138 protein-coding genes and 16 pseudogenes (1 of these 154 cut by a window edge) are annotated in these 108,796 nt (G+C 50.3%); 111 read left to right on the top strand and 43 right to left on the bottom strand.

Going from position 1 to position 108,796, the window contains the following annotated elements; genetic code table 11:
• The 5 genes from ACD630_RS00770 to ackA all read right to left on the bottom strand — a co-directional run.
• A protein-coding gene (locus tag ACD630_RS00770) for a glycoside hydrolase family 10 protein (RefSeq protein ID WP_430359831.1) crosses the window boundary here: on the bottom strand, positions 1–1,173 show its 5' portion. Its footprint begins 147 nt before the window's first position; only the first 1,173 of its 1,320 coding nucleotides appear in the window; it begins with the start codon at positions 1,171–1,173; the stop codon falls past the left edge of the window.
• Positions 1,174–1,177: 4 nt separating this feature from the next.
• Entirely contained in the window at positions 1,178–2,056 is an 879-nt protein-coding gene (locus tag ACD630_RS00765; protein ID WP_430359830.1) for an N-acetylmuramoyl-L-alanine amidase, read from the bottom strand.
• A gap of 271 nt (positions 2,057–2,327) precedes the next feature.
• Positions 2,328–2,480, bottom strand: a complete 153-nt coding sequence (locus ACD630_RS00760; protein WP_430357792.1) for a hypothetical protein — start codon at positions 2,478–2,480, stop codon at positions 2,328–2,330.
• 173 nt (positions 2,481–2,653) lie between these two features.
• Entirely contained in the window at positions 2,654–4,792 is a 2,139-nt protein-coding gene (gene pta / locus ACD630_RS00755; RefSeq protein ID WP_430357791.1) for a phosphate acetyltransferase, read from the bottom strand.
• A 94-nt stretch (positions 4,793–4,886) separates the two neighbouring features.
• Positions 4,887–6,089 (bottom strand): acetate kinase, encoded by a 1,203-nt coding sequence (gene ackA / locus ACD630_RS00750; protein ID WP_430357790.1) that lies wholly within the window; start codon positions 6,087–6,089, stop codon positions 4,887–4,889.
• A 549-nt stretch (positions 6,090–6,638) separates the two neighbouring features.
• Between ackA and yfbV the strand changes: the two genes are divergently transcribed.
• The 5 genes and pseudogenes from yfbV (at position 6,639) to ACD630_RS00725 (ending at position 10,676) form a co-directional block, all read left to right on the top strand.
• Complete coding sequence (yfbV, locus tag ACD630_RS00745) at positions 6,639–7,094, top strand: terminus macrodomain insulation protein YfbV (protein WP_430357789.1); 456 nt, start codon at positions 6,639–6,641, stop codon at positions 7,092–7,094.
• Between the two features lie 180 nt (positions 7,095–7,274).
• Positions 7,275–7,769, top strand: a complete 495-nt coding sequence (locus ACD630_RS00740; protein ID WP_430357788.1) for a YfbU family protein — start codon at positions 7,275–7,277, stop codon at positions 7,767–7,769.
• 28 nt (positions 7,770–7,797) lie between these two features.
• Positions 7,798–8,409 (top strand): annotated as a pseudogene (locus ACD630_RS00735) (HAD-IA family hydrolase).
• A 165-nt stretch (positions 8,410–8,574) separates the two neighbouring features.
• Entirely contained in the window at positions 8,575–10,410 is a 1,836-nt protein-coding gene (locus ACD630_RS00730; RefSeq protein ID WP_430359829.1) for an SLC13 family permease, read from the top strand.
• A 104-nt stretch (positions 10,411–10,514) separates the two neighbouring features.
• Positions 10,515–10,676, top strand: a complete 162-nt coding sequence (locus ACD630_RS00725; RefSeq protein ID WP_430357787.1) for a hypothetical protein — start codon at positions 10,515–10,517, stop codon at positions 10,674–10,676.
• 10 nt (positions 10,677–10,686) lie between these two features.
• Here the strand turns inward: ACD630_RS00725 and yfbR are convergent, their stop codons facing one another.
• From yfbR to ACD630_RS00710, 3 genes are all read right to left on the bottom strand, one after another.
• Positions 10,687–11,286 (bottom strand): 5'-deoxynucleotidase, encoded by a 600-nt coding sequence (yfbR, locus tag ACD630_RS00720; protein WP_430359828.1) that lies wholly within the window; start codon positions 11,284–11,286, stop codon positions 10,687–10,689.
• A gap of 112 nt (positions 11,287–11,398) precedes the next feature.
• On the bottom strand, positions 11,399–12,613 hold the full coding sequence (locus ACD630_RS00715) for a pyridoxal phosphate-dependent aminotransferase (RefSeq protein ID WP_430359827.1): 1,215 nt from the start codon (positions 12,611–12,613) through the stop codon (positions 11,399–11,401).
• Positions 12,614–13,237: 624 nt separating this feature from the next.
• On the bottom strand, positions 13,238–14,059 hold the full coding sequence (locus ACD630_RS00710) for an IS630 family transposase (protein ID WP_430357786.1): 822 nt from the start codon (positions 14,057–14,059) through the stop codon (positions 13,238–13,240).
• A 28-nt stretch (positions 14,060–14,087) separates the two neighbouring features.
• Here ACD630_RS00710 and ACD630_RS00705 point away from each other — a divergent pair, with 28 nt between their 5' ends.
• The 14 genes from ACD630_RS00705 to nuoN all read left to right on the top strand — a co-directional run bounded on the left by ACD630_RS00705 (position 14,088) and on the right by nuoN (position 30,163).
• Complete coding sequence (locus tag ACD630_RS00705; protein ID WP_430357785.1) at positions 14,088–14,351, top strand: hypothetical protein; 264 nt, start codon at positions 14,088–14,090, stop codon at positions 14,349–14,351.
• A 659-nt stretch (positions 14,352–15,010) separates the two neighbouring features.
• Positions 15,011–15,454: an NADH-quinone oxidoreductase subunit A gene (locus tag ACD630_RS00700; protein WP_430357784.1), complete on the top strand. Its 444-nt coding sequence runs from the start codon at positions 15,011–15,013 to the stop codon at positions 15,452–15,454.
• A 17-nt stretch (positions 15,455–15,471) separates the two neighbouring features.
• A complete protein-coding gene (locus ACD630_RS00695) occupies positions 15,472–16,146 on the top strand; it encodes a NuoB/complex I 20 kDa subunit family protein (protein WP_222157560.1) in 675 nt (224 codons plus the stop codon).
• 112 nt (positions 16,147–16,258) lie between these two features.
• On the top strand, positions 16,259–18,058 hold the full coding sequence (nuoC, locus tag ACD630_RS00690; protein ID WP_430357783.1) for an NADH-quinone oxidoreductase subunit C/D: 1,800 nt from the start codon (positions 16,259–16,261) through the stop codon (positions 18,056–18,058).
• Between the two features lie 2 nt (positions 18,059–18,060).
• Entirely contained in the window at positions 18,061–18,594 is a 534-nt protein-coding gene (nuoE, locus tag ACD630_RS00685) for an NADH-quinone oxidoreductase subunit NuoE (protein ID WP_430357782.1), read from the top strand.
• Positions 18,591–19,940, top strand: a complete 1,350-nt coding sequence (gene nuoF, locus ACD630_RS00680) for an NADH-quinone oxidoreductase subunit NuoF (RefSeq protein ID WP_430357781.1) — start codon at positions 18,591–18,593, stop codon at positions 19,938–19,940. The genes nuoE and nuoF overlap by 4 nt, the downstream gene beginning before the upstream one ends.
• A 108-nt stretch (positions 19,941–20,048) precedes the next feature.
• Positions 20,049–22,784 carry an NADH-quinone oxidoreductase subunit NuoG gene (gene nuoG, locus ACD630_RS00675; protein WP_430359826.1) on the top strand — a complete coding sequence of 912 codons (2,736 nt, stop codon included), beginning with the start codon at positions 20,049–20,051 and terminating at the stop codon, positions 22,782–22,784.
• Positions 22,781–23,758 (top strand): NADH-quinone oxidoreductase subunit NuoH, encoded by a 978-nt coding sequence (gene nuoH / locus ACD630_RS00670; RefSeq protein ID WP_430357780.1) that lies wholly within the window; start codon positions 22,781–22,783, stop codon positions 23,756–23,758. Before nuoG ends, nuoH begins: the two co-directional genes overlap by 4 nt.
• A gap of 13 nt (positions 23,759–23,771) precedes the next feature.
• Complete coding sequence (gene nuoI, locus ACD630_RS00665; protein WP_222157554.1) at positions 23,772–24,314, top strand: NADH-quinone oxidoreductase subunit NuoI; 543 nt, start codon at positions 23,772–23,774, stop codon at positions 24,312–24,314.
• Positions 24,315–24,324: 10 nt separating this feature from the next.
• Positions 24,325–24,873: an NADH-quinone oxidoreductase subunit J gene (gene nuoJ / locus ACD630_RS00660; RefSeq protein ID WP_430357779.1), complete on the top strand. Its 549-nt coding sequence runs from the start codon at positions 24,325–24,327 to the stop codon at positions 24,871–24,873.
• Positions 24,870–25,172, top strand: coding sequence for an NADH-quinone oxidoreductase subunit NuoK (gene nuoK, locus ACD630_RS00655; protein ID WP_195315030.1), 303 nt, complete (start codon positions 24,870–24,872; stop codon positions 25,170–25,172). Before nuoJ ends, nuoK begins: the two co-directional genes overlap by 4 nt.
• On the top strand, positions 25,169–27,019 hold the full coding sequence (nuoL, locus tag ACD630_RS00650; protein WP_430357778.1) for an NADH-quinone oxidoreductase subunit L: 1,851 nt from the start codon (positions 25,169–25,171) through the stop codon (positions 27,017–27,019). Before nuoK ends, nuoL begins: the two co-directional genes overlap by 4 nt.
• A 144-nt stretch (positions 27,020–27,163) precedes the next feature.
• Positions 27,164–28,699, top strand: coding sequence for an NADH-quinone oxidoreductase subunit M (nuoM, locus tag ACD630_RS00645; RefSeq protein ID WP_430357777.1), 1,536 nt, complete (start codon positions 27,164–27,166; stop codon positions 28,697–28,699).
• A gap of 6 nt (positions 28,700–28,705) precedes the next feature.
• Positions 28,706–30,163, top strand: a complete 1,458-nt coding sequence (gene nuoN / locus ACD630_RS00640) for an NADH-quinone oxidoreductase subunit NuoN (protein ID WP_430357776.1) — start codon at positions 28,706–28,708, stop codon at positions 30,161–30,163.
• Positions 30,164–30,175: 12 nt separating this feature from the next.
• On the opposite strand, the gene ACD630_RS00635 is transcribed toward nuoN, so the two are convergent.
• From ACD630_RS00635 to ACD630_RS00620, 4 genes and pseudogenes are all read right to left on the bottom strand, one after another.
• Entirely contained in the window at positions 30,176–30,307 is a 132-nt protein-coding gene (locus tag ACD630_RS00635) for a hypothetical protein (protein WP_430357775.1), read from the bottom strand.
• Between the two features lie 32 nt (positions 30,308–30,339).
• Positions 30,340–30,663, bottom strand: a pseudogene (locus ACD630_RS00630) (transposase); the annotation flags it as partial.
• Complete coding sequence (locus ACD630_RS00625; RefSeq protein ID WP_430359825.1) at positions 30,585–30,770, bottom strand: hypothetical protein; 186 nt, start codon at positions 30,768–30,770, stop codon at positions 30,585–30,587. The gene ACD630_RS00625 and the pseudogene ACD630_RS00630, both read right to left, overlap by 79 nt.
• 21 nt (positions 30,771–30,791) lie before the next feature.
• Positions 30,792–31,051: pseudogene (locus ACD630_RS00620) on the bottom strand (IS630 transposase-related protein); the annotation flags it as partial.
• A gap of 35 nt (positions 31,052–31,086) precedes the next feature.
• On the opposite strand from ACD630_RS00620, the pseudogene ACD630_RS00615 reads away from it, so the two are divergent.
• The 3 genes and pseudogenes from ACD630_RS00615 to ACD630_RS00605 form a co-directional block, all read left to right on the top strand.
• Positions 31,087–31,488, top strand: a pseudogene (locus ACD630_RS00615) (transposase); the annotation flags it as partial.
• A gap of 39 nt (positions 31,489–31,527) precedes the next feature.
• Positions 31,528–31,707 (top strand): annotated as a pseudogene (locus ACD630_RS00610) (transposase); the annotation flags it as partial.
• Positions 31,708–31,739: 32 nt separating this feature from the next.
• The gene (locus tag ACD630_RS00605; protein WP_430360125.1) at positions 31,740–31,880 is read left to right on the top strand and encodes a hypothetical protein; all 141 of its coding nucleotides are present in this window, start codon (positions 31,740–31,742) and stop codon (positions 31,878–31,880) included.
• A gap of 6 nt (positions 31,881–31,886) precedes the next feature.
• On the opposite strand, the pseudogene ACD630_RS00600 reads toward ACD630_RS00605, so the two are convergent.
• Both ACD630_RS00600 and ACD630_RS00595 read right to left on the bottom strand, forming a co-directional pair.
• Positions 31,887–31,964 (bottom strand): annotated as a pseudogene (locus ACD630_RS00600) (DUF1187 family protein); the annotation flags it as partial.
• Between the two features lie 18 nt (positions 31,965–31,982).
• Entirely contained in the window at positions 31,983–32,369 is a 387-nt protein-coding gene (locus tag ACD630_RS00595) for a hypothetical protein (protein WP_430357774.1), read from the bottom strand.
• 154 nt (positions 32,370–32,523) lie between these two features.
• On the opposite strand from ACD630_RS00595, the gene ACD630_RS00590 reads away from it, so the two are divergent.
• Entirely contained in the window at positions 32,524–32,889 is a 366-nt protein-coding gene (locus ACD630_RS00590; protein WP_430357773.1) for an IS630 transposase-related protein, read from the top strand.
• Positions 32,813–33,346 carry an IS630 family transposase gene (locus tag ACD630_RS00585; protein WP_430359824.1) on the top strand — a complete coding sequence of 178 codons (534 nt, stop codon included), beginning with the start codon at positions 32,813–32,815 and terminating at the stop codon, positions 33,344–33,346. Before ACD630_RS00590 ends, ACD630_RS00585 begins: the two co-directional genes overlap by 77 nt.
• Positions 33,347–33,368: 22 nt before the next feature.
• On the opposite strand, the pseudogene ACD630_RS00580 reads toward ACD630_RS00585, so the two are convergent.
• Positions 33,369–33,665: pseudogene (locus ACD630_RS00580) on the bottom strand (KilA-N domain-containing protein); the annotation flags it as partial.
• 110 nt (positions 33,666–33,775) lie between these two features.
• On the opposite strand from ACD630_RS00580, the gene ACD630_RS00575 reads away from it, so the two are divergent.
• Positions 33,776–34,201 (top strand): hypothetical protein, encoded by a 426-nt coding sequence (locus ACD630_RS00575; protein ID WP_430357772.1) that lies wholly within the window; start codon positions 33,776–33,778, stop codon positions 34,199–34,201.
• 202 nt (positions 34,202–34,403) lie between these two features.
• On the opposite strand, the gene ACD630_RS00570 is transcribed toward ACD630_RS00575, so the two are convergent.
• The 3 genes and pseudogenes from ACD630_RS00570 to ACD630_RS00560 all read right to left on the bottom strand — a co-directional run.
• Entirely contained in the window at positions 34,404–35,444 is a 1,041-nt protein-coding gene (locus ACD630_RS00570; protein ID WP_430357771.1) for an IS481 family transposase, read from the bottom strand.
• 84 nt (positions 35,445–35,528) lie between these two features.
• Positions 35,529–35,777 (bottom strand): hypothetical protein, encoded by a 249-nt coding sequence (locus tag ACD630_RS00565; protein ID WP_430359823.1) that lies wholly within the window; start codon positions 35,775–35,777, stop codon positions 35,529–35,531.
• 36 nt (positions 35,778–35,813) lie between these two features.
• Positions 35,814–36,155: pseudogene (locus ACD630_RS00560) on the bottom strand (protein rexA); the annotation flags it as partial.
• Between the two features lie 54 nt (positions 36,156–36,209).
• Here ACD630_RS00560 and ACD630_RS00555 point away from each other — a divergent pair.
• Positions 36,210–37,235, top strand: a pseudogene (locus tag ACD630_RS00555) (IS630 family transposase).
• Positions 37,236–37,246: 11 nt separating this feature from the next.
• Here ACD630_RS00555 and ACD630_RS00550 read toward each other — a convergent pair.
• Positions 37,247–37,753, bottom strand: a pseudogene (locus ACD630_RS00550) (protein rexA); the annotation flags it as partial.
• A gap of 104 nt (positions 37,754–37,857) precedes the next feature.
• Positions 37,858–37,965 (bottom strand): annotated as a pseudogene (locus tag ACD630_RS00545) (LexA family transcriptional repressor); the annotation flags it as partial.
• Between the two features lie 264 nt (positions 37,966–38,229).
• On the opposite strand from ACD630_RS00545, the pseudogene ACD630_RS00540 reads away from it, so the two are divergent.
• From ACD630_RS00540 to ACD630_RS00495, 10 genes and pseudogenes are all read left to right on the top strand, one after another.
• Positions 38,230–38,667: pseudogene (locus tag ACD630_RS00540) on the top strand (recombination protein NinB).
• A pseudogene (locus ACD630_RS00535) lies at positions 38,664–38,960 on the top strand (phage N-6-adenine-methyltransferase); the annotation flags it as partial. The pseudogenes ACD630_RS00540 and ACD630_RS00535, both read left to right, overlap by 4 nt.
• 36 nt (positions 38,961–38,996) lie before the next feature.
• Positions 38,997–39,125: a hypothetical protein gene (locus ACD630_RS00530; RefSeq protein ID WP_430357770.1), complete on the top strand. Its 129-nt coding sequence runs from the start codon at positions 38,997–38,999 to the stop codon at positions 39,123–39,125.
• Positions 39,113–39,820 carry an IS630 family transposase gene (locus ACD630_RS00525; RefSeq protein WP_430359822.1) on the top strand — a complete coding sequence of 236 codons (708 nt, stop codon included), beginning with the start codon at positions 39,113–39,115 and terminating at the stop codon, positions 39,818–39,820. Before ACD630_RS00530 ends, ACD630_RS00525 begins: the two co-directional genes overlap by 13 nt.
• A 13-nt stretch (positions 39,821–39,833) precedes the next feature.
• A pseudogene (locus tag ACD630_RS00520) lies at positions 39,834–40,052 on the top strand (DNA N-6-adenine-methyltransferase); the annotation flags it as partial.
• 2 nt (positions 40,053–40,054) lie between these two features.
• Positions 40,055–40,345, top strand: coding sequence for a DUF1364 domain-containing protein (locus ACD630_RS00515; protein ID WP_430357769.1), 291 nt, complete (start codon positions 40,055–40,057; stop codon positions 40,343–40,345).
• Entirely contained in the window at positions 40,342–40,704 is a 363-nt protein-coding gene (locus ACD630_RS00510; RefSeq protein ID WP_430357768.1) for a RusA family crossover junction endodeoxyribonuclease, read from the top strand. Before ACD630_RS00515 ends, ACD630_RS00510 begins: the two co-directional genes overlap by 4 nt.
• A complete protein-coding gene (locus ACD630_RS00505; protein ID WP_430357767.1) occupies positions 40,701–40,859 on the top strand; it encodes a helix-turn-helix domain-containing protein in 159 nt (52 codons plus the stop codon). The genes ACD630_RS00510 and ACD630_RS00505 overlap by 4 nt, the downstream gene beginning before the upstream one ends.
• A gap of 56 nt (positions 40,860–40,915) precedes the next feature.
• Positions 40,916–41,221, top strand: a complete 306-nt coding sequence (locus tag ACD630_RS00500; protein WP_430357766.1) for an antiterminator Q family protein — start codon at positions 40,916–40,918, stop codon at positions 41,219–41,221.
• Between the two features lie 316 nt (positions 41,222–41,537).
• Positions 41,538–41,912: pseudogene (locus ACD630_RS00495) on the top strand (ORF6N domain-containing protein); the annotation flags it as partial.
• Positions 41,913–42,592: 680 nt separating this feature from the next.
• Here ACD630_RS00495 and ACD630_RS00490 read toward each other — a convergent pair.
• Positions 42,593–42,817 carry a YdiH family protein gene (locus ACD630_RS00490; protein ID WP_430357765.1) on the bottom strand — a complete coding sequence of 75 codons (225 nt, stop codon included), beginning with the start codon at positions 42,815–42,817 and terminating at the stop codon, positions 42,593–42,595.
• Between the two features lie 159 nt (positions 42,818–42,976).
• Between ACD630_RS00490 and ACD630_RS00485 the strand changes: the two genes are divergently transcribed.
• From ACD630_RS00485 to ACD630_RS00330, 32 genes are all read left to right on the top strand, one after another.
• Positions 42,977–43,231, top strand: a complete 255-nt coding sequence (locus tag ACD630_RS00485; RefSeq protein ID WP_430358828.1) for a phage holin — start codon at positions 42,977–42,979, stop codon at positions 43,229–43,231.
• A complete protein-coding gene (locus ACD630_RS00480; RefSeq protein WP_430359821.1) occupies positions 43,231–43,758 on the top strand; it encodes a lysozyme in 528 nt (175 codons plus the stop codon). The genes ACD630_RS00485 and ACD630_RS00480 overlap by 1 nt, the downstream gene beginning before the upstream one ends.
• Entirely contained in the window at positions 43,755–44,123 is a 369-nt protein-coding gene (locus ACD630_RS00475) for a hypothetical protein (RefSeq protein WP_430360124.1), read from the top strand. The genes ACD630_RS00480 and ACD630_RS00475 overlap by 4 nt, the downstream gene beginning before the upstream one ends.
• Positions 44,023–44,286, top strand: a complete 264-nt coding sequence (lysC, locus tag ACD630_RS00470; protein WP_430359820.1) for an Rz1-like lysis system protein LysC — start codon at positions 44,023–44,025, stop codon at positions 44,284–44,286. Before ACD630_RS00475 ends, lysC (ACD630_RS00470) begins: the two co-directional genes overlap by 101 nt.
• A gap of 202 nt (positions 44,287–44,488) precedes the next feature.
• Positions 44,489–45,025: a BRO-N domain-containing protein gene (locus ACD630_RS00465; RefSeq protein WP_430357764.1), complete on the top strand. Its 537-nt coding sequence runs from the start codon at positions 44,489–44,491 to the stop codon at positions 45,023–45,025.
• Positions 45,025–45,453, top strand: coding sequence for a hypothetical protein (locus tag ACD630_RS00460; protein ID WP_430357763.1), 429 nt, complete (start codon positions 45,025–45,027; stop codon positions 45,451–45,453). The genes ACD630_RS00465 and ACD630_RS00460 overlap by 1 nt, the downstream gene beginning before the upstream one ends.
• A 577-nt stretch (positions 45,454–46,030) precedes the next feature.
• The gene (locus tag ACD630_RS00455; RefSeq protein ID WP_430357762.1) at positions 46,031–46,255 is read left to right on the top strand and encodes a hypothetical protein; all 225 of its coding nucleotides are present in this window, start codon (positions 46,031–46,033) and stop codon (positions 46,253–46,255) included.
• A gap of 1 nt (position 46,256) precedes the next feature.
• Entirely contained in the window at positions 46,257–46,481 is a 225-nt protein-coding gene (locus ACD630_RS00450; protein ID WP_430357761.1) for a hypothetical protein, read from the top strand.
• Positions 46,482–46,629: 148 nt separating this feature from the next.
• Positions 46,630–47,103: a terminase small subunit gene (locus ACD630_RS00445; RefSeq protein ID WP_430357760.1), complete on the top strand. Its 474-nt coding sequence runs from the start codon at positions 46,630–46,632 to the stop codon at positions 47,101–47,103.
• Positions 47,090–48,460 (top strand): PBSX family phage terminase large subunit, encoded by a 1,371-nt coding sequence (locus ACD630_RS00440; RefSeq protein WP_430357759.1) that lies wholly within the window; start codon positions 47,090–47,092, stop codon positions 48,458–48,460. The genes ACD630_RS00445 and ACD630_RS00440 overlap by 14 nt, the downstream gene beginning before the upstream one ends.
• Before the next feature lie 53 nt (positions 48,461–48,513).
• Entirely contained in the window at positions 48,514–49,866 is a 1,353-nt protein-coding gene (locus tag ACD630_RS00435) for an anti-CBASS protein Acb1 family protein (RefSeq protein WP_430357758.1), read from the top strand.
• Positions 49,802–50,647, top strand: coding sequence for a phage minor head protein (locus ACD630_RS00430; RefSeq protein ID WP_430357757.1), 846 nt, complete (start codon positions 49,802–49,804; stop codon positions 50,645–50,647). Before ACD630_RS00435 ends, ACD630_RS00430 begins: the two co-directional genes overlap by 65 nt.
• 62 nt (positions 50,648–50,709) lie before the next feature.
• On the top strand, positions 50,710–51,861 hold the full coding sequence (locus tag ACD630_RS00425; protein ID WP_430357756.1) for a DUF2213 domain-containing protein: 1,152 nt from the start codon (positions 50,710–50,712) through the stop codon (positions 51,859–51,861).
• A 1-nt stretch (position 51,862) separates the two neighbouring features.
• A complete protein-coding gene (locus tag ACD630_RS00420; protein ID WP_430357755.1) occupies positions 51,863–52,360 on the top strand; it encodes a structural cement protein Gp24 in 498 nt (165 codons plus the stop codon).
• Positions 52,360–53,379: a hypothetical protein gene (locus ACD630_RS00415; protein ID WP_430357754.1), complete on the top strand. Its 1,020-nt coding sequence runs from the start codon at positions 52,360–52,362 to the stop codon at positions 53,377–53,379. The genes ACD630_RS00420 and ACD630_RS00415 overlap by 1 nt, the downstream gene beginning before the upstream one ends.
• Positions 53,379–53,705 carry a hypothetical protein gene (locus ACD630_RS00410; RefSeq protein WP_430357753.1) on the top strand — a complete coding sequence of 109 codons (327 nt, stop codon included), beginning with the start codon at positions 53,379–53,381 and terminating at the stop codon, positions 53,703–53,705. Before ACD630_RS00415 ends, ACD630_RS00410 begins: the two co-directional genes overlap by 1 nt.
• A 2-nt stretch (positions 53,706–53,707) precedes the next feature.
• Positions 53,708–54,121: a DUF4054 domain-containing protein gene (locus ACD630_RS00405; RefSeq protein ID WP_430357752.1), complete on the top strand. Its 414-nt coding sequence runs from the start codon at positions 53,708–53,710 to the stop codon at positions 54,119–54,121.
• Entirely contained in the window at positions 54,105–54,557 is a 453-nt protein-coding gene (locus ACD630_RS00400; protein ID WP_430357751.1) for a hypothetical protein, read from the top strand. Before ACD630_RS00405 ends, ACD630_RS00400 begins: the two co-directional genes overlap by 17 nt.
• A complete protein-coding gene (locus ACD630_RS00395) occupies positions 54,544–54,915 on the top strand; it encodes a hypothetical protein (RefSeq protein ID WP_430357750.1) in 372 nt (123 codons plus the stop codon). The genes ACD630_RS00400 and ACD630_RS00395 overlap by 14 nt, the downstream gene beginning before the upstream one ends.
• The gene (locus ACD630_RS00390; RefSeq protein WP_430357749.1) at positions 54,912–55,427 is read left to right on the top strand and encodes a phage neck terminator protein; all 516 of its coding nucleotides are present in this window, start codon (positions 54,912–54,914) and stop codon (positions 55,425–55,427) included. Before ACD630_RS00395 ends, ACD630_RS00390 begins: the two co-directional genes overlap by 4 nt.
• Positions 55,424–56,911: a DUF3383 domain-containing protein gene (locus ACD630_RS00385; protein ID WP_430357748.1), complete on the top strand. Its 1,488-nt coding sequence runs from the start codon at positions 55,424–55,426 to the stop codon at positions 56,909–56,911. Before ACD630_RS00390 ends, ACD630_RS00385 begins: the two co-directional genes overlap by 4 nt.
• Positions 56,912–56,921: 10 nt before the next feature.
• Positions 56,922–57,356: a phage tail fiber protein gene (locus tag ACD630_RS00380; RefSeq protein WP_430357747.1), complete on the top strand. Its 435-nt coding sequence runs from the start codon at positions 56,922–56,924 to the stop codon at positions 57,354–57,356.
• The gene (locus tag ACD630_RS00375) at positions 57,356–57,766 is read left to right on the top strand and encodes a hypothetical protein (RefSeq protein ID WP_430357746.1); all 411 of its coding nucleotides are present in this window, start codon (positions 57,356–57,358) and stop codon (positions 57,764–57,766) included. Before ACD630_RS00380 ends, ACD630_RS00375 begins: the two co-directional genes overlap by 1 nt.
• A gap of 187 nt (positions 57,767–57,953) precedes the next feature.
• Positions 57,954–59,765, top strand: a complete 1,812-nt coding sequence (locus tag ACD630_RS00370; RefSeq protein ID WP_430357745.1) for a lytic transglycosylase domain-containing protein — start codon at positions 57,954–57,956, stop codon at positions 59,763–59,765.
• Between the two features lie 160 nt (positions 59,766–59,925).
• Positions 59,926–60,765, top strand: coding sequence for a phage baseplate protein (locus ACD630_RS00365; protein WP_430357744.1), 840 nt, complete (start codon positions 59,926–59,928; stop codon positions 60,763–60,765).
• Positions 60,762–61,064: a phage baseplate plug family protein gene (locus ACD630_RS00360; protein ID WP_430357743.1), complete on the top strand. Its 303-nt coding sequence runs from the start codon at positions 60,762–60,764 to the stop codon at positions 61,062–61,064. Before ACD630_RS00365 ends, ACD630_RS00360 begins: the two co-directional genes overlap by 4 nt.
• A gap of 163 nt (positions 61,065–61,227) precedes the next feature.
• The gene (locus ACD630_RS00355; protein ID WP_430357742.1) at positions 61,228–61,914 is read left to right on the top strand and encodes a hypothetical protein; all 687 of its coding nucleotides are present in this window, start codon (positions 61,228–61,230) and stop codon (positions 61,912–61,914) included.
• A 1-nt stretch (position 61,915) separates the two neighbouring features.
• Positions 61,916–62,626 (top strand): phage baseplate protein, encoded by a 711-nt coding sequence (locus ACD630_RS00350; protein WP_430357741.1) that lies wholly within the window; start codon positions 61,916–61,918, stop codon positions 62,624–62,626.
• A gap of 62 nt (positions 62,627–62,688) precedes the next feature.
• On the top strand, positions 62,689–62,982 hold the full coding sequence (locus tag ACD630_RS00345; RefSeq protein WP_430357740.1) for a hypothetical protein: 294 nt from the start codon (positions 62,689–62,691) through the stop codon (positions 62,980–62,982).
• A complete protein-coding gene (locus ACD630_RS00340) occupies positions 62,979–64,211 on the top strand; it encodes a baseplate J/gp47 family protein (RefSeq protein ID WP_430357739.1) in 1,233 nt (410 codons plus the stop codon). Before ACD630_RS00345 ends, ACD630_RS00340 begins: the two co-directional genes overlap by 4 nt.
• The gene (locus tag ACD630_RS00335) at positions 64,208–64,852 is read left to right on the top strand and encodes a DUF2612 domain-containing protein (protein ID WP_430357738.1); all 645 of its coding nucleotides are present in this window, start codon (positions 64,208–64,210) and stop codon (positions 64,850–64,852) included. Before ACD630_RS00340 ends, ACD630_RS00335 begins: the two co-directional genes overlap by 4 nt.
• 134 nt (positions 64,853–64,986) lie before the next feature.
• Entirely contained in the window at positions 64,987–66,042 is a 1,056-nt protein-coding gene (locus ACD630_RS00330; RefSeq protein WP_430357737.1) for a hypothetical protein, read from the top strand.
• Positions 66,043–66,419: 377 nt separating this feature from the next.
• On the opposite strand, the gene ACD630_RS00325 is transcribed toward ACD630_RS00330, so the two are convergent.
• Positions 66,420–67,457: an acyltransferase family protein gene (locus ACD630_RS00325; protein ID WP_430357736.1), complete on the bottom strand. Its 1,038-nt coding sequence runs from the start codon at positions 67,455–67,457 to the stop codon at positions 66,420–66,422.
• Positions 67,458–67,736: 279 nt separating this feature from the next.
• On the opposite strand from ACD630_RS00325, the gene ACD630_RS00320 reads away from it, so the two are divergent.
• On the top strand, positions 67,737–67,877 hold the full coding sequence (locus ACD630_RS00320) for a tail fiber assembly protein (RefSeq protein WP_430357735.1): 141 nt from the start codon (positions 67,737–67,739) through the stop codon (positions 67,875–67,877).
• Here ACD630_RS00320 and ACD630_RS00315 read toward each other — a convergent pair.
• The 8 genes from ACD630_RS00315 to ACD630_RS00280 all read right to left on the bottom strand — a co-directional run bounded on the left by ACD630_RS00315 (position 67,874) and on the right by ACD630_RS00280 (position 73,408).
• Entirely contained in the window at positions 67,874–68,842 is a 969-nt protein-coding gene (locus ACD630_RS00315; RefSeq protein WP_430357734.1) for an Rpn family recombination-promoting nuclease/putative transposase, read from the bottom strand. The two genes, ACD630_RS00320 and ACD630_RS00315, sit on opposite strands and share 4 nt — an antisense overlap.
• Positions 68,843–69,163: 321 nt before the next feature.
• On the bottom strand, positions 69,164–70,228 hold the full coding sequence (locus tag ACD630_RS00310) for a phage integrase Arm DNA-binding domain-containing protein (protein ID WP_430357733.1): 1,065 nt from the start codon (positions 70,226–70,228) through the stop codon (positions 69,164–69,166).
• Entirely contained in the window at positions 70,206–70,391 is a 186-nt protein-coding gene (locus ACD630_RS00305) for an excisionase (protein WP_252120483.1), read from the bottom strand. Before ACD630_RS00305 ends, ACD630_RS00310 begins: the two co-directional genes overlap by 23 nt.
• 172 nt (positions 70,392–70,563) lie before the next feature.
• Positions 70,564–70,725, bottom strand: a complete 162-nt coding sequence (locus tag ACD630_RS00300) for a protease FtsH-inhibitory lysogeny factor CIII (protein WP_430357732.1) — start codon at positions 70,723–70,725, stop codon at positions 70,564–70,566.
• Positions 70,726–70,740: 15 nt separating this feature from the next.
• A complete protein-coding gene (locus tag ACD630_RS00295; RefSeq protein WP_430357731.1) occupies positions 70,741–70,950 on the bottom strand; it encodes a hypothetical protein in 210 nt (69 codons plus the stop codon).
• 12 nt (positions 70,951–70,962) lie between these two features.
• On the bottom strand, positions 70,963–71,763 hold the full coding sequence (locus tag ACD630_RS00290; protein ID WP_430357730.1) for a phage antirepressor KilAC domain-containing protein: 801 nt from the start codon (positions 71,761–71,763) through the stop codon (positions 70,963–70,965).
• A 72-nt stretch (positions 71,764–71,835) separates the two neighbouring features.
• Positions 71,836–72,351: a Rha family transcriptional regulator gene (locus ACD630_RS00285; protein ID WP_430357729.1), complete on the bottom strand. Its 516-nt coding sequence runs from the start codon at positions 72,349–72,351 to the stop codon at positions 71,836–71,838.
• A 202-nt stretch (positions 72,352–72,553) separates the two neighbouring features.
• On the bottom strand, positions 72,554–73,408 hold the full coding sequence (locus ACD630_RS00280) for a DNA cytosine methyltransferase (protein ID WP_430359819.1): 855 nt from the start codon (positions 73,406–73,408) through the stop codon (positions 72,554–72,556).
• A gap of 187 nt (positions 73,409–73,595) precedes the next feature.
• On the opposite strand from ACD630_RS00280, the gene ACD630_RS00275 reads away from it, so the two are divergent.
• On the top strand, positions 73,596–73,931 hold the full coding sequence (locus ACD630_RS00275) for a DUF1640 domain-containing protein (RefSeq protein WP_430357728.1): 336 nt from the start codon (positions 73,596–73,598) through the stop codon (positions 73,929–73,931).
• A gap of 66 nt (positions 73,932–73,997) precedes the next feature.
• On the opposite strand, the gene ACD630_RS00270 is transcribed toward ACD630_RS00275, so the two are convergent.
• The 9 genes from ACD630_RS00270 to ACD630_RS00230 all read right to left on the bottom strand — a co-directional run bounded on the left by ACD630_RS00270 (position 73,998) and on the right by ACD630_RS00230 (position 77,609).
• Positions 73,998–74,621 (bottom strand): lambda exonuclease family protein, encoded by a 624-nt coding sequence (locus tag ACD630_RS00270; RefSeq protein ID WP_430357727.1) that lies wholly within the window; start codon positions 74,619–74,621, stop codon positions 73,998–74,000.
• Positions 74,605–75,345, bottom strand: coding sequence for a recombinase RecT (locus tag ACD630_RS00265; protein ID WP_430357726.1), 741 nt, complete (start codon positions 75,343–75,345; stop codon positions 74,605–74,607). Before ACD630_RS00265 ends, ACD630_RS00270 begins: the two co-directional genes overlap by 17 nt.
• A complete protein-coding gene (locus ACD630_RS00260; protein WP_430357725.1) occupies positions 75,342–75,650 on the bottom strand; it encodes a hypothetical protein in 309 nt (102 codons plus the stop codon). Before ACD630_RS00260 ends, ACD630_RS00265 begins: the two co-directional genes overlap by 4 nt.
• A complete protein-coding gene (locus ACD630_RS00255; protein ID WP_430357724.1) occupies positions 75,643–75,828 on the bottom strand; it encodes a hypothetical protein in 186 nt (61 codons plus the stop codon). Before ACD630_RS00255 ends, ACD630_RS00260 begins: the two co-directional genes overlap by 8 nt.
• Positions 75,829–75,903: 75 nt before the next feature.
• A complete protein-coding gene (locus ACD630_RS00250) occupies positions 75,904–76,503 on the bottom strand; it encodes a hypothetical protein (RefSeq protein ID WP_430357723.1) in 600 nt (199 codons plus the stop codon).
• Positions 76,504–76,610: 107 nt separating this feature from the next.
• Complete coding sequence (locus ACD630_RS00245; protein ID WP_430357722.1) at positions 76,611–76,847, bottom strand: hypothetical protein; 237 nt, start codon at positions 76,845–76,847, stop codon at positions 76,611–76,613.
• A 29-nt stretch (positions 76,848–76,876) separates the two neighbouring features.
• Positions 76,877–77,047 carry a hypothetical protein gene (locus ACD630_RS00240; RefSeq protein WP_430357721.1) on the bottom strand — a complete coding sequence of 57 codons (171 nt, stop codon included), beginning with the start codon at positions 77,045–77,047 and terminating at the stop codon, positions 76,877–76,879.
• Positions 77,032–77,322, bottom strand: coding sequence for a hypothetical protein (locus tag ACD630_RS00235; protein WP_430357720.1), 291 nt, complete (start codon positions 77,320–77,322; stop codon positions 77,032–77,034). The genes ACD630_RS00240 and ACD630_RS00235 overlap by 16 nt, the downstream gene beginning before the upstream one ends.
• Before the next feature lie 11 nt (positions 77,323–77,333).
• Positions 77,334–77,609: a hypothetical protein gene (locus tag ACD630_RS00230; RefSeq protein WP_430357719.1), complete on the bottom strand. Its 276-nt coding sequence runs from the start codon at positions 77,607–77,609 to the stop codon at positions 77,334–77,336.
• A gap of 274 nt (positions 77,610–77,883) precedes the next feature.
• On the opposite strand from ACD630_RS00230, the gene ACD630_RS00225 reads away from it, so the two are divergent.
• Entirely contained in the window at positions 77,884–78,330 is a 447-nt protein-coding gene (locus tag ACD630_RS00225; protein ID WP_430357718.1) for a hypothetical protein, read from the top strand.
• Between the two features lie 120 nt (positions 78,331–78,450).
• Here ACD630_RS00225 and ACD630_RS00220 read toward each other — a convergent pair whose 3' ends face one another.
• Entirely contained in the window at positions 78,451–78,822 is a 372-nt protein-coding gene (locus tag ACD630_RS00220) for an antitermination protein (protein ID WP_430357717.1), read from the bottom strand.
• 272 nt (positions 78,823–79,094) lie between these two features.
• Between ACD630_RS00220 and ACD630_RS00215 the strand changes: the two genes are divergently transcribed.
• On the top strand, positions 79,095–79,544 hold the full coding sequence (locus ACD630_RS00215) for an ECs1072 family phage-associated protein (RefSeq protein WP_430357716.1): 450 nt from the start codon (positions 79,095–79,097) through the stop codon (positions 79,542–79,544).
• A 618-nt stretch (positions 79,545–80,162) separates the two neighbouring features.
• Here ACD630_RS00215 and ACD630_RS00210 read toward each other — a convergent pair.
• Positions 80,163–80,888 carry a LexA family protein gene (locus ACD630_RS00210; RefSeq protein WP_430357715.1) on the bottom strand — a complete coding sequence of 242 codons (726 nt, stop codon included), beginning with the start codon at positions 80,886–80,888 and terminating at the stop codon, positions 80,163–80,165.
• A 26-nt stretch (positions 80,889–80,914) separates the two neighbouring features.
• Here ACD630_RS00210 and ACD630_RS00205 point away from each other — a divergent pair, with 26 nt between their 5' ends.
• The 6 genes and pseudogenes from ACD630_RS00205 to ACD630_RS00180 all read left to right on the top strand — a co-directional run bounded on the left by ACD630_RS00205 (position 80,915) and on the right by ACD630_RS00180 (position 84,066).
• Complete coding sequence (locus tag ACD630_RS00205; RefSeq protein ID WP_430357714.1) at positions 80,915–81,142, top strand: DNA-binding protein; 228 nt, start codon at positions 80,915–80,917, stop codon at positions 81,140–81,142.
• Positions 81,143–81,415: 273 nt separating this feature from the next.
• Entirely contained in the window at positions 81,416–81,694 is a 279-nt protein-coding gene (locus ACD630_RS00200) for a CII family transcriptional regulator (RefSeq protein WP_430357713.1), read from the top strand.
• A gap of 33 nt (positions 81,695–81,727) precedes the next feature.
• Positions 81,728–81,892, top strand: a complete 165-nt coding sequence (locus ACD630_RS00195; protein WP_430357712.1) for a hypothetical protein — start codon at positions 81,728–81,730, stop codon at positions 81,890–81,892.
• A pseudogene (locus tag ACD630_RS00190) lies at positions 81,879–82,352 on the top strand (replication protein); the annotation flags it as partial. The gene ACD630_RS00195 and the pseudogene ACD630_RS00190, both read left to right, overlap by 14 nt.
• Before the next feature lie 26 nt (positions 82,353–82,378).
• The gene (locus tag ACD630_RS00185; protein ID WP_430357711.1) at positions 82,379–82,693 is read left to right on the top strand and encodes a hypothetical protein; all 315 of its coding nucleotides are present in this window, start codon (positions 82,379–82,381) and stop codon (positions 82,691–82,693) included.
• Positions 82,690–84,066, top strand: coding sequence for a replicative DNA helicase (locus tag ACD630_RS00180; RefSeq protein WP_430357710.1), 1,377 nt, complete (start codon positions 82,690–82,692; stop codon positions 84,064–84,066). The genes ACD630_RS00185 and ACD630_RS00180 overlap by 4 nt, the downstream gene beginning before the upstream one ends.
• A gap of 260 nt (positions 84,067–84,326) precedes the next feature.
• On the opposite strand, the gene ACD630_RS00175 is transcribed toward ACD630_RS00180, so the two are convergent.
• Together ACD630_RS00175 and ACD630_RS00170 are read right to left on the bottom strand one after the other, a co-directional pair.
• A complete protein-coding gene (locus ACD630_RS00175) occupies positions 84,327–84,908 on the bottom strand; it encodes a type II toxin-antitoxin system VapC family toxin (protein ID WP_430357709.1) in 582 nt (193 codons plus the stop codon).
• Complete coding sequence (locus ACD630_RS00170; RefSeq protein WP_430357708.1) at positions 84,905–85,603, bottom strand: hypothetical protein; 699 nt, start codon at positions 85,601–85,603, stop codon at positions 84,905–84,907. The genes ACD630_RS00175 and ACD630_RS00170 overlap by 4 nt, the downstream gene beginning before the upstream one ends.
• Before the next feature lie 489 nt (positions 85,604–86,092).
• Here ACD630_RS00170 and ACD630_RS00165 point away from each other — a divergent pair, with 489 nt between their 5' ends.
• From ACD630_RS00165 to ACD630_RS00005, 33 genes are all read left to right on the top strand, one after another.
• The gene (locus ACD630_RS00165; RefSeq protein WP_430357707.1) at positions 86,093–86,530 is read left to right on the top strand and encodes a recombination protein NinB; all 438 of its coding nucleotides are present in this window, start codon (positions 86,093–86,095) and stop codon (positions 86,528–86,530) included.
• Entirely contained in the window at positions 86,527–86,727 is a 201-nt protein-coding gene (locus ACD630_RS00160) for a hypothetical protein (RefSeq protein ID WP_430357706.1), read from the top strand. The genes ACD630_RS00165 and ACD630_RS00160 overlap by 4 nt, the downstream gene beginning before the upstream one ends.
• Positions 86,728–86,729: 2 nt before the next feature.
• The gene (locus tag ACD630_RS00155) at positions 86,730–87,245 is read left to right on the top strand and encodes a phage N-6-adenine-methyltransferase (RefSeq protein WP_430357705.1); all 516 of its coding nucleotides are present in this window, start codon (positions 86,730–86,732) and stop codon (positions 87,243–87,245) included.
• A 2-nt stretch (positions 87,246–87,247) separates the two neighbouring features.
• Positions 87,248–87,709, top strand: a complete 462-nt coding sequence (locus ACD630_RS00150; RefSeq protein ID WP_430357704.1) for a hypothetical protein — start codon at positions 87,248–87,250, stop codon at positions 87,707–87,709.
• Complete coding sequence (locus ACD630_RS00145) at positions 87,706–87,864, top strand: helix-turn-helix domain-containing protein (protein ID WP_430357703.1); 159 nt, start codon at positions 87,706–87,708, stop codon at positions 87,862–87,864. The genes ACD630_RS00150 and ACD630_RS00145 overlap by 4 nt, the downstream gene beginning before the upstream one ends.
• Positions 87,861–88,205 carry an antiterminator Q family protein gene (locus ACD630_RS00140; RefSeq protein WP_430357702.1) on the top strand — a complete coding sequence of 115 codons (345 nt, stop codon included), beginning with the start codon at positions 87,861–87,863 and terminating at the stop codon, positions 88,203–88,205. Before ACD630_RS00145 ends, ACD630_RS00140 begins: the two co-directional genes overlap by 4 nt.
• A 239-nt stretch (positions 88,206–88,444) precedes the next feature.
• The gene (locus ACD630_RS00135; RefSeq protein ID WP_430357701.1) at positions 88,445–89,197 is read left to right on the top strand and encodes a BRO-N domain-containing protein; all 753 of its coding nucleotides are present in this window, start codon (positions 88,445–88,447) and stop codon (positions 89,195–89,197) included.
• Positions 89,198–90,009: 812 nt separating this feature from the next.
• Entirely contained in the window at positions 90,010–90,264 is a 255-nt protein-coding gene (locus ACD630_RS00130) for a phage holin (RefSeq protein ID WP_430357700.1), read from the top strand.
• A complete protein-coding gene (locus ACD630_RS00125) occupies positions 90,264–90,791 on the top strand; it encodes a lysozyme (protein WP_430357699.1) in 528 nt (175 codons plus the stop codon). The genes ACD630_RS00130 and ACD630_RS00125 overlap by 1 nt, the downstream gene beginning before the upstream one ends.
• The gene (locus ACD630_RS00120; RefSeq protein ID WP_430360123.1) at positions 90,788–91,156 is read left to right on the top strand and encodes a hypothetical protein; all 369 of its coding nucleotides are present in this window, start codon (positions 90,788–90,790) and stop codon (positions 91,154–91,156) included. The genes ACD630_RS00125 and ACD630_RS00120 overlap by 4 nt, the downstream gene beginning before the upstream one ends.
• Positions 91,056–91,319 (top strand): Rz1-like lysis system protein LysC, encoded by a 264-nt coding sequence (lysC, locus tag ACD630_RS00115; RefSeq protein ID WP_430359818.1) that lies wholly within the window; start codon positions 91,056–91,058, stop codon positions 91,317–91,319. The genes ACD630_RS00120 and lysC (ACD630_RS00115) overlap by 101 nt, the downstream gene beginning before the upstream one ends.
• 231 nt (positions 91,320–91,550) lie before the next feature.
• Positions 91,551–92,279, top strand: coding sequence for a KilA-N domain-containing protein (locus ACD630_RS00110; protein ID WP_430357698.1), 729 nt, complete (start codon positions 91,551–91,553; stop codon positions 92,277–92,279).
• Positions 92,280–92,471: 192 nt separating this feature from the next.
• The gene (locus tag ACD630_RS00105) at positions 92,472–92,996 is read left to right on the top strand and encodes a phage antirepressor N-terminal domain-containing protein (protein ID WP_430357697.1); all 525 of its coding nucleotides are present in this window, start codon (positions 92,472–92,474) and stop codon (positions 92,994–92,996) included.
• 122 nt (positions 92,997–93,118) lie between these two features.
• Positions 93,119–93,328 carry a hypothetical protein gene (locus ACD630_RS00100; protein ID WP_430357696.1) on the top strand — a complete coding sequence of 70 codons (210 nt, stop codon included), beginning with the start codon at positions 93,119–93,121 and terminating at the stop codon, positions 93,326–93,328.
• Between the two features lie 210 nt (positions 93,329–93,538).
• A complete protein-coding gene (locus ACD630_RS00095) occupies positions 93,539–93,883 on the top strand; it encodes an HNH endonuclease (protein WP_430357695.1) in 345 nt (114 codons plus the stop codon).
• A 108-nt stretch (positions 93,884–93,991) separates the two neighbouring features.
• Positions 93,992–94,474 (top strand): terminase, encoded by a 483-nt coding sequence (locus tag ACD630_RS00090; RefSeq protein ID WP_430357694.1) that lies wholly within the window; start codon positions 93,992–93,994, stop codon positions 94,472–94,474.
• Between the two features lie 9 nt (positions 94,475–94,483).
• Positions 94,484–96,007 (top strand): terminase large subunit, encoded by a 1,524-nt coding sequence (locus ACD630_RS00085; protein ID WP_430357693.1) that lies wholly within the window; start codon positions 94,484–94,486, stop codon positions 96,005–96,007.
• Positions 96,007–97,284 (top strand): phage portal protein, encoded by a 1,278-nt coding sequence (locus ACD630_RS00080; RefSeq protein WP_430357692.1) that lies wholly within the window; start codon positions 96,007–96,009, stop codon positions 97,282–97,284. Before ACD630_RS00085 ends, ACD630_RS00080 begins: the two co-directional genes overlap by 1 nt.
• Positions 97,285–97,302: 18 nt before the next feature.
• Entirely contained in the window at positions 97,303–97,998 is a 696-nt protein-coding gene (locus tag ACD630_RS00075; RefSeq protein WP_430357691.1) for an HK97 family phage prohead protease, read from the top strand.
• Positions 97,985–99,148 carry a phage major capsid protein gene (locus ACD630_RS00070; RefSeq protein ID WP_430357690.1) on the top strand — a complete coding sequence of 388 codons (1,164 nt, stop codon included), beginning with the start codon at positions 97,985–97,987 and terminating at the stop codon, positions 99,146–99,148. Before ACD630_RS00075 ends, ACD630_RS00070 begins: the two co-directional genes overlap by 14 nt.
• A 36-nt stretch (positions 99,149–99,184) precedes the next feature.
• Positions 99,185–99,505, top strand: a complete 321-nt coding sequence (locus tag ACD630_RS00065) for a head-tail connector protein (protein WP_430357689.1) — start codon at positions 99,185–99,187, stop codon at positions 99,503–99,505.
• Complete coding sequence (locus tag ACD630_RS00060; protein WP_430357688.1) at positions 99,505–99,918, top strand: phage head closure protein; 414 nt, start codon at positions 99,505–99,507, stop codon at positions 99,916–99,918. The genes ACD630_RS00065 and ACD630_RS00060 overlap by 1 nt, the downstream gene beginning before the upstream one ends.
• Positions 99,893–100,405 (top strand): hypothetical protein, encoded by a 513-nt coding sequence (locus ACD630_RS00055; protein WP_430357687.1) that lies wholly within the window; start codon positions 99,893–99,895, stop codon positions 100,403–100,405. Before ACD630_RS00060 ends, ACD630_RS00055 begins: the two co-directional genes overlap by 26 nt.
• The gene (locus ACD630_RS00050; RefSeq protein ID WP_430357686.1) at positions 100,402–100,941 is read left to right on the top strand and encodes a phage tail terminator protein; all 540 of its coding nucleotides are present in this window, start codon (positions 100,402–100,404) and stop codon (positions 100,939–100,941) included. The genes ACD630_RS00055 and ACD630_RS00050 overlap by 4 nt, the downstream gene beginning before the upstream one ends.
• Positions 100,938–101,216, top strand: a complete 279-nt coding sequence (locus ACD630_RS00045; protein ID WP_430357685.1) for a DUF2635 domain-containing protein — start codon at positions 100,938–100,940, stop codon at positions 101,214–101,216. The genes ACD630_RS00050 and ACD630_RS00045 overlap by 4 nt, the downstream gene beginning before the upstream one ends.
• Entirely contained in the window at positions 101,213–102,721 is a 1,509-nt protein-coding gene (locus ACD630_RS00040; RefSeq protein ID WP_430357684.1) for a phage tail sheath subtilisin-like domain-containing protein, read from the top strand. Before ACD630_RS00045 ends, ACD630_RS00040 begins: the two co-directional genes overlap by 4 nt.
• Positions 102,721–103,086 carry a phage tail tube protein gene (locus ACD630_RS00035; protein WP_430357682.1) on the top strand — a complete coding sequence of 122 codons (366 nt, stop codon included), beginning with the start codon at positions 102,721–102,723 and terminating at the stop codon, positions 103,084–103,086. Before ACD630_RS00040 ends, ACD630_RS00035 begins: the two co-directional genes overlap by 1 nt.
• Positions 103,083–103,406 (top strand): phage tail assembly protein, encoded by a 324-nt coding sequence (locus ACD630_RS00030; RefSeq protein WP_430357681.1) that lies wholly within the window; start codon positions 103,083–103,085, stop codon positions 103,404–103,406. Before ACD630_RS00035 ends, ACD630_RS00030 begins: the two co-directional genes overlap by 4 nt.
• An 84-nt stretch (positions 103,407–103,490) precedes the next feature.
• Entirely contained in the window at positions 103,491–105,437 is a 1,947-nt protein-coding gene (locus ACD630_RS00025) for a phage tail tape measure protein (RefSeq protein ID WP_430357680.1), read from the top strand.
• Between the two features lie 34 nt (positions 105,438–105,471).
• Entirely contained in the window at positions 105,472–106,794 is a 1,323-nt protein-coding gene (locus ACD630_RS00020; protein WP_430357679.1) for a DNA circularization protein, read from the top strand.
• Positions 106,791–107,846, top strand: coding sequence for a phage baseplate assembly protein (locus tag ACD630_RS00015; protein WP_430357678.1), 1,056 nt, complete (start codon positions 106,791–106,793; stop codon positions 107,844–107,846). Before ACD630_RS00020 ends, ACD630_RS00015 begins: the two co-directional genes overlap by 4 nt.
• 76 nt (positions 107,847–107,922) lie before the next feature.
• Positions 107,923–108,492, top strand: a complete 570-nt coding sequence (locus tag ACD630_RS00010; protein WP_430357677.1) for a phage baseplate assembly protein V — start codon at positions 107,923–107,925, stop codon at positions 108,490–108,492.
• Positions 108,493–108,502: 10 nt separating this feature from the next.
• A partial coding sequence (locus tag ACD630_RS00005) for a phage GP46 family protein (RefSeq protein ID WP_430357676.1) occupies positions 108,503–108,796 on the top strand: 294 nt, incomplete at its 3' end.

Below are 108,796 nucleotides of genomic sequence, written 5' to 3'. Positions count from 1 at the left end.
GTCCCGCGCCCAATCTGGCTCCTTTTGCGAAGGCACACCGACTTTATACAGTGCAATACCAATATAGAGGCGCGTTTTGGTTGGCCTTACCACATCCGCCCACCATTTTACCAGTGTGTCATAACGGACTATTTCTCGTGAAAAGGGCCAATAGATTTGCGGGATGATATAGTCAATCAAGCCACGTTCAACCCACAACCGAGTGTCCGCATAAGAGATGTCATAGGCCGCACCACCGCGCGTATCCGAACCGCGAGCGTCATTCTCTGCATTGCGCCACACGCCCGACGGACTGACGCCAAACTCAACCTGCGATTTGACCGCTTTGATTGCCATCGATACTTGCTCAATCAATAGCAACGTATTATTGCGCCGCCAGTCCCCTTTGACGACAAACCCCTGCCCATACTGCCTATAGATAGCATCGTCTTGCAAACGGGACGCGGGGGTTTCATAGTAGAAGTAATCGTCAAAATGGATACCATCCACGGCGTAGTTGTTAATCAGTTCCACCACCACATTGGTGATCCACTGACGCACCTCTGAGATACCGGGATCCAACACAAACCGATCGCTCGCCGTACGTATCCATTCTGGGTGCAACGCATAGACGCTAGAGGGCGACACACTAAGAGTGCGGCGCAGCGCGTCCACGGTTTTCGGCTGGGTATTGCTGGTCACACGGTAGGGATTGAGCCAAGCGTGAATGCGCAATCCACGCTTATGCCCTTCAGCCAACATGAAGGCCAAAGGATCGTACCCTGGATCTTTGCCCACCACGCCGGTTAATACATCAGACCACGGCAGTAACGCCGAGCGGTATAGCGCTGTGCCGTCCGGCTTTACCTGAAAAAAGACCGTGTTAACGCCCAGGCTAACCAGATTATCCAGCTTGTCGATCAGCGCCTGTTTTTGTAACGCAATGCGGTGCTCATCTGACGGCTCATCACTTAACGCAGGCGTCGGCCAGTCAAGGCCAGAAAGCGTGGTTAACCAAACGCCCTTAACGTTCTCCGGTATAGCCGGAGAAACGTGGACGGGAGCATCAACCACAGCAGGAGGAATAATTTTCCCCTTACTACTGCACCCCAGCACTCCACACACAGCAGAAAAAAACAACGTCAATAGTTCAGCATATTTGAGCAATTCCTTCGCAGTAGAAAGGGTAGTCACGGGTTCAGGTTCGGTATTTTTCCACCAGCGCTTTGGCAATCGCCTCCGTTTGTGCATCGACATTACCTTCAATATCCGATGGGCGGAAGTGCATTTGAAACGCGCTAATGGTCAAACGTGTTTCTTTATCCAACTCACCGTTTTGCGGAATTTTATCATAACCATACTGATGTAATGCTTTCTGAAGCGTCAACACATCCGCCGGCGCACTCGGCTGCCGCCCGGCGAGATACTTGTTCACCGTTGCATCATCAGGCCAAGCACCGACGCCCATCTCTGCAAACCGTTTCCAGGGGAACAGTTTGCCAGGGTCCTGTTTGCGCAGTGGTGCAATATCGCTGTGCGCCAAAACATTATCCGGCGTGATGTTGTTACGCTTGATAATGTCTTTGGTGAGCGCAGCAAGCGCGGTGATTTGCGTTTCATTGTAAGGATACCAGGTACGAACGCCAAGCATGTTATCGGTAAAGCCGAGGTTAACAATCTCAATGCCCACCGAAGAGTCATTGATATTTACCCGGCCATTCCAATTACTGACACCCGCATGCCAAGCTCTCATATCTTCTGGCACCAGTTGCATTACTACGGGTTTTTTATCCCGCAGCGGTGGATTTTTCGCAACCAGATAATGCGCGCTGACTTGTCTCTGGGTTAATACCTCTAGCGAACGCGCATCATTCAGCGTGGTGTAATGTAGGATCAGAAATCGGACACGCTCATTCTGGCCTTTAGCCGGATGAGTGGTATCCACGATGTAATCGCCGCGATCGACTAACGTTGAGAGCGGCGTAGAACATCCAGCCACAATCAATGCCAGTAACCCCACGGTGAGCAATTTCAGCCCATGTGGACGAGTGGTTGACGAAACAGAATTGAATATCATAGAAAAATTCACCTTCTTGGCGATCATTAACAGCAACAAACATTACGATAAGCAAGCAAACAGGCACTTTTATTCTAATAATGATTACGCGGTTGCTATTAAATCATCGCTAAACCGTTGCGATATTTAATCGTTTTAAAGCATTTCCAAGGATTAATTACCTTTTTTAACCCCCAATAAGTGACATTGTCACCTTGGAAGTTAACCCTAATTGCACTAAACGTTTCTGTAAAACAGGCAAAAAAAATGGGAGCCACCTAGCCCCCGTTTTTCATTCGATGCTAGGCGCTACAGCGCACGCTGTCGCGTTTCCTGCTTCAGCAGCATAATCGCAAAGACAGCAAACAGTATAGCCAAGAGACATTATTTTGATAACAATTAGCTGTATTTTTTTGCCACATATCAGGGCATTGGCTGTAATCATTTTTAAGTCGGTTGGCTATAATGCAACGCCCAGCCTTTCAAGAACATGTGATGGTGTCCTACGACGAATTGCGTGCGTGAGCGGAATTGACGTAAAAAAATCCTCCCGCAACCTGCGTTGCGAGGGGATGGGGACTGAAGTAGCGTACTACCACTTCAGTGGGTTACCCGAGATTATTGCTGGGTAGCCTGAATAGCAGTCAGTGCAACGGTATAAACGATATCGTCTACCAGCGCGCCACGGGACAGATCGTTCACCGGTTTGCGCATGCCTTGCAGCATCGGCCCGATGGAGATCAGGTCAGCAGAACGTTGTACTGCTTTGTACGTGGTGTTACCGGTGTTCAGATCAGGGAAGATGAACACGGTAGCTTGACCCGCAACCGGAGAATTCGGCGCTTTGGATTTCGCTACGTCGGCCATTACTGCGGCGTCGTATTGCAGCGGGCCGTCGATAACCAGATCCGGACGTTTTTCCTGTGCCAAACGGGTTGCTTCACGCACTTTTTCCACGTCGCTGCCCGCACCAGAGTTACCGGTGGAGTAGGAGATCATGGCAACGCGCGGATCGATACCAAATGCGGCGGCGGAATCGGCGGACTGAATCGCAATTTCGGCCAGTTGCTCTGCGGTCGGATCCGGGTTGATAGCGCAGTCACCGTAGACAAACACTTGTTCCGGCAGCAGCATAAAGAACACGGAAGAAACCAGTGAACTGCCCGGAGAAGTTTTGATCAACTGCAACGGCGGACGGATGGTGTTAGCGGTAGTGTGAACGGCACCGGAAACCAGACCGTCAACTTCGCCTTGTTCCAACATCAGGGTGCCCAGCACCACGTTGTCTTCCAGTTGCTCACGCGCGACCACTTCGGTCATGCCTTTGCTCTTACGCAGCTCAACCAGACGCGGAACATAGCGTTCGCGAACGGCATACGGATCGACGATTTCGATGCCTTTGCCCAGTTCAACACCCTGTGCAGCCGCAACGCGTTGAATCTCTTCCGGGTTACCCAGCAGCACGCAATGCGCAATACCACGTTCGGCACAGATAGAGGCGGCCTTCACGGTACGCGGTTCGTCGCCTTCCGGCAGCACAACGCGTTTGCCCGCCTGGCGTGCCAGCTCGGTCAGCTGATAGCGGAATGCCGGTGGAGACAGACGGCGAGAACGCTCGGATGCGGCGCTCAGGGATTCGATCCACTGGCTGTCGATGTGGCGAGCCACGTAGTCTTGGACTTTCTCAACGCGTTCGCTGTCGTCAGCCGGCACTTCCAGGCTGAAGCTTTGCAGACTGAGTGAGGTCTGCCAGGTGTTGGTGTTCACCATAAATACTGGCAGGCCAGTCTGGAAGGCGCGTTCGCACAGTTTGGCGATGCTGGCATCGATTTCATAACCGCCGCTCAGCAGCACGGCACCGATTTCAACGCCGTTCATGGCAGCCAGGCACGCGGAGACCAAGACGTCAGGACGATCCGCAGAGGTTACCAGCAGGGAGCCCGGACGGAAATGTTCCAACATGTGCGGAATGCTGCGCGCACAGAAGGTCACGGTTTTCACACGACGGGTCTGAATTTCGCCTTCGTTGATGATGCAGGCATTCAGGTGTTTTGCCATGTCGATAGCGCGAGTAGCGATCAGATCGAAGCTCCACGGCACGCAGCCCAGTACCGGCAGCGGGCTGTTGGCAAACAGTTGTTTCGGATCGACGTTCGGCACGTCTGCTTTGCTGGAATCGTCGAAGATTTCAGATAAATCAGGACGGGTACGACCTTGCTCATCCACCGGAGCGTTCAGCTTGTTGATGATAATGCCGGTGATGTTTTTGTTCTTGCTGCCACCAAAGCTGCTGCGAGCCAGTTCGATGCGCTCTTTCAGCTGGTCCGGAGAGTCGTTTCCCAGTGCGATAACGAACACGATTTCGGCGTTCAGGGTTTTAGCGATTTCATAGTTCAGCGCGTTGGCAAACTGATGTTTGCGCGTCGGCACCAGACCTTCTACCAACACCACTTCTGCATCTTTGGTATTTTCGTGGTAGTTGGCGATGATTTCTTCCATCAGCACGTCTTGCTGGTTGGAACTGAGCAGCGCTTCAACGTAGCTCATTTTCAACGGTTCAGCCGCAGTGATGGCTGAGTTGGCGCGGATGATGGTGGTGGTCTGGTCCGGCGTATTGTCGCCAGAACGCGGCTGCGCGATCGGTTTGAACACGCTCAGGCGCACGCCTTTTTGTTCCATGGAACGAATGACACCCAGGCTGACGCTTGTCAGACCAACGCTGGTGCCAGTGGGGATCAACATGATTGTACGGGACACGGCTAAACCTCTTTTACGGTTGCTCGCTGAGCCAAAAACAGCTTGGTCAGAAACGACACCGTCAGCCTTGGCTGACGGTGTGGGATTACTTGTCTTACGCGGTGAGACGCAGGGCGTCTTGCGCGATAACCAACTCTTCGTTGGTCGGGATTACCAGCGCAGGGCGGCAGCCCTCTTTGCTGATGTTGCCGCCGTTGCCGAAGCGAGCAGCTAGGTTGCGTTCGTGGTCGACTTCAAAGCCCAGCAGGTCCAGTTTGTTCAGCGTCAGTTCACGTACCATGGCAGCGTTTTCACCGATACCACCGGTGAAGATAACGGCGTCCAGACGGCCTTCCATCAGCGTACTGTAAGCACCGATGTATTTAGCCAGACGGTGGCAATACACGTCCATGGCACGTTTGGCATCCGCCTTGGTGGTGTAGTTGTCTTCAACATAGCGGCAGTCGCTAGTGACTTCAGTCAGGCCCAGCAGGCCAGATTCTTTGGTCAGCAGCTTGTTGATAGCCTCAACGCTCATGCCTAGGGAATCGTGCAGGTGGAAGATGATTGCCGGGTCGATGTCACCGCTACGGGTACCCATGACCAAACCTTCCAGCGGGGTCAGACCCATGGAGGTATCGACACACTTACCGTTACGCACTGCGGTTACGGAACCGCCGTTGCCTAGGTGGCAAGTGATCAGGTTAACTTCGTCAACCGGCTTGTTCAGCGCTTCTGCGGCATGTTGGGTCACAAAGAAGTGGCTGGTGCCGTGTGCGCCATAGCGGCGAACGTGATGCTCGGAGTACAGTTTGTACGGCAGGGCATACAGGTAGGATTCTTCCGACATGGTCTGGTGGAATGCGGTGTCGAATACGGCAACGTTTTTGTCTGCTAGCGCAGGGAAGGATTTCAGCGCTTCGTCGATGCCAATCAGGTGAGCCGGGTTGTGCAACGGTGCGAAAGGCACGGAATCTTTGATGCCTTGCAGTACGTCGTCGTTGATCACGGCAGACTGGGTGAATTTCTCGCCGCCGTGTACGATACGGTGACCGATAGCAACCAGCTGCGCGGAGAGTTCCGGTTTCTGTGCCAGAATGGTGTTAACGATGAAGTTCAACGCTTCGCTATGTGCAGCGCCTGCGCCCAGCGCAGCTTCCTGCTTGGCACCATCCATTTTCCACTTGAGACGGGCTTCAGGAAGGTGGAAACACTCGGCCAGACCTGACAGGTACTCTTCCCCGTTAACAGCATCGATGATCGCGAACTTCAGGGATGAACTACCGCAGTTAAGAACCAGTACTAACTTACTCGACATGGAAGTACCTACTTGTTATACATGGTGAACAAATGTCAAACAGCGCGTAGCATAGCCTAAACAGCCGCTGACATTTATGACTAACGTCATGGCACGGTGTGATTTCCCTGACATGACCATGAAAAAGCGCCGATATGGCCTATCCGCATAGCATACTGGATGCACGGCGTGCGAAGATGACATATCGGCCCTGAAAAGCATGTGGCGAAAAATAAGGCGATAAATGTCGCGCACGCACCAATGGTCCCCCTATTTTTTGCCTATGCTGTAGTTAATACAGTTGAAAACGGCATTCATCATCAAGCACGATGGTGAAAGGATCGTTATTCTGGCATGCAGCATGACCACGTTGGTTTAGTGACATGACTACTTTAGTATAGATGGCGACCTACGCCGAGGTAGGATACCGATAGCGTCAGGCAAACACAAAATATATTTTAAGTTTATCAAATGGAGTTGCTAGCTTGCTTTAGAATTTTATTTTTTATCTGTTATTTTGATGATGCAATTGAAAATGGTAATAACTGAAACGGTAACAAAGGAGTCGCCATGAAATCTCAACCAGCTGATAAACGCGGGGGATGGCGTGTACTCCATTACGGGCAACATTATATGAAAACCTGGCTGCTGGATAAACGTCTGGCGCCTGTTTTCCCTGAAAACCGTGTGGTGCGTGCTACGCAGTTCGGTATTCGCTTTATGCCGCCGCTGGCAGTGTTCACCTTAACTTGGCAGATCGCGCTGGGTGGCCAACTGGGGCCAGCAGCTGCGACCGCACTGTTTGCTTGTAGTCTGCCGTTACAGGGGCTGTGGTGGCTAGGCCGCCGCTCGGTATCGCCGTTACCGCCAACGCTTTCCGAATGGTTTCACGATCTTCGCCTTAAACTGCAAGAGGCTGGGATGGCGCTGGCACCGATTGAAGGTAAACCCACTTACCAGATGTTGGCCGACGTGCTGAAACGTGCTTTTAAACAGCTGGACAAAACCTTTTTAGATGAACTGTGACCGTTTTCACCCTTTGCGTGTGAATAGCATTATTTTGTCCTTATTTTGTCCTTCCCCTCTGTTTTAAATCAAAAAACCGGAGGCTAGCGCTATCTTCCCACTTTTGAGTATGCGATTCTGGTATCAGGTTAAACGAGTCAGCGGCGTCAGGCCGGTACTATAGAGGTTCAGGAGTGCACGATGGAAATGACGAATGCCCAGAGATTGATTCTTTCGAATCAATACAAAATGATGACGATGATGGATCCGGACAATGCAGAACGCTATCGTCGGCTGCAAACCATCGTCGAGCGTGGCTATGGGCTGCAAATGCGTGAGTTGGATCAGGAATTTGGCGAACTCAGTGAAGACGTGTGCCGCACCATCATCAATATCATGGAAATGCACCATGCCTTGCAGGTTTCTTGGGATAACCTGAAAGACCGCAAGGATCTGGATCTGCGTCGCCTGGCCTTTTTGGGCTTTGATGCCGCGATTGAAGCGCGCTATCTCGGCTTTGTTCGTTTCATGGTGCATGTGGAAGGGCGTTACCCGCATTTCGATTCCGGTACTCACGGCTTCAACGCACAGACTAAAATGTGGGAAAAATACAACCGCATGCTGGCAGTGTGGGTGTCCTGTCCGCGTCAGTATCATTTAAGCGCCGTAGAGATTGCGCAAATCATCAATGCCTGAACCGGTGAAATAAAACAAAGAGGTGGTTGTGGAGTGTAAAGGTTTCCTGTTTGATTTAGATGGTACGTTGGTGGATTCACTACCAGCCGTGGAGCGTGCCTAGGTTAATTGGGCGGTTGCCCATGATATTGCCCCCCAAGAGGTGCTTGATTTTATCCATGGCAAACAGGCGATCACCTCACTGCGCCACTTTTTGCAGGGTAAAAGCGAAGCGGAGATCCAGCGTGAGTTTGATGAACTGGAGCGCACCGAAGCGTCTGACACGCAGGGTGTGCAGGCGATGCCGGGCGCAAGCCAACTCCTTGAACGTCTTAACGCGCTCGGCATTCCTTGGGCTATCGTGACATCAGGCACCGTACCTATCGCCCATGCGCGCCATCGTGCCGGGCGATTGCGGCAGCCGGATGCTTATCTGCTGGGTGCTGCAAGCCTGGGTTTGGAACCGCATGAGTGCGTGGTGGTAGAAGATGCGCCTGCCGGATTGGAATCTGGATTAGTGGCAGGTTGCTAGGTGATTCCCGTTAATGCCCCTGCGGATGCCTTGGCGTTAGAGGACGTTGATATGGTTCTGACATCGCTAACGCAACTGACCCTAACGCCTACGCCGAACGGTGTGCAGGTGAGTAAGCTAACCGATTGATAAAAGCGTAACTAAATATGATCAAAACCCCGCCTCGGCGGGGTTTTTTTATGGCAGACTACTAGAACAGACTTGGGTTAAGCGTGATTTTTTAGGCTGTTACCGTCTGGACGGTTATAAATGACCGTGTTGCCGCTGGCTTACGCGTTTTTTTGGGAGGATCATTTGAACCGCGAACTGCTCTGGGTGTTATCCCTGCTGTTGATCGCTATCTTATTGTTTAGCAACAATAAGCTACGCATGGATGTTGTGGCGCTGCTGGTTATCATCGCCTTTGTGTTGAGCGGTACCTTAACGCTCTCGGACGCGCTAGTCGGCTTCAGCGACCCCAACGTGATCCTTATTGCCGTGCTGTTTGTTATTGGTGAAGGGCTGGTCAGGACCCGCGTGGCGTATCAGGTAGGGGAGTGGCTGATTCGCGTTGCGGGCAACAGTGAGATCAAGATGCTGGTGCTACTGATGCTGACCGTGGCGGCGCTGGGCGCATTTATGAGTTCCACCGGTGTGGTGGCGATCTTTATCCCTGTGGTGCTGAGCGTTTCGGGCAAAATGAAAACCCCACCGGGGCGGCTGATGATGCCGCTCAGTTTTGCTGGCCTGATCAGCGGGATGATGACGCTGGTGGCGACGCCGCCCAACATGGTGGTAAGCAGTGAGTTGATGCGTGACGGCAATCACGGTTTCGGCTTTTTCAGCGTCACCCCGATTGGTGTCGTGGTGTTGCTGCTGGGCATTGCTTACATGTTGGTGGCTCGATTCTGGCTGAGCGGTGTCGATCCGCTAGCGGCGAATAAAGAGGGCTGGAAGCGCAAGACCTTCCGCGACCTGATTCGCTATTACAAGCTGACGGGCAGGGCACGTCGTTTGGCGATACTACCGGGTTCACCTTTTATTGGCCACCGCCTAGATGATTTGCGTCTGCGCCAGCGCTACGGTGCCAACGTGGTGGGGATTGAGCGCTGGCGTAAGTTCCGTCGCGTGATGGTCAGCGTGGCGGGTAACACCGAACTGCGGTTCAACGATGTGTTGCTGATTGATATGTCAGCCTCTGAGGTCGATTTGCGTGAGTTTTGTACCTCGCAGCGCTTGGAACCGACGGTGCTGCGCGGTGAATACTTTTCTGAACAGGCTCGCGATGTGGGGATGGCGGAAGTGTCTCTGATCCCCGATTCTGAGCTCATTGGTAAGACGCTTTATGACGTAGGCTTCCGAAGCCGCTACGGGCTTTCTGTGGTGGGTATCCGCCGCAATGGTGAGGCGATGGATGGATTGCTGGCCGATGAACCGCTGCAGCTGGGCGATATCCTGCTGGTGCTTGGCGACTGGCGTATGATCCGCCAGCTGCAATCGCAAAAGCATGTGATGCTGGTGTTGAATCTCCCTGCTGAAGTGGATGACGTTGCGCCTGCGGTGAGCCAGGCTCCGCACGCGCTGTTCTGTCTGGCGCTGATGGTCGCCATGATGCTGACTGATGAAATCCCCAATGTGATTGCCGCGTTGATTGCCTGTTTGCTGATGGGAAAATTTCGCTGTATTGATATGGAAAGCGCTTTCCGTGCGATCCATTGGCCGAGCTTGATTTTGATCGTCGGGATGATGCCCTTTGCGCTGGCGCTCCAGCAGACAGGTGGTGTAACGCTGATTGTGAATGCCCTGATGGAAGTTGCGGGGGGGGCTGAGCCGCAGGTGATGCTGGTGTGCCTGTTTGTGCTGTGTGCGACGATCGGGCTCTTTATTTCTAACACCGCCACCGCCGTGTTGATGGCACCGATCGCCATTGCTGCGGCAAAACAGATGGGGGTTTCGCCGTATCCCTTCGTCATGATTGTAGCTATTGCCGCCTCCGCGGCATTCATGACACCGGTTTCTTCACCGGTGAATACGCTGGTGCTCGGTCCAGGTGGCTACCGCTTTGGTGATTTCGTGAAAGTGGGGGTGCCATTCACCGTGCTGGTGATGATTGTCAGTGTCATCATGGTGCCGTGGCTCTACGGTTTTTAAGTGTGCGTTGATGCACCTTATAAAGCCATTTTTCTGTGAATGCAGTGAAGGTTTCGTGTGCAACGGGCTAAGCGATTTTCTGCTACACGCGTAGCGCGCCAGACATGGGGCGGCTCAATCGCCCTCGCCCACCTCGGTGTGATTTTTTACGCGGATATAAAAACAAAACTATAGCCAACCGACTTAAAAATGATTACAGCCAATGCCCTGATATGTGGCAAAAAAATACAGCTAATTGTTATCAAAATAATGTCGCTTGGCTATAACTATTCCGACTTACAGGGTGGAACCCTGACTGATCTCATCCAGCGACAGGCTAAAACTCGGAATAAATATTTCCATGAAGTAGTCCATCTCCGGGCTTTGGCGTTGTTGCAGCGTCTTTTCCAGCCGAGTTTTGGCAAGGGCAAATTCGCTGTTACCGGCTGAAAGCTCTTCAAGGCATTTCAGGTAAGCGCACAGAGCATCCGCCTGTTTGACGATGGCGTGCTCTTCTTCACTACAGCAACTGTCATCAATCAGTTGGCGATAATCCTGCTGTAATTCGGGCGGCAACATGGCAATCAGGCTGCGCTGCGCCAGCTTTTCTATCTTTTTGTACTCATGGGCGATCTGCGCATTGAAATATTTTATAGGGGTTGGCATATCCCCGGTTAGCACTTCGCTGGCATCGTGGTACATCGCCAGCATCCCGATGCGTTCTGCGTTCAGGTTGCCATTGAATTTGCGGTTTTTGATCACTGCCAGTGCGTGAGCAACAAAGGTCACCTGAAGGCTATGCTCAGATACGTTTTCGGTGCGCACGTTGCGCATCAGCGGCCAGCGGCTAATCAGTTTCAAACGGGATAAATGGGCGAAAAAGTGACTCTGATTCATCATGTTCTCTCAGACGGCAGCACCATAATCAGATATTGTGGCCGCTCTCGGGAAGGATGTAAACGCCAGCGCGTCGTGAAAAATGACGCGCTGGAATGATGCAAACAGAGGCTTACTGATGGTAGTGCGACAGGAAACGGCCTAGCTTGTGGATGGCGGAATCCAGCTCATCTACACGCGGAAGCGTAACGATACGGACGTGGTCCGTATGCGGCCAGTTAAACGCAGTGCCTTGCACCAGCAGCACTTTTTCTTGCAGCAGTAAGTCCAGCACCAGTTTCTGGTCGTCATGGATATTGAAACGCTTGGCGTCGATACGCGGGAACATGTAAAGCGCTCCCTGTGGTTTGATGCAGGAGACGCCGGGGATCTGGTTGATCAGTTCCCAAGCGCGCAGACGCTGCTCATACAACCGTCCACCGGGGTGGATGAACTCACTAATGCTCTGATAACCGCCCAGCGCAGTTTGGATGGCGTGTTGCATAGGTACGTTGGCACACAGACGCATCGATGCCAGCATTTCCAAGCCTTCGATATAGCCTTTAGCATGTTTTTTCGGGCCGTTCAGCACCATCCAGCCTTGGCGGAAACCGGCTACCCGGTAGGTTTTAGATAAACCGTTAAAGGTCAGCGTCAGCAGATCCGGCGCCAGCGCGGCGATGGAGTGGTGTTGCGCCTCGTCGTACAGAATTTTGTCGTAGATCTCGTCAGCAAAAATAATCAGGCTATGCTGGCGTGCAATTTCCACGATTTCCATCAGCAACTCTTTGCTGTAAACGGCACCAGTAGGGTTGTTGGGATTGATGATCACGATGCCGCGCGTGCGTGGCGTGATCTTGCTGCGAATGTTGTCCAGGTCGGGGAACCATCCTGCTTCTTCATCACACAGATAGTGTACCGCATGCCCGCTGGATAACGAGACGGCGGCGGTCCACAGCGGATAATCCGGTGCAGGAACCAGCATCTCGTCGCCTGTGTTAAGCAACGCTTGCATGGATTGCACGATCAGTTCGGAGACGCCGTTGCCGATATACACATCTTCCAGCGTCATTTCACGCATTCCGCGCGCTTGATAATGCTGCACAATGGCCTTACGCGCGGAATAAAGTCCTTTGGAATCGCAGTAACCCTGCGCGGTAGGTAAATTGCGGATGACATCGACCAGTATTTCATCCGGTGCATCGAAACCAAACGGCGCAGGGTTGCCGATGTTCAGTTTGAGTACTTTATTTCCTTCCTCTTCCAGGCGCTTGGCTTCTTTTAGCACCGGGCCGCGAATGTCATAGCAAACATTATCCAGTTTTTTAGACTTCTCAATGGGAGACATCATAGATAGAGCGAACCTTTTTCAGGAAAAGCGTATTTCGCGATGAAATAGCATAACCTGCCTAATGTACTCCTGTGTTTACCCCTTTTGAAGAATGATCGTCGATTTTAGTGCAATGCCGCGGGCGGCTGCACTGTTATTGTGCATTGATATCCCCGCAGAATTCCGCTAATCCCTTTTAAAAAAAGGGAGATAAAGCATCCTGTGCGCCTTTCTTTTCGTCAGGCTATTTATTCGGAGCGTGAAAATATAATTTCCAGTATAAGGCGGAGCGGTTGTTTTTTTACCGAGCGGATAACGATCCTGACACTATTTGGTGGTGGGCGTTAGCGGCTGGATGAAAAGGCGATAATGGTAACGAAACGTGAGTATTTTTTTGCCCTAATCGAACGACTGCGATACTGTTTCAACATGTATTGTATACCAAGAGACTTAATTTTGATTACACCATAGGCTTTGTTGAATAAACATATTTTATGCTGCACCCCCGGTGAAACGACAGATCCTCGCAACGCAAAATCATGCAGTTAGGCCTCATAAGAAAACTGTAAACCTGAGGTGACAAACATTTTCTACCAAAACTGGCTTGGCAAAACAGCATGACTCACTATTATTCAACAAAGCCTACACCATATGGACTGAGAACAAAATCTCTGTATCGCAACCACTCTCTCTTTTTTTGCTTTTTGCTTGTGCCCATTTATGCTCAATGGGGTTAAGATCTGGCGAATATGTAGGCAAATACTCCACCATATACCCTGCATCGATGATGACTTGTTGAATATTATGTTTTTTGTGAAAAGTTGCATTGTCCATCACGATTACCCTGTTTTTAGGGAGTACTGGGATAAGGACTTGTGTGACCCAGGAATAGAAAACATCGCTGTTAATATTGATATCAAATAATCCGATAGCAAACAGCGTTGTGCCTAATAACGCGCCGATAACATTTGTTCTTCCCTTGGCTCCCCCGTTCTTCAGGCCAAAACACCGTTGACCTTTTGGGGAATAGCCGTGAGTCCGTGGGGTATCGTGTGGAAAATCACTTTCATCAATAAAAACAATAGTTTTGCCTTCTTTTTCATACTGTTGTATTTTTTGTTGAAATGCTTGCCGGGCGCTTTCGTCGGCTTTCGGATGACGTAGAGTTTTTTTATAGGTCAATCCCAGCTTTTTAAGAGCTTGCCAAATGGCCTTCTGACAAACGCCAAAACGCTCTGCACGTTCTTTTTGGTAAGCATCTGGATATGGTTCAACATCTTTTATCAACTCGGATTTATCGCTCTTTCGCTGACGCGTGGTCGATGCTTTTGACGCTATTTGATTAATCCAACGCGATACAGAGGCAGGGCCAATCCGAAATTGCTTCGCTGTTTCCCGGATACTCAACCCTTCTTCTTCCCGTGTAGTTATTACTTTACGTCTAAAATCAATTGAATAGCTCATTTAAATAATGTAATCAAAATTAAGTCGTTTGGCTATAACGGTGCGCACCGTTGAGATGATGAACCCGGAACTGAGGGTCTTGGGAACAGCAGACGGTTTACTGGTGCTTCCCGATACGCAATATTTTTTGTGCAAACGCCTGCAAGAAGGCAGCACTCTGGCCGATGCCATTTTCAATATGGTAGCGTCTGGTCACTACTATCGTGGTGCATTGCTTTCAGGTGCCTCAGCCAGCGACGATAACAGCACTAGCGAGGGGGATGCGGCGCTGAAAAATGCCCTGTTTATGTAATTCAGAACGTTGCACACGTTCATATGGGTATGGCGTAATAGCAGGACGCCGTCACGGCTATGCCCGTTTTTTTACTCCCTTCTGATTATCCCACTTCGTGATTATTCCCATTCTCTCGTGTTCCTCTTATCGTTATTCCTTGCGCTTTCTAAGGTTTTGTATTTTATGAAAAGCTGTTTCTTATTTTTCAAATGAATGTTGCAAACTTTCAACTGTTAACATTGGCGCTGACAATTGGGTTTTTTTACTAACTAAATTGACAAAAATGTGTGTTGGATCAAAAAATAACCCTATTAACGCTAAGGGGGACCGGGTTTTCCGCACGAAAATGGTATAGTGCTTGTGCATTATCACCTATCCTTTAGCTAGCAGGTTGTTAACAATTACACCCGCCAGAGCCAGACTGACTCGATTTAGCTGAAGTGTGAGAAGTGAGATGTTAACAAAACAGCGTGCATGTTAAGTTATGTGCCGTTGTTTTTAGTAAGGTTGAAAAAAGGTTACAAAATAAAGGACGCAACCGCTGCAAAAAGCGCTTAATGTAGATGTTTTCCGCACTGTTTGCAGGGGGATTATCCTTCCTTTTAATTAATCGATGTGACGCCTTAACTGCCAATAGAGCAGGTGTTCAACGTCACTTTTGATGAGTAAGCAAGAGTATGTCAACAACGACTGAAATCCTCGCCCATCACTGGGCATTTGCGCTATTCGTTATCATCGCCGTCGGCTTGTGCAGCGTCATGCTGCTGGGCGGGTTCTTGCTAGGTGGGAGAGCCAGGGCAAGGGCAAAGAACGTTCCCTATGAATCCGGGATTGACTCGGTTGGCTCTGCGCGCATGCGCCTGTCCGCCAAGTTCTATCTGGTTGCCATGTTTTTCGTTATTTTCGACGTTGAAGCCTTGTATCTCTATGCTTGGGCCGTTTCCATTCGGGAAAGCGGCTGGCTGGGCTTCATCGAAGCTGCCATTTTCATTTTGGTGTTGTTGGCGGGGTTGGTCTACTTGGTCCGTATCGGCGCGCTCGACTGGACGCCGACGCGTTCAAAACGGCAGGTTATCAAGTCTGACTTTCCGGTTAACACTACCAACACTCATCCGCAGTAACAGCGAGGCACTTTAAGATGGACTATACGCTCACCCGCATAGAGCCGGACGGTGAGAATGACCGTTATCCCCTGCAACGCCAGGAGATCGTTACCGATCCTCTGGAACAGCATGTTCACCGCAGTGTCTTCATGGGAAACTTGGAGCATGCCTTACACGACACGGTCAACTGGGGCCGCAAGAATTCACTGTGGCCTTATAACTTCGGTCTTTCCTGCTGCTATGTGGAAATGGTGACCTCGTTCACTGCCGTGCATGACGTGGCGCGCTTTGGCTCTGAAGTATTACGTGCTTCACCGCGTCAGGCTGACTTCATGGTGGTGGCTGGAACCTGTTTCACTAAAATGGCACCGGTGATCCAACGCTTGTACGAACAGATGCTGGAGCCGAAATGGGTCATTTCCATGGGGGCGTGCGCTAACTCCGGCGGCATGTACGACATCTACTCTGTGGTGCAGGGCGTCGATAAGTTCCTGCCGGTAGACGTCTATATCCCGGGTTGTCCGCCGCGTCCTGAAGCGTATATGCAAGCGCTGTTGCTGCTCAAAGAGTCTATTGGTCAAGAGCGCCGCCCTCTGTCATGGGTGGTGGGAGAGCAGGGCGTGTATCGCGCCAACATGCAATCCGAGCGCGAACGCAAACGTGAAGAACGTATTGCGGTGACGAACCTGCGTTCGCCCGACGAGATTTAATCTGTTAATGGCAAGCAGATTGGCTGCGTAATACTACTCTCACAGGGTAGCAAGATAATAAACGGCAGCAGCACCATTAACAGAATGGCAAAATTACCGTGGTGATATATTTATGACAGATTTAACGACGCACGACCTCGCGCAGCCGGCTTGGGCTACCCGCGATCACCGGGATGATCCCGTCGTTGGCGAGCTGTGTAACCGTTTTGGACCCGAAGCCTTTACCGTGCAGGCAACCCGTACTGGGATGCCGGTTGTATGGGTAAATCGTGAGCAATTACTGGACGTTGTCACGTTCCTGAAAAAACTCCCCAAACCCTATGTGATGCTTTTCGATCTGCACGGGGTGGACGAGCGCCTGCGCGCGCACCGTGAAGGCTTGCCTGCCGCAGACTACTCTGTCTTCTATCACTTCATCTCCATTGAACGTAATCGCGACATCATGATCAAGGTGCCATTGTCTGAAAATGACCTGCGCCTGCCGACCATGGTGAAACTGTTCCCTAACGCCAATTGGTATGAGCGTGAAGTATGGGACATGTTCGGTATTACGTTTGACGGGCACCCGCACTTGACGCGCATCATGATGCCGCAGACGTGGGAAGGTCACCCGCTGCGTAAAGACTACCCGGCGCGTGCCACCGAATTCGATCCCTTTGTGCTGACCAAGCAGAAAGAAGATTTGGAAATGGAATCTCTGACTTTCAAGCCCGAAGACTGGGGCATGAAGCGCGGGACGGAAAACGAAGATTTCATGTTCCTTAACCTCGGTCCGAACCACCCCTCATCACACGGGGCGTTCCGCATCATCCTGCAACTGGATGGTGAAGAGGTTGTCGATTGTATTCCTGATGTGGGCTATCACCACCGTGGTGCGGAGAAAATGGGCGAGCGCCAGTCTTGGCACAGCTATATCCCGTATACCGACCGTATCGAGTACCTAGGCGGCTGCGTCAATGAAATGCCCTATGTGTTAGCCGTAGAGAAACTGGCAGGGATCGTGGTGCCGGAACGTGTGAACGTTATCCGCGTCATGCTCTCAGAGCTGTTCAGAATAAACAGCCACCTGCTCTACATCAGTACCTTTATTCAAGACGTCGGTGCCATGACGCCGGTCTTTTTTGCCTTTACCGATCGCCAGAAAATTTATGATTTGGTGGAAGCCATCACCGGTTTCCGTATGCACCCGGCCTGGTTCCGCATCGGTGGAGTGGCACACGATCTGCCGCGCGGCTGGGAACGTCTGCTGCGTGAGTTTTTGGACTGGATGCCCAAGCGTCTGGATACCTACGTTACGGCTGCGCTGAAAAACACCATCCTCAAAGGACGTACTCAAGGCGTAGCGGCGTACAACGCTAAAGAAGCGCTGGAGTGGGGCGTCACTGGGGCGGGGTTGCGTGCTACCGGTATCGCGTTTGACGTGCGTAAATGGCGTCCGTATTCCGGCTATGAAAACTTTGACTTTGACGTACCGGTCGGCGACGGCATCAGTGACTGCTATGCCCGAGTGATGCTGAAAGTGGAAGAGCTGCGCCAGAGTCTGCGGATTCTGGAACACTGCCTGAACAATATGCCGGAAGGCCCGTTCAAAGCCGATCACCCGCTGACTACGCCGCCGCCGAAAGAGCGCACGTTGCAGCACATTGAAACGCTGATCAACCACTTCCTCCAAGTGTCCTGGGGCCCGGTGATGCCGGAAAACGAATCGTTCCAGATGATCGAAGCGACGAAAGGCATCAACAGCTATTACCTGACCAGCGACGGCGGCACCATGAGCTACCGCACCCGTATTCGCACCCCAAGCTACGCGCACTTGCAGCAGATCCCTTCCGTGATTCGCAGTTGTCTGGTATCTGACCTGATCGTGTACCTCGGGAGTATTGATTTCGTTATGTCAGATGTGGATCGCTAATTATGCATGATCAAGACACTCAACAACCTATTAACGCCGCAGCCGATGCCGCGCCGAACGAGTCTGTTTTTGTATTGAGCGACGCTGAGCGCGATGCCATCGAGCATGAAAAACATCACTACGAAGATGCGCGCGCGGCGTCCATCGAAGCGCTGAAAATTGTTCAGAAACATCGTGGCTGGGTGCCGGATGGCGCTATCCATGCCATTGCCGACATTTTGGGGATTCCGGCCAGCGATCTGGAAGGCGTGGCGACGTTTTACAGCCAGATTTTCCGTCAACCTGTTGGGCGTCACGTGATTCGCTATTGTGACAGCGTGGTGTGCTACATCAACGGTTTTCAGGGCGTGCAAGCGGCGCTGGAGCGAAAACTGAAGATCAAGCCTGGTCAAACCACCTTTGACGGTCGTTTTACCCTGTTGCCGACCTGCTGCTTGGGCAACTGTGACAAAGGCCCGTCGATGATGATCGACGAGGATACGCACAGCCATGTCAAGCCTGACGATATCGATTCGCTATTGGAGCCGTATCAATGAGTATGAACAGGATTTTGACGCCCGAACAGCATCCGCTGACCTGGCGTCTGCGTGATGACAAGCGGTCAGTATGGATTGACGAATACCGTGCAAAGAATGGGTATGCGGCGGCGCAGAAAGCGCTCAGCGGCATGGCACAGGATGAAGTGGTTAGCCTGGTAAAAGACGCTGGCCTGAAAGGGCGCGGCGGTGCAGGCTTCTCCACCGGTCTGAAATGGAGCCTGATGCCGAAAGACGAAAGCATGAACATTCGCTATCTGCTGTGTAACGCGGATGAGATGGAGCCGGGCACTTACAAAGACCGTTTGCTGATGGAACAATTGCCGCACTTGCTGGTGGAAGGCATGTTGATCAGCGCATTCGCCCTCAAAGCCTATCGCGGCTATATCTTTCTGCGTGGCGAATACGTAGAGGCTGCCGTTAACCTGCGTCGCGCTATCGAAGAAGCTAAACAGACGGGCCTGCTTGGTAAAAATATTCTTGGCAGCGGATTCGATTTCGAGCTGTTCGTGCACACCGGTGCCGGGCGCTATATCTGTGGTGAAGAAACCGCGCTGATTAACTCACTGGAAGGCCGCCGCGCGAATCCGCGCTCCAAACCACCGTTCCCGGCCTCTGCCGGTGCATGGGGCAAGCCGACCTGCGTAAACAACGTGGAAACCCTGTGTAACGTGCCTGCGATTATCGCGCACGGTGCCGAATGGTATCAGGGGCTGTCTGCTGGCAAGAGTAAGGATGCAGGCACCAAGCTGGTGGGATTCTCTGGCCGTGTGAAAAACCCAGGTTTGTGGGAACTGCCGTTTGGCACCTCAGCGCGTGAGATTTTGGAAGACTACGCGGGCGGCATGCGCGACGGGCTTAAATTCAAAGCCTGGCAGCCGGGTGGCGCGGGTACCGACTTCCTCACCGAAGCGCACCTTGACCTGCCGATGGATTTCGAACATATCGCCAAGGCAGGCAGCCGTCTCGGCACCGCGTTGGCCATGGCGGTAGATCACGAGATCAACATGGTGGGGCTGACGCGCAATCTGGAAGAGTTTTTTGCCCGTGAATCCTGTGGCTGGTGTACGCCGTGCCGCGATGGTTTACCGTGGAGTGTGAAGATCCTGCGTGCGCTGGAGCGAGGCGAAGGGCAACCCGGCGATATTGAAACGCTGGAGCAACTGTGCCGCTTCCTCGGGCCGGGCAACACCTTTTGCGCCCATGCGCCAGGTGCCGTTGAGCCGCTGCAAAGTGCTATCAAGTATTTCCGTGACGAATTTGAAGCGGGTATTGCGCCGCAATATCTGGGAAATACCAAAGCGATTGGCGGTATTCAGTCGAACCTGCTGAAAGAGCGTTGGTAATCAAGCAGACAATAACAGGAGACGAAGCACGTCTCCGCTGGCGGATAGCCTGCTCTTATTACAGAATTTTTGATTAGCGCCTGTGGCAACATGGGCCATTATGGAAGCATGCTGACTATGGCTACGATTCATGTAGACGGCAAAGAGTATGAGGTGAACGGCTCGGACAACCTGCTAGAGGCTTGTCTGACGCTGGGGCTGGATATTCCTTACTTTTGCTGGCATCCCGCGCTGGGTAGCGTCGGTTCCTGCCGCCTCTGCGCGGTGAAGCAGTACCAGAATGCGGAGGACACGCGTGGCCGTCTGCTCATGTCCTGCATGACCCCCGCAACCGATGGCGCGTTTATCGCCATTGACGATGAGGAAGCCAAACTGTTCCGTAAAACCATCGTCGAATTCCTGATGACCAACCACCCGCACGACTGCCCGGTCTGCGAAGAGGGTGGCAACTGTCATTTGCAGGATATGACGGTGATGACGGGACACAACTTCCGCCGTTATCGCTTTACCAAACGTACTCATCGCAATCAGGATCTGGGGCCGTTTATCTCTCATGAGATGAACCGCTGCATCGCCTGCTATCGCTGTGTGCGTTACTACAAGGATTACGCCGGTGGTACCGATCTGGGCGTGTATGGTGCCCATGACAACGTCTACTTTGGCCGTCCTGAAGATGGCGTACTGGAAAGCGAATTTTCCGGCAACTTGGTCGAAGTGTGTCCTACCGGGGTGTTCACCGATAAAACTCACTCTGCGCGCTATAACCGCAAATGGGATATGCAGTTTGCGCCCAGCGTCTGCCAGCAGTGCAGCCTCGGGTGTAACACCAGCCCGGGCGAACGTTACGGTGAGCTGCGTCGTATCGAAAACCGCTACAATGGTAGCGTGAACCACTATTTCCTGTGTGACCGTGGCCGTTTTGGTTATGGCTACGTCAACGCGAAAGATCGTCCGCGTCAGCCATTGCAGCGTCGTGGTGATGACTGGATTGCTCTGAACGCCGATCAGGCGCTGCAAGGGGCGGCGGATGTGCTGCGCCAGTCAAAACGCGTCATCGGCATTGGCTCTCCACGTGCCAGCGTAGAAAGCAACTTTGCGCTGCGCGAACTGGTGGGGGCGGAAAGCTTCTACACCGGTATTGCCCACGCTGAGCAGGCACGTTTACAGCTGATTCTCAACGTGTTGCGCGACAGCGGTGTACGCACCCCGATGCTGCGTGATATTGAAAGCTATGACGCCGTACTAGTGCTGGGTGAAGATTTGACCCAAACCGGTGCACGTATTGCGCTGGCGGTACGTCAGGCGGTGAAGGGGAAAGCGCGTGAGATGGCGGCTGCACAAAAAGTGGCAGACTGGCAGATTGCGGCCATTCTCAACATTGGCCAACACGCCAAGCATCCATTGTTTATGACATCGGTAGATAAAATGCGTCTGGATGATATCGCTGCCTGGAACTACCGTGCACCGGTAGAGGATCAGGCGCGCCTTGGCTTCGCCATCGCTCATGCGTTGGATGAAAATGCCCCGGCTGTCACCGATTTGGATGCTTCGCTGGCACCGAAAGTTGACGTTATCGTGCAGGCACTGGCTGGTGCGAAAAAACCGCTGATTATCTCCGGCACCCATTCTGGTAGCGAAGCGATTATCGAAGCGGCTGCCAACGTGGCGAAAGCGCTTAAACAACGCGGTTCTGATGTCGGAGTGACCTTTGTTGCCTCCGCTGCAAACAGTATTGGCCTGTCAATGATTGGCGGCGCTTCGCTGGACGATGCGCTGGCACAGTTGGAGAGCGGTGCTGCCGATAGCGTGGTGGTGCTGGAAAACGATCTCTATCGTCATGCCCCGCAGGCGCGTGTGGATGCGGCGCTGGCTAAAGCCACCAATCTGATCGTTCTGGATCATCAGCGCACCGCGATCATGGATAAAGCGTCGTTGATCCTCTCTGCCGCCAGCTTTGCTGAAAGTGACGGTACGCTGATCAATCAGGAAGGCCGCGCTCAGCGTTTCTTCCAGGTGTACGATCCGGCCTACTATGACAACAGCGTGGTAATGCTGGAAAGCTGGCGTTGGTTGCATTCGCTGGCAACCACCTATCAGAGTCGTAAGGTCGATTGGACACAACTGGATCACGTGATTGATGCCTGCGTGACGGCGTTGCCGCAGTTAGCAGGTATCAAAGACGCTGCACCAGACGCCAATTTCCGTATCAACGGGCAGAAACTGGCGCGTTCACCCAATCGCTCCAGTGGCCGTACCTCAATGCGCGCCAATATCAGCGTGCATGAACCGCGTCAGCCACAAGACAAAGACACGATTTTCACCTTCTCGATGGAAGGAAACAACAGCCCGACTGCCGCGCGCCAGCAGATTCCGTTTGCCTGGTTTCCCGGTTGGAATTCCCCGCAGGCATGGAACAAATTCCAAGATGAAGTGGGCGGTCATCTGCGCCACGGCGATCCGGGTGTGCGTTTGATCGAAGCGGGCGAAGGCCAACTGGGCTACTTCGACGCCATTCCGGCAGCGTTTAACGCACGGCCTGGACAGTGGCGTGTAGCACCTTACTACCATCTGTTCGGTAGTGAAGAGATGACACAGCGCTCTACAGTTATCCAACAACGTATGGATGAGGCTTACGTGATGGTCAGTCTCGCAGATGCGGCGCTGCTGGGCGTTAACGCAGGCGCGCTGCTTGAGCTGCGCTGTCAGGGGCAGACCCTGCGTCTGCCGCTGCGCCTGAGCGACGCTTTGCGTCAGGGACAGGTTGGATTGCCGTTAGGGTTCCCGGGTATTGCGCCATCGTTGGCAGGGGCAACCATTGAAAGTCTGCGGGAGGCTGCACAATGAGCTGGTTAACACCGGAGGTTATGGATACCTTGATCGCCGTCGGCAAAGCCGTGGTGATCCTGCTGGTGGTAGTCACCTGCGGCGCATTCATGAGTATGGGCGAACGTCGTCTTCTCGGGCTGTTCCAGGGGCGTTACGGGCCAAACCGTGTAGGCTGGGGCGGGTCGTTGCAGCTGGTCGCTGATATGATCAAGATGTTCTTCAAAGAGGACTGGGTGCCGCGCTTTACCGACCGCGTGATTTTCACTCTGGCACCGGTGATTGCCTTTACTTCGCTGTTGCTTTCGTTTGCCATTGTGCCGGTCACTCCGACCTGGGGCGTTGCCGATTTAAACATCGGCCTGCTGTTCTTTCTGATGATGGCGGGGCTGGCGGTGTATGCCGTGCTGTTCGCCGGTTGGGCGAGTGCTAACAAATACTCTCTGTTGGGGGCGGTGCGTGCATCAGCACAAACGCTGAGCTACGAAGTGTTTCTCGGCCTATCGCTGATGGGTGTGGTCGCACAGGCGGGCTCGTTCAACATGCGCGATATTGTTGAATCCCAAGCGCACTTATGGAACGTGATTCCGCAGTTCTTCGGTTTTGTGACGTTTGCTATCGCCGGTGTGGCGGTGTGTCACCGCCATCCTTTCGACCAACCGGAAGCGGAACAGGAACTGGCGGATGGTTACCACATTGAATATTCCGGTATGAAATTCGGTCTGTTCTTCGTGGGGGAATACATTGGCATCGTGACCGTATCGGCTCTGATAGTAACGCTGTTCTTCGGTGGCTGGCATGGGCCATTCTTACCGCCTTTCGTTTGGTTTGCGCTGAAAACCTGCTTCTTCATGATGATGTTCATCCTGATCCGTGCCTCGTTGCCGCGTCCGCGCTATGACCAGGTGATGACCTTCGGGTGGACCGTCTGTTTGCCGTTAACGCTGCTCAATCTGCTGGCGACGGCGGCCGTGATTTTGTACAACGCACACTAAATGGAACTGAACCATGAAGATAAAAGACATTGTGGTTGGTTTCGGTACCCAGGTACGCAGTATCTGTATGGTCGGGTCCAACGCCTTCAAAAAGCGTGAAACCAAAATGTATCCGGAAGAGCCGGTTAACCCACCCCCACGCTACCGTGGTCGTATTGTGCTGACGCGCGATCCGGATGGTGAGGAGCGCTGTGTTGCTTGTAACCTGTGCGCCGTGGCCTGTCCGGTCGGCTGTATCTCGTTACAGAAAGCGGAAATGAAGGATGGCCGTTGGTATCCCGAATTTTTCCGCATCAACTTCTCGCGTTGCATTTTTTGCGGGTTTTGCGAAGAAGCGTGCCCGACCACCGCGATTCAGCTGACGCCGGATTTTGAAATGGGCGAGTACAAGCGCCAGGATCTGGTGTACGAAAAACAAGATCTGTTGATCTCTGGGCCCGGTAAATATCCGGAATACAACTTCTACCGGATGGCGGGTATGGCTATTGATGGGAAAGAGAAGGGCGACGCCGAAAACGAAGCCAAACCCATTGATGTCAAAGGCCTGTTGCCCTAAGGAGCCGAGCATGGAATTCGCGTTTTATGCATCGGGGTTAATCGCCATTCTGGCGACCATACGTGTGATTACCCACACTAACCCCGTACATGCATTGTTGTATTTAATCGTCTCGCTGCTGGCTATCTCCGGCGTATTTTTCTCGCTGGGGGACTATTTCGCAGGTGCGGTGGAAATCATCGTTTATGCCGGTGCCATCATGGTGCTGTTCGTGTTTGTGGTGATGATGCTCAACCTTGGCAACAGCGTAACCGAGCAGGAAAGCGCCTGGCTGAAGCCGGGCGTGTGGATTGGTCCTGGTCTGCTTTCGCTGCTGCTGCTGATTGTGGTGGTCAGGGCGATTTTCAGCCTGAGCGGCGCGGAAATTTCCGGTGCGGTAATCGACGCCAAAGCCGTGGGGATCATGCTGTTTGGGCCGTATGTGCTGGCGGTTGAACTGGCCTCCATGCTGCTGCTGGCCGGGCTGGTGGTTGCGTTCCACGTAGGCCGTGAAGACAAAATGCTCGATAAGCAGCCGAAAGAAGATGCAGAGAAGAAACTGGCGGAGGAGCGCGCATGATCCCGTTACAACATGGGCTAGCCCTAGCTGCCATTTTATTTCTGCTCGGGCTGACTGGTCTGATTATTCGGCGTAACCTATTGTTTATGCTGATCAGTCTGGAAGTGATGATCAATGCCGCCGCGCTGGCGTTTGTGGTTGCCGGCAGCTATTGGGGGCACGCGGATGGGCAGGTGATGTATGTTCTGGCGATCACGCTGGCAGCAGCGGAAGCAAGTATCGGTCTGGCGCTCTTGCTCCAGATGTATCGCCGTCGTCATACCCTGAATATCGATACTGTCAGTGAGATGCGCGGATGAACTTACTCTACTTAACAATATTATTCCCGCTGCTCGGCTTTTTGCTGTTGGCATTTTCACGCGGTCGTTGGTCGGAAAACACTGCCGCGACCGTGGGCGTGGGTTCTATCGGGTTGGCCGCATTGACCACCTGCTGGGTCGCGATTGATTTCTTTGCGCAGCACCATGAAGGCGGCGTGACCTTTTTCAATCAACATCTGTGGACCTGGATGGCAGTAGGCAACTTTGATATTGCCTTCCGTCTGGCGCTGGATGGCCTGTCTCTTACCATGCTGTCGGTAGTGACGGGCGTAGGCTTCTTTATCCATCTGTTCGCCTCCTGGTACATGCGCGGTGAAGAGGGGTACTCTCGCTTCTTCGCCTACACCAACCTGTTTATTGCCAGCATGGTGATTCTGGTGTTGGTGGACAACCTGCTGCTGATGTATCTCGGCTGGGAAGGGGTAGGGCTGTGCAGTTATCTGCTGATCGGTTTCTACTACACCAATCCGAAGAACGGTGCAGCGGCGATGAAAGCCTTCGTCGTGACGCGCGTCGGTGACGTGTTCCTGGCGTTAGCGCTGTTCATCCTGTTCAAAGAGCTGGGTACGCTCAATTTCCGCGAACTGATGGTGTTGGCACCGCAGAAACTGGCAGAAGGGTCTCCGGCGATTACCTGGGCAACGCTGATGTTGCTGGGGGGCGCTGTGGGTAAATCTGCCCAGCTGCCGCTGCAAACTTGGCTGGCGGATGCGATGGCTGCCCCGACTCCCGTCTCTGCGTTGATTCATGCTGCGACCATGGTGACGGCAGGGGTTTACCTGATTGCACGTACGCACGGCTTGTTCCTGATGGCGCCAGATGTGCTGCATCTGGTGGGCGTTGTCGGTGCCGTAACACTGGTGCTGGCGGGATTTGCCGCACTGGTACAAAGCGACATCAAACGCGTGTTGGCCTACTCCACCATGAGCCAGATCGGTTACATGTTCTTGGCGTTGGGCGTGCAGGCGTGGGACGCGGCGATTTTCCACCTGATGACGCATGCCTTCTTTAAAGCATTGCTGTTCCTGGCCTCCGGCTCGGTGATTCTCGCCTGCCATCACGAACAAAACATCTTCAAGATGGGCGGGCTGCGTAAAACGATTCCGCTGGTGTATGTCAGCTTCCTGATTGGCGGCTCGGCGTTGGCAGCGCTGCCGTTGGTTACCGCAGGCTTCTTCAGTAAAGATGAAATTCTGGCGGGCGCCTGGGCTAACGGTCATATGGCTCTGATGATGGCGGGGTTGGCCGGGGCGTTTATGACGTCGCTTTATACCTTCCGCATGATTTTCATCGTGTTCCATGGTGAAGCGAAGACCAAAGCGCACGCAGGCAAAGGACTGTCTCACCACATTCCTTTGCTGGTGCTGATGGTGCTCTCCACTTTCGTTGGTGCACTGATTGTGCCGCCGTTGCACGGCGTGCTGCCACAGACCACGGAACTCGGCCATGACCGTACCTTGACGTTGGAAATCGCGTCTGGCGTGGTAGCGATTGCCGGTATTCTGCTGACTGCCTTGCTGTGGTTGGGTAAACGTCAGTTCGTGACCAGCGTAGCGCAGAGTGCACCGGGTCGCTTCTTCTCCACCTGGTGGTTCCACGCCTGGGGATTTGACTGGCTGTATGACAAAATCTTCGTACAACCGTATCTGGCGATTGCCAAACTGCTACAGCGCGACCCGTTGAACGCGATGATGGGCTTGCCTGCCGTAGTGGTGCGTTGTGGCAACAAGGGGTTGGCCGTCAGTCAGAATGGTCAACTACGCTGGTATGTTGCGTCAATGGGTGTAGGGGCGGTTGTGGTGCTGGCATTGTTACAGTTTATCTGATGGCCTGTTATCTGATGAAACAGTGCCGTGAGATAAACGCGATGAAAGACACGCAGTAATGATGCGCAGGGGTGGGAGGCCAAGAGTAATGGCTTCCGCCACAGCAAGTTTTCAGATTTCTTAAAATTAGGGACGCAAAACGCCATGCTACTATCTTGGCTAATACTTCTCCCCTTTATCGGCGGCCTGCTGTGCTGGCAGCTCGAGCGTTTTGGCACCCGCGTGCCGCGCTGGATCGCACTGATATCGATGGGGTTAACGCTGGTGCTGTCGCTGCTGCTTTGGTCGCAGGGAGGGTACTCTTTAACGGAGCAGGCTGATGTGCCGCTCTGGCAGTCTGAATACAACGTGTCGTGGATCCCTCGCTTCGGTATCGGTATCCACTTGGCGCTGGATGGGTTGTCGCTGCTGATGGTCGTGTTGACCGGCCTTCTGGGGGGGTTGGCAATCCTCTGTTCGTGGAATGAAATTCAGCGTTATCAGGGGTTCTTCCACCTGAACCTGCTGTGGATCATGGGCGGTATGATTGGCGTGTTCCTGGCAATTGATATGTTCCTGTTCTTCTTCTTCTGGGAGATGATGCTGGTGCCGATGTATTTCCTCATCGCACTGTGGGGACACAAAGGTTCCGACGGGAAAACGCGTATTACCGCGGCCACCAAGTTCTTCATCTACACCCAGGCCAGCGGTGTGATCATGCTGATTGCCATTCTGGCGCTGGTGTTTGTGCATCACGATGCCACCGGGGTGTGGACCTTTAACTACACTGATTTGTTGAAAACCCCGATGTCGCGCGGAGTGGAATACATGCTGATGCTGGGCTTCTTTATCGCCTTTGCCGTGAAAATGCCTGTGGTGCCGCTGCACGGCTGGTTGCCGGATGCGCACAGTCAGGCTCCAACGGCGGGTTCTGTTGACCTAGCGGGTATCTTGCTGAAAACTGCGGCCTACGGCCTTCTGCGTTTCAGCCTGCCGCTGTTCCCCAATGCATCCCATGAATTTGCTCCCATCGCGATGTGGCTGGGCGTTATCGGTATCTTCTACGGTGCCTGGATGGCGTTTATGCAGACCGATATCAAACGCCTGATTGCCTACACTTCGGTGTCACATATGGGCTTTGTAATGATCGCCATCTACTCCGGTAGCCACTTGGCGTATCAGGGGGCGGTCATTCAAATGATTGCGCACGGGCTTTCTGCGGCCGGTCTGTTTATTCTTTGCGGCCAGCTTTACGAACGCTTGCATACGCGCGATCTGCGCCAGATGGGCGGCCTGTGGGCGCGCATTCGTTTCTTGCCCGCGTTGTCGCTGTTTTTTGCGGTGGCGACCTTGGGTATGCCTGGCACCGGCAACTTCGTCGGTGAGTTTATGATTCTGTTCGGTAGCTACCCTGTGGTGCCGGTGATCACCGTAATTTCGACGTTTGGTTTGGTGTTCAACTCCGTCTACTCGCTGGTGATGATGCAACGCGCGTACTACGGCACGCCAAAATCCGAGGAAAAACTGCAGGGGCTGTCCACCCGTGAATTGTCGATGGTGATGTTGCTGGTGGTATTGCTGGTGCTGCTCGGGTTGTTCCCGCAGACCATCCTGAATACATCTGATGCGGCAATGGCTAATATCCAGCATTGGGTTATGTCATCAGTGACTGATTCAACACTTTCAACGACAAGGCCGTAATTCGCCATGACAATAACTCTTCAACACTTGGTCGCGCTTCTGCCGCTGTTAATCGTCGGTTTGACCGTCGTGGTTGTGATGCTGTGCATTGCGTGGCGACGCAACCATTTCTTCAATGCAACTGTCACGGTGATCGGCCTTAACATCGCGTTGTTCTCGCTGATTCTGGTGGGTAACGCCGGTCAGATGGACGTGACGCCGTTGCTGCGGGTAGATGGTTTCTCGATGTTCTACACCGCGTTAGTGCTGCTTGCCAGCCTGGCAACCTGCACGTTCGCTTCCCCGTGGCTGGAAGGCTATCCGGATAACCGCGACGAATTTTATCTGCTGGTGGCAATTGCTGCCTTGGGTGGGGTTCTGCTCGCAAGTGCTAACCATTTGGCGTCGCTGTTCATCGGCATTGAACTTATTTCACTGCCGCTATTCGGTCTGGTGAGCTATGCGTTTCGTCAGCGTCGCTCGCTGGAAGCGGGCATCAAATACATGCTGCTATCTGCTGCCGCCTCGTCCTTCCTGCTATTTGGGATGGCGCTGGTGTATGCCGATTCTGGCAACCTGAGCTTTGCCAGCTTGGGTGCGCGTATGGCGGATCGTACGCTGCATGAGCCGCTGCTGCTGGCCGGCCTCGGTATGATGATTGTCGGTTTGGGGTTCAAACTCTCGTTAGTGCCGTTCCACCTCTGGACGCCGGACGTGTATCAAGGTGCCCCGGCGCCAGTGTCGACTTTCCTGGCGACCGCCAGCAAGATCGCCATTTTTGGTGCAGTCATGCGTCTTTTCCTTTATGCACCGATAGTTGACAGTGACTCGGTTAGAACCGCACTGGGTGTGATCGCGTTTGCCTCCATCCTGTTTGGTAACCTGATGGCGGTTGCGCAAAGCAATATTAAACGTCTGCTCGGTTACTCTTCCATTGCTCACCTCGGTTACCTGCTGGTGGCGCTGATTGCCATGCAAACTCACCAGTTGGCATTGGAAACCGTGGGTGTCTATCTGGCGGGTTACCTGTTCAGCAGCTTGGGCGCCTTCGGGGTTGTCAGTCTGATGTCCAGCCCGTACCGTGAACCGGACGCGGATTCCCTGTTCTCTTATCGCGGGCTGTTCTGGCATAAACCGATTCTGTCTGCGGTCATGACAGTGATGATGCTCTCTCTGGCAGGTATCCCGATGACGCTGGGCTTCTTCGGCAAATTCTATGTGCTGGCCGTGGGTGTTGATGCCAAGCTGTGGTGGCTGACGGGTGCGGTGGTGGTGGGGAGTGCTATAGGTCTCTACTACTATCTGCGTGTCATGGTTAGTCTGTATCTGACCGCACCGCAAGAACGTCAGCGTGATACGCCCAATAATTGGGCGTTGACCGCCGGTGGCGTGGTGGTGCTGATTTCCGCCATCGCGGTACTGCTGCTGGGTCTGTATCCACAACCGCTGATTTCACTGGTGCAGATGGCGCAGCCGCTGATGTAATGCACTAACGCATCAGGGTGTCATGTTGGTCTGATTTTTACCCTTATAGTCAAGCGACTTAATTTTGATTACACCATATGGACTGAGAACAAAATCTCTGTATCGCAACCACTCTCTCTTTTTTTGCTTTTTGCTTGTGCCCATTTATGCTCAATGGGGTTAAGATCTGGCGAATATGTAGGCAAATACTTCAGCATATGCCCTGCATCGATGATGACTTGTTGAATATTATGTTTTTTGTGAAAAGTTGCATTGTCCATCACGATTACCCTGTTTTTAGGGGGTACTGGGATAAGGACTTGTGTGACCCAGGAATAGAAAACATCGCTGTTAATATTGATATCAAATAATCCGATAGCAAACAGCGTTGTGCCTAATAAAGCGCCGATAACATTTGTTCTTTCCTTGGCTCCCCCGTTCTTCAGGCCAAAACACCGTTGACCTTTTGGGGAATAGCCGTGAGTTCGTGGGGTATCGTGTGGAAAACCACTTTCATCAATAAAAACAATAGGTTTACCTTTTTTTCATACTGTTGTATTTTTTGTTGAAATGCTTGCCGGGCGCTTTCGTCGGCTTTCGGATGGCGTAGCGTTTTTTTATAGGTCAATCCCAGCTTTTTAAGAGCTTGCCAAATGGCCTTCTGACAAACGCCAAAACGCTCTGCACGTTCTTTTTGGTAAGCATCTGGTATGGTTCAACATCTTTTATCAACTCGGATTTATCGCTCTTTCGCTGACGCGTGGTCGATGCTTTTGACGCTATTTGATTAATCCAACGCGATACAGAGGCAGGGCCAATCCGAAATTGCTTCGCTGTTTCTCGGATACTCAACCCTTCTTCTTCCCGTGTAGATATCACTTTACCTCTAAAATCAATTGAATAGCTCATTTAAATAATGTAATCAAAATTAAGTCGTTTAGCTATATAAGGCGGTAACACGCGCCCTCAAAGCAGTGTATCAGGCTCCAACCGAAGAGGCCGCGCTTCAGGCGCTGGAGACGTTCGGTGGGACATGGGATCACCGCTATCCGCAGATAAGCCGGAGCTGGCAGTCAAACTGGGCCAAACTGTCGACATTCTTCTCGTACCCGCAGGAACTTCGCAAGGTAATCTACACGACGAACGTTATAGAATCACTGAACAGCGTGCTCCGGCATGTAATCAAGAAACGCAAGGTGTTCCCGACTGATGACTCGGTGAAGAAGGTCGTATGGCTGGCAATCCAGGCGGCATCACAGAAATGAACGATGCCCTTACAGGACTGGCGTATGGCAATGAGTCGCTTTATTATCGAGTTCGGTGACCGCCTTGACGGTCACTTCTGAGGAAAGGCATTTACACAAAATCTTAAACAGGCTCTTGCTATCGGATTATTTGATATCAATATTAACAGCGATGCTTTCTATTCCTGGGTCACACAAGTCCTTATCCCAGTACTCCCTAAAAACAGGGTAATCGTGATGGACAATGCAACTTTTCACAAAAAACATAATATTCAACAAGTCATCATCGATGCAGGGTATATGGTGGAGTATTTGCCTACATATTCGCCAGATCTTAACCCCATTGAGCATAAATGGGCACAAGCAAAAAGCAAAAAAAGAGAGAGTGGTTGCGATACAGAGATTTTGTTCTCAGTCCATATGGTGTAATCAAAATTAAGTCGCTTGGCTATACCTGCCTCCTTAGGCTTAAAGAGCAGTTTTTCGCATTCTGACATGGTGAGTTTCACCTTAGAGAACCGTACCCACTGAACATCCAGTCCTCCGGGCTTTTTGATCGTTGCCGTTATTTTGTACATAAGTCTCTCTGAGGTTGTTTATGCCGCTACACCGTTCATCATGACGCCTAAGAGACGTGGAAACAGGCTGTCGTAGAAGTGTGGCTGTGTCTGGCGCGGGTTATTCGGGTCGGTCAGGTTCTTTCCGAACTGCAAGCCTTTCTCTGTTAGCGACCAGAACAGTTTCTCTTTGTCGGGATGCTTGCTGCTGGGACGTGACTTGCGCTCAGCGAGTCCGAGCAATTGCAGGCGCTTGAAACCAGACTGTGCGGTGTAGGGCTTGCCGTGCAGCATTAGCAATTCAGTCAAGGAATGCGTGACTTCACTTGACACGGTTACGCTGCCCTCCGGGACATCTACGGCGTAGGCAGGCAGAATATCTGGCATGCCGAGGGAAGATTGCAGCTTTTTCATTGCTCCCAGCATTGCGGAAGGCGCTATGCGCAGCTCTTGCTTGTAGAAAGCGAGCAAGGCCAATCCCGCTTGGACTTTTTCTACCAGTACGCCATTGCTGGACTTTACAGAATCACGGAATTGCTCATATATAGCTAAACAACTTAATTTTGATTACATTATTTAAATGAGCTATTCAATTGATTTTAGAGGTAAAGTGATATCTACACGGGAAGAAGAAGGGTTGAGTATCCGAGAAACAGCGAAGCAATTTCGGATTGGCCCTGCCTCTGTATTGCGTTGGATTAATCAAATAGCGTCAAAAGCATCGACCACGCGTCAGCGAAAGAGCGATAAATCCGAGTTGATAAAAGATGTTGAACCATATCCAGATGCTCACCAAAAAGAACGTGCAGAGCGTTTTGGCGTTTGTCAGAAGGCCATTTGGCAAGCTCTTAAAAAGCTGGGATTGACCTATAAAAAAAACTCTACGCCATCCGAAAGCCGACGAAAGCGCCCGGCAAGCATTTCAACAAAAAATACAACAGTATGAAAAAGAAGGTAAGCCTATTGTTTTTATTGATGAAAGTGGTTTTCCACACGATACCCCACGGATTCACGGCTATTCCCCAAAAGGTCAACGGTGTTTTGGGCTGAAGAACGGGGGAGCCAAGGGAAGAACAAATGTTATCGGCGCTTTATTAGGCACAACGCTGTTTGCTATCGGATTATTTGATATCAATATTAACAGCGATGTTTTCTATTCCTGGGTCACACAAGTCCTTATCCCAGTACTCCCTAAAAACAGGGTAATCGTGATGGACAATGCAACTTTTCACAAAAAACATAATATTCAACAAGTCATCATCGATGCAGGGTACATGCTGGAGTATTTGTCTACATATTCGCCAGATCTTAACCCCATTGAGCATAAATGGGCACAAGCAAAAAGCAAAAAAAGAGAGAGTGGTTGCGATACAGAGATTTTGTTCTCAGTCCATATGGTGTAATCAAAATTAAGTCGCTTGGCTATACCTGAACCTCAAATTCAGGTTCTATCCATGCCGCATAGCGGATGGCCACTAATTCATCTGCCCATGTTCCTGACTCAAGACCACCTTTAATGACATTAACCGAAGCTCTTTTTTGAGCATTGCTCAAAGATTGAACAAATGCCGCGATCCCTTCAGTACGTAAAAAATTTGAAGGTCGTTGCGATTCTGTCGCTTTACCTTGTGCAACGGCTGCGCGATGTAAATCATTCAGGCAGTAACGCCCGAAAGCATCCTGAAGGACGACGGTATTTTCAATGACAACTAAGTTAGACATAACGATTTCTCCATAGTTAAACGGATGTGGTTATCAGAGGGCTAACGGGTAAAATTTTGCAGATTGGCGGTCAGATCGCTTACACTTGTCTTAACACAGGAGGATCCGCTATGGGCCAGGTTGCATTTGATACATTGCAAGCATCAGAAGAGCTTCAAACCGCCGGGCTTACCAGTCAGCAGGCCAAGGCGATTTCGCTCGTCGTACGCAGGTCTCATGAAGTGGCGGATGTCGCTACCAAGCGTGACCTTGAGGACGTGCGTAAAGAGATGCAAGCCCGCTTCGAGAAGACCGACGCGCAGATAGCCGATGTCCGTAAGGATCTGTCCGCAGAGATAGCCGATGTCCGCAAGGACCTGTCCGCAGAGATAGCCGATGTGCGTAAGGATATTGGCCAGATAGACAAGCGACTAGATTTTTCCGAAAAGCGATTTGACCGTCTTGAAATTAAATTTGACCGTCTTCAATGGTTCTTACTGGCGGGTATTCTGAGTTTGTTGTTTAAAGACGTACTTCCGAAACTGTGGGGCGGTTAAAGATGTCTGCTAGTGATTTCTACCACTCGTTTCCATACCCTAAGTGCCATGACGAAGCCCGCGGTCAGGCCAAACCCTATCACCCAGGATAATGTCAGCGTGGCTAATACGAGAGCGAGTGTTTTATTAATGCTGGCAATGAATTGTACTAGCTCAGACCTGATCTGACAGTTACCGATTATTTATACAGGTGTCTGTCAGATTACATCTGGTTCAGATTCTTTTCTGCCCAGATCCGTTTTCCATCGAGTAAAGTGACCATCGGCGTACGCCCGCAGCACATTTTTCCCTGATGAGTTCGCTCATTATTGTAATGCCACAACCAGTTGTCCAGATCTACCTGCAGGCTTTCCAGGTCTCCATATAACTTCTTGCCGAACGTAACCTGATAAAAATCCTGCAAAATGGTTTTATGGAAGCGCTCGCAGATGCCGTTCGTCTGCGGAGACATCGCCTTCGTTTTCGTATGCTCGATATCGTTGATAGCCAGATAAAGCTGATAATCATGCTGCTCCACTTTACCACAGTACTCCGTACCCCTGTCGGTCAGTATTCTCAGCACCGGCAGTCCCTGAGCCTCGTAGAACGGGAGTACGCGATCATTGAGCAGGTCGGCGGCGGTGAGCGGTGTTTTATTCGTATACAGCTTGCAGTGTGCCACTTTCGAGTACGTATCCACGAACGTCTGCTGATAGATACGGCCCATCCCCTTCAGATTGCCCACGTAGAAGGTGTCCTGCGAGCCCAGATACCCGGGATGTGCCGTCTCGATTTCACCGCAGGTCTCATCATCGTGCGCCTTCTTCTCCAGGGCTGCGATTTGAGCGTCGGTAAGGACAATGCCTTCTCTGGCGACCTTTTCCTCAAGCACCTTCAGGCGTTTACGGAAGTTCTCCAGGTCGTGTCGTTGCCAGATGGAGCGCACGCCGCTGCCGGAGATAAACACGCCTTTTTTACGCAGCTCATTACTGGTCCGGTGCTGCCCATGGGGCGGGAACTCAATAGCATAATCAACAACCGCGCGTTCAGTGGCTTCGTCGGCGCGGTTCTTCAGGTTCGGAACCCAGCGGTTCTGGTTAACCAGCGCATCAATGGCGCCTTCAGCAGCCAGTTCCTGATAACGGTAAAATGTATCGCGTGACACGCCCATGCTCTTGCAGGCTTTTGATACGTTACCGAGTTCTTCGGCGAGATTGAGCAGGCCGGCTTTGTGTTTGATAATGGGATTGTTAGTATGAAGCATGAGAGTTACCTCGCGTTTTGTTTAAGGATTAGACACCCATATCAAAACCGGTAACTCTCAACCTTTCAAGGTCCAGTGTCAGATCTAGTCGCGACTAATACAGGTCATGTATCCGTATTCTCGAATCTTACTTAACTTTCTGGTTCTGCTTCCTATCATAAACGTCATTCCTGCGATCAGGATTGCTATTATTGTTCCTGCATAAGATGACAATGCGGCACCAAGTCCATCTTTATGGGAAGAAAAAGACACGCCTGGCAGATAATGACGAAAAATAAAATATGAAGCAAAAACAAAGAGGTAATGGATGGCTACAATGCAAATCCCGGGCATTATTTTGTTACGCATAACACCTCCAGCGGACTTGTACTAGCGTGATAGTGTGCCTATTTGGCGATTAAAGCAGCTTACTATAGAGGATTTCATTCTTGTGAAGCAATAACTCATTTCCTCAGCAATTTCGGCATTTGTGGCCTTTTCAATGATTGCTGAAAGATGACCCTTTTCTGATAGATAATACTCTGAAAGGATATCACCAGCCTCTTCTCTAGCTCTCATGCTAATTTCAGAGTAAGGAGGATTTGGATTGTTTACAATGTCTCTTGTCGCTGATTTGATATCCCTTCTGTGCTTTGGTTTGATTATCACCTCAATGGAATCAAATAGCTCATCTTCAATGTCCTGGGCCCCTAACGCTTTCATTATATACCCGTGATCATTGAAGATGCTTGATTTTACGCGGTAAGAAGATCATGCTCACCCACTATGAAGATATTTATTAGCGACAAGCAAAAAGCCGAACTCGAACACCTTCATAACACCAGTCGTGATAAGCGTGTTTGTGATCGCATCAAAGCCGTCCTGCTGGCCTCCGAAGGCTGGAGCTCTGCGATGATTGCGCAAGCTCTGCGTCTGCACGAAACGACGGTAAACCAACATATCAACGATTACGTCAACACTCGCAAACTTAAACCTGAAAACGGTGGGTCTGCAAGTCGGCTTTGTGCTGAAAAGACTGCGCTCTTAATCTGCTAGTTATCTCAACATCTCTTCCATCATACCCACGACATCGTGGCTTATGTCGAACATCGCTGGGCTATCCGATTCAGTATTCCCGGCATGAACAAGTGGTTGCACCGTCATGGTTTCTCCTACAAAAAACCGGCGGGCGTACCCCATAAATTCAGTGAAGAAAATCAGAAGCATTTCATTAAATATTATGAGAATTTAAAGAAAACAGCCGGCAATGAGCCGATTCTGTTTATCGATGCGGTTCATCCGACACAAGCCACAAAGCTCAGTTATGGATGGATACGAAAAGGGCATAAAAAGTCATTTAAAACAACGGGAAGTCGAACCCGTCTGAATATACTGGGTGCGCTGAATCTGAGCGATATCGGCGGTACGGTTATTCAGGATTACAAAACAATTAATGACTACAACATTGCTCGTTTTTTCATTGAGATACGCAAACGTTACCCTGATTACCGACAGAGAATCCATGTAATACTGGACGGTGAGGGTTATCACCGAACCCAATTGATTAAGGATTGGGCCTTTGTCGTGAACATAGAGCTTCACTATTTACCGCCTTACAGTCCGAATCTGAACGCGATAGAACGCCTGTGGAAAGTGATGAATGAGCATACACGGAATAATCGCTATTTTGAAAACACCCGCGATTTTCGGGATGCAATATTCAATTTTTTCACCAATACGCTACCAGAAATAGCGGACTCGCTGACGTCCAGAATTCACGATTGTTTTCAGGTGCTCAAACCTGCATCTTGAGGTTTATTGGGTATATCGACAAATATCGTGGTGTTAGACTCTATTTTGACTGTGGTTCTGCCTATGAAGCTCATTGTCATAACATCTTTCTTTGTTGTGCTTTTCATCAGTGGTTCTAGTTGCACCTTGGATCCATCTTCGATAGCAATATTTTTACCATGTAAAAAATCTATTAAATCAGTGGTAGTCGGTCCATAAACTGTCCTTGCAAATCCGATAACATCTTTGTCTACGAAAACGAATGCGGGAAAGCCAAGAGATTCATCATCCGCGAGGCTTTTTTTAATATCCTCTATGGAAGTGCTTGACCTGTTTATTTTTTGTATAAAACTGTTGTCGTTTGTTTTTGTAAAAAGAAATGTTTTATTATCAATGTTATGAAGATAAAGATAGTCAGCACCATGAGATAATGAATTACTATGAGTTGCCTGATGAAGGAGAAAATCAAGCATTTTTATCCCCGACTTATCTTTACTTTTGTTTTTTTGACTATAAAATGCATAAAAACCGATTTTCATATATCAATCCATTATATTGAAGTTTTCATTCCTGGCAAACTAGTAACGCCCTTATCTGTGTCGGGTGCGTGCTATGTACCTACACCCATCTGCTTATGCCGTGGCTAGATTAGCCGCATTTTGGTTTCGACAGCCACACCAATGAGGCGGCAACTTCCATCGATCGGCACCATAGGCCATTGCGGGTGTAGACCCTTTAAGTATACCCCGCCTATGTTCACGAACCCCCTATGACACTGCATTTTCTTTCAAGCAGTGAGGACAGGTTGTATTAAAGGAAAGCATACCCATGAATAAGTTAACTCCCTATTTGAATGATATATCCACGATATTGAGTAACGCAGACAGGCCTGAGGTGGCGTTGTTATAACGCTATGAGATAACCTCAAGCGAGCAAAAAATTAACTTCATTCTATCACTTATTGGAAAGTTGATAGAGCAGGACAGAAGGCTTCGCGCCAGAAGCGGAGGGTGACATGGATAAAACACGCTTCCTGCTGCGTGATGAACGAATACGAAAAAACCTGAAAGCGTTTATTGATTCCCTGCCCACCGACCCACACCGCCCTCTCGAAATTACCCTCAACGATGCTAAACGGACATTACCGCAGAACGACCTGTTCCATGCGTTATGCACCGATGTTTCGCGTCAGGTGGTGTGGGCCGATAAACCCCGCCCGCTGCTGGACTGGAAAGCGCTGTTTGTTTCGGGACATGCCATCGCTACCGGCAGGCCGGGGGAGGTGGTGACGGGGCTGGAGGGGGAGTTTTGCAGCATCCGCGAGAGCACGGCTCAGATGGGCGTAAAGCGCATGAACAGTTTGATTGAGTATGCCCAGGCCTAGTTGGTTGGCAACGGCGTCAGGCTGCGGGAGGTGCGTTATTCCGGGGATTATTTTGGGAGAGTCGGATGACACTAAAATCACACACCAGACCAGAGCACAAGGACACATGGCGAACCCCGCACGAGGTCTTCCAGGCGTTGGATGCGGAGTTTGGCTTCTACCTCGATGCCGCCGCGGACCACGACAATACCCTGTGTCGTCTGTATCTGACGCCAGAGGATGATGCCCTTGCCTGTGACTGGAGTAGCACCGGCGCCATCTTCTGCAATCCCCCGTACAGCAATATCCGCCCCTGGGTTGATAAAGCTGCTGAGCAGAGCCGCAAGCAGAATAAAACGGTCGTTATGCTGCTGCCTGCTGATATAGCTAAACGACTTAATTTTGATTACATTATTTAAATGAGCTATTCAATTGATTTTAGAGGTAAAGTGATATCTACACGGGAAGAAGAAGGGTTGAGTATCCGAGAAACAGCAAAGCAATTTCGGATTGGCCCTGCCTCTGTTCGCGTTAGATTAATCAAATAGCGTCAAAAGCATCGACCACGCGTCAGCAAAAGATCGATAAATCCGAGTTGATAAAAGATATTGAACAATATCCAGATGCTTACCAAAAAGAACGTGCAGAGCGTTTTGGCGTTTGTCAGAAGGCCATTTGGCAAGCTCTTAAAAAGCTGGGATTGACCTATAAAAAAACGCTACGTCATCCGAAAGCCGACGAAAGCGCCCGGCAAGCATTTCAACAAAAAATACAACAGTATGAAAAAGAAGGTAAATCTATTGTTTTTATTGATGAAAGTGGTTTTCCACACGATACCCCACGGACTCACGGCTATTCCCCAAAAGGTCAACGGTGTTTTGGCCTGAAGAACGGGGGAGCCAAGGGAAGAACAAATGTTATCGGCGCGTTATTAGGCACAACGCTGTTTACTATCGGATTATTTGATATCAATATTAACAGCGATGTTTTCTATTCCTGGGTCACACAAGTCCTTATCCCAGTACTCCCTAAAAACAGGGTAATCGTGATGGACAATGCAACTTTTCACAAAAAACATAATATTCAACAAGTCATCATCGATGCAGGGTATATGCTGGAGTATTTGCCTACATATTCGCCAGATCTTAACCCCATTGAGCATAAATGGGCACAAGCAAAAAAAGAGAGAGTGGTTGCGATACAGAGATTTTGTTCTCAGTCCATATGGTGTAATCAAAATTAAGTCGCTTGGCTATACCTCGACGGGATGGTTCGCACAGGTACAGAAAACGGTTGATGAGGTGCGCTTCATCACAGAAGGGCGATTGTCGTTTATCAGCGCTGAAACGGGCAAACAAGGCAAGGCGGGTAACAGCAAGGGCAGTGTGTTGTTCATCTGGCGAGCGTGGCGCACAACCCCTAAAGGGATGACTACGGTAAGCAAGCACGCGCTGATTAACCGGATGTGGAGGTAGCTATGGAGAATCTTAAAAAAGAGGCCAGAGGCCGAAAGTGTCAGGTGAGGCTCTCGGGTATCTGTAACGGTAACACTGAAACCGTAGTGCTGGCCTATTACCGAATGTCCGGCATTTGCGGCACAGGCATGAAGCCTGACGACCTTTTTGGCGCATGGGCCTGTTCTGCCTGTCACGACGAAATCGACCGCCGTATGCGTATCACCGATGCCGACTATGCCCGGCTGCATCATCTGGAAGGCGTCATGCGCACACAGGCGATTTTATTGGCGCAGGGGAAGATTAAGCGATGACCGAATATCACCTGAAACTGCCGTGGCCACCATCGTTAAACACCTACTGGCGACACGCACGACATCGGCACTACATCAGCGAGAAAGGCAAAGCATACCGACAAGGCATCATCCAGATAATTCAACAGCAACACCTCGATATCAACACTCCCGCAAGACTGAAAATTTCCATTATCGCCCACGCTCCAGACAAACGACGCCGTGACCTCGACAACCTGCAAAAGGCGGTTTTCGATTCGCTCACGCACGCCGGATTCATGCTGGACGACGAGCAGATAGAGGATTTCACGGTAAGGCGCGGGCAGCAAGAACGCGGGGGCAGTCTGGATATCGTCATCACTGAGTTGGAAGCGGCATGAGAAAGCGAGTGCAACTCACGGCGGAAGATATTCCGCTTATCCGTGCGCTGCTAGCCTCCGGTATGCCAGTGGCGGAGGTGGCGAGGAAATTTGAGACCAGCAAGCAGCATATCTACAGCATCAGAAATGGCAAAAACTGGGGGGCGGTGAAATGAGAGATATTCGATATAGCCAATAGACTTAAAAATGATTACAGCCAATACCCTGATATGTGGCAAAAAATACAGTTAATTGTTATCAAAATAATGTCGCTTGGCTATACCTGTTGACGGCATGGGGAAATTGGAGTGGCTCACGCATTGGCACCGAGTACAAGGCGGCATGGCCCCTCGTCACGGCAAGCTGCGATATCCGGCCCATGTTGTCTGATGCCGACGGTGAGACAGTTGACCGGGCGGTAGGGCGGCTCAAGCACTTCGACCCGTTGGGCTACGATATCGTGGTGGCGTACTACAAGGGCAAGGCGTCGTGCAGAGCGATAGGCCAAGAGTTAGGGAAGCCCACCTATACTATATAACGGGCTTTCTTGCTCGCGCCGAGGCTTACATAGCGGGTAGTGTTGCTGAACTTTTGGAGGCGGCTTGACAACGCAAACGGCTATCGGGATACTGACCGCACTAGAATCTAAACAGCGGTTAACCGCACCCGATAGCCATGCGGCTTTTTTATGCCTGTAAAACGGCGTAATCACATCCGAAGGCCGGGTGGAGAGGCGTAATACAATACCCGCAAGGGGAATATGCCCGGAGCGTCTGTTTAGGCTCTAGTTGACACCCGGCTACCAGCCACTAACTGGTAGTCCGAACTGAAACTAAACAGAGAAGGAGCCAGCTATGGCTAACCGCGTATCTACAAAATTCCTGAGTGTTATCACTCATAAAAATATTCCTGTTATTACTACTGAGCTTTTAGCTGAGCTTTACGGCACAGAGCCAGTTAGAATCCGCAAAAATCACAACCGTAATGCTGATCGGTTCGTTGATGGCAAGCATTTTTACAAAACAACCGGAACTGACCTTGATAATTTGAGAGTGTCTTTAAGACACTTGCAAATATCACCCAAAACTCGCAGTCTCATTCTCTGGACAGAGCGCGGAGCCGCTAGGCATGCCAAGATGCTCGAAACCGATCAAGAATGGGAAGTATTCGAGCAGCTGAAAGATTGTTACTTCAATACTGAACGCGCTAACAATCCGTCACAGTACCAGCCAGAAGCCCGAGAGCTACTAACCGCCGACGATACATCTCATCTTGCGCGACTTATCTGGGGCATATCTAACGGCTTCCGATTCGAGCGATCATGGAGCAATGCCATCTGGCACGCACTGCGCTATGCGGCGGGCGTCTCTTCTCCACAGCATTTTGGCGTCAGTCATATTTCGATACTCGCGGAAGAGTGCCAACGTATTTACAGTTTCAGCAATGCGCTGAAAGAGGTCATGTACGACGCTGAAAAGCAAGCTGTCCGGCGTGTTCTCAAGAATCGTGAGGATGCGGATGCCGTGGTATTAGAAATGAAGCAGTTGCTTGATGAAACTAATCAATCGCACAATCTGTTACTGACAAATACATTAGCGCGATGGCAACAAGCGGATATCCAGCACTTTCTACAACGTCATTGACGGTTATGAGGCTAAATAACTGATCAAACGATCAGTAAAACACTTGACTGTTATAACGTTATAACACATGATCGTTGCATGCTGCGGCAAAAGCGCGCAGGACATGAAGCCTCAACGCCCTCTGGTGGTTGGGGCTTTTTGCATATTGACAGCGAATGATTGCTGAATAAAATCATCGGGTTGCACATCTAAATTTGTTGTTTCCTCTATATCAGTTTGGCTTAGATGTGCGATAAGGCCCCGGTTAATGCCGGGGTTTTCGCTTTCTAGCGGTTTCTACTCTGGCTATCGATTTTGCATTTTGTACAGAAGCGCGACAGAAAATCGCAAAGCCCTGTTGTTTTATCATTGGAGCCTGATGAGTGAAGTAATGCGCTGAATTCTGATTCCAGCTGTTCAAATCTCTTCAGGTAATCGGTAGGGCTTAGCTCCTCGGACAGTCTGCGAAGATATTCAAACGCAAGTTGGCGGGCTGTTGGTTTATTGTTCATTGCGGTGTCCTTCTCGTTATGACTCGGCAGTTTGGTGCAGCACTCCACAGTAACACGACTTAATCATAATTCTTGTTTAATAAATATCCTAAGGCTGAGCTATTGTTCGGCCTTTTTGTTTCCTGTAAATCACACAGCGCCCACTTAGCGGGTGAGGCTATGACACGAATGAGCACTCTCTACAGCAGGCTTTCATACGGAAGCGGGACGGGCTTAATGGGCCTTGGCGCGTCTGCCAGAGCCTACGCCGCATCAACTACAGAGAGCGTATGGTTGCTTGCAGACAAAATGGCCGGGTTAACGCTCGGTGACTGGGCTATTATTGTCGGTATGGTCTGCACTATCGGCACTTTTGTAATCAACTGGTACTACCGCAGGAAGGAGTATCAGCTGAGGGAAAAAGGCGGTGCATGATGTCAAAAGCAAGCAAACTCAGTGCGGTAATGCTGGCGCTCATCGCTGCTGGCGCGACTGCTCCCGTGATGATGGCGCAATTCCAGACTGAAAAAGAGGGGATGCGTATAAACGCTTATCCTGACGGCGGCGGCATCTGGACGATTTGCGGTGGCGTGACACGGGTAGATGGCAAGCCGGTAGTGAAGGGCATGAAGCTGACCGCCGGGCAGTGCGCAAAGATTGATGCCGCAGAACAGCAAAAGGCGCTCGATTGGGTGGATCGCAACGTTAAAGTGCCGCTCACTGAGACTCAGAAAGTCGGCATTGCCTCATTTTGTCCGTGGAATATCGGTCCCGGTAACTGCTTCACCTCAACGTTCTACCGCAAATTGAATGCCGGCGATCTCATTGGTGCCTGCAAAGAGATTAAGCGCTGGATTTGGGACGGAGGCAAAGATTGCCGTATCCGCGCCAATAACTGTTACGGGCAGATAGCGCGGCGTGACCAGGAGGCGGAATTATCGTGCTGGGGGCTGGGCGCATGAGGCTATATTTCTACGCCGCTCTCGTTGCTCTGCTGGCTACACTGTCATTTGGCGTCTACTACTACCACGACGCATACAGTGATAAAGCGAAAGACCTCGAAGCAGCAGAGCGGCAACAAAAGCAGGCCGAAACCATCGCTGGAAATGTGATCCAGTCGATGCGCATCTTCACCGCCATCACACAGGCCAATCACGATGAAAAACAGCAGATACAGCAGCGGTCGGAAAATACCGGGGTTGACATCCGTGAAAAGTTATCGACTGATGAGTGTGCTGTTCGGCCTGTTCCTGATGATGTCGTTAGCAAGCTGCGAGAGCACGCGGACAGAATACGTAACGGCACCCGTCGTACCGATCCCCGCTGAACTTCTACAGGACTGCCCAGCGCCTGAAATCGCTCATCAAATGACATACGGCCAGAGCGTAGCGCTGAATGAAGAATTGCTGACCGTTATTGAGAAGTGTAACGCCGACAAGCGAAGCATTCGGGAAATCGAAGGATCCCGGAAGAATTTACCTGATAAGTAGCTGCGAAAGCAAACAATGAGGCTCGGTTAATCCGGGCTTTTTTTGTGTCTTGCAATATCCCCGCGTACCGAAAGCGCATCTAAAAACACCGAACCTGAACCTATGGAATGAGCCTTTGAGGGCGTCAGTTTGTGCTGGCGAGCCTTCGGTGGGCTGACGTTCTATTTCGGCAAAGGTTCATTTCATAGAAAAGGTAAACGCTATGACAGCATTAACGTTTAAAAATCACTCCGTGTCTACATATGATCGTGGAGACGGTGGCTTATGGTTCACCGCCCAGCAATCATCGAAAATGCTGGGTTATGCAAATGTAAAATCGGTGACCAATCTATACAACGCAAACAGTGACGAGTTTTCTCCAAGCATGACCGAGGTCATTGTTACAGTGACCTCGGGAAAATCAAAGGGTTGCGGAAATTTAAGAACAAAGACTCGTATTTTCTCGTTACGTGGCCTACATCTACTCGGTATGTTGGCAGAAACTGAGGTGGCAAAGGCACTTCGGCGCTGGGCTCTTGATCTGATGGAAAATGAGTACCAACCGAATGATGTGCGTCATACCATCCAGCAGATGCAGAATATCGTTGCTTCAGCTCGTAAAGCATCCGATGAAGATTCATCTGATGCCGGTCGCCGCTTACGTAAGCGCCAGGATGATCTCCCCGCGTTGGAAAAAGCACAGAAGTTGGTAACCGAAATAGGCCAGATATCCTTCGAGTTGATCGGAGGAGGCAAATAATGGAACAGATTCTCCAACCTCATGAGTTTTTCTGCTGGCGCGTTGCCGAAGCTTATATGTACTACCTGATGGCAACTAACCGTCGTCCCGTCTACCGTTACGAGACCGGTGATATAGAAGTGAGTCGTCATTTTTTGATGCCTTTGCTTGATGGCTATCTAGGAGACAGAAAACCACCAGAATGGCGAGCCAGGTTTTATGTGAAACTTATGACCCCATTCAGTGAAAAACCAGATCCACGAGCAATAATCTGCGTAGGCAAAGTTCCACAGTTAAATCAACGTGGCATCAAATATATGAACGCCTTGCTTCATGAGTTTGGAGACATGCTCTCGGATATTGCTGTTAAAGATGAGCGAGGCGTACTTGTTTTACCACCGGAAAGCGACTGGGCAAACCTGAAATTCAGCGATGTCTTTTTTGAATAAGGGAAGCCGAATGAAAGACTACACAGCATTCATTGAAAAGCATGTGGTCGCCGAACTGCTGAAACAGGGCTATGCGCCATCGGTCGCCCTGAAGGGGGCAGACAGGGCGCTAGATCACTAGCGCTGTTCAGGCTCAGCATCAGGGAAGGGGAAGATGTTTGACGATTGCTTTCGCATAGCAAAGGCATGGGCGATGAAATACCAGCCGAAAACCAAAAATCGATAAGCCTCGTATCTCGCGGGGCTTTTTTTCGCCTGTAGTAAATCAAACCGTGCATTCGCGTGCACTTCACTAGAGAGCTTTCCGTAGTGTGAGTCTGAGGCAGGGCGGTGGATCACCTCGTTCCGCTCTCGGCTGCCCATGTCTACGCGAACAGGCTCGCACCACAGAAGGTAAAAACGTCAAGTCGCAGTAGAAAAGCAAGCAGCAAGAAAGTCCACAAATCCGCCAAGCCCGGCGATAACCCACCATAGATCCTGTTTGGAAATGACTCTCAGAGGAATGCCAGTATAGCTGGTGAGCTTCTATGGGCTGTCATTTCTGGGCGCTGAGGGTCATTTCCAAAAGGAATACACAATGAAAGCATTAACGTTTAAAAAACATTCGATTTTGCCGTTTGATAACGGTGACGGGAAAATCTGGTTTACCAGTGCACATATGGCTGAATTGCTCGAATACGCTGATGAGAAATCAGTAAATCGCTTGTATAACCGCAATAAAAATGAATTTACAGACGAAATGAGCCGGGTGGTCAGTGTGACCTCTCGTAATAAAAACAAAGAGATACAATTTAAATTTTAAGATGCAAGGAATATCAACAGGTCAGGTTGTATTTATAACTGTGTTGGTATTTATCGGTGCGGTATCAATCGGCCTGTTAAGCAGCTGGATTTTACTTAATGCGTGGAACATATTCGCAAATGCGGCGGGTTTTCATGCAGTAATACCGATAAATTGGGCAACGGTCATCGGCTCATATCTCATTTACTTTGTTGTGCGCTCAATATTCTCTCGCTCTGAAAAATAACAGAAAGCCACTTTCACAACGGCTCTTTATAAAATTCTGAAAAGCATCTTCGTGTTGGGTGCTTTACGGAATAAACACATCGAATCATCGGCTGCTGGTCTCAGCATTGCTGAGGTGTATATCTATCTAAACAGCAGGAAATTCTAAAATGGCAAAGCTCACCGACAAACAAGAGCTGTTTGCCCGTGAGTACCTGAAAGATTTAAACGCCACTCAGGCAGCTATCAGGGCGGGTTACAGTGAGAAAACAGCCCGCAAGATAGGTAGCGAAAACCTCTCAAAACCAGACTTAACAGAGCGCATCGCAGAGCTTAATTCTGAAAGAATGCAGAGAGTACAGATTGATGCCGATTACGTTCTTCGTCAGGCGGTAAAGCTTCATGAGCGATGTATGCAGGAAGTGGAGCCGATAACTGATCGCCGTGGCGAAGAAGTGAAAGATGACCAAGGGCGGACTATATACCATTTTGACGCCAAAGGCGCAGCCGCTGCATTGAAGCTTGTCGGCGAACACATCACTGTGCAGGCATTCAAAACCACTATTAAATCTGAGCATGCGGGGTCTATTGGACTCAACCTGAATAAATCTCTTGGCGAGTTATTCGACGATGACAGCAATTAACCCTATCTTCAGGCCGTTCATTAAGCCCCATCGCTACAAAGTGGCAAAAGGTGGTCGCGGGTCAGGGAAAAGCTGGGCAATTGCACGTTTACTCGTAGAGATATCTCGCAGGGGGGGCTATCGCTTTCTCTGCGCCCGTGAACTTCAAAACAGTATTAGCGATTCAGTTATTCGCTTACTTGACGACACGATCAATCGTGAAAAATATCAGGCTGAATTCGAGGTGCAACGCAACTGCATTAGGCATCTGATCACAAACAGTGAATTCATGTTCTACGGCATTAAGAACAATCCAACAAAAATAAAATCACTCGAAGGTATCGACATTTGCTGGATGGAAGAAGCGGAGACGGTTTCTAAAGAGTCGTGGGAAATACTGATACCTACAATTCGTAAGCCCGGTTCAGAGATTTGGGTTAGCTACAACCCAAAGAACATTCTGGACGACACTCATCAGCGATTTGTTATTAACCCGCCTGATGACATCTGTCTGCTAACCGTTAATCACAATGACAACCCGCACTTCCCTGAAGTTCTTCGCCTGGAGATGGAAGATTGCAAGCGCAAAGACTATGACCTTTACCTCCATATATGGGAAGGTGAGCCAGTCGCTGACAGCGAGATGGCGATTATCAAACCATCGTGGATTGCAGCTGCTGTTGATGCTCACCTGAAAATTGGGTTTGCAGCATCCGGCCGTAAACGCGTTGGTTTCGACGTTGCAGATGAAGGCGAGGGCAGCAATGCCACCACATTGGCTCACGGCTCCGTAGTGACTGACTGCAACCAGTGGAACAAAGGCGATGTGATCACCTCCGCTGACCGCGTTAAAAACTACGCAGAAGAGGTAAGTGCAAGCGAGATAGTTTACGACTCCATTGGTGTGGGTGCTGGCGTAAAAGCTCACCTCAAGCGCGTATGCAAAATACCAACCACCGGTTTTAACGCTGGTGAGTCTGTATTTAAGCCCGATGCTAAATATGCTGACGGTAAGACCAATAAAGACATGTTCTCCAATATCAAGGCTCAGGCATGGTGGGGAGTGCGTGACCGGTTCTACAACACCTGGCGTGTGATTAAACATCTCGAAGACAACCCGAACGATACTGATTTTGTGAAGCAATTCAGCGATGACCAGTTAATCAGCCTATCTTCCGGCATCAAGCAGCTTGAATACCTCAAAGCCGAACTGTCTCGCCCGTGGGTGGACTACGACAACAATGGGCGCGTGAAGGTTGAGAGTAAAAAGGACATGAAGAAGAGGGGCATACCGTCACCCAACATGGCCGATTCGCTGATTATGGCATTCGCACCGATTCACAAACCATTCCATATCCCTGACGAGATACTGCAATGACAAGACGTAAGGCCGCACAGGCACCTCGCCGGGAGCCAGCAAAGATTACGCAAATGCACATCGATGCAGCTTCTGTTGCTAATGATGCTGCGCCGGTGAGTGAATTCAAGACCTATGAGCCATTGCCAGGCGTAATACCTACAGGAAAAGAGAAAGCCGCGTTTGCGATGGATGCGACACCTTACGAGGTGATCAATGCCATGTATGCCGGTACCGAGTATTCCGGCTTTCGTGGTTATCCGGCGCTGGCGGCAATGTCTCAGCAGGTTGAATACTCGAACATGCACAACGTATTTTCTGACGAGATGACGCGTAATTGGATAGAGGTAAAGAGCAAGAAAGGCGACAAAGACCCCGCGATTGACGAAATGATACAGGCGCTTGATAAGTACGATGTTAAGCGCCTGATGCATGAGGCTGTTCGGCAGGATTCAATGTTCGGCGTGGCGCATATCTTTATCGATGTGGGCGCGACGGGCGAAGAGTTAAGCAAGCCGATTTTCCTCGACCCGCGCAAGATCACTAAAGGTTCACTCAAGGGGTTGCGCGTCGTCGATCCGACATGGGTTTACCCAGCCATGTACAACACCCGCTGGCCTCTACGTGAGGGGTTCTACAAGCCGCAAGCGTGGTTCGTGATGGGCGATACTGTTGACGAGTCCCGGTTTATGGACATCGTTAGTCGTCCAGTACCAGACATCCTCAAGCCGTCCTACAACTTTGGCGGCCTGTCACTCACGCAGCTGATGGAGGATTACGTTACCGACTGGCGCGACGCCAGGAAGAACGTGATTAAAATTCTCCGCACGTTGCGCATGAGGGCGCTGAAAACCGACATGGACGCCCGACTAAAAGAGCCTGGAGCGTTCGATAAACGCATTAGGCTGTTCACGCAGTATCAGGACAATTTCGGCATCTGGGCATTGGATAATGCTGAGGATTTGCTACATCAGCAAACCTCACTCAGCGAACTGTCTGGACTCCTATCGAATTACCAAGACCAGCTATGCATGCCTGCGCGTATCACCAACTTGAAGTTGCTTGGAAACGCACCTGCTGGTCTGAATGCATCCGGTGACTCTGAGCTTGCTACATGGCATGAAACGGTGTCCGGGTATCAAGACGGAGAGATGCGCCGCCCGCTAGAGAATATCTTCAAGCTGGTTCAGCTTTCCGAGTTTGGCGCGATTAATGAAAATATTTACTTTGAGTTCTGCCCACTGGATGAAATCAGTGAGAAAGAGAGCGCAGAGATCACCAAAATTCGCGTAGAAACCGTGGCGGTGGCGGCAGACAGTCAATTGGTTAGCGCAGAAGAAGCACGTGAAGCCCTGAAAGGCATTGAAAACGCTGGTTTCGAAACTCTGGATGGTGACTATGAGCCGGAAGAAGACGAAGAGTCTTAAGCCAGTCAACTATAACGCCGGAAACATCAAATGGTATCAGCGGGAATTGCTCGCTGAAATCCGGGAGATGAATGATGACGTTAAGCGGCAAGTTCTCGATATTATCCGGGATAATCCGCTGTCTGAGGGGTCCGCGCTGGCGATGGACGCTAACCTGGTGCAACGGGTTAAGCGCACGCTCGATGCTCTGGCCCGTAAATGGGTAGACCGCTTCATCAACAAGGCATTCCCGATATCTGATGACTTGGTTAAGAAAACAGAGTCAGCGATTGAGCGGGGATTGCTGGCCTCTGCCAGGAAAGAGTCGCTCACCATCAACATGCAATGGACTACGGCAATGAGTAAGAAGGTTGATGCCATCATTGCTGAAAACGTGTCACTAATTCGCTCAATTCCTGAGAAATACTTCACTGAGGTCGAGGGGATGGTATATCGGGCGGTAGCTACGGGTGGTGACAGAAAGAAACTGGCAGATGAGATTGAAGCCAGTTTTGGCAAACGTCATGGCATCACCCGGCGTAGGGCTGAATTCATTGCCCGTGACCAGACTCGTAAGGCAACCAGCGCACTATCTGCCGCGAGACAACAAGCGGCAGGGATCGTAGAAGGTGAATGGGTGCATAGCGGCGGAGGTCATAAGCCACGACAGAGCCATGTGAAAGCTGGCAAGGAGCGTAAGCGCTTCAAGCTGTCAGAGGGCTGCCTGATTGATGGCGAGTACATCATGCCGGGACAACTGCCGAATTGCGGTTGTACGTGGAAGCCGGTACTTCCGTTCTGATTTGAACAACAACACAAGGTCACTTCAGTGGCCTTTTTTATTGCCTGAAGAAAGGTAACAGCATGAACGATGTGAAGGCCTTTGATAAGGCCAGCGTTCGCACCTACGACGCAGACGGGATGATGCACGTAAGCAACACCCCGGTCAGCAAAGCCAATGTGTGCGTCTATTACGGAAAAGAGATCCCTGACGCCGAGAAGCTTGGCCTTGACCCGAATAAGGGGTATCGCCTGCTCCGCGACCCTGAAGAGCTGCGCAAGGCAGCGCCAACATTCAACAACAAGCCGGTCCTCAACAAGCACCTTCCATTTACCGTCGTCGACCCGCCGAAAGACGCCATCGTTGGCTCGACCGGCACTGACGCCAAATTCGAACCGCCATACCTATACAACTCGATGGTGATCCACGATCTTGATTCCATCATGGGGGTGGAGACCGAGAGACAGAAAGAGATTTCATCCTCCTACCGCTACCGGCTCGACATGACGCCAGGCGAGTACGAGGGAGAGGCATACGATGGAGTTATGAGCGACATCGTTTGTAATCACGTGGCAATCGTGCCGAGTGGTCGGGCTGGACCCGACGTGTTTGTTTATGACTCCAAACCATCAACAGGAAGCAAAATAATGTCCAAATTAGACAAGCTGTGGGCTTACATCCTGCCGAAGCTGGCAAGCGATGCAGATCCAGAAGAAGTGAAGAAAGAAGTCGGCAAAGTCATCAAAGATGACGCTGAAAAGACAGCTAAGGATGAAGACTCAGAGGCTGAACGCAAAGAAAAAGAACGCCGCGCTGAAGGTGAAGAAACGGAAGAAGAGAAAAAAGAGCGCGAGGCTAAGGAAAAAGCCGCCAAAGATGAAGACGAAGACAAAAAAGATAAAGAAAAAATGGCAAACGACAGCCGCTTGGCGATGAATGCTGCCATTCGTCGTGAAGTGAGGCGCGTTGAGGAGCGTCACATCGCTTTGCGTCAGGCTGAGCGTGATGTGCGCCCGGTAGTGGGCGATCTGGCCTGCGACAGCGCTGAAGAGGTCTATCGTACTGCGCTGAAACAACTAGGCTGCGATGACCATGCCACTTTACCGGTTGCGGCTCTTAGTTCGGTTTTTAAAGCCTGGGCGCGACCTGCTGCGCTGGCACAAGATTCATCGCCGCAAATTGTGAGTGGCGACACCAAATCCGATGTACTGAAAATGATTCGCGGGGGTAAATAACATGGCATTTCAGCAATCAGTAGGTACGTATCGCGGCGTTGGTCAGGTAGGCCACCCCGCATCAACTTCTCCGATTATCGCTGCTGCCGGTGGCCCGGGCGCTTTTAAAACCGCCTCATCTGGCGTCACCATCGGCACATTTGTATTTCGCGATGCAACCGATCCCAAAATCGTCACTAATGTCGCTCCGGCTGCTGACTCAAAAGCCATTGGATTTATTCAGGATCTCGGTCAGGCAACTATTGACTATGGTAAGAGCGCGAACATGTTGATTCGCGGCGGTGTTGAAGTCTCTCCGAAAGTTGCCGGTGATTTTTGGGTTGAATCAAAGACTGTTGCCACTGTAGGCCAGAAGGTTTTCGCAAGCGTAACTGATGGTAGTATCGCCACGGATGCGGCGGGCGCTACCGTTACGGGGCATGTTGAAACTGACTGGTATGTATCTCAAGGTGCCGCAGTAGGTGACCTGGTAATTATTTCTTCCTGGAGTAAAGCGTAATGTCACGACCATCATTTAAAGACTTCATCCAGGTTGCCAACGCGCAGGGTATCTATTTGCAACCCTCTGTTAACCGTCTTGCAATGGATGCTGACCCTCAGCCTTCTCTGCCTGCAAACGGCGGCCTCCCGGCAATAGTTTCTACATTCATTGACCCGACGATTGTAGAAACGCTGTTTACCCCAAATCGCGCTGTGGAAATTCTCGGCAGAGAGGAAAAGCGTGGTGCATGGGCGCAGGACAGCTTCATGATTCAGCGCATTGAGGAGACCGGTGATACTGTGGCGTATGACGACTACAGCGAGCAGGGAGCGGTTCAGGTCACTCCGTCATGGGAACACCGTGACGTTTATCGCTATCAGACCGTCGTCCAATACGGCGAGCTGGAGCAGGAGCGTTACGGCTTGGCTATGCTGCCATACGCAGCAAAGAAGCAACGTGCTGCTGTCAACGTTCTAGACCAGGATCAGAACAAGTTCTATTTCTACGGAATTGCAGGGCTGCGCAACTATGGTCTGCTGAATGATCCGGCTCTACCAGCGCCCATCACTCCGTTAACCGTAAGCGGCAAGGTGATGTGGAAAAATAAGCAGGTAGTAGATAAGTACAACGATATTCTGGCTCTGTACGAGGACCTGGTTGCACGAACCAATGGTATCGTCGGTGATGGCGTTGATATGTCGTCCAAACTCGTTCTGGTGATGTCAAACAAACTCAGTGTAAATCTGAAATCAGCGAATGAAGTTTTCGCAACTTCACTTGAAGATATGCTGAAGAAAGCCTTTCCAAACATGCGTATCGAGACTGCACCTCAATACAGCACATCTGCTGGTGAGTTGATTCAGATGTTTGTTGAGACCGCTCAGGGTCAGGAAGTAGGCTTCATGGCGTACAGTGAAAAACTGCGCGCTCATCCGCTCATTACTGAGTTGTCTCACTACAAGCAGAAATACTCTGGCACCACCTACGGCGCTGTGATCACGCAACCCTTCATGTTCGCGCAAATGCTGGGGGCATAATGGCTACTAAATCTGGAAATTATGTTATCGGCTGTAAGCTGCCAACGGGGCTGACTATCACTCACGAAGGTCAAAGTATAACTTTAGCTGGCTCCAACGATTCGTTGCTGATTAACGGCTTTGGTATTACCCGCGATGTCCCCGCAGATTTATGGGACGGCTTCGCAAAGACCTTCGCTGAACAGCTGCTGATTAAAAACGGCATTGTTTTTGCAGTTAACGATGACAAATCAGCTCAGGATGCGTCTGAAGAGAGAAAAGACCAGAAAACAGGTCTTGAACAACTCGATCCTAACAGACAGCAAACTCAGCCAGATAAGGATTAACGATGGCAATCGTGGTGCTCGATATCAGCAAGTTCCGCGACATGTTTCCTGAGTTTTCCAATGTAACTGAGGCACAACTACCCTTCCTGTTTGACCAAGCTACCGATCACCTGAACAATTCTGAGTACTCACTCGTTGAGGATGCCGTTAAGCGAGAGCGCTTGTTCTATCTGCTTATGGCTCACTTAGCGTACGTGCGTTATGGGGATGCTAACGGTAACGGTGGTTCAGGCATGGTTGTGCGGTTGTCGTCAGCATCAGAGGGTAGTGTTTCCGTATCTTCTGATGCTGGGCAAATAGAGTTCCGTTACATGTGGTACACGCAGAGTCCTTATGGCATGGATTACTGGCAGGCGACGAAGGTTTACCGTATGGCGAACTACTACCCGGGGAGCGTGCATGGCGGATTCGATTGAAAACTTTCTCAATAACGTTGCGAGACAACTGGAGTCGAAGCAGGTGACGGTCGGTTTCATTGATGGGGCAACATATCCGGATGGAACGCCAGTAGCGATGGTTGCCGCGACTAACGAATACGGTCGACCCGAAAACAACCAGCCTCCTCGTCCGTTCTTCCGTAATGCGATTTCCGATCATGAAGGCGAATGGCAGGAAACTATAGCTCGAGGCATTCGGGCTCGCATTGCGGTTGACCAGGTTCTTGAGGTGGTAGGCGCTCAGATACAGGGTGATGTACAGGGATCTATCGCCACCCTAATGGAGCCAGCTCTTTCTCCTGCGACAATAGCTGCCAGAAAAATGAAAGGGAGAGACTCAACGAAGCCTCTAATAGATACGAAGGTCATGATCGGCGACGTCAACTACGAGGTGGGAGACATTGAATCTACGTAACATCGCCAATGCGGCCACTCACTGTGTAAACCCAAACATCACCGCCCTCGTTCGTCGGTACATGGGTGAAGCAATGGGGCCTGGCCGCAAGCCCATGCCTGAGTACGCACCGGACGAATCAATAACCATTCAGTTTCAGCCACTCACCAAAGGCGATTTACAGCACGTAGACGGCCTCAATATTCAGGGATTATTCAAGTCTATCCACGTAAACGGAAGCTTCTACAGCGTCAACCGCGAGATGCAGAAGGGCGGCGACCTGTTCATTGTCGATGGCAAAACGTGGCTGGTCATTGAGCCGCTGGAGTTATGGCCTGACTGGTCGAGATTGCTGGTTTGCCTACAGGTGGATACATGATCGATTACACCATAGACAACATCATCGATACGCTGGCTTATTTTGTTGAACCGATTTGCGGGAAAGCGCAGCAGGCTCAGGCGAATAGAGTCCCCATGCCGAAGGGTGAATTCTGCCTCCTCACTCCTTTGCGGTTTCCGCGCCTCTCCACCACTCGAGAAATCAGGCAGGACACCGGAGACCCATCGACAAGTGCCATGGGTTACACCGAAGTCCGGCAGGCCGATGTACAAGTGGATATATACGGCGCAAATGCCGGTGATCGGGCTATTGCGTTGGAGACTGTTTTCGCCAGCAGCTATGGCTACGACAAAATCAAATCCATTGATGGGCGATTGGCTCCACTGCATTCCTCCGCCGCTATTCAGGCCCCCATGATTAACGCCGAGAGTCAGTGGCAGGAGCGCTATATCGTCACTCTCTCGCTACAGGCTCACATTACCGTGTCGTTCCCTCAGGACTATTTCGACAATGCAGAGATCACTACAAAACAGGTAGATATACACATATGACCATTCCTCTGTCTAAAGACTTTTCCATAACGCCCAATGTCGTTACGCCTGCCGGTTCTGCGGTTGATGCTAACGGCCTGATGCTTACCGACAATGAACTTGTTCCTGTAGGTAAAGTTCAATCTTTCTATCAGTCTGCTGATGTTTCAGCGCTGATGGGTAGCACTTCAAGAGAATTCCTTGCTGCCAGGCAGTACTTCAATGGTTACGACAACTCCTCCGTTATTCCTGGTGAGTTGCTGATGTACCGCGTAGTGACCTCAGATGTCGCCGGGTACTTACTGTCTGGAAACCTGAAAGGTGTGCCGCTGGCTACGCTCAAGGCTATTCCGGCTGGCACTATCACTTTGTCTATTGACGGGGTATCAACTACCAGTGCGTCGGTGGACCTGTCAACCGCAACCAGTTTCTCAGATATTGCCGATAAGCTTGAAACAGGCATTGGCGCGAGCAAGGTCGCAGTTGAGTGGCTTCCCGTTGCAAATCGCTTCATCATCAGATCGGCAAGCACCGGCGCTGATAGTGAAGTATCCTGTGCGATTGCTGGAGCCCTGGCTAACGGCCTGCTTCTGACTGCCGCACCCGCTGCCGTGGTTTCACCTGGTGGTGCCGCTACGTCGCTCACAGACACAATGAATGGTGTCATCAATACCAATCAGAACTGGGTGCTGTTTAACTCGCTGGTTGAACTGACCGACGATCAGAAGCAAGAACTATGCGCATGGGTGAGCGCCAGCCATAACCGCTTTGGCTACGTCGTTCACGACACCACAGAAGCCGGGAAAGTGCCAAACAACGCGGCGTGCTTCGCCAGGAGCGTAGTTGCGGCAAATGGCTATGAGAATGTGTTCGTGGTTTACGGTTCATACCTGTACGCCGTGTCTCCTCTGGCTTATGCGGCCTCTGTCGACTTCTCACGCACCTCTGGGCGCGTGTCATACAAATTCCGTGGCTTTGCAGGGCTTGCGCCTAACGTAAGCGACCTGTCAGACGCTCAAGCGTTGAAGTCCAATGGCTACAACTACTATGGTGCTCACGGCCTAAACAAGACAATGAAGCGATACGCTTCTGACGGCGCTATAACGGGTAAATTTATGTGGCTGGACAGCTTTCTTAACCAGCTGTGGATTAACGCCAATCTGGTTTCAGCGTTTGCTAACCTGTTCACCAATAACCAATCGTACTCCTACAACGCGACCGGCTATGCTTCCGTGCAGGCGGCGGTCATTGACCCGGCAGAGCGTGCGGTTAACTTCGGCGCTATTCAGAAAGGTGTAACGCTGGACGCATCCCAAATCCGTATCCTGAATACCACCGTAGGAAAGGACATTTCCTCAACGCTGTATTCTCAGGGCCACTACCTTCACATCCCGACGCAAACCGGGGATGCTCGTATTGATCGGGAATTGAAGGGTGTCATTTTCTATTATGTAGACGGGCAGCTAATCCAGTCTATCACCATGGCCTCTACCGCAATCCTGTAAGGACGACAAAATGCCAATTGACATTACCAGTGCTAATTCCAGGCTGCGCATCGTCGTGCCTGCTTACTATCCGGGTGGCTTTGATGTTGATGACTACGCCGCCGACAACATGTTTGAAACTGGCGCGTTGCAGAACAAAGAGGACATGATGTCGGCGGATGGCAAATACCATGCTGGTTTTATCTTCAACCCGACTGAATTCACTATCAACCTGATGGCAACATCTAACGCCAGTCGCCTTCTCGATGACTGGATGGCCGCCGAGCGAACGGCTATTTCAGCCTTTGCATGTAACGCCGTACTGACTGTTCCGGCGCTGAGCGCTAAGTGGAACTTTGTAAATGGTGTGCTGTATACGTGGACGCCGACGCCTCCGGGCCGCAGGATCCTTCAACCCCGCCCGGCGGTATTCCATTTTGAATCAGCAACACGGAGCGCTATCTAATGGCACGTAAAGAAATCATCTATGTCGTTGACAACGAAGGCCGCGACAAAGGTAAAGAGTTCATCATTACCGAAATGTCGGCATGGGACGCTGATACGCTGGCACAGGATATCTTCCGTGCTATGGGTGAATCGAACTATAGCGGTATCCCGGCTGATGTGATCGCTATGGGATGTGCTGGTCTGGCAACCGTGGGCCTGAGCGTTATTTCTGCGTCATCCCCGGATGTGGCAAGAACACTGCGCGACCGCCTCATTGATACCGTTGAGGTTGTTATCTCTCACGATGGGCGCCAGCAGCGCCGCAAGGTTAATGGTGCTATTGATTTTGAAGAGGTATCCACCATCCGTTCCCTGCTGGATAAAGTATTCCAGGTGAATTTCAATTTTTTAGCCATCGCCGAAGAGTAAAGTACCCCTTCCTTGAAGAGGATGCTCTTCCGGCCAAGTTAGTCACCACCGAAAATATCTCTCCATCCATCAGCGCTATTATCTGCTCTGGTAAAGCCTCTTACATCGATCTCCAGGAGAGGCTTTCCGTAGTGGATATGTACAACCTTCTTGAGATCATCTCCGTGGAAAACTTCAATCAGCGCGTATGGCACAAGCACCAGGAGCAGCGATGATTATTAATGAGTTGGCCTATAAGGTCACAATCAAGGCCGATGAATTCCTTAACGGTAAGAAGAAGGTTGGCAATGAGGTTAAAAAGCTGGAAGGTGACTTCGAGCGCTCTGGCCGCAACATTAAGCGCACTCTCAAATCGTCGTCTGAGGACTTCACTCAGTTCGGCAAGGCTGCCGTGTCGTCATTCCGTGGCGTTACAGTAGCCGCCGCTGGGTTCTTGGGTATTGGGGCTGGGCTGTACGGCATTAAGCAGTTATTTACCTCGACCGCAAACGAGATTGTACGCGCCAGCACTCAGGCCAGGTTCTTCGGATCGGACGTGAACAGGATGTTCGGCGTTCGTCGCGGATTCCAGCAAGCAGGGCTAAACGGTGACGCCTTTATCGGTGCTTCCGGCAATGCTCGCCTGGCGCTGGCGAACATCCAGGACCCGACCATATTCGGCGGCCTGACGGGGGCGGCACAAAACCTGATGGTGTTGGGTGCTCGCACTGGTCTGAACATCAACCAGCTTGGCGACCCTAACAAGGCGCTGGCTGAGTTCACTCGGTACAGTAAAACGCACTCGCAAGACAACCTCATGCAGGTCATGGCCTCTGCGGGGTTCGACCCGACCGACACCGCCAGGATTAAATCTGGTGAGCTGAAGTCACTGGTGGACTCGGAAACGAAGAAGTCCAATATCACCGTGCAACAGCTGAAGGAGCAGGAAAACCTTGTTGTTAAAATGGGTGAACTTGGCTCGCAAATAGACCGGGTCGCTCAGGGACTTGCAATCGCCTTCGCGCCTGAAGTTATTGAGGGGATGGAGGCATTCGGAAAATGGATCGAGACACACCAGGGAGACCTCATCGGTTTCTTCAATAACGCTGGTGATGCGGTGAAAAAATTAACTGATGCCGTGGGTGGGGCTAATGCGCTGTTACTCCTGCTTGCTGTGGGGCTAAGGGCTAACCCGCTAGTCAGGGCAGCACTCGCAGCCACAAGCGTTATTAATGCCATAGATGATGTTCAGGGCAGCGCTAAGTCAAAAGGGCAAAGCGTTGGTGATCACATGTACGATAAGGTTCACGCACCAAGAGACCCGCTTACGTGGGGTGATGTAAGTCACTCTTGGGATAAGCTAACTGGATGGGTTGGTAATATGTTCTCCAGCGATCCAGTTCAGCATGCACAGTCAGGAAAGAAACAGCCGCTATCCAACGAGAGAATGAACGACTTGCTGCATGGTGTCATGATGACAGAGTCAGGTGGCAACCCTCTGGCCTACAATGCATCATCCGGCGCGGCAGGCGCTTATCAGCTCATGCCTGCTACAGCAAGAGATGTAGGACTCCGCGTTGATTCTCAGGTTGACGAACGGCTAGACCCTGAAAAATCCCGAGCCGCAGCCTCAATCCAGCTGATCAAACTTTTTAAAAAATATGGTGGCAACGTTGATAACGCGCTGAGGGCTTACAACTGGGGCGAAGGCAATGTCGATAAGTGGATTGCCAATGGTAGCGACCCCGCCGCATTGCCAAAAGAAACCAGGGAGTACACCGGCAAGGTTCATGGCAATATGGGGGATGCGAGGAATTATTACGCCACTCAAGGACGCCTGGCTGACAGCCGACCCTATCAGTTATCATCAAGCGGTGGAAACCAAATCAGCAATAGCACTTACATCAACACGGTTAACGTGAACAGCAACCCGCAGTCTGTTGATGCTCTAAATCGCAGCGTTGAGGATGTAGCGCGACGCTCGTCAACAAATGCGCCGTATTCAAGTGGCGTGAGGTAGTACACCTTAACCGATGCAATAACACGCAATAGCCTACTTAGGTGGGCTTTTTGTTGGAGAAAATTATGCCTGTATAGCCAACCGACTTAAAAATGATGACAACAGATACCCTGATATGCGGCAAAAAAAGCATAGCTGGGTGTTATCAAAATAATGTCAGTTGGCTATATTGCCAGGAGAAAAGATGAGCATTATCAGCCTGAATACGGCGGACATATTCAATGCTATCGGCGGAAGTTCTCCGCTCTCTATCATCAATAGCGGCCTTCATCCTCAGTACGTCATCAGAAAGCACAAATCATCAGAGGTGGCGCTTAATTTCAGTGGCATGGTTTCTATCCAGCCCAGCGGTCGGGCTCAGATAACCACCGCCCCGGTTGAGGGTGGGAAATATCAGTCAATAAACAAGGTAAAGGAGCCGTCGATTGTTCGTTGTGAGATTGTCATATCTGGGCTAACGGGGTTCTCTGGCCGCATTCCTAACATCTTCGATCTGACATTTACCAGTCAGAGCCGGGTGTTGGAAACCATCAGGAACATGCTGGAGAAAGCGGAGGTATACGACATCGAGACCCCGAAAGAGACGCTGACGAGTTATGACCTGGTTGATCACTCATACGAAGTGACATCGCAGCGCGGCGTTTCTCTGCTGACCATATACCTTTACTTTCAGGAGGTCATGCAGCAAATGGTTGTCTCCCTATCGGGGGCGCAGGACAAAGACAAGCTAACGAACAACGATAAATCCCAGGGCACTACCGGGATGGCTGAAATAACCCAAGAAGCAGGCTCTACGCCGTCCACTGTTGATCAGCTAAGCAACTCGTGGGGATCGCTGAAAAAATCTGTTGGAACGATTGCAGACTCAGCCGCAGGGAAAATAACCGCAGGATACCAGAGCGCACTGGAAAGGGTGGCCAAGCCGGTTCTTACCGTTGTGGACAGTGCCGGGCAAAAGCTTGGTGAATTGGCTAAAAATATCACCGGGAAAAGCACATGAGAACAATCCCGCTTGAGCCTGAAAAGTCTCAGTCAATATCTATCAGCCTTGGCGGACAGCAGTGCCGCATCAGGCTGGTTCAGCGCGTTTCTTTCCTATACATGGACATGGAGGTTAACGGCGTTCCTGTTCTTCAGGGGGTTCCATGCCTGTTTGGTAACAAGATGGTGCGCTACCGTCACCTGGGTTTCCGTGGGGATATGGTTTTCATTGATAACTCAGGTGAAAGCAATCCTCAGTGGGATGGATTGGGCCGGAGGTATACTCTGTACTACATAGAGGAGAGCGAACTTGTATAAAAAGCGATCTCTCCGATTTGAGTTCACGAATCACCCTGAACCGTTTGAGGGAATGAAGGGCAACAACAAAATATCGATAGATAACGTTCGATCCAGCATATCCCTCCAGTCATCAGGAAATCTATTCGGGACACAGGTTAGCGCCAACCTTTACGGTTTAAGCATGGAATTACTTGCTGCCTTATCAGCAAGGGCGATGGGGAATTACGGCACGGGAACCGAAAGCGTGTCGCTGGATATTTTCGTTGAAGAGAATAAGATTTTCTCAGGGTTCATGAATTCATCCATTGCCAACATGAACATGGTTCCCAATGCGGCGCTCATAATAAACGCAACGGCAAGTGATGAGCTACAGAATAAGGTTATGCCCCCTTTTTCTTTCGGCGGCACAATTCCGGTAACAGATATTTTGACGGCAATATGCAAGCCAGTAGGCTATGAGCCGTTAATTACCGGGCTGAAAAATCCGGTGGCGACAAATCCACACTACTCAGGTAGCGTTTTTGAACAGCTTTCAGGTGTATGTCATGACTTCGCGATAGCGATGTCTGTCATGCAGCCCAAAATATCCTTCTGGCCCTCGGAAAGTAAAAGGGATGACGTTATTCCCCTTGTTTCTCCCAGTCATGGGTTGATCGGTTATCCCATATTTTCAAACGGCGGGGTGATGTTTCAGACTCAGTTTTCAACCCTGCTGACGACAGGGAGGAATATAAACCTTGAAACTTCACTACCTCACGCAAAGGGAACTTATCAACTCACCAGCGTGACGCATGAACTTTCATCAATGATACCTGATGGCCCGTGGCACTCAATATGCATGGCCAACAAACCGAGAGACGGAGTGTGACGTGTCAGATAAATTACTTACACCAACCGGGCCACAAACTAACGATGCGGAATCGCTTGATTATATTTTCAAGCAGATGTTATCAGGTTATTTTTTCATTGAACTTGTTGAAGTAAAGGCGATTAAAGGCGAAGCGCAAAATCTGACTGTCGATGTTCTCCCGCTAGTTGCTCGCCTTGACCAGAATAATCAGATGATACAAAACTCTGTGGTGTACAACATACCCGTTTACCGTGCGCAGCGTGGAAATAGTGCGATCATCATGAACCCCGTTCCGGGCGATATTGGGTGGATTGCCGTTTGCGACCGTGATAATTCTGTAGCCCGTGCAAATCGGAAAGAGTCTGTGCCGGGAAGTCGTCGTGCGCACAGTAAATCAGATGCCATCTATATGGGCGGCCTACTCAATAGGCCGCCGACGCAGTTTATAGAGTTTGCGGATGGAGCACTGAATATCACTTCACCGAACCCGGTAAATTTGATCTGTTCAAAAGCGACGGTAGTAGCCCCTCAAGGCGTAACTATAAATACCCCTTCCGCGCATTTCACCGGGGACGTAACGGCAGACGGCAACATCACTGATAATGCGGGAACACAGGCTTCATCACTAAAAATGCTGCGTGACAACTACAACGACCACAAACACCCAGTGAGGGGGGGTCAGCCAGGCTCTGCCACCGTCATTTCCAATGCTACGGATAAAGCATCATGACCTACCGAACGCTAAAACTTTCGATGGAAGTGTGGGATTTGACGTTGGATGGAAGCGGGAATATGGCTATTGCAGATTCAGGTTATGCGGTAGCTCAGGATGTTGCCAGCGCCTGCCTGGTGTTTGCTGGCGAGTGTTATTACGACAACACGTTGGGCATCCCGTGGAAAGAAGAGGTTCTTGGTCATCGTCCTTCACCGGGGTACATTGCCGGGAAAATGGAGGCAGAGGCCAGAAAGCTACCCGTCGTCAATCAGGCGCTCGCTTCCGTGCTCTTCGACAAAAACACCCGGCAGACTCGCGGGGTTATCCGCATAACTGACAACGACGGAAACGAATCGCAGGCCACCCTATGACAAAATTAAAAACGGCAGTCCCCGGAGTGACGATAACCGAAAATGGGTTAAGGGTGCCAGACATTGCCGATGTTCTTTCCGGGCGCCTTACTGACATGGATACAGCAATGGGGGGCGGGGCGAGTAACTCCCTGTCATCACTCCAGGGGCAGATTGCACAGTCCGATACCGAGATTATTGCCACAAACTACGACGCGCTGCTCTGCCTGTTCAACCAGATGAATCCAGACTACGCGACGGGGCGCTGGCAGGATGGGATAGGCCGTATCTCCTTCATGGAGCGCATCGCTGCACGAGGGACTATAGTCACCGCAACCTGTACGGGAGCCGCCGGCAGGACAATCCCACAAGGAAGCACTGCACAGGATAAATCTGGCTACATCTATGCGTCCATAAGCGCCGCCACGATTGGCCCTGACGGTTTGGTCGATGTTGAGTTCCAAAATCAGACGACCGGGCCTATAGCTTGCGGTGTTGGTGAACTAAACCAGATTTTATCTCCAGTTTCAGGGTGGGATGCCCTGATTAATCATGCCTCTGGAGTAGTGGGTATTGATGTAGAGTCGCGCATTGCATTTGAGACGAGACGCCGACAATCTGTAGCACGCAAAGGAAGAAACACAGACGCGTCAACATTGGCGGCGCTTCTTGCTACCGATGGTGTACTTGACGCTTATGTATGGTCCAATCGAGAGGACGTGACGGTTGATAAGGGTGAAACATCATTCCCGGTAGCTCGCCACTCCCTCTATGTGTGCGCCTATGGAGGGACTGACGTAGATGTTGCGGAAGCGATATACGGAACAAAAAACCCCGGCGTAAACCTGAATGGAGACGCTACATTTATTATTCAGGACAAAGAAAATTACAGCCCACACTATCCTGAATATATAATACAATGGAAGAAAGCAGAACCATTGAGGATATACTTTCGAGTGCAGATACAAAACGACATAATCAATCTTCCGTCTGATGTAACAGCCCATATTAAAAGAATGGTTTCCAGAGTTTTCAACGGTAACTACGAAGGAATAACAAAGGCGAGAATTGGATCAAGGATTAGCGGTGGTACGTATTACGCACCCGTGATAAGCATTTCTCCTGAATACATGAATATTCTATCCTTAACCATTTCTGTGGATGGTGTTAATTATTCTCAGTCGGTAACGGCAGGCATAGATCAAGTGCCCACCATACAGGAAGCTGACGTGGAGGTGATCACAGTGTGAGCTGGAAAGAAACCATACTGACTCAATACTCCGCAAGCCCAAGATTACTGGCAATCATCGAAACATTTAATCAGGCCATGAATATTGATGATTTTACCGATAAATTTATAGATGAAGTTTGGGATGTAACAACAAATGGAAGCTACGGGCTGGATATTTGGGGTAAAATAGTAAACGTATCAATATATATTCAATCTGATATGAGCAGCAACAGTTTCGGGTTTTCAGAAGCGGACGACGGTAATGTTAATGATTACCCCTCGCCATTTAACGAAGAGCCTTTTTATGCAGGCGTTCAAGAGACTGAAACCGTTAGACTTGCTGATGATGCATACAGAACACTTATTTTAGCTAAAGCATTTTCCAATATCAGCATGGCGACAATAAGAGAAATGAACAGGTTTTTAACCATGCTCTTTAAAGGGAGAGGAAAGGCATTCTGTGTTGATTATGGTGAAATGAGAATGGGGATTATTTGTGAGTTTTATTTAGCGCCTTACGAAAAGAAAATATTGAATAAATACGACGTATTACCAATCCCTCAAGGGATTTTATTGACGACCACTCAGCTTGTTCCGCCCTATTTTGGCTTTGCTGATGACACATACCCGTTCAACGATGGAACATTTTTTAAAGGTTAATCATGAATAGAAGCTCTCCACCCAAAAAACAGCCACTCCCATTCGGAAGGAATGGGCAGAGGGAGAACCTTCTGGAGGATACCCCAGCAGGTGACAACACAGCCTCTTATTCAAAGGGATTCCCTCCCGTAACAATGATTCTGAAAGCCGCAGGAGGGCTTCCCCCGAAGGGGCAGAACATGAACCAGATACTATTTGAGCTTTCTGATTTAATGCGCTGGGCGAGCACAGGTGCGATAAACTCATTCGATCCCGCATTTTCATCAGCAATTAGTGGATACCCAAGCGGGGCTCTCGTATTAAGCGATGCTGGCGACAAGCTATTTATTAGCGTCATAGACAATAACACTGACAACCCAAATTCAACAAATACCGGATCGTGGAAAAACGCGGCAGATTTTATCGGTGTTTCTGAATCCGTACAACAAGATATAGACGGGAAGCTGGCGAAAGACCAGAACGGCGCGGATATCCCCGATAAAAATCAATTTGTGAAGAACCTCGGTTTAACGGAAACGGTAGATTGTGCAAAAAACGCACTGGATAAACGTACTGGTGGAACGGTCAATGGCGACATTATTTCACAGGGTGGCAAAATCGGACTGAAGGGGGATAACCGTAAGCATTTTATCCTCGCGAATGCTGATGGCAAAGTGCGCGCCTATATCTACAAAGACAAGGGCGGTGATGGAATACACATCAATAACGGTATTGATGGCGGCGGCGATTATATTTTTCATAAAGATGGCGGTTTTCGTGCCCCTTCTTCGGTGTATGCCGGAGCCGCAAGGATAGCCTCTGACGGCAATATCTACGGTAGCATGTGGGGCAATCAATGGCTGGACGCTTACCTGAAAAAGACCTTCCAGCCCAAAAAAACCGGTTTAGTCGATATCGTAGAAACGGGGTCTGGTACAGGGTATTACTGGCGAAAATTTTCGGACGGGAAGATAGAAATTTTTGGGCGTCTGGATTCAACATATGGTGCGCCGCTTGATGTTGTTTTCCCGAAAGTATTTACCGAAATCCCGTTTCTTTTTGTGAAAGAAAATGGCGACTCAGAAGTTAACGGCTGGGTGATGAGAGCCAGAAATTTGTCAAAAACAGGGTTTTCAGTGCAGTGGAACTTTTTCAGTTCTTCAGGGCAAGGTAGTGCAATGGAGGTATGCTATCACGCTATCGGTAGTTGAGTGAGTACCTCCGCCGTTATTGCCCCGCTACAGGATGCAGTAGATGGGCACCTCGAAAAACCTAGACGCCTTCATTTTTTATTTTTAAAAACGCTCGGTTATTGCTCAATTTTGGTGTTTTATGAGCACATCATGTACAAAAAACAAACAACCTCTTTTGGTTCTGCTCTAATTTATCGCCGAGATTTACCTAACATGAGGTTTTTCGAGGTGCCCAGTAATGAATTGGTTGTAGATGGCGAAGGGATCGTTACCGTCGATACAAGTGGCCCGTGTAGCGAAACTGGGCGTTGACCTTCGGTAGGGCTTTGTTGTAATCTGGAAAAGAATCGATTTATTCAACAAAGCCCTATTTGTCTACGACTAAAAGGGACGCATCACACCGATGTACTGATTACCTTACTATTTGACGTTTTTTTAACGGAAAATCGCTTCTCGATAAAGTGATAAGAAATCATTGACAACAATAGGGTAGCTAACCCGAGAATCAGCCATATATTAATGCTATCCATACCGTAAAATAAATCTTCATTTTTAACTAAAAAGCTTAAAACAACGAGTTGCATCAAATAAAATGAATAAGTTATCTCTCCTAGGTAAATGAATGGACGAGTGATGAAATTGTATTTTATATTCGAACATGCTAAAACATATATAATTGCTGCTGTGGCAGGAACCGTGGCGAAGTTTCTTTTCATGAATCCAGGGTTACCTACGGCTGATATGGTTATCAATACCGTTAAGGCTAGAAGTAAAATAATAACTTTGCTTTTCTTTTTTTTAAGTCTGGTTCCTGATGAATACATACATCCTAAGGAAACACCGATAATAAATTCAGGGAGACGATGAATTGGACTTACATAAAAATAAGTTGCATCTTTTTCACTCCCAAAAACAAAAGCGAGTGGCGTTATTGATGATGTGATTATGAAGGCAGTAATAAGTGCCGTCTTGGGGGTATTTTTAATAATAGGAAATAGTAAGGGGAACGTCATGTAGAAAAAGAACTCTGTCGATACAGACCATGAACCAGCGAAATGCCACACTGGTGAACTACTAGGAATCCATGATTGGGTTGCGCTTAAGAAAAGAATCAATGTTGGAATTATTTTATTACTGGCAACATAAAATAAAAAAGGTAAAGATATTATCCCCATAAATAAATAAGCAGGGTAAATACGTAATAATCGTGCTTTAAAATAATCGTGTCTTATGCCATTTCTAGAAGACCAGGCCATGACAAAACCGGATAAAACAAAGAAGAAAGTCATCCCAATGGCACCATTGTTTAACACGCGAGCAATCCAATGTGGCACATCAATAGGGTGTCTAAGATAACAATGAAACACAAAGACATAAAATGCGGTAATGAACCTAAAAATGGTTAACCCATAAAGTGACTGTTTATTATCCATTTGATTTTTTTTACCTGAAAATGAGTATCAGTCAGTTGAGATTCTTTTATCTTAACATTATCTATGCGGAATTCGAACCAATTACTGCGGCAATGTTTCGTATTGTGAATGGTGAGAGCAAATGTTGGAATCTGAGGCTACAACAGAAAATGCTGAGAAAGTGGTGGAACCTGTAGTTCAACCTGATAACGAGGGATTAAGCGAATAATACGAATCGCCCAGCAATGATGTCGAGCGCATCCTCAAGTGTAAAAACAGGAATAGGGGTGAATGCCAAGGATGGCAATGGGGCATATATGGGGCAAAAAATTAGCGCTGACTGAATGGCAGAAATATGCGGTGCTGTTGAGTTGTGTTGATGTGAGTGCTGCCGATATTGAGTGGCCGGAAGCGCCCGAAGGTGAAAAAACGGGGAATTAGCGTCGGTCGTCGAACAGAGTGGCCAGTTCATCATCGGACAGGCCGGTCGACATTTTGACGATGGTGCGTTCAACACCGTTGGCGATAAGTTGCCTTGCAATGTTGAGCGAGGCGCTATGCTCGCCTTCTTGGCGACCTTCTTGGCGACCGAGGTGAATGCCTTCTTGCCGACCAAGAAGTATTCCTTTTTCAATGCCGCGTTGTTCACCTTTGGCTTCAAGCTGTTCTGCGATAGTCATCACGTCCTCCCGGTAATCCGTGGTTTTGGTGGCGATCCCCTGCAAGAACTGCTCGGCGTTCGAGGTATTGCCACGTTCGAGAATATAATACATCAAGCCCCGGAACTGCTCTTTGGGCACTGCCCATTGCTCAAGCAGACAGGCCAGCTCGTTAACCAGTTCCAGCATATCCCGTGTACGAATATGTTTCTGCACCAGCTCCAGCAGCGCTACCCGCCTATGCGTCAGGATTTCGTCATCCGGTATTGCGGTAATATCGACCAGCGGGAATGCCTGTGTATAGACTGATTCTGCCAGTTCAGGGTCAGCAAAGCAATCGAGCCATTGGGTGCTGTAGGGGTAGGGCGACGTGGTGCCGTGGTAGAACAGGAGCGGGATGACCACGGGCAAGGTCTCGTTGCCTTGCTCCAGGTGCCGCTGCATGGCTGCCATGCTATAACGCATTAAACGCCACGCCATCAACTTCTCGGGCCTACTCTGGTGCTCGATCAATGTGTAGATATAGCCTTTCCCCGTTTTTGTCTGCACGGAATAGAGCATATCCGAACACTGGGTGCGCAGGTCGTCTTCGATAAAACTGCCCGACTCCATTGCCAGCGTACTGAAATCGCAGCGTTCCCGTAGATGAGGCGGCAAATGGATTTCCAGAAAGTCTCGGGCGACCGTGATATCGCCGAGGAACTTTTTGAACAGGGAGTCATGTTGGGAGAGTGAGGATGTTGTCATTGGCGCAGTATACCTTGCTCAGGTTACGGTATGCCATCGGGATTTCCAGCTCGGGGTGAATGTGATTTTTCACGTCTAAGGAAGGGAGTCTGCAAGTCGAAATGGACGGTAACGTATTGATAAAAATGTCGTGTATTGTCGTGCTTTGTTGTTTTTTGTCGCCTATTTTTTGAGCACAAAAATAACATAAGCATATGATAAATATCATTTTATAGCTTTAGAGCTTCGCTGATGCTCCAACATCGGCGGAGAAATATTATTCTTTTTATTCAGTTCGTTACAATTAATCGATCGAAATTACTCGAAATTCGATCGAAATAATTACACCTCTGTCCACTCTGAGCCACGTACATCCCGGTACTTGTCGGTCATGGTTGCTGATTTATGCCCTAATAGTTTTTGTGCGTAGTCTTTCCCTTTCTCTTCAGTATATAAGCGAGCTGACAAACTTCTGATTTCATGAAAAGAGGGAGCAGTGCCTTCCCATTTCAAACCTGATCCACGACGCGCTTTCATAAATGCTTCAGATAATGTTCTCTTAGCGAGAACACTGTGTTTTTCATCCGCCACAATGTGAGATTTACCATTATTTAATATTCTTAATTGCTGAAGCACATCTAAAAGGGAAAGATTCAGACATTCAAGGCGGGTTGTTTCCGCGATGGCCAACATCATGCCTGTTTTTTCTTGTCTGACGTAAAGACGTCCATCCCGGTAATCACTCCAGCACATGCCCTGAACATCGCTTAGGCGTTGTCCTGTGAGTAGAGCCAGGTCAAGGCAGGGGCCAACCCATGCGGGTAATTTATCTGCTGCTTTACGGATAGCCTTCCAATCGTCCAACGTTATCCGCTCGCGTTGAATGTCTACACGCTGGTTGCGCGTAGCTTCGGCTGGATTGCTTTTGGTGACCCCTTCAGCAATGGCCTCACGAAACAAGTCAAGCAGCAATGTTCTGATGCGGTTTGCCATTGTCGGTTTTCCTGCCTTTACCCACTGATTAAGGAACGAGGCAATGTCTTTGGTTTCTACTTTCTGAAGAGCAAATTCCCCTAAATGGGCATTAACGGCTTTCAGGTATTTATGGTACTCGTTCATCGTTGTCGGCTTGAGTTTCCGTCCTTCGAGTATCGTCAGATAGCGTTCAGTCCATTCGCTAACTGTGGTCACCTGTGTGTCGTTGATGCGGTCAACGAGCGGTGATGGTTTTGATGAGCCATAAATCGCCATATTAGCGGCGATGGCTTGTGTAATGGCCTCCTGTCGATGGCGGCCCAGGCCATATTCTTTTCCGGTGCGTGGGTCGCGGTAGCAAAAATAGCCGCCATTGCGCGGTTGCAGGTTTGGCGGCAAATCGCGGTTCTTATGGTTTCTCCGGCGTGCCATGTCTTATCCTCGATAACAGGGTGGGGTGAAGGGCGCTGGATGGGCCAATGTTTTTGTTCTGGGTGAGCTTGCAGGCGTTTTCCTCAACCAGATACTCGCGCCCATCTCGTATCGGTGCGGGAAAAATCATTCCGCTCCTGACCAATCGCCTGACGGTTTCCATACAACGCGGGCGGGGTTGCCGCCGATTCCACTCGGATAAGGTGATGTATGCCATAATTGACCTCTGCTAAAATTAAGCCACTGCGCCGTTCGTCATGACGGCGGGCAGGCGGGGGAATGACCAATCGAAGAAATGCGGGGGTGAAGGGGATTTCAGGCTGTAACAGCCTTGATTAAGGTGCTGGGGCAGGTCGTAGAGGCTTGCCTTGCTGTTCGAGGATAGCGATAAGCTTTCGGTATCCGTTTCGCAGCCATTTAACCCATTTATCCAGGTGGGTTTCTTGCGGGTGATAGCTCCCCATGAGGGCAGCATGACCCGCGAATGCATAATTCATGGGGTGCTCCTGTTTTTATATTGCTATTTGGGTGTCGTATGTCGCGTGACTCATGGTTTTCCAACTCTGACCGTTATCTTTGGATAACATGCGCCAGTAGTGAGAAAGCCGCATTGATAAATAACCGGTTCGTCGTATGCGTCTTGCATGAATAAGTCCTTCACGGTATAAGCGTTTAAATAGCTTCTCCCGCTCCTTTATCCTGTTAGGTATTTTAGGTTTCATTCGTTGCTCCTCTCACGATGCAAGGCTGACGTGCTTCTGGTGGGTAAAATCGCCGTTCCAGTTGAGTTTCATGGGCACTTTGCCACGGCGGTAAAGGACGTAGAGGCGCTCAGCGCCTTTGCGAAGGAGTACCGGCTGGTGCTTAATGAAGTCATCGGCACCCTGAACGCTAATCAGATGCTGGTGCTCAGTCAGGTATCTGTCGCGAGCGTAGGATGTTGCCCGCCAACGGGTACCGGATTGGCTTTCGTTGTAGAGCCAGTTACGGTCTGCTAACCAGTGGTTCACTTTCTGGGTGTTAACACCATTGAGCATTTTACAGAACTGGGTCGGGGTCATGCCCTCCTTGAACAGGCTCTTGAGGTCGTGGAGTTCTGCTTCCTGCTCTTTGTTGACCAATGCCAGTGCAGCTTCACTCTTTTTCGATTCCAGCAGGGCTTCCAGCGCAGAGATGTAGTTTTCCGGTAATGCGGGGACTGTGGTGATTGCCTGCGATTTTGAGGCAGCCAGTTGCTCCAGCTTATCAATCAGCGAACGACGAACTGCCTTCGACTCACGCGCGGCGACACGGAGAGCTTGTTTGAGCGTCATGTGGATAATCTCAGACTCAGTATTGTTCGTTTTTTGAACTACGGAAATTTCGTAGTGCTCTCCTTCAAGCTCATCTTTAATTTTTTCAACGAAGTCGTTATTGCGGATAGGTTTCTCTCCGTATTGCTTGCGCGTTTCGTTGACCATAATCAGCAACCGCTGAGAGTCGATTCCGTTGTCGCTACTTGTGGTTAAATTTTGCACGTTCATTAAATTTTGCACACAGATATACCTCGCTGGTTAAAACGATAATGGAACCCCGGCACGTTACCGGGGCGGAATGACTGGGTTAGATTAGCTACCGAGCTTTTTAATCAGATCGTCTTTGTGTATGACGAGATAGTCAGCTCGACGCGCAATCTCGAACAATGTATCGAGGCTGGCAACATATTCGTTGTCAGCAATTGGCCGGGAGCTGATGACTTTATTATCTTGAAGGGTAAGTAGTATTTCGTTGGTTACGCCGCTGACGGCAACTGCGCCATGAAGCTGCTCTTCCATGCGGTTAAACTCCGCAATGTAAGCTTCCTTGAACGCTGCTGCTTTTTTGCCGGTGAAGCCCATGACGAGAAAAATGAAGCCGTCCTTGGTTATGGTATACATCGGTAGTTTGCGGCCTGTGCTGTCGGTGTATTCACTCACCTCAAAATTGAGGGCAGTAAATTTTTCAGAGCAATCAAGGCGTTCAATGGTGCGTAATACGTTATCGTGACGCTTGTCAAAGTAATCAGCAACGTCCAATGATGTAGTTACAGCTTTACCATTGCGGATAGTGACTTTGGGTGCAGCAAGGCTTGTTTGAAGTGTCATAATGACCTCCGGTGACAATCTGAATTTAATCACCACCAAGAGGTGCAAAACTCATATTGGTGGTGAACTGAACAGGGTTTGCACTACCGGGATTGTCATCCGGCCTACCTTTCGGTAGCCCTATCCAGCCCACCATTGAGATGCGGCTAGATTGCGACATAAAAAAACACGCTCGCGGCGTGTCATTCTGTCGCGACAATCCCTACGGGGTGCAAAGCCCGGCACCTGAATTTGCAGATGCAGAGTGACTATAGCGCATGGGTTCTCCTTGCGTCAATGAGGTGTATGACTCTATGAACGCTTTTGCCGCCTCCACGTTGATAGCGTTTCCGTAGGCGCGCAGTCGTCCCACGCGGTTGGTAACCCCATAAGCCAGCGGGAATGCGCCGGGTTCAACTGGCCGCCACTTTTCATCCCGGCACAGGAGCCAGTCAGCCTCTCGCCAGAAGCCGTTAACCGCACTGGGGTTGTCAGCCACACTACGCGCCCCAGCAATGCATTGAGCGGCACATTCGGGCATTCCCTGCCATCCTTCCCGTCCCGCGTGGTCGGCGTAGGCCACCCAGTACGCCCGGTCGCGGATATGCGGGGCACCGACGCCCGCAGACGGAAACGGCACACACCCGAAGGCGTAGTCCACGGCTTCCAGGTCAGCCTGTACAAGGTCGAACCAGAGGTTTGCATGGCTGCTTGCAACCTGTTCACCAAAAACGTACTCAGGGCGGCACTGGCTGATGAGCCAGTGAAAAGCGGGCCAGAGATGCCGCTCGTCATAAAACCCGCCGCCCTTGCCTGCTGCGCTGAAAGGCTGGCAGGGGCAACTGCCCGTCCACACGGGTTTATCATCGGGCCATCCTGCTTTTCGCAGGGCATACGACCATACGCCGATCCCGGCAAAGAAATGGCATTGCGTGTAGTTTTGTAAGTCATCGGGAGTGACATCCTCAATCGAACGTTCATCAACATCGCCTGGCGCAATATGACCGGCGGCAATCAGGTTTCTCAGCCACTGTGCTGCATAAGGCTCAATTTCGTTGTAGTAAACTGCTGCCATCATCCAGTCACCATGTATCGAATCCGGCAGGGACAGCACGGGGTAATGATGTAGTTATCTGCTCTGGTTATTTTTGTCATAACAATTTCTCCATAATTAAACGGATGTGGTTATCAGAGGGCTAACGGGTAAAATTTTGCAGATTGGCGGTCAGATCGCTTACACTTGGCTTGGTACAGGAGGATCCGCTATGGGCCAGGTTGCATTTGATACATTGCAGGCGTCAGAAGAGCTTCAAACCGCCGGGCTTACCAGTGAGCAGGCCAAGGCGATCTCGCTCGTCGTACGCAAGTCTCATGAGGTGGCGGATGTCGCTACTAAGGCTGATATTGCTGATGTAAAGCGCGATATAGCTGACGTTCGTAAAGATATGGAGTTCCGCTTCGAGAAGACCGACGCGCAGATAGCCGATGTGCGTAAGGATATGACTGCCGGTTTTGATAAACTTGGCATGCAGATGACCATCCGACTTGGGCTAATGGTCGCCGCCGCTGTCAGCATCATTGCTGCCATTCTCAAAATGTGACAGTGTACTATACCCCTTGGGTCAGGCTGAACCTGATTGTGTACCCGCCCGACGACGTGCATGCACTCATGCTGCCACCCTGGATAATTTCCTGATAGCCTCAAGTTCGTTTTCAAGCTCAGCCAGAAACTGCCTTAACGCCTCCTCTATTTCAGCAACCCGTTTATCGTCCTGATGAATTCTCAACTGGTAATAGGCAAGGTCTGGCGGTAGCCTGTCGTCATAGCTGACAAAATCACACCATTTCCTGCCCGTACACATCATTTGGGCGTGCATCTGTAGGAGGTATTGGTTTTTCGGCTTACCGGTCTTGATGGTCTCTAAATGCGTCCATGTGTTGGGGCATTTTATTTCTATCAGGCCATCATTTCCGACCAGGCCATCAGGCGACGCCCCAAATCCTACGATCTCTGGATGGGGAATAAATCCCACTTCTGTAACTTCTGCGTCAAACTGGTTAAGCAGGTACATCTCCCGCGCCACCGGTTCAAGTTCAGTGCCGTGCTGCATGGCCGAGTTTGCGTAACTTTCTTCCACCTTTCCTGTTAGGCGCTGGCAGATAAGCTCTGCCATGTAGTTCTGGCGGCTGGCGGAATAGCCCGATTTGGTTTTTGCCATTACGTCAGACAGGCGACTGGCGGTCACGTTGCCACAACGGGCGGAAAACCATTCATCACTGCGCTGTTGCATGATCCACCTCGCTATATTCTGCATCGACGGGAATGCTTTTTTTGATGCGCTCCTTCTCTGCATTGCCGATAATCTGGCGCTCTTCGTGGGTCAGGTTTTTCCATGTTTCTGCGAAGACTTCCATGCTTAGCTGAGCCGCCTCTTCGCACCGGGCAATCAATGCCGGTCGGCGCTCGTCTGTTTGTTGTCCAACAACAACGCTTGCCGGGCTGCTTTCGATGATCCGCTCTGCTTCGTCGCTGTCGTAAATGCCAGCAAACCCAAATGCCATGCGGGCACACTGAATAAGTGACTTGTGGCGCAGCATACGGGTGGGGTGTGATTGCCACGGCTGGGTATTGCGCTTACACTCGCCCATGTATTCGGTGACTACAGTGGGGTGTTTGCGATCTTTGCGGTAAATCTTGCAGGTGCAAGCCCCCTCTTCCTTGTCGTAGCCGAATTCCATGCCGTCGAACTGCGGATGTTCGTTAATGATCCGCGCCCAACCATCTACACCAACAACCGGGACAATGCCGCCCTTATCAGGGAATGCGTAAATCTCTTTCGTCCACGGGTTAAGCCCGTACTGGTTGGCAACGATAAGTAGGGCGGTAAATTGCTCGTCCGTGACGTTACCCCCCTTGAACGCCGTATTCTTAAGGGTATTCATCAAGTCCGTACCGGGCTCCATCCCGAGACGCTCAGCCAGCTTCCCTGCCATTGTTGTTAATGCCGTGCTCATGCTGCATCCTCCGTGCTGTTCTGCCTGTTATAAATCCAAAAAGCCCGCTCAACCTTCACACGGTGGAAAATGGCGTCGAATACTCGCTGACTCTCGGCTTCCTGATAATCAACATCGCTATCTTCCATGTACTCACAGGCTAGCGATGTGTAAGCATCAGGGCAGTGCTTTCTAAGCGGTTCACGAAACCTTTCGATAGACTTCTCCGCCAATTGCTCAGCCTCTGCGTAACAGTCCTCTGTTATTTCAGGCGGCATTTCTTCCATGATTTTCCGAATAGCCTGTATCGTTGATGGATTAAGCATTGGGGTTCCCCTTCTGATTAACCGTTGCAATAAGCTGCCCGAATAACCGTTGCAGCCCGCTTTTGTTTTTGAAGCTCTGGCCCGTGACGATATTTGAGCGGTGATGTTCGATTGACCGAATCGGGTCAAATTTAATTTCAGGACGCACGATGGGGGCGCCCGCGATAGTAAGTTCCATCGTGGCTTTCCTTAATTTGGATTGATGTATTAATTGATGCCGAAAAATATCGCCGAGGGTTAAATATTCATCTCTTTATGACAGGTTAAACCGTAATTTCAGCAACGAAATGACATGACGATAAATTTCACCGTGCTTATTGTCGCAATGGCGCTTATTAACTGCCGATTCGAATTCTTCAATAGTTCCAGAGAAGCACCCGCGCCTAACAATGACACTGCCGTCTTTCTTCCTGAATGCGGTTAGTACTCCGTTTTCTGAGCCAATGGGGGATAGGGTGATCCAGTCCGCATCGCCGGACACCCGCGCATCGCCGTACACCCGCGCATTGCCGTACACCCGCGCATCGCTGTACACCCGCGCATCGCCGGACACCCGCGCATCGCCGTACACCCGCGCATTGCCGTACACCCGCGCATTGCCGTACACCAGCGCATTGCCGGACACCCGCGCATCGCCGGACACCCGCGCATCGTCGCACACCAGCGCATCGCCGGACACCCGCGCATCGCCGTACACCCACGCATTGCCGTTCTGAGCCAGGTTCGATTCTTTTTTTACCCAGCCGCCTAATTCGCCAGCACGAACATTACCGAAGGCGATAAGCGCTTTAATGCGAAACAATTTGATGCCGAAAAACGCTTTCACTTCGGCAGTGAGTTCGAATTTTTTCATTTAAAATTCCCTGGATTCAGGCGTAAAAAAACCACCGTCCGATGGCGTTATTGAGTATGGGGGGGAGATTGCGGCGATAAGCGGATGATGGGAATGCTGAAAGTGTTTCAGTCATGGATACCCGTTAATTTTTTCACCTGCTTTTTAAGCCACTTATTTTCCTCCACCAGAAAGGCGATGGTTGATTTGTATACCAATGTTTCGTGGTCGTCATATGGGTGAGTATTGATGCTCATCAAATAACGTGAATCATTAATATTATTGCTGCCGTTGGTGACAGCGACCATGTCACCGAAATTAGGGTGATTGAAGGTCGTGATATAAGGTTTATTAAGTTGCATCATTCAATCCTCCGTTGGTTATCAAAATATTTTCACTTCTCCCAATCTTCTCGACATTCTTTGCAGCAGAAATTACCCTCGGTTGGCCCCTCGCAATTATAGCAGCGCCCGTTAACCGGTAATTCCTTCTCTCGATGATTGGTGCTCAGGTGTTGGCGAAAGGCTTCTTCGTTCTGGCCGGCTATATCTACATCATCTGCCATTTTTTATTAAATTCCCTGTACTCCTTTAAATCTTTCACATCAATGCATGGTATTAAGCCATTGGCGAAAACTATTTCACCATTAATAGTCTCGATAAAGCACCAGTTCTTAAATATACAGGGTGAAACATTATTGTTTATGTCATTCTCTATGGCTGTTGGAAAATCTACGACGTTTTTATCTAGCCATTCCAAGGCATCACACCACTCATCATAATCAGAAGGGGCAATTGGTTTTAAGCATGCTTTAATCGTGGTCCGATTTTCATTTTCCATAAATACATACCTCAATCGTTTAATAACTTCCGGGTATTGTCCGTGAGTTGTGCTTGATATTTCTCAAGCATCCTCGCGGCATAAGCGAGTGCGTCCTCACGGTCGGAGAGGTCACCGATGGCCTGTAGCAAGCCGTCGCTGCCTCGGATATAGACGCTGAAAAAGTCAGGGGTATCATTCTGTTGCATTAAATAGCCGCAGTCGTCTACAACGCCCGACAGGATGATATCAGTAACAATCGTCCCCGGCGCTATCAGGTGGTCGAATTCGTCAATGAGCTTTTGCATGGTGGCCTCCGTGTCAAGTACCTGCTTTGGTGACCCTCTCAGGCGGCGAGGGTCTCGGTGTACCCCTACAACGAGAAATTTAAATATGTTAAAATCAGTGTACCCCTACAATGCAAGAAAGGTTTAGACCGATGTCTGAAAAGAAAGCAGTTACCCCCCGGGAAAATTGATTGAGAAACACATGCCGGAAAAAGCTGTAAGACCTATACCGCAGCCGGAATATACACCACCGCCACCGAAGAAAACCGGAGGCTGACAACCATAAGGAATCGCTATGAGCAGAGATGAAATTAAAGACCGCATCCTGTACGGGTATTATCTTGAACAGTTGTACACCACCGCGACGGGGCGACTTGACCGACTCTTTTCGGTGTTAACGTTGATTTTCGGCTCAGCGATAGTGCTAAAAGCGAACCCATTTTTCTTTGGGGTGATGATCGTGATTATTTCAGCGGTGCAATCGACTTACCAATTTGGCAAGCAGTCCGCCGGAGCCGCGAAACAATCCTTTGAGTATCTTCGATTATTCACAAATGAAGCTCGGTTCAGTGATGCAGACCTGAAAGCAAAACTTATTGAACTTGAGAGCATCGATAACAACATCTGGTCTTGTCTGAAGCCTATAGCATTGCGGAAAACGCAAATAAAAATGGATCTTCCTGTTGAAAATCAAGAAAAGCTTTCCAGGCTATCAACGTTGTTACGGTTACTTTGTGGTTAAATATTACAAAAATTATCCTCTTGCGGTGAGTATTACCTTGCCGCAAATGTCCCCGCCTGTTTCCTGTACCCCTCCTGAAATAACGCCACATTCTCCAGGCAGCACGCCCCCTACTCAAATTCAATGAACGGGCCGCGATGTATGCGTCTGCTTTGCTCTGGCGGTAATGCCATAGTCTGTTTTCGGTTTGCGGTACCAAATACGATGGCTAATACGCTTAACCATGTCGTACTTTTCGGCGAAACGGTTAATTTGTTCTCTGAATCCAGCCAGTAAATTGAAATTAATTCGTGGCGCCCGTTTGCGCTTGAAGGCTAATTCGATTCGGTTAAGCGCTTTGCGTTTCTCAGGCTTCTGCCCCAATACCCTATCGATACGGGATGTCACCAGTTCACGCCGGATCGCTTCTGCCTTGCGTCTGGCATGACGGCGAATAGCGGCGTTGGTTTTGCTAACAGGATTAACGGACTTACGGTAAATGATAGTAGCCATGTTTCCTCCAATAGATGGTTTTGGTGGTGTGGTGAACGGGTATAGTCCTGGTGTTGGCTATAATTTTTATTCAGCCCACCACACCCCAAAAACATCTGGGCAAAGGTTCGGCACGTTGTCGGTGCCTTCCGTAGAGCGCGAGGCTCGTTGTAAAAAGAGCGGTTAAAACAGAGCAGACTCATTAATCTGCTGTGGTTTAATGCCTGGTTTAATTCTCCACCTCAGGCAGCAGTGGTATCCTTGGCGCTCTCACACAACCAAGAAGGTTTTCTATGACTGACTACGACAATCTTTACCTTACGTTAAAGCATGATCTCATCAAGTTTTACGACACCAATGAATACGATATCAGAGTGAAACCATCTACTCTGAAAGTCCTTAAATGCCATACCCACTTACATCATTTGCTTTTAATCGAAATGGTTTTGAAAAATCATAGGGATAAATATAAAAAATCAATTTCTGATCTTTCTGGTATTAAAGCTCTGCATCACATGGTTTTCTTAAAAACCAACTGGAGACCAGAAGAAATAAGATCTACTTCAGTTCATGACCTGCTTTTTGTCCTTCAGGAAGAAATGAATTCTGAATATCTGCCGGAAGAAGAGCGCAAGTATCTAAAAACGATTTTAAACTACGACAATCCGCCAAAAATTGACTTAGCGAGTTACGCTGGTTGGTCGATAGGTGAAGGAGATCAGTATGTAAGGTCTGATCAGTAACAGCCTCAGCTTCTGTTATGCTCATCTTCAGTGAAGAAAGCTCACAGACTACACCGCGAATAGCTGAATCCTGAGATTTAACTATTCCGAGTTGGGCATTGTGCTTATCTTTCAACTCGTCAAGCACCAGGCTCGCAATGTACATACTACCGGCTGAAAACACTGTGCTGATTGCGTCTTTATCAAAGCGCTGGGTCTCAATGGCGCTATTTGTATTTGTTACCATCTTCCATCTCCTCTTTCGTTAGCTATCCCAACCGCCGTCATGTTCGTGTGCCTCGGGCTGGCTACTTACGCTCAGGCAATCGGCGGGTAACTCGAGGTCTTGCCTGCCGGGGTATTGCCGTTGCGGGTTGCTGGTCCACCGTCTGCCTGTAGGCTGTCTGGTGGGTTGATGAGTTTATTGTGAACTAAAAGTACGGCTGTGTGCAAGGGAAAAGTTCACAAAATTGCTGGTAAAATTGCATTCATGCATTATCTTTCTGAATAGAAAGGGGATTAAAATATGGGGAGGGTTCGTGGGGATGTTTGACGATGGTTTAGCAGATAGTTGTGTAGCTATTCGCTACAGGAATAAGGGCTGACAGCCCTTATTATTTTATTGGTACATTAATTTCCCTATATTAAACGCATCTTCGTTTCTATCGCAACACCAATAATCTTATTGCTAGGGGTAAGTTTTAATAGTGGGTAAGCGGGGTTTAAGCTTTTCAGGTAAGACTCTCCTGCGTCAAAAATCAGTTTTTTAAACGTTGCTTCGTTGCTACCAGCGAGTGTAGCGACCACAAGATTTCCATTCCTTGCCTCTCTTCCCGTATCAACAAGTATCATGGTTCCATCAGGAATGCTTAGCCCTGTAGGTGCCGTCATCGAATCACCGTTTACTTTCAACCAAAATGCATGACCAATAACTTGTGCGTCTGATTCATACCACTCATCATTATCATCCAAGATATGAGGCTCCCTTGTCTCATAACACGAGCCAACACTTATCCAGCTGATTAAAGGGTATTTATTGGATGGCTCGCGCTTCCCGATATAATTAATAACTCTATGCTGATCAGCGTCACCATGCTGAAGCCAAATTATATCAACGCGCAAGAACCTTGCAAGGTCATGCATTTTATCTTGACGTGGTACCGCCTCACCGTTCAGCCACTTACTCACCGCTTTTGAACTCACGCCTAAGAATTTAGCAATAGCCGCCCCGCGTCCACGATCGTCTAATCCCGCTTCTTTACAGGCCTGCGCAAGCCGTTGGGAGAATTCGTCACGCAATTTATCTGTTCGTACCATAAGTTCGATAATAAAGTACTTGAGAAGCCCTTTCAGTTCACTTATCATGGGTACTTAAAGTTCAAGGAGGTGTGATGGACAACCTGAATGAGCCAATAAAAAGCGTTGGCATACCACATGTAGCCAAAGCTTGTGGGGTCAGTAGCAGAGCCGTCTACAAGTGGCTAAATAATGGTTTTCTTCCTAAAACCGAATTTTTCGGGAAAACCAAATACGCACAAGCCATTGAAAATATCTCAGATGGTAAATACAAAGCATCTGATTTACTAGACATAAGCCAAAAGAAATTATTATCAACATAATTAATTCATCAAAAGAGAGTTGATAGCTATCAGAAATCGATTATTGCTCCACTTTAGATGAACTTTTCGGCTTAACCAGTTAGTACCAACCTTACAACGGACACTCGTCCTACGGAAGCCACCGACAACGTGGCGAACTCAACATCCCACAGTAACAAACTCACTGTGACTGCCTCACGGCTTCGTCACGTCTGTTGATCACCAAAACACAGGTGCCGTGTCTCTACACGCGCATCCGATAACCTATTTTTTTCAACAAGGAAATTATCACACATGAACCACGCAACACAAAGCAAGAAAGCCGCTCACATCGAGTCGGCGCTACTCAACAAGTTAGCCCTGATGGGACAGAAAGCCTTTGCCGCCGCCATGAACGTACCGGAGTACCAAGTCAGTCGCTGGAAGAACGGTCTGTTTCGACAGGTGAGTCTGATGTTAGCCGTGCTGAACTGCGGTGTTGCCGATGATGAAATGGCTGAGTTAGCCAAGCGGCTGGCGGGGTATCTGAGCAAAGAAAAAGCCGGTCAGTGGGAGAACACTTTTCCGGCTTAAAATTGCAACAACAAATTGATTTCAGGAGGAATTATGGCACGAAACAGCCGGGATTTCAAGCAGAAAGAGGAACGAGTGCATCCCGATTCACCTGATGGATTAGTTGTCGCTGCCGTCAATAACAAGCCGTTCGCTGAGCGGCTTATCAATGTTTTCAGACTGGTTAAAGCGGGGGTGAAAAAGGATGAGCGTCGCTAGGATATCAGACTACCAGAAACCTCAACTTGAGGTAGTGGAGCATCGCGTGGCTGACACTGATGATGGCTTCATCATGCTGGCGATGGAGCTTTACGAAGAACTGATCGGCGCTAATCTGACTCGCAATCAAGCCAAGGTGGCACACGCTGTATGCCGAAAGACATACGGCTTCAAGAAGAAAATGGATCGCATTGCTGACAGTCAATTAGCCGAGCTTTGCAGAATCAGCAGGCCAAAGGCCAACATTGCCAAAAATGAGCTTATCGCCATGAAAGTTCTGGTGAAAGACGGAAGCAAAATTGGCCCAAACAAAAACATATCAGAATGGGAGATCCCGGAGTGTTCCCAAATAGATAACATTGTTACCAAATCGGGAACAAAAAATGTTACCAAATTGGATACACCGAGTGTTACCAAAACGGAACACACAAAAGATATCTTTAAAGATAAAATAAATAATACCCCTTACCCCCTACGGGTGAAAGTGTGAAGGGGGGTAAACCCTCCAAACGAAAATCAAACCCAATCAAATACGACGACTACCTGAACGCCTACAACGAAGCCGTGGGTGACAGACTGCCTCACGCTGTTGAAGCCAATGACGAGCGAAAACGGAAACTAGCCGCTCTGGTTAAATCTCTGGCCACGCCAAACCTGGACGGCTTCAAGTCTTACGTCAGGGCGTTTATGGCTGCTGCCAGGCCGTTCCACTTTGGCGACAACGATCGCGGCTGGGTGGCTAATTTTGATTACCTGCTTCAGCGCAAAACGCTGACGAAAATCAGGGAGGGTACGCTATGAGACAGGATATCGAGGCCAGCGTGATTGGTGGTTTGCTGATCGGCGGTTTAACGCCAACGGCAACTGAGGTTCTGGCAACGCTGGAGGCGGAAACCTTCGAGATCCCGATTTACAAACGAGCCTATGAGGTGATCCGTAAACAGGCTCGCACCAGAAACATGATTGATTCCCTGATGGTTGCCGAGGAATGTGGCGATGAGCATTTTGCCGACATCATGGAAACAGCGCGTAGCTGCCCCAGCGCTGCAAACCTGCGGGGCTATGCCGACATGGTGACTGAGATGTACCAGCGCCGGATGTTCGTTTCGGCTGTTGACAAGCTGCGCGGGACAATCGGAAATTCATCGATTGAAGTGGCTACCGTGGCGATGGACGAACTTATCGGCAGACTGTCAGGCATTCGAAAGCCGAAGCAGGAAGTGAAGCCGGTTCGCCTTGGAGACATCATCTCCGAATACACCAACACGTTAGCGCGCCGCCTGAAAAACGGGGAAGAGTCCGACACGCTGAAAACAGGCATTGACGACTTGGACGCGATCACCGGGGGGATGAACGCTGAGGATTTAGTGATCGTCGCCGCCCGCCCCGGAATGGGGAAAACTGAACTGGCGCTTAAGGTTGCCGAAGGCGTGGCAAACCGGAAGTTACCCGGGGAGAACCAGCGGAGGGGCGTTCTGATTTTCAGCATGGAAATGAGTTCCCTACAGGTAGCTGAGCGTTCGATAGCCGGGGCAGGGCGGATGTCGGTAAGTCTGCTGCGTAACCCTTCAAACCTTGACGATGAGGGATGGGTGAGGATTGTTGACGGGATTAACCGACTGGCAGATCTTGACGTATGGGTCGTCGATGCTTGCCGCCTGACGGTGGAGGAAATCGTAGCCATTGCCAGGCGGCACAAACAGGAGCACCCAGCGCTATCGCTGATCATGGCAGACTATCTCGGGCTGATCGCCAAACCGAAAGCGGAGCGTAACGACCTTGCCATAGCCCATATCTCATGGAGCCTAAAGGCAATGGCCAAGACGCTGCGAACGCCAGTGATCGCGCTTGGTCAGCTATCACGAGACGTTGAGAAGCGACCTAACAAGCGCCCGACCAACGCCGATTTGCGTGACTCTGGCAGCCTTGAACAGGATGCCGACTCAATCATCATGCTCTACCGCGACGCGGTGTATAACGAGAATTCACCCGCCGCTCCATTCGCAGAAATCATCGTCACAAAAAACCGCTTTGGCTCACTCGGCACCGTCTATCAGCGATTCGTTAATGGTCATTTCATTGAGTGCGACCAGGACGAAGCGCGGGAGAAGTGCACGACAAGGCAGCAGACAGAAACCAGCGTACGCAGGTACGCAAAAGGCGCTGACGTCTAGGCAAACAAACAGGAGGAGTGATGAAAAGGGATACACGGAAAGCCGCTGAAAGAAGTTATGGGTTTTTAAAGCGAGGGAAACAGGAATGACAGCCTATCTAACAGAATGCATCGTGGGGCTGCTGGCAATGGCAGCCCTTTTGGTTTGGGTGGGTAAAAACGCCCCCCATGGTTAACCATAGCGATTGGAGGGGCGAGGTGTCGGTCAAGGTACTTCATCGACAGGACACAAAAAACCCGGCGCGGGGCCGGGTGGGGGGGTTAGTTCATTTTATTTTTGTCTGGCGAAGGAATGTCATGAAGAAGATTTAGTGGGAACTGGTCAGATAAGGAGATGGGTTGTATTTCAGATATTGATTTAACATCAATTCCAGCCTCCTTACCTTTCTTGATCACTTCACCATCAGAACTCCAAATTTCTGTGATCCCATTTGCTTTAGCAATGGATATTATTTGTCTATCGAATCGGATCTTATTAGCGGTTTGGTTTGAATTTATCTGTTTGGAAAACTGCTTAAACTCTTGAATAGATGGAAGTAATGAGCACTCTACCGCTGCTAACTCTTCAAAAGGAATTATTTCAAAACAGTTCATGCTCGATATTCTTTCTACGTGAGCGTGCTTGTTTCTTTCACCGTCAATTCCAAGCAAATACTCAGCAAGAACAGGTGCTGGTATCGCTATGGTGCCGCCTTGGCGTTCAATGTGCTCAAGAAGTGCTCGTGACCTCAATTCAAGATTTTCTATCTTTGAGAACCCATCATCACCAAGCAGGTTAGTGCTTGGTGAATTCTTTTCCATAAGGCAAATTAGGATGTTGGTGTCTACTATTATTTTTTTCAACTGAAACTCCTGTATTTCAGTATCAGCTCAGCCTGAGCTTCTATTTCACCCCATTTATTTGCAGGATCACTAGACAAGCGGCCAAGCCCTTCTGATAACGTTGTATCTTGAAGTTCAACGAATTTTTCTATTTTTAGGTTTTTCAATTTCCATACACCATCCTTTTTCTCGTGCTGAGAGTCTCCATACACTCTGATTTTTTTAAACAAATACTTAGCTAGCCTAACTGCATCAGGTTTCGTTGCGGTACAGATTAGTATCTCTCCACCATTCCCTCTAAGCCTTACTGAAACCAGGTCATGGTTCTTTTCAACGATGTGATACAACTCGCCTTGTATTTTTGTGTTTTTCTTTGTGACCAAGATTGGCTTATCGTCACTTATCGCTCTAATTGAGCTTAACAAGTTGTTATTAGAGTATATTTCTGCTGAAAAATTATCTTTTGATATGCGTTTTGCTAGTTTGCTCGTGTCAAGGTTTTCTATTATGTTTGCGCAAATGACGTTGTGCGATGTTGTGTTGGTTGTGTAAGTGTGAATTTCAACACATCCATCTGTGACCGCTTTGAATCTGACATCCTTTTCCTCTCCATAAAGCGTAGCGAGATCGGCAAGATAACCAGCCAGCTTATTCATTGGGATCTCGCTGGGGCTAATGCCGTTTATTACTAGTTTTAGGCTAAGTAACTCGCTCATAAAAACGCTCATAAAGTAAGAATGCTAAAACATCACTATAAAGCATACGCCTGTGTTGTAAACAACGTTCGGCCGCATCTCTGCGACCTCTCACCCACCTGCTTATGCCGTGGCTAGATTAGCCGCATTTTGGTTTCGACAGCCACACCTATGATGCGGAAACTTCCACTGATCGGCACCATAGGCCATTGCGGGTGTAGACCCTTTAAGTATCGCTACCACGCCTATGTTCACGAAACCCCTATGACACTGCATTTTCTTTCAGGCAGTGGGGGCAACCAATGTCAAAGGAGAGCATACCCATGAATAGTTTAACTCCACATTTGAATGATATATCTACGATATTGAGTAACGCAGACAGGCCTGAGGTGGCGTTGTTACAACGCTATGAGATAACTCAGGGTGAGCAAAAAATCAACTTCATTCTATCACTTATTGGAAAGTTGATAGAGCAGGACAGAATGCTTCGCGCCAGAAGCGGAGGGTGACATGGATAAAACACGCTTCCTGCTGCGTGATGAACGAATACGAAAAAACCTGAAAGCCTTTATTGATTCCCTGCCCACCGACCCACACCGCCCTCTCGAAATTACCGTCAACGATGCTAAACGGACATTACCGCAGAACGACCTGTTCCATGCGTTATGCACCGATGTTTCGCGTCAGGTGGTGTGGGCCGATAAACCCCGCCCGCTGCTGGACTGGAAAGCGCTGTTTGTTTCGGGACATGCCATCGCTACCGGCAGGCCGGGGGAGGTGGTGACGGGGCTGGAGGGGGAGTTTTGCAGCATCCGCGAGAGCACGGCTCAGATGGGCGTAAAGCGCATGAACAGTTTGATTGAGTATGCCCAGGCCTGGTCGGTCGGCAACGGCGTCAGGCGGCGGGAGGTGCGTTATTCCGGGGATTATTTTGGGAGAGTCGGATGAAGAAAACCAGTTTCAGGTACGACGGGTTAACCGGTGAAGAGGCGGAGCTACTCGTCAGGCACTACAAAGACAACGGCTATCGCGCTGCCAGGTCACTGAGCCGCGACCCCAAATATTGGGATATCGTTGTCACCCTTCCCGAACAGCAGTACCTCAAACCAACACCACGCTCAATGCTCAACAAGGTGTGGGGGTAGCTATGGCACTCAAATCACACACCAGACCAGAGCACAAGGACACATGGCGAACCCCGCCCGAGGTCTTCCAGGCGCTGGATGCGGAGTTTGGCTTCTACCTCGATGCCGCCGCTGACCACGACAATACCCTGTGTCGTCTGTATCTGACGCCAGAGGATGATGCCCTTGCCTGTGACTGGAGTAGCACCGGCGCCATCTTCTGCAATCCCCCGTACAGCAATATCCGCCCCTGGGTTGATAAAGCTGCTGAGCAGAGCCGCAAGCAGAATAAAACGGTCGTTATGCTGCTGCCTGCGGATACCTCGACGGGATGGTTCGCACAGGCACAGAAAACGGTTGATGAGGTGCGCTTCATCACCGAAGGGCGATTGTCGTTTATCAGCGCTGAAACGGGCAAACAAGGCAAGGCGGGTAACAGCAAGGGCAGCGTGTTGTTCATCTGGCGACCGTGGCGCACAACCCCTAAAGGGATGACTACGGTAAGCAGGCACGCGCTGATTAACCGGATGTGGAGGTAGCTATGGCACTAAAACGCGATAAGCACGACGCGGTATTTTCTGAGCTTGTGCGCGAGAGAACCAGCTGGCAGTGCGACTACTGCGGTAACTATTTTCACCACGACCACGGTAATCTCCATTGCTCCCACTTCAAGTCCCGCCGACACAAAGCGACCCGCTACCATCCCTTCAACGCCTTCGCACACTGCGCGGGCTGCCACCGTAAATTGGGTGAAGACCCGTATGAGTTCACGATGCACGCCAACATCACTTATGGGGAGATGGTCATTGACCGCGTGGCGCATCTGGCGGCAGTGCCGGTGCGATTAAAGCCGTGGCAGATGGATGAGATTTATCAGCACATGAAAACTGAGCTCAAGCGACTGCGGGAATTACGCGCCGGCGGAAATATCTGGCGAATCGAGTTCACGCTACCACCCTGGTATCAGGAGGGCATTACTTATCGGATGGGGGAAGCGGCATGAGACAGCGTGTGCAACTGACGGCGGAAGATATTCCGCTTATCCGTGCGCTGCTGGCCTCCGGTATGCCAGTGGCGGAGGTGGCGAGGAAATTCGAGACCAGCAAGCAGCATATCTACAGCATCAGGAACGGCAAAAACTGGGGGGCGGTAAAATGAGAGATATTCGATACCTGTTGACGGCATGGGGAAATTGGAGTGGCTCACGCATTGGCACCGAGTACAAAGCCGCATGGCCGCTGGCCACGGCAAGCTGCGATATCCGGCCCATGCTGTCTGATGCCGACGGTGAGACAGTTGACCGGGCGGTAGGGCGGCTCAAGCACTTCGACCCGTTGGGCTACGATATCGTGGTGGCGTACTACCGTGGAAAAGCGTCGTGCCAGATGATTGGGGAAGCCATGGAACCACACCGTCACCGTACTTATGTGAGCAAGGTGCTCGAAAGGGCTGAAGCCTACATTGCCGGTCGCGTGGCTGAACTTTTGGAGGCGGCTTGACAACGCATGCAGCTATCGGGATACTGGCCGAACTGAATTTAGTAAGCGGCCAACCGTACCCGATAGCTTTGCGGCTTTTTTATGCCCGTAAAAAGGCGTAATCACATCCGAAGGCCGGGTGGAGAGGCGTAATACAATACTCGCAAGGGGAATATGCCCAGAGTTGCTTACTAGACTCAGTTGACGCCCGGCTACCAGCTACTAACTGGTAATCGAAACTAAACTAGTAAGGAGGCTTTATGCCAAGTCATTTCGATTTAACATTCCAAGATTCTTACAAAATTCGCATCATAATCATTGATGACCAGCCTTGGTTCGTTGCTTCTGATGTTTGCGACGCCCTTTCCATCGTTAATACTGCGCGTGCTTTGAGCCGCCTAGATGAGGATGAAAAGGATATTCATAGTATGAATACCCCTGGCGGAGAGCAAAAACTAAGCACAATAAATGGGTCAGGGTTATATTCGTTAATACTCACGAGTCGTAAAGCTGAAGCTAGGAAATTCAAAAAATGGGTGACTAGTGAGGTGTTGCCAACTATCCGTAAAACCGGCAAGTATGAACACCCTACTCATAAGCCCGAAGCACGAGAGCCACTCACCGCCGACGATACATCTCATCTTGCTAGGCTTATCTGGGGCATATCTAATGGCTTCCGATTCGAGCGCTCATGGAGCAATGCCATCTGGCACGCACTACGCTATGCGGCGGGCGTCTCTTCTCCACAGCATTTTGGCGTCAGTCATATTCCGATACTCGCGGAAGAGTGCCAACGTATTTACAGTTTCACCAATGCGCTGAAAGAGGTCATGTACGACGCTGAAAAGCAAGCTGTCCGGCGAGTTCTCAAAAATCGTGAGGATGCGGAGGCAGTAGTATCAGAAATGAAGCAGCTGCTGGATGAAACTAATCAATCACACAATCTGTTGCTGACGAATACCTTGGCACGATGGCAGCAAGCGGATATCGAGCACTTTCTACAGCGGCATTGACGGCACAAGGCTAAATAACTGATCAAACGATCAGTTAAATGCTTGACGTGAGCAGCTGAGCTACATATAATTTACCCATACTGCGGCAAGAGCGCGCAGGACGTGAAGCCTCAACTTTGATTGGGGCTTTTTACGTATTGAGAAGAGAAAGCGTCGAATAGTAAGGTATGGTCCCGCGGTTTTATTTATGGGTTTAATTATGGAAAGTATTCAATCGACAGCTTCCTCTCACATATCTTTCAAAGATGCTTCGCCTTGTGGTTCTTCAACGTCAACGTTTACTAATCTGACCGAGAGGCTCAGAAGTATCATTAACATGCCGGACAATTTCAAAATCAAACTGCCGTTTGGACAATCAGTTAAAAGTACACTAAAGTCAATGCGTTGTAAGCTTGTCCAAGTATTTCAAGTTCGCAACTATACCTCGGTACCATGCACAGGTACATCAACAACTTGTACAGCTGACTCATCTAAAGAAAGGAAGATGGTAACCATAACGCTGGGAGACGTATCGTCAGAACCTTTAGATGCATATCGAAAATATATAGAAAACGGCTATGCACCAGCTATAAGTAGTGTTATGGATAATCATCTAAATGCCATTAAAAGTATTATAAACAAAAATTGAAAAAACATTTTATAAGCCTATAATCTATAGGCAAATTTACTAATTATAAAATAATATATGATTTCTTTTTTAAGAATTAAATATTAACCGTGTACCAATCTTTTATAAAGGCTACGCTCCGGCGCGGCCTTTTTTATTTCCCTTTCAATAACACACAGCGCCATCCCTGCCGGGAGGTGAGGGTATGACACGAATGAGCACTCTCTACAGCAGGCTTTCATACGGAAGCGGGACGGGCTTAATGGGCCTTGGCGCGTCTGCCAGAGCCTACGCCGCATCAACTACAGAGAGCGTATGGTTGCTTGCAGACAAAATGGCCGGGTTAACGCTCGGTGACTGGGCTATTATTGTCGGTATGGTCTGCACAATCGGCACTTTTGCTATCAACTGGTACTACCGCAGGAAGGAGTATCAGCTGAGGGAAAAAGGCGGGGCGTAATGTCAAAAGCAAGCAAACTCAGTGCGGCAATGCTGGCGCTCATCGCTGCTGGCGTGACTGCTCCCGTGATGATGGCGCAATTCCAGACTGAAAAAGAGGGGATGCGTATAAACGCTTATCCTGACGGCGGCGGCATCTGGACGATTTGCGGTGGCGTGACACGGGTAGATGGCAAGCCGGTAGTGAAGGGCATGAAGCTGACCGCCGGGCAGTGTGCAAAGATTGATGCCGCAGAACAGCAAAAGGCGCTCGATTGGGTGGATCGCAACGTTAAAGTGCCGCTCACTGAGACTCAGAAAGTCGGCATTGCCTCATTTTGTCCGTGGAATATCGGTCCCGGTAACTGCTTCACCTCAACGTTCTACCGCAAATTGAATGCCGGCGATCTCATTGGTGCCTGCAAAGAGATTAAGCGCTGGATTTGGGACGGAGGCAAAGATTGCCGTATCCGCGCCAATAACTGTTACGGGCAGATAGCGCGGCGTGACCAGGAGGCGGAATTATCGTGCTGGGGGCTCGGCGCATGAGGCTATATTTCTACGCCGCTCTCGTTGCTCTGCTGGCTACACTGTCATTTGGCGTCTACTACTACCACGACGCATACAGTGATAAAGCGAAAGACCTCGAAGCAGCAGAGCGGCAACAAAAGCAGGCCGAAACCATCGCTGGAAATGTGATCCAGTCGATGCGCATCTTCACCGCCATCACACAGGCCAATCACGATGAAAAACAGCAGATACAGCAGCGGTCGGAAAATACCGGGGTTTACATCCGTGAAAAATTATCGACTGATGAGTGTGCTAGTCGGCCTGTTCCTGATAATGTCGTTAACAAGCTGCGAGAGCACGCGGACAGAATACGTAACGGCACCCGTCGTACCGATCCCCGCTGAACTTCTACAGGACTGCCCAGCGCCTGAAATCGCTCATCAAATGACATACGGCCAGAGCGTAGCGCTGAATGAAGAATTGCTGACCGTTATTGAGAAGTGTAACGCCGACAAGCGAAGCATTCGGGAAATCGAAGGATCCCGGAAGAATTTACCTGCCAGGTAGCTGTGCAACTCTGTGAAGAAGTGGCAAGGCTGTGAAACCAAACAATGAGGCTCGGTGAATCCGGGCTTTTTTTGTGTCTTGCAATATCCCCGCGCACCGAAAGCGCATCTAAAAACACCGAACCTGAACCTATGGAATGAGCCTTTGAGGGCGTCAGTTTGTGCTGGCGAGCCTTCGGTGGGCTGACGTTCTATTTCGGCAAAGGTTCATTTCATAGAAAAGGTAAACGCTATGAATAAATTATCGATAATCATAAGCGGCGTTGTGATCAAAACTGATCAATCAGGTTATTTTCGTCTGAATGATTTACAGAAAGCGGCTAAAAAATCAGAGGGGCAAAAGCGCTCAGAAAGAACATTTGAAATACATGAATTCATGCGCCGACCAGATACTAAGGGGTTGATAAGAGAGATAGAAAATGAAACTACGGGAAAACTCCGTAGTTTAGCCTTTTTCACTATTGAGGGGCGAAACGGTGGGACTTACGTGTGTAAAGAATTAGTTTACGCCTATGCTATGTGGATTAGCCCCAAATTCCACCTTCATGTTATACGCACGTTTGATGCAGCCGTTGCCAAAGAGCAGATACGTATTTCGTATCGTGATATGGCCCGGCTTGAGTACCGCCCATTGACCGATGCCATCAAGCACGAGCGTGAGGCACAGGGGAAAAACATTGCCCCTCATCACTTCAGCAACGAAGCTGACCTGATTAACCGCATTGCACTGGGTATGACATCCGCAAAATTTCGAGTCCACCATGAAATAGGTAAGAAAGGATCTCTCCGTGACTATCTGACGCCAGAGCAGATCCACTGCATTACCGAACTGCAACGCGCGAATACGGTATTCATTGGCATGGGATGGGACTTCGAGCAACGCAAAGCCACGCTGATGGGAATATTTAACAAAAACCATCGCCAACCGCTGATTGAAGAACAACACCGACTGGCGGCTTAGTATGACAAAAAGCGAAAGAGAAACCTTGAGGCCCGGTTAATCCGGGCCTTTTCATCGGTGCAGTGCATGCACCCATCACACGTCGGATCTTGTTTAGGAATGAGCCTTTGAGGAAGCAGCTGGCTAGTGCTGCCTTCGACGGGCTGATTTCCTATGCGCCAAAGGTTCATTACCTAAGTAAGGATAAGCACTATGCAAACAATCACCGTTCCGTTTCATGGAAATGCCCTGTATGTCGTTAACTGTAACGATGAACCCTATACCCCGATGCGCCCAATCATTGAGGGTATGGGGTTGGCATACCAGGGTCAGGCGGGTAAGTTGAAATCTCGCTTTGCCAAGGGGGTCATGGAAATCATGATCCCTACCCAAGGTGGCCCACAAAAAATGCTTTGTCTACAACTCCGCAAATTGGCTGCCTGGCTGGCCAGTATCCAGCCGAATAAAGTTAAGCCAGAAAGTCGCGACAAAGTGGTTCAGTATCAGGAGGAGTGCGATGACGTGCTCTATGAATACTGGACAAAAGGTCAGGTTACCAATCCCCGCAAGCGCAGCGTCATGCAGGAACTCAATGCCGCTTGCGCCGACTTAAAAACGGACAAAGCCGTTGCCAGCGTGTTTGGCACGGGATTGAACGAGTGGAAAGGCATTAAGGCGGCACATGCGAAGAAAATCAACGTGCTGATTGAAGAAGCGCAATTGCTGCTGACGTTTTAACTGGTGGTGAGTGACACAAAAGCATTGTCAATGAGTCTGCTAATTCAGCGGCAATGCTAGCCAACGTGAGGACCCGTAATGAAAACAATGAATTATAGTATGTTCGGTGTGAGTGTTTTCGCATGAAAGACTACACAGCATTCATTGAAAAGCATGTGGTCGCTGAACTGATGAAGCAGGGCTATGCGCCATCGGTCGCCCTGAAGGGGGCAGACAGGGCGCTAGATCACTACCGCCGTTCAGGCTCAGCATCAGGGAAGGGGAAGATGTTTGACGATTGCTTTCGCATAGCAAAGGCATGGGCGATGAAATACCAGCCCAAAAAGAAATGACGAAATCCAGGGCATTCTCCCGAGAGTGTTCGATATTTCATTCAGTAGCGTCACTCCCGTCGCTGTCCTGCTGTGTTAGCCAAGACCTGACTTCTCCTTGCAGTTAGCGCACAGAGGGGATCAATAACGGGATATACCGCGTTTCTCCGCACACCAAGGCGGGGTTATCGCTTATGTCAGTCTAACTGGAACTAAAGAGGGGGATGAGTCTTGAAAGGACCCCACATCTACAACAGCAGGTGGGACAAAGCGCGTGTTTCATTTTTGCGCGCTCATCCGTTATGCCGTATGTGCCACGAGCAGGGACGGATAACACCCGCTGTCGTTGTTGACCACATCATTCCGCACAAACTTAAAGAGGCGTTGAAGTCTGGCGACAAGGCGGCGATAGCAAAGGCACAAACATTATTCTGGAATAAAGAGAACTGGCAGGGACTGTGCGTCCCGCATCACTCATCGACTAAACAAAGAATGGAAAAGCGGGACAAGGTCATCGGCTGCGATGAGAATGGTATGCCTCTCGATCCCAATTCAGACTGGTTCAAACACAGCTAACCCCATAGGGGGGCGGGGGAAAAGTTCAGGGCGCTTGCTGTTCCTGACCGCCCGCCCTCCTCAACTTTAACGCTAACCCGATTTTTTTAGTTTTCAAGGTGCTCTCAAATGGCAGAAAAACGAAACCGCTCTGACAGTGCGACGGCGGCGATCCAGGCCATGAAAAATGCGACCGGGGACACCCTTCAGCCCCCGGCGCACGCGGGTTTGGAAAAAAAAGCCGAGCCTTTTTGGCATGACAATATTCGATCCAAAGCATTGGATAGCTGGACACCCGCTGACCTGTTAGCCGCTGTTGAGCTGGCAAATAATCAACACTATATCACCATGTTACGGCGTGATTTACGTAACGAAGAGCGCGTGCGCGGTGAGGCGAGAAACATGGTTGAAATTAAAGAATTGCGCAAACAAATCGTAGAATTACAGCGCGCGATTTTGGCACAGCGACGAGATCTGCAAATCCATTCCCACGCTACCAACGGTGAAAGCCGCGACCAGCGTAACAAAAACAGGAATGACAGGAACGCCAGAAGCACGGTCAGTGGTCATCAACGCGAAGACGATAATCTGATCGCGTTTCCAAAACATTAAGGGGCATTCATGACGCGAGGTGAGCGCGTGATAGCGTTCATTGAGCGCTATTGCATTGTGCCGGAAGGCAAGTTTATCGGACAGCCGATGAAGCTTGATGGCTTCCAGAAAGACTTTCTGCTTGATGTCTATGACAACCCGGTGGGCACCAGCAGGGCAATTTTAAGCATCGCCCGAAAGAACGGGAAAACCGGGTTAATTGCTGGAATACTTCTTGCTCACCTGGTTGGCCCAGAAGCGGTGCAAAACTCTCAGATCGTCAGTGGGGCGATGAGCCGAGAGCAGGCTGCGCTGGTCTTTAGCCTGTCGGTCAAAATGATTAATCTTAACCCCGCGCTACAGGACATTGTGCATATCATTCCCAGCGGTAAGCGGCTGATTGGTACCCCTTGTAATGTTGAGTACAAGGCGCTGGCCGCCGAGGGTAAAACCGCACACGGTCTTTCTCCAGTGCTGGCCATTCTGGATGAAGTGGGGCAGGTAGTAGGTCCGCGCAGTGATTTTGTTGACGCCATTGTTACCTCACAAGGGGCGCATGAGACACCTTTGCTGATTGCTATCAGTACCCAGGCGGCCAACGACGCCGACCTGTTGAGCGTGTGGATTGATGACGCGGCAACTTCTGGCGATCCACATATTGTTTGCCATGTGCATACTGCCGAAAAAGACGCCGACATTATGGATCGGGCTGCATGGCGTGCCGCTAATCCGGCGTTGGGAACCTTTCGTTCACTGGACGAGATGGAGCGCCGGGCAGAAGAGGCGACGAGGATGCCCAGCAGTGAAAATACCTTTCGTAATCTCAATCTAAATCAGCGCGTATCCACTGTGTCACCGTTCGTCTCCCGTAATGTTTGGGAAGCCAGTATTCTGAAGGACATTCGTCCGGGCATGATTGTTGGGGAGTGCTACGCGGGGCTCGACCTGTCAGAAAAGAACGACCTTACCGCGCTGGTGATTGTGGGACAGGATAAAGAGCGCGACTGGCTGGTATTCCCGTTCTTCTGGACACCGGGTAAGACCTTGCTCGACCGGGCCAGGCGAGATCGCGCCCCTTATGATGTTTGGGCCAGGCAAGGTTACCTCGAAACGACGCCGACTACCTCAGTGGAATATGATTTTGTGGTGCTAAAAATCGCAGAGTTACTCAGTGATTTTGATGTAAAAGCTATCGCCTTTGACCGCTGGCGTATCGATGTTTTCAAAAAAGAAGTAGACCGCATCGGGTTAACGCTTCCCCTGGTGGAATTCGGTCAGGGGTATCGGGATATGGCTCCCGCCATCGACACATTGGAAACTGTGTTACTCAACAACCGGCTTCGGCATGGTGATCATCCCGTGATGACGATGTGTGCCGCCAACGCCACGGTGATCAAAGACGCGGCGGGTAACCGCAAGATAGATAAATCCAAGGCGACAGGCCGCATGGATGGCATGGTGGCCCTCACGATGGCGATGGGGGCTGCAAACGGTGAAGTTGTCGATAGGGGTGGCGACTTTGAAGACTTTTTATATCAACCATTGAGCATGTAATGTCAGATACCCAATACTCGATAGACTTGCGTACCAACAATGGCTGGTGGGCGCGGGTGGCGTCATGGTTCGTCGGCGGCAGGCTGGTAACCCCAAATCAGGGATCGCAAACCGGCCCCGTTTCTGCGTCCGGCAGTCTCGGCGATTCCTTGATCAATGATGTACGCCTTCTGCAAATTTCTACCGTGTGGCGCTGTGTGTCATTGATTTCGACCTTAACGGCGAGTCTGCCATTAGATGTATTGAAAACAGACGGTAACGATAACCGTGCCAAGGTGGGGTTGGATAATCCACTGGCCAGGCTGCTGCGTTATTCTCCCAATCAATACATGACCGCGCAGGAGTTTCGCGAGTCAATGACTATGCAACTCTGTTTCTACGGTAATGCCTATGCGCTGATTGAGCGCAATGGGGTTGGCGATGTGGTTAGCCTTATCCCGCTGCTGTCGGCCAATATGGATGTCCGGCTGGAAGGGAAACGTATCGTTTATCGATACCAACGCGATCATGAATTTGCCACTTTCAGCCAGCGAGAAATTTTTCACCTGAAGGGTTTCGGGTTTAACGGGTTAGTGGGCTTATCTCCCATAGCGCATGCCTGTAAATCGGCTGGCGTAGCCGTAGCGATGGAAGATCAGCAGCGTGATTTTTACGCCAACGGCGCTAAGTCACCCAAGATCCTCTCTACAGGAGAGAGGGTACTTTCTAAAGACCAGCGCAAACAACTGGAACAGAACTTCAGGGAAATCGCTGGCGGTCCGGTAAAAAAACTATTGTGGATACTGGAGGCAAACTGTCAGGCTCATGATATCGGTGTGAGTCCGCAGGATGCCGAAACGATGGCGTCTCGTAAGTTCCAGGTCAGTGAACTGGCGCGATTCTTTGGTGTACCACCACACCTCGTAGGGGAGGTGGAAAAATCGACCAGCTGGGGAACTGGCATCGAGCAACAGAATCTGGGGTTCCTCCAGTACACACTGCAACCCTATATTTCACGCTGGGAAAACAGCATCCAGCGCTGGCTGTTAAAGCCGGAACAGGTGGGTGTTTATCATGCTGAACATAACCTTGATGGCCTGTTGCGGGGGGATTCAACTTCACGTGCTGCGTTTATGAAGGCCATGGGGGAATCCGGGTTGCGTACCATCAACGAAATGCGCCGACTGGATAACCTGCCCCCCCTACCGGGCGGCGATGTTGCCATGCGTCAGGCGCAATATGTGCCCATCACCGAACTGGGAACCAGCCACCAACGGCCTCGCGAAAGCGGGGTTTAGTTTTTTATGGGGTCAGCAATGCCAGACATTAACAAAACGCTTTCTTTTGAGCAGACAGAGATCAAGTTTGCCGGTGATGGCTCGAAGGGCATTTTTGAAGGGTACGCCTCTGTCTTTAACAACACCGACTCAGACGGCGACATCATCCTGCCCGGTGCCTTTAAAGGCGCGCTTGAAGCGCAGACGCGCAAGGTGGCGATGTTTTTCAATCACCGCACCTGGGAAATCCCGGTGGGTAAGTGGGAAGCACTACAGGAAGACACAAAAGGTCTCTTTGTGCGTGGGCAGCTCACGCCGGGTCACAGCGGCGCAAGCGACCTGAAAGCCGCCATGCAACACGGCACGGTTGAAGGAATGTCCGTGGGATTCTCGGTCAGCAAAGACGACTACAGCCTTGTCGCCAGCGGTGGGCGCATCTTCAAAAACGTCTCTCGCCTGCGCGAGGTCAGCGTATGCACCTTTCCGGCTAATGACCTGGCGGGGGTTTCCGCCATGAAAAGTGCTGAGGGGATAGAAACCCTTCGTGACGTGGAAAACTGGCTGAGGGATTCAGTCGGTGTCAGCAAGTCACAAGCAGTGGGGCTCATTGCCCGGTTCAAATCAGCCATTCGGAGCGAGTCCGAAAGCGACGAGAACAAAACCGACATTACCGCGCTTATCTCGCGCATCAATACATTTTCAGCCACGTTAGGAAATAACCATGTCCGAACTTGAACAAATCCAAAAGGCTCTGGAAGCATCACAGGCCAAAGTACAGCAACTGTTTGATGCCCAGAAAGCGGAAATCGAAAGCACTGGCCAGATCTCCAGACAATTGCAATCTGACATCGTCAAGGTGCAGGCCGAAATGACCCAATCTGGTCAACGCCTGTTTGACCTGGAACAGAAACTCTCCTCAGCGCCGGACGCCCCAGATGAGAAAAAATCGTTTTCTGAGCGCGCTGCTCAAGAGCTCACTAAGTCTTGGAATGGCAGCAAAGGCCGCTTTGAAGCCAATACCTTCAATAAGTCCCTTGGCAGTGATGCAGGGTCCGCGGGGGCGCTCATTCAGCCCATGCAAGTGTCGGGGATCGTCGTGCCGGGATTGCGCCGCCTGGTGATCCGCGATTTGCTGGCGCAAGGGCGTATTTCCAGCAACTCGCTGGAATATGTGCGCGAAAAGCTGTTTACCAATAGCGCCAGGCCAGTGAAAGAAAAAGCGCAAAAACCTGAATCAGATATCACCTTCGAAAAAGACACGGCCAACGTGAAAACCATCGCGCATTGGGTTCAGGCATCACGTCAGGTGATGGATGATGCGCCGATGCTGCAATCTTATGTAAACACCCGCCTGCTGTACGGTCTGGCACTGGTGGAAGAAGCTCAGCTGCTCAATGGCGATGGTGCCGGGGATAACCTCAAGGGGATTAATACCGTTGCCACGGCTTACGACACTACCTTAAACGTCAAGGGTGACACCAAATCTGACATGATCGCCCACGCGATCTTCCAGGTAACGGAGTCCGAGTTCAGTGCTTCCGGTATCATCCTCAATCCGCGTGACTGGCACAACATCGCGCTGCTAAAAGATGGCGATGGGCGCTATATCTTTGGCGGTCCGCAAGCCTTTGCCAGCAATATCATGTGGGGGTTGCCTGTGGTGCCCACCCGGGCACAGGCACAAGGTACCTTTACCGTTGGGGGGTTCGATTTGGCCTCCCAGGTCTGGGATCGCATGGATGCTACTATCGAGGTGAGTCGTGAAGATCGCGATAACTTTGTGAAAAACATGCTCACCATCCTATGTGAAGAGCGTCTGGCATTGGCACACTACCGACCACAGGCAATGATAAAAGGCGCTTTCGCGACCCCTGCTGGCAGCTAATCAACCCGGAGAGGGCGGTAAACGCCGCCCTGTTGAATGATGGCGATTAAGGTCACTGATGTTGTCCCTATAGAAGAGTTACGCCAGCATCTTGAGTATGACGATGAGGACAGAGATGCTCTGATACTGCGACAGGCTCAGTCATCCCTCGATTATTGCCTGCGCTTTTGTGATGAGCCGCGTTGGAAAGGCGTTAAAGATCTCCCCTCACAGATTGTTCAGGCAATGCTGTTATATCTCTGCGATGCGTTCGAGCACCGAGGCGCACAAACAGAAGTTCAGCTCTACACCAACCAACGGGCAGAAGACTTACTGTTTCAGGTGAGGAACTGGCGCGGAACGGAAGAGGTCTCCTGATGGCGATACGGTTAGCGCAAACCAGTGCACTCTATCAGTTCCCTGACCCCGGCGAACTGCGCCACAAAGTTTTTCTACGAAAACGCATTGATTTACCTGCGGCTGATATGGGAACGGTCTCCTCTTACTCAGAAACGTTTTGGACTAAAGCCAGGGTCAGGCAAGTAAGCGCAACAACCTGGTATGAGAGCGTTCAGATAAATCAGGTCATTACACATTATTTCACGATCCGCTTTCGCTCTGGACTGACTTCTGATTATGAAATTGTCCACAAAGAAAAAGTTTATGCCGTAAAGCGTTTTCGTGATCTGAATGAAGCAGGGAAATACATGCTACTTGAGTGCGAACAACTGACCGATGAATCAATCCCCCTGAGAGGCGGTAACGATGGCAACTCCCTATTTACACGTTGATTTTCAGCAACCGGAAGAGCTGGTTTTCAACCGCGCGAGGTTGCGACGGGCGTTTGTGAAGATCGGCCAGGTGCATATGCGTGATGCACGCCGTCTGGTGATGAAGCGCGGTAAGTCTGCGGCGGGGGATAATCCGTCATACCGCACTGGGAAATTGGCCCGTTCTATCGGCTATTACGTGCCGCGTGCGTCAAAACGGCGCGCCGGGTTGATGGTGCGTATTGCCCCAAACCAGAAAAACGGCAAGGGCAACCGGTTGATAAACGGGGCCTTCTATCCTGCGATCCTGTTCTATGGCGTACGCAAGGGGGCCACGCGCAAAAAAGGTCATCATCGCGGTGCCTCTGGTGAGCGTGGTTGGCGCATTGCTCCGCGCAATAACTTTATGGAACAGACATTGCAGAATAATAACGCCTGGACCCGTTATTACCTCGCCAGCGAACTGCGTAACTCCCTACGTACTCAGAGAAAATATAAAAAACGATGAAACTCACACCGATTATTGCGGCCCTACGCACCCACTGTCCGTACTTTGAAAACAGGGTTGGCGGGGCGGCACAGTTCAAGAGCCTGCCAGAAACCGGGAAATTACGTTTACCCGCCGCCTATGTGGTGCCGGGTGACGACGCTCCCGGCGAGCAAAAGAGCCAGACGGATTACTGGCAGGATCTAAGGGAAAGCTTTTCCGTCATCGTCATGCTGAGTAACGGACGTGATGAGCGCGGGCAGTGGGCGGCGTTCGACGTCGTCCATGATGTGCGGCATATGCTGTTCACCGCGCTGTTGGGATGGGAGCCTGAGCCTGGCGGCAATCCCGTCACCTATGACGGCGGCACCTTGCTGGACCTCAATCGTCATGAATTGATGTACCAGTTTGATTTTGTCGTTGATACCGAAATCAATGCCGAAGACACACGGCAATACGCCGAGCTGAATAATTTACCTGACTTACACACCGTGGCGATTGACGTGAATAAATCGTCAAACAGCGTTAATCCGAATATGGAGATAAACCTGAAATGATAGGTGCCCAACCAGAAATTGTTTTTATTAAACCCAAACACGGTCGAAAAGTGCCTATTCCACAATATATGCGCGATACCAAAGAGTATTTTGGTGAATATTTGCCAGAAGAAGGATTACGTGTTGAAAAAACGCTTTTTTGGATAAGAAGAAAACAGGACGATGATATTGAGGAAGTGAGTGAATCCGACCATCCCCCTCTTGCCATCAATCAAGAGACGATTGATCCCACAAAAAATAAGCTAAAAAAGGCTAAAGAGGAGACGCAGGAATGACCATTAGCTTTAATACCATGAACGCGAACCTGCGTGTGTCTGGGGTCTATACAGAAATGGATAACAGCGCTGCCAATACGATGCAAGCCAGCGGCCCGGCACTGCTCATTGGCCATGCATTACCGAATGCAAAAATGCCCCTGAATGCACCGATGATCATCCCCTCGTCAGAAATGATGCAACAGTTAGCCGGTCGGGGCAGCCAGTTGGACCGCATGGTGCAAGCCTACCGTCGGATTGATGCGATAGGTGAATTATTTGTCATTGCGGTACCTGCTGTACCTGAAACCAGGGGGACGAAAGCAACAGGCGAGATTGCCATTAGTGGCACCGCCACCGATCCCGGTGTCGTTACGCTGTATATCAGCAACCAGCGTATTTTATCTGCCGTCAAGAAATCGGATACCGCCAATACCGTTGCTGCCGCCCTTGGTAAAGCGATCAATGTCAACGAAGATTTGCCTGTCACCGCGGCAATTTCAGCGGGAAAAATCAGCTTGACCGCAAAGCATAGAGGGGCAACGGGCAATGATATTCCATTGATGCTGAACTATTATTCGCCGACAGGCGGTGAGAATACCCCTTCTGGTTTGAATATCAGTCTTACGCCAATGCGTGGTGGGGCTGGTTCGCCGAATATGGACAGTGTTATCGGCGCAATGGGTGACTTGTTATTTGATTTTATTGGCTTGCCTTTCTCCGATTCTGCCTCACTGGAAAAGATGGGCGCGGCGATGAACGACACCAACGGTCGCTGGAGTCCTTATCAGCCGTTGTACGGTCATGTTTATACTGCCAAAAAAGGGACGGTCGGCGAACTGATCGCTTTTGGCAATTCGTTTAATGATCCGCATCTCACTATCGCTGGATACGAACCTGCAATACAAACCGCGCTTGATGAACTGGTAGCGGCACGACTGGCACGGTGCGCGATATTTTTGCGTAATGACCCCGCCAGACCGACCCACACGGGCGAGTTAAACGGGGTGTTACCCGCACCGTCTGGCAAACGCTTCACCTTGACAGAGCAGCAATCCCTGCTTTCACACGGTATCGCCACCACCAATGTGGAAGGCGGCGTATTACGCCTTCAGCGCGATGTGACGACCTACCAGAAAAACCGTTACGGGGTGGCGGATAACAGCTATCTGGACAGTGAAACACTCTATACCAGCGCTTATATTTTGCGGCGATTGAAATCCGTCATAACCAGCAAGTACGGACGGCACAAACTGGCCGATGACGGTACCCGATTCGGGGCAGGTCAGGCGATTGCTACGCCCGCCGTGATTAAGGCCGAACTCTGTGCGGTGTATCGCCAGTTGGAAAATGAAGGGATTGTCGAAAATTTCGATGCTTTTCGTCAACATCTCATCGTTGAGCGCAACGCCAATGATCCCAACCGGATTGATGTGGTCTTTCCGGCGGATTATATCAATCAGCTGCGGGTATTTGCGTTGGTGAATCAATTCAGGCTGCAATATAACCAGGGTGAGGTGGGGTGATGACGGGAAAAAGAAGAATAGGCGGCACCTGCTATTTTAAGGTCGATGGGCAGCAACTCTCATTGAATGGCAGTGTGGAAGTGCCGATGAATCTCACCGTGAGAGAGGATGTGGTGGGGCTTGATGGCAGTGTGCATTACAAACAAACGCATCGTGCGCCTTATATCAAGGCGGAATTTAAGGTCGAGAGACAGTTTCCCCTCCAAAAACTCACCACAGCCGATGAAATGACCCTCACCGCTGAATTGGCTAACGGCATGGTTTATGTTCTGTCGGGCGCGTGGCTGTCGGGTGAATCTTCCTATAACGCTGACGAAGGTACGGTTGAGATGGAATTTCACGGAAATGAAGGATTTTATCAATGAAATCAATTACACTGAGCAAACCTATTCAGATACACAACGAAAAAATTTCAGTACTGGATATTCAGGAACCGACGTTTGATCAGGTCGAAAAGTTTGGCATTCCTTTCAGTTACTCTGAGCGAGGCGAGATGCGGCTGGATACCCGCTCCGCCCTGTCTTATTTGCCTGAACTGGCGGGGATCCCCCGCTCTTCTGCGCAACAGATGGCGCTACATGATGTCTTTCTCGCTTCAATGACCATCGTGAGTTTTTTTACCGGTGCCCAGAGCCTGGCAGTCTCAGACGACGATTCTACAACGTTGCCTGGTTCTGGCGCATAAACCCCTTCGAATTACGCCGACATCCGCTGAGTCAGTTTCTTGAACTGGAGGGAGAGGCTGTTCGCATCAATAAGGAACGACACAGTGGCGAATAGTTTTGAGTTAAAAGCGATCATCACTGCCGTTGATAAACTCTCCGCCCCGTTAAAGGGGATGCGGCGTGAAATGAAGTCCTTCAAAAAGGAGGTTAGCGCGGGATTGGCGGGGGCTGCTGCATTAGGGGCTGGCGTTGTTACTGCCATGGCAGGTCCCATCAAACAGGCGATAGACTTTGAATCAACAATGGCCGATATCCGCAAGGTGGTTGATTTTGATACGCCAGAACAATTCAGGCAGATGTCAGAAGATATCCTTAAGCTGTCGACAGTACTCCCCATGGCAGCCGATGGCATTGGGCAGATTGTGGCCGCGGGGGGGCAGGCGGGGATCGCGAAAGAAGAACTGATGTCCTTCGCCCAATCCGCGGTAAAAATGGGTATCGCCTTTGACCAGACGGCTGAGCAATCCGGGCAGATGATGGCACAGTGGCGGACGGCATTTCGGTTGACGCAAAATGATGTGGTCTCCCTTGCCGATAAAATCAATGACCTTGGCAACAACGGTCCCGCCAATGCCGCTAAAATTTCCGATATTGTGACCCGCATTGGCCCATTGGGTGAAGTCGCGGGCCTGGCATCGGGTGAAATTGCGGCACTTGGCGCAACCATTGCCGGGATGGGGGTTGAGTCAGATGTGGCGGCAACCGGCATCAAGAACTTTATGGTGGCGTTAACCAGGGGAAAATCCGCGACAACCTCGCAAAAAATAGCCTTAAGAGCCTTAAAAATAAGCCCCAAAAAACTCGCGACACAGATGCAGAAAGACGCAAAAGGCGCGATGCTGATGGTGCTAAAGGCAATAGAAAAAGTCCCTAAAGCAGAGCAAACCTCCTTATTAAATTCACTGTTTGGCACTGAATCACTTTCAGCCCTTGCCCCGCTGCTGACCAACCTTGAATTACTGGAAATTAATCTGGATAGGGTCGCAGACAAACAAAAGTACGGCGGCTCGATGCAGAAGGAATACGCCAGCCGTGCGGCCACCACGGCAAATGCTATCCAACTGTTTAAAAATCAGATGCACGTTGCGAGTGTCAGTCTGGGGTCAATTTTTTTGCCCACACTTGTTGAAGTGACAAAGAAAATCCAGCCGTTGATTGAACAATTTCGCACCTGGGTAAAAGCCCATCCAGAACTGATTAAATCCTTCGCCAGGTGGGGGGCTTATCTGCTGGGAACCGCGACAGCGGTAGGGGTTGTCACCCGTGCTTTCAGGCTTTTTAACAGTGTGATGAAAATGTCGACGCTGGGTAAGCTGGTCTCGTTAATGGTCATAGGCGGTGGGCTTATCGTCGATAATTGGGAAACCACGGGTCCAATGGTTAAAGAAGTCTGGCGAAATATTGACGGCGTAGCACAAGCCCTGGGGGGGTGGGAAAACATCCTGAAAGGCATTGTGGCATTTGTGGCGACAAAATGGGCGCTCGATATGGTTTCCTCTATTGGCAGCGTCACAAAAGAAATGCGTCAGCTAGGGAAGGCAACGAAGGCAACGGGGTTGTTTGGCCTGGGAAGTAAGGCAGGATTATACGGTGCAGTAGGGGCCATGCTCTATGACCCCGTGGAAAGCGCACTGGACAGTACCCTGGGCAAAACAGGAGCAGGAAAATGGATGAAGAACACGGGCCTGTTCCTCGCGTCTGACTGGACGCCGTTCTTTAACAAAGACAGGTATGAGCAATATCAGGCGGGTCTTGATGCCGCAAAAAGTCACGAAAATCCCCCGTCTGGCCCTCTCCCTTCCTCCCTGTCAGCGCGAGAAAGGGAGAATGTCGGTCTATTGGACTCCCCCTTGCGTCGAGATGAGCAGGCAAACCTGAAACTGACGGTGGATTTTCGCAATATGCTGACCGGCACGCAGGTGCAAACCGAAGGTAAGTCACCCTCGTGGTTTAACTATGACGTGGGTTATACCCGCTTCGCCAGACAATGACCGCTTCGGCGGTTTTTCTTTTTAAGGAGCGGTGATGATGAACTGGAAGGAGCAGCTGCGTCCTGCGTCTTTTCGTGGCGTACCGTTTCAGGTAGAGGACGACGAAGGGACGTTCGGACGGCGGGTACAGGTGCATGAATACCCCAATCGCGACAAGCCGTATACGGAAGATTTAGGCAGGGCAACGCGGCGCTTTACTATCAGCGCGTATCTGGTCGGTGATGATTTCTTCGAGGCCAGAGATCGGCTCATTGTGGCTATCGATACGCCGGGGCCGGGCACGCTGGTACACCCCTACTACGGTGAGATAGCCGTCTGTATTGACGGTGAAGTCAGAGTGAGCCATAGCGGACGAGAGGGGAGGATGTGCCGCGTCAGTTTTAGCGTGGTCGAAGCCGGTGAATTATCTTTCCCGACTGCGGGTATCGCCACCAGTCACACCCTGATTTCTTCCAGTTCCGCGCTCAATGATCGGATTGAGGCGGTTTTTGCTGATTTAGGCTTAAAAGGATTGGCCGATTTTGCACAGGCTGATGTGTTGGTACGAGCCAAAGAGATGATTGGCAATATCACCAACGCCTTTGACACTATCGATAGCGGGATCACGGCGGCTTCCCGCCTGCTACAGGGGGATATTTCGGTGATCTTGACGCCCGGCTCACCCGGTAAAAACCTGGTTGAATCGATACAGAAAATGTGGAGGGCGGGACGGCGTACCGCGCAGGATGCGTCCACACTGGCACAGCAAATCAGGACGCTATCCGGTGTGACGCTGGGGCATGATTTAGCGCCACGCGGCGTCTGGAAAAGCGACAGGCCAAGTATACAGTCTGAACGTAGGCGAAGTAATCGTATTGCCGCTTTGTTGCGTACCACGGCCATCCATGAGGCGACGTGGCGATTAACACAACTCCCCCCACCACGTACCGCTATGTTACCGGTTAATCAACGTGCAAAACGTCAGCTACAGGTCAATATTTCCCATCCCGCATTACACGCGGTTTCCCATACCGCAGGCAGTCACATTGAAGGACTCGCGGCGGTCACGTGGGAGGCGTTGGTCAGGGTGCGGGAAACGCTGAATCAGGCTATCGGGCACGAACAGGCGTTAACGCTTGACGATACGCTGTTCCTTGCCTTGCAACAGGTGAAAACCGATGCCAACCGGGATATTGCCACACGACTGGCACAAGTTGAAAAAACCGTCACCCGTACACCCGAAACGGTGCTGCCTGCGCTGGTTCTGGCGGCCAACTGGTATGACAACGCGGCACGGGAAACCGATATCACCCGCCGCAATACCGTTAACCATCCCGGTTTTGTGCCGGTACACCCCTTAAGGGTTCCTGCAAGATGAGCGATCATGTGATATTGCGCGTCAACGGGCGCGAATGGGGCGGTTGGACACGCGTCCAGATTTCAGCAGGGATAGAACGACTCTCACGCGATTTCAATGTCGAAATCACCCGCCAATGGCCGGGTGAATCAGGAAGCGTAGCGTTACAGCCCAGAATTAAAAAAGGTGAATTGGTCGACGTCCTCATCGGTCAGGATAAAGTCCTGACCGGCTGGATTGAAGCGATCCCGATACGCTATGACGCAAAAAGTATCAATGTTGGTATCAGTGGTCGCAGCAAGACGGCGGATTTAATCGATTGTGCTGCCCATACCACGCTTTTTACGGGCAACACCTTGCATCAGATAGCCTCAGCACTGGCAAAACCCTTTGGCATTAAGGTGATTAACCAGAAAGCCCCCCAAACGCCGCTACAGGCTTTTCAGGCGGATTATGGGGAAACCGTACACGAGGTACTCAACAAAGCGCTGGGAAGCCAACAGGCGCTCGCCTGGGACGATGAGGAAGGCAATCTATTGATTGGCACGGTCGGTAATGATCGTGCAACAACGGCGCTTGTCTGGGGTGAGAATATTCTCACCTGTGATACCGAACAGAGTATCCGTGAACGTTTTTCAGAATACCAGGTCGCAGGGCAACGGGTAGGTGATGACTCAGATCACGGCGAAGCCACACTGACAGCACTGCGCGCCAGAGCCAGGGATAGCCAGATAACGCGCTATCGTCCGCAACATATCCAGCAATCCGGTAATGCCACTGGGGCCAGCTGTCGCGCACGGAGTGAATTTGAAGCAAAGCAACGGGCAGCCAGAACCGAGGAAACGACCTATACCGTTCAAGGTTGGCGGCAAGGTGATGGCAGTCTGTGGAAACCTAACCAGCGGGTGATTGTGTTTGATCCGGTGCTGGGGTTTAACAACCGTGAACTGGTCATTAGCGAGGTGGTGTATACGCAGGATGAAGGCGGTACGTTATGTGAACTGCGAGTCGGGCCAGAAGCCGCCTATATTCCAGCGCTTGAGGAATTGAAAGCGCCAGACGACGAGGATTAGCGATTCGTCCTGTACCGATCACCCATTTTGGGGCATTGACCGCTTTTATTCTTTTGTTCAGCTGGAGACGTATTAAATGAAAAACGTTGTATCCATGCTACAGCGCAGCTTGTCGCGTCTATGGTCAAGGGCAGTCGTGCGAGGGGTAAATAGTGCCATGGCTTGCCAGCAGGTAGATATCGCAATGATAGCGGGCGAAACAAAAGCCGGTGTGGAATACCTTGAGCCTTACGGCTTTACCTCGACCGCGCATTCTGGCGCGGAAGGGGTTGCGCTATTTCTCGCTGGCGATCGGTCACACGGCATTGTCATTAACGTTGCAGACCGACGCTATCGGCTTAAGGGGCTGAAAGAAGGTGAAGTCGCCATTTATAGCGATGAAGGCGATAGCATCGTGCTTAAGCGTGGCCGGTTAATCGAAGCGACAACAGAGACGTTCATCCTGAATGCTAAAAACAAGGTGGTACTGAATACCGCCTTAATTGAAACATCGGGTGCAATCAAGGCGGAGAAATCGATTACGTCTGCGGCGGAGGTGCAAGATAAAATCGGTTCATTAAGCACAATGAGGAAACAGTACAACAGCCATGCGCATTCAGGCGATAGCGGCGGCATGACCGGTACACCTACTCAAGGGATGAAATAAGATGACCGGTATGCCTATTGAACATGATGACCGGGTAAGCCGTGCCGTGATTATCTCGCTGTTCACCTGGCGACGGGCTGAACAGGATGACGACACGGATACCCCGATGGGATGGTGGGGTGATACGTGGCCGACGGTACAAAATGACCGGATTGGCTCTCGATTGCATCTGCTGAAACGCACAACCTTAACCCCTCAGACGGCGCAAAAAGCGAAGGAATATATCGCTCAGGCGCTCAAGTGGATGACGGAGGACGGTGTAGCGCTTCGTGTTGATATTGAGGTAGTGCGCTCAGGTACCGAT

The sequence above is a fragment of the Symbiopectobacterium sp. RP genome (genome assembly GCF_050472005.1).
In the GTDB taxonomy this organism is placed as follows: Bacteria; Pseudomonadota; Gammaproteobacteria; order Enterobacterales; family Enterobacteriaceae; genus Symbiopectobacterium.
The sequence above is the reverse complement of the archived record's forward strand: the minus strand, read 5'-3'. Positions and strand labels throughout refer to the sequence as shown.

Coding starts and splice junctions, on each gene's coding strand:
- ACD630_RS00515 (WP_430357769.1), top strand. CDS start 40,055: ATGGAGAATCTTAAAAAAGAGGCCAGAGGCCGAAAGTGTCAGGTGAGG.
- ACD630_RS00455 (WP_430357762.1), top strand. CDS start 46,031: ATGAAAGCATTAACGTTTAAAAAACATTCGATTTTGCCGTTTGATAAC.
- ACD630_RS00435 (WP_430357758.1), top strand. CDS start 48,514: ATGCACATCGATGCAGCTTCTGTTGCTAATGATGCTGCGCCGGTGAGT.
- ACD630_RS00400 (WP_430357751.1), top strand. CDS start 54,105: ATGGCGGATTCGATTGAAAACTTTCTCAATAACGTTGCGAGACAACTG.
- ACD630_RS00070 (WP_430357690.1), top strand. CDS start 97,985: ATGTCCGAACTTGAACAAATCCAAAAGGCTCTGGAAGCATCACAGGCC.
- ACD630_RS00605 (WP_430360125.1), top strand. CDS start 31,740: ATGGGCACAAGCAAAAAGCAAAAAAAGAGAGAGTGGTTGCGATACAGA.
- ACD630_RS00085 (WP_430357693.1), top strand. CDS start 94,484: ATGACGCGAGGTGAGCGCGTGATAGCGTTCATTGAGCGCTATTGCATT.
- ACD630_RS00135 (WP_430357701.1), top strand. CDS start 88,445: ATGCCAAGTCATTTCGATTTAACATTCCAAGATTCTTACAAAATTCGC.
- ACD630_RS00575 (WP_430357772.1), top strand. CDS start 33,776: ATGGGCCAGGTTGCATTTGATACATTGCAAGCATCAGAAGAGCTTCAA.
- ACD630_RS00150 (WP_430357704.1), top strand. CDS start 87,248: ATGGCACTAAAACGCGATAAGCACGACGCGGTATTTTCTGAGCTTGTG.
- ACD630_RS00390 (WP_430357749.1), top strand. CDS start 54,912: ATGATCGATTACACCATAGACAACATCATCGATACGCTGGCTTATTTT.
- ACD630_RS00380 (WP_430357747.1), top strand. CDS start 56,922: ATGCCAATTGACATTACCAGTGCTAATTCCAGGCTGCGCATCGTCGTG.
- ACD630_RS00300 (WP_430357732.1), bottom strand. CDS start 70,725: ATGAATTATGCATTCGCGGGTCATGCTGCCCTCATGGGGAGCTATCAC.
- ACD630_RS00340 (WP_430357739.1), top strand. CDS start 62,979: ATGACAAAATTAAAAACGGCAGTCCCCGGAGTGACGATAACCGAAAAT.
- ACD630_RS00415 (WP_430357754.1), top strand. CDS start 52,360: ATGTCACGACCATCATTTAAAGACTTCATCCAGGTTGCCAACGCGCAG.
- ACD630_RS00765 (WP_430359830.1), bottom strand. CDS start 2,056: ATGATATTCAATTCTGTTTCGTCAACCACTCGTCCACATGGGCTGAAA.
- ACD630_RS00485 (WP_430358828.1), top strand. CDS start 42,977: ATGACACGAATGAGCACTCTCTACAGCAGGCTTTCATACGGAAGCGGG.
- ACD630_RS00460 (WP_430357763.1), top strand. CDS start 45,025: ATGGAACAGATTCTCCAACCTCATGAGTTTTTCTGCTGGCGCGTTGCC.
- ACD630_RS00405 (WP_430357752.1), top strand. CDS start 53,708: ATGGCAATCGTGGTGCTCGATATCAGCAAGTTCCGCGACATGTTTCCT.
- ACD630_RS00080 (WP_430357692.1), top strand. CDS start 96,007: ATGTCAGATACCCAATACTCGATAGACTTGCGTACCAACAATGGCTGG.
- nuoM (WP_430357777.1), top strand. CDS start 27,164: ATGCTACTATCTTGGCTAATACTTCTCCCCTTTATCGGCGGCCTGCTG.
- ACD630_RS00320 (WP_430357735.1), top strand. CDS start 67,737: ATGGCAATGGGGCATATATGGGGCAAAAAATTAGCGCTGACTGAATGG.
- ACD630_RS00565 (WP_430359823.1), bottom strand. CDS start 35,777: ATGCCCGGGATTTGCATTGTAGCCATCCATTACCTCTTTGTTTTTGCT.
- ACD630_RS00165 (WP_430357707.1), top strand. CDS start 86,093: ATGGATAAAACACGCTTCCTGCTGCGTGATGAACGAATACGAAAAAAC.
- ACD630_RS00075 (WP_430357691.1), top strand. CDS start 97,303: ATGCCAGACATTAACAAAACGCTTTCTTTTGAGCAGACAGAGATCAAG.
- nuoI (WP_222157554.1), top strand. CDS start 23,772: ATGAAGATAAAAGACATTGTGGTTGGTTTCGGTACCCAGGTACGCAGT.
- ACD630_RS00410 (WP_430357753.1), top strand. CDS start 53,379: ATGGCTACTAAATCTGGAAATTATGTTATCGGCTGTAAGCTGCCAACG.
- ACD630_RS00345 (WP_430357740.1), top strand. CDS start 62,689: ATGGCTATTGCAGATTCAGGTTATGCGGTAGCTCAGGATGTTGCCAGC.
- nuoJ (WP_430357779.1), top strand. CDS start 24,325: ATGGAATTCGCGTTTTATGCATCGGGGTTAATCGCCATTCTGGCGACC.
- ACD630_RS00145 (WP_430357703.1), top strand. CDS start 87,706: ATGAGACAGCGTGTGCAACTGACGGCGGAAGATATTCCGCTTATCCGT.
- ACD630_RS00725 (WP_430357787.1), top strand. CDS start 10,515: ATGGGGCGGCTCAATCGCCCTCGCCCACCTCGGTGTGATTTTTTACGC.
- ACD630_RS00270 (WP_430357727.1), bottom strand. CDS start 74,621: ATGCAACAGCGCAGTGATGAATGGTTTTCCGCCCGTTGTGGCAACGTG.
- ACD630_RS00220 (WP_430357717.1), bottom strand. CDS start 78,822: ATGGCTACTATCATTTACCGTAAGTCCGTTAATCCTGTTAGCAAAACC.
- lysC (WP_430359818.1), top strand. CDS start 91,056: ATGAGTGTGCTAGTCGGCCTGTTCCTGATAATGTCGTTAACAAGCTGC.
- ACD630_RS00740 (WP_430357788.1), top strand. CDS start 7,275: ATGGAAATGACGAATGCCCAGAGATTGATTCTTTCGAATCAATACAAA.
- ACD630_RS00510 (WP_430357768.1), top strand. CDS start 40,342: ATGACCGAATATCACCTGAAACTGCCGTGGCCACCATCGTTAAACACC.
- ACD630_RS00205 (WP_430357714.1), top strand. CDS start 80,915: ATGGACAACCTGAATGAGCCAATAAAAAGCGTTGGCATACCACATGTA.
- ACD630_RS00760 (WP_430357792.1), bottom strand. CDS start 2,480: ATGATTACAGCCAATGCCCTGATATGTGGCAAAAAAATACAGCTAATT.
- ACD630_RS00130 (WP_430357700.1), top strand. CDS start 90,010: ATGACACGAATGAGCACTCTCTACAGCAGGCTTTCATACGGAAGCGGG.
- ACD630_RS00245 (WP_430357722.1), bottom strand. CDS start 76,847: ATGATGCAACTTAATAAACCTTATATCACGACCTTCAATCACCCTAAT.
- ACD630_RS00700 (WP_430357784.1), top strand. CDS start 15,011: ATGTCAACAACGACTGAAATCCTCGCCCATCACTGGGCATTTGCGCTA.
- ACD630_RS00020 (WP_430357679.1), top strand. CDS start 105,472: ATGATGAACTGGAAGGAGCAGCTGCGTCCTGCGTCTTTTCGTGGCGTA.
- ACD630_RS00120 (WP_430360123.1), top strand. CDS start 90,788: ATGAGGCTATATTTCTACGCCGCTCTCGTTGCTCTGCTGGCTACACTG.
- yfbR (WP_430359828.1), bottom strand. CDS start 11,286: ATGAATCAGAGTCACTTTTTCGCCCATTTATCCCGTTTGAAACTGATT.
- yfbV (WP_430357789.1), top strand. CDS start 6,639: ATGAAATCTCAACCAGCTGATAAACGCGGGGGATGGCGTGTACTCCAT.
- ACD630_RS00065 (WP_430357689.1), top strand. CDS start 99,185: ATGATGGCGATTAAGGTCACTGATGTTGTCCCTATAGAAGAGTTACGC.
- ACD630_RS00210 (WP_430357715.1), bottom strand. CDS start 80,888: ATGATAAGTGAACTGAAAGGGCTTCTCAAGTACTTTATTATCGAACTT.
- ACD630_RS00280 (WP_430359819.1), bottom strand. CDS start 73,408: ATGATGGCAGCAGTTTACTACAACGAAATTGAGCCTTATGCAGCACAG.
- ACD630_RS00425 (WP_430357756.1), top strand. CDS start 50,710: ATGAACGATGTGAAGGCCTTTGATAAGGCCAGCGTTCGCACCTACGAC.
- ackA (WP_430357790.1), bottom strand. CDS start 6,089: ATGTCGAGTAAGTTAGTACTGGTTCTTAACTGCGGTAGTTCATCCCTG.
- ACD630_RS00060 (WP_430357688.1), top strand. CDS start 99,505: ATGGCGATACGGTTAGCGCAAACCAGTGCACTCTATCAGTTCCCTGAC.
- nuoN (WP_430357776.1), top strand. CDS start 28,706: ATGACAATAACTCTTCAACACTTGGTCGCGCTTCTGCCGCTGTTAATC.
- ACD630_RS00360 (WP_430357743.1), top strand. CDS start 60,762: ATGAGAACAATCCCGCTTGAGCCTGAAAAGTCTCAGTCAATATCTATC.
- ACD630_RS00050 (WP_430357686.1), top strand. CDS start 100,402: ATGAAACTCACACCGATTATTGCGGCCCTACGCACCCACTGTCCGTAC.
- ACD630_RS00195 (WP_430357712.1), top strand. CDS start 81,728: ATGGCACGAAACAGCCGGGATTTCAAGCAGAAAGAGGAACGAGTGCAT.
- ACD630_RS00260 (WP_430357725.1), bottom strand. CDS start 75,650: ATGCTTAATCCATCAACGATACAGGCTATTCGGAAAATCATGGAAGAA.
- ACD630_RS00315 (WP_430357734.1), bottom strand. CDS start 68,842: ATGACAACATCCTCACTCTCCCAACATGACTCCCTGTTCAAAAAGTTC.
- ACD630_RS00285 (WP_430357729.1), bottom strand. CDS start 72,351: ATGACACTTCAAACAAGCCTTGCTGCACCCAAAGTCACTATCCGCAAT.
- ACD630_RS00385 (WP_430357748.1), top strand. CDS start 55,424: ATGACCATTCCTCTGTCTAAAGACTTTTCCATAACGCCCAATGTCGTT.
- ACD630_RS00030 (WP_430357681.1), top strand. CDS start 103,083: ATGAAATCAATTACACTGAGCAAACCTATTCAGATACACAACGAAAAA.
- ACD630_RS00370 (WP_430357745.1), top strand. CDS start 57,954: ATGGCACAAGCACCAGGAGCAGCGATGATTATTAATGAGTTGGCCTAT.
- nuoL (WP_430357778.1), top strand. CDS start 25,169: ATGAACTTACTCTACTTAACAATATTATTCCCGCTGCTCGGCTTTTTG.
- ACD630_RS00570 (WP_430357771.1), bottom strand. CDS start 35,444: ATGCTTCATACTAACAATCCCATTATCAAACACAAAGCCGGCCTGCTC.
- ACD630_RS00180 (WP_430357710.1), top strand. CDS start 82,690: ATGAGACAGGATATCGAGGCCAGCGTGATTGGTGGTTTGCTGATCGGC.
- ACD630_RS00490 (WP_430357765.1), bottom strand. CDS start 42,817: ATGAACAATAAACCAACAGCCCGCCAACTTGCGTTTGAATATCTTCGC.
- ACD630_RS00375 (WP_430357746.1), top strand. CDS start 57,356: ATGGCACGTAAAGAAATCATCTATGTCGTTGACAACGAAGGCCGCGAC.
- ACD630_RS00040 (WP_430357684.1), top strand. CDS start 101,213: ATGACCATTAGCTTTAATACCATGAACGCGAACCTGCGTGTGTCTGGG.
- ACD630_RS00325 (WP_430357736.1), bottom strand. CDS start 67,457: ATGGATAATAAACAGTCACTTTATGGGTTAACCATTTTTAGGTTCATT.
- ACD630_RS00595 (WP_430357774.1), bottom strand. CDS start 32,369: ATGCTGGGAGCAATGAAAAAGCTGCAATCTTCCCTCGGCATGCCAGAT.
- ACD630_RS00710 (WP_430357786.1), bottom strand. CDS start 14,059: ATGAGCTATTCAATTGATTTTAGACGTAAAGTAATAACTACACGGGAA.
- ACD630_RS00125 (WP_430357699.1), top strand. CDS start 90,264: ATGTCAAAAGCAAGCAAACTCAGTGCGGCAATGCTGGCGCTCATCGCT.
- ACD630_RS00330 (WP_430357737.1), top strand. CDS start 64,987: ATGATTCTGAAAGCCGCAGGAGGGCTTCCCCCGAAGGGGCAGAACATG.
- ACD630_RS00035 (WP_430357682.1), top strand. CDS start 102,721: ATGACGGGAAAAAGAAGAATAGGCGGCACCTGCTATTTTAAGGTCGAT.
- ACD630_RS00440 (WP_430357759.1), top strand. CDS start 47,090: ATGACAGCAATTAACCCTATCTTCAGGCCGTTCATTAAGCCCCATCGC.
- ACD630_RS00230 (WP_430357719.1), bottom strand. CDS start 77,609: ATGCAAAAGCTCATTGACGAATTCGACCACCTGATAGCGCCGGGGACG.
- ACD630_RS00445 (WP_430357760.1), top strand. CDS start 46,630: ATGGCAAAGCTCACCGACAAACAAGAGCTGTTTGCCCGTGAGTACCTG.
- ACD630_RS00590 (WP_430357773.1), top strand. CDS start 32,524: ATGAGCTATTCAATTGATTTTAGAGGTAAAGTGATATCTACACGGGAA.
- ACD630_RS00200 (WP_430357713.1), top strand. CDS start 81,416: ATGAACCACGCAACACAAAGCAAGAAAGCCGCTCACATCGAGTCGGCG.
- ACD630_RS00155 (WP_430357705.1), top strand. CDS start 86,730: ATGGCACTCAAATCACACACCAGACCAGAGCACAAGGACACATGGCGA.
- ACD630_RS00480 (WP_430359821.1), top strand. CDS start 43,231: ATGTCAAAAGCAAGCAAACTCAGTGCGGTAATGCTGGCGCTCATCGCT.
- ACD630_RS00090 (WP_430357694.1), top strand. CDS start 93,992: ATGGCAGAAAAACGAAACCGCTCTGACAGTGCGACGGCGGCGATCCAG.
- ACD630_RS00225 (WP_430357718.1), top strand. CDS start 77,884: ATGAGCAGAGATGAAATTAAAGACCGCATCCTGTACGGGTATTATCTT.
- ACD630_RS00215 (WP_430357716.1), top strand. CDS start 79,095: ATGACTGACTACGACAATCTTTACCTTACGTTAAAGCATGATCTCATC.
- ACD630_RS00530 (WP_430357770.1), top strand. CDS start 38,997: ATGAGCTATTCAATTGATTTTAGAGGTAAAGTGATATCTACACGGGAA.
- ACD630_RS00450 (WP_430357761.1), top strand. CDS start 46,257: ATGCAAGGAATATCAACAGGTCAGGTTGTATTTATAACTGTGTTGGTA.
- ACD630_RS00110 (WP_430357698.1), top strand. CDS start 91,551: ATGAATAAATTATCGATAATCATAAGCGGCGTTGTGATCAAAACTGAT.
- ACD630_RS00475 (WP_430360124.1), top strand. CDS start 43,755: ATGAGGCTATATTTCTACGCCGCTCTCGTTGCTCTGCTGGCTACACTG.
- ACD630_RS00140 (WP_430357702.1), top strand. CDS start 87,861: ATGAGAGATATTCGATACCTGTTGACGGCATGGGGAAATTGGAGTGGC.
- ACD630_RS00715 (WP_430359827.1), bottom strand. CDS start 12,613: ATGTCTCCCATTGAGAAGTCTAAAAAACTGGATAATGTTTGCTATGAC.
- ACD630_RS00010 (WP_430357677.1), top strand. CDS start 107,923: ATGAAAAACGTTGTATCCATGCTACAGCGCAGCTTGTCGCGTCTATGG.
- ACD630_RS00170 (WP_430357708.1), bottom strand. CDS start 85,603: ATGAGCGAGTTACTTAGCCTAAAACTAGTAATAAACGGCATTAGCCCC.
- ACD630_RS00250 (WP_430357723.1), bottom strand. CDS start 76,503: ATGAAAAAATTCGAACTCACTGCCGAAGTGAAAGCGTTTTTCGGCATC.
- ACD630_RS00505 (WP_430357767.1), top strand. CDS start 40,701: ATGAGAAAGCGAGTGCAACTCACGGCGGAAGATATTCCGCTTATCCGT.
- nuoE (WP_430357782.1), top strand. CDS start 18,061: ATGCATGATCAAGACACTCAACAACCTATTAACGCCGCAGCCGATGCC.
- ACD630_RS00310 (WP_430357733.1), bottom strand. CDS start 70,228: ATGGCACGCCGGAGAAACCATAAGAACCGCGATTTGCCGCCAAACCTG.
- nuoC (WP_430357783.1), top strand. CDS start 16,259: ATGACAGATTTAACGACGCACGACCTCGCGCAGCCGGCTTGGGCTACC.
- ACD630_RS00235 (WP_430357720.1), bottom strand. CDS start 77,322: ATGGAAAATGAAAATCGGACCACGATTAAAGCATGCTTAAAACCAATT.
- ACD630_RS00420 (WP_430357755.1), top strand. CDS start 51,863: ATGGCATTTCAGCAATCAGTAGGTACGTATCGCGGCGTTGGTCAGGTA.
- ACD630_RS00465 (WP_430357764.1), top strand. CDS start 44,489: ATGACAGCATTAACGTTTAAAAATCACTCCGTGTCTACATATGATCGT.
- ACD630_RS00240 (WP_430357721.1), bottom strand. CDS start 77,047: ATGGCAGATGATGTAGATATAGCCGGCCAGAACGAAGAAGCCTTTCGC.
- nuoH (WP_430357780.1), top strand. CDS start 22,781: ATGAGCTGGTTAACACCGGAGGTTATGGATACCTTGATCGCCGTCGGC.
- ACD630_RS00100 (WP_430357696.1), top strand. CDS start 93,119: ATGAAAGACTACACAGCATTCATTGAAAAGCATGTGGTCGCTGAACTG.
- ACD630_RS00255 (WP_430357724.1), bottom strand. CDS start 75,828: ATGGAACTTACTATCGCGGGCGCCCCCATCGTGCGTCCTGAAATTAAA.
- ACD630_RS00295 (WP_430357731.1), bottom strand. CDS start 70,950: ATGAAACCTAAAATACCTAACAGGATAAAGGAGCGGGAGAAGCTATTT.
- nuoG (WP_430359826.1), top strand. CDS start 20,049: ATGCTGACTATGGCTACGATTCATGTAGACGGCAAAGAGTATGAGGTG.
- lysC (WP_430359820.1), top strand. CDS start 44,023: ATGAGTGTGCTGTTCGGCCTGTTCCTGATGATGTCGTTAGCAAGCTGC.
- nuoK (WP_195315030.1), top strand. CDS start 24,870: ATGATCCCGTTACAACATGGGCTAGCCCTAGCTGCCATTTTATTTCTG.
- ACD630_RS00015 (WP_430357678.1), top strand. CDS start 106,791: ATGAGCGATCATGTGATATTGCGCGTCAACGGGCGCGAATGGGGCGGT.
- ACD630_RS00045 (WP_430357685.1), top strand. CDS start 100,938: ATGATAGGTGCCCAACCAGAAATTGTTTTTATTAAACCCAAACACGGT.
- ACD630_RS00055 (WP_430357687.1), top strand. CDS start 99,893: ATGGCAACTCCCTATTTACACGTTGATTTTCAGCAACCGGAAGAGCTG.
- ACD630_RS00265 (WP_430357726.1), bottom strand. CDS start 75,345: ATGAGCACGGCATTAACAACAATGGCAGGGAAGCTGGCTGAGCGTCTC.
- nuoF (WP_430357781.1), top strand. CDS start 18,591: ATGAGTATGAACAGGATTTTGACGCCCGAACAGCATCCGCTGACCTGG.
- ACD630_RS00635 (WP_430357775.1), bottom strand. CDS start 30,307: ATGGGCACAAGCAAAAAGCAAAAAAAGAGAGAGTGGTTGCGATACAGA.
- ACD630_RS00275 (WP_430357728.1), top strand. CDS start 73,596: ATGGGCCAGGTTGCATTTGATACATTGCAGGCGTCAGAAGAGCTTCAA.
- ACD630_RS00695 (WP_222157560.1), top strand. CDS start 15,472: ATGGACTATACGCTCACCCGCATAGAGCCGGACGGTGAGAATGACCGT.
- ACD630_RS00305 (WP_252120483.1), bottom strand. CDS start 70,391: ATGGAAACCGTCAGGCGATTGGTCAGGAGCGGAATGATTTTTCCCGCA.
- ACD630_RS00105 (WP_430357697.1), top strand. CDS start 92,472: ATGCAAACAATCACCGTTCCGTTTCATGGAAATGCCCTGTATGTCGTT.
- ACD630_RS00355 (WP_430357742.1), top strand. CDS start 61,228: ATGGAATTACTTGCTGCCTTATCAGCAAGGGCGATGGGGAATTACGGC.
- ACD630_RS00160 (WP_430357706.1), top strand. CDS start 86,527: ATGAAGAAAACCAGTTTCAGGTACGACGGGTTAACCGGTGAAGAGGCG.